We start from the raw sequence: 113,854 nt of genomic DNA on the forward strand, positions 1-113,854 counted from the left end.
ATCGAGATCGAAAACATCGTCTCGCCCGGCCACAAGTACCGCGTCGACCGGATGAAATACGAGGCGATGCGTGAAGCCCTGCTCGCGGTGCTGCCGCCCTCAGCACCGGGCCTGACCGTGGCGGACGCGAAGGAGCAGCTTCTGCCCTTGCTGCCGCAGGACCTTTTCCCCGGCGGAGCGAAGGCGGGCTGGTGGCTAAAGGCTGTACAGCTCGATCTCGAAGCCAAGGGCACGATCGAGCGCGAAGCGAGCAAGCCGCTTCGCCTGCACAGGAAGCCATGAGGCAGGCCGATGGCCGCCGGGCATTTCCCCGGCCGCCGCCAACTATTCATGAGGCCTGCTAGTCCTCCGGCTCGGTGGTGAAAAGCAGCGGGAAACCCGCTTCCTTGGCGAGATCGGTTGCTTCCTTGGCCTTGGTTTCGGCGATGTCGCGGGCGCAGACGACCACCACGCAGCTCCCCATCTTGTGGGCCGTCATCATCACCCGGTAGCCCGCCTCCTCGCTCATATGGAACACGGCCTTGAGCACGCCGACGACGAACTCGCGCGGCGTGTAATCGTCATTGAGCAGCATGACCCTGTAAAGCTTCGGCCGATCGAGCTTCGGCTTCACCCTCACTTTGACTTTTCTGGCAACCTCGTTGTCACTCATCGGAACCACCCCGTTGATGACAGATTGGCCGGCACCACCGCGGGGCAGAACCGCCTCGGCGCACCGTCAGACGCACTGGCGCCGAAGGCGCACTATCCTACGGGCGCAGGTGCCGATCAAGCAAAAGCAAGCGCACGGACGCAGGCGGAGATCAGCGCCTCCCCCAATGGCCGACGAACATCGCTGCTGCTTCGTCATAGGAGCGGGCTTTTTCCAGCGCCGCCCTTGCCTCTTGCTTGCGCGCCAGCAGCGCATGGAAGAAGCAATGCACGAAAAGCGGCGCGTCCGCTCCTTCCGGCGAGCCGTCAGGCGCAACGTAGAGGGCCGCCCCTCCCTTTTTGACAAAGGCATCGCCGTAGCGCTTGCCACCGGTCTCGCAGCAGGTGCTGAGCACGATCTTGCCGTCAAGCCTGGCATGTTCGGCGATAACGGCGGGCGGCAGGCTGCCCTCGATGAGCATCGAGGTGTCGATTTCCTCGATGTATTCGCCAAAGACGAAGCCGTTCTCGTCGCCGTGGCCGGAAATGATCAGGTGCTGGTGAACGAGCTCGCCGCCAGCGAGCAAGGTCAGGAAATCGCCTGGTGTCCCCGGCAGATGCAGCGTGACGACGGCGCCCATGCTTTCGAGCGTCGCGCGGATCAACAGCGCCTCGAGTGTGTCGCCAATATCGACGACGGCAACCGGCACGCGCGGAAACAAGAACTTCTGGTCGATCAATGCGGGGCTCCTCAATTTCTTGGCCGCCGAACAGGGCCGGCGAAAATCCGAGCGCATATGCGGCCCGAAGAGCACGCGTTCAACGGCCTCGACCCCTTATTTACCGTGAACAGGGCCTGCGCCCTTGACCGGGGAGCGCCCTTCCCGCATAGCCACGCCAACGGAATTTTAAGATACGGACGAGACCCCATGGGCTTCAAATGCGGTATTGTCGGACTGCCGAACGTCGGCAAGTCCACGCTCTTCAACGCACTCACCAAGACGGCAGCGGCGCAAGCGGCCAACTATCCCTTCTGCACCATCGAGCCGAACACCGGCGAAGTGGCGGTGCCGGATCCGCGCATGCGCAAGCTGGCCGACATCGCGAAGTCGAAGGAAATCATCCCGACGCGCATCTCCTTCGTCGACATCGCCGGCCTGGTGCGCGGCGCATCGAAGGGCGAAGGCCTCGGCAACCAGTTCCTCGCCAACATCCGCGAAGTGGACGCCGTGGTTCACGTGCTGCGCTGCTTCGAGGATGACGACATCACCCACGTCGAAGGCCGCATCAATCCGGTCGCCGATGCCGAGACGATCGAGACCGAGCTGATGCTCGCCGACCTCGACAGCCTCGAGCGCCGCACCGAGCAGACCCGCAAGCGCGCCGGCGGCAAGGACAAGGATTCGATGGCACAGCTTCCGATCATGGAAGCCTCGCTGAAGCTTCTGCAGGACGGCAAGCCGGTCCGCACGCTGCTTTCGACGCTCGATGCCGAAGAACTGCGCATCCTGCAGGGTCTCAACCTCCTGACCGCCCATCCGGTCCTCTATGTCTGCAACGTCGCGGAAAGCGATGCCGTCGACGGCAACGAACACACACGCGCGGTGGCCGAAATGGCCAAGGCGCAAGGGGCGGAAAGCGTCGTGATCTCCGCTGCCATCGAGTCGGAAGTGGCGCAGCTGCCGGAAGAAGAAGCCAAGGAGTTCCTGAGCGCGCTCGGTCTCGAAGAAGCCGGTCTCGACCGACTGATCCGTGCCGGCTACAAGCTGCTCGACCTCATCACCTATTTCACCGTCGGCCCCAAGGAAACGCGCGCCTGGACAATCCAGCGCGGCACCAAGGCTCCGCAGGCCGCCGGCGTCATCCACACGGACTTCGAGCGCGGCTTCATCCGCGCCAACACCATTGCCTTTGAAGACTACATCGCACTTGGCGGCGAAGTGGGCGCCAAGGAAGCCGGCAAGGCCCGCGACGAAGGCAAGGAATACGTCGTCCAGGACGGCGACGTCATCCACTTCCGCTTCAACACGTAAGACCTGTCGGTCTGATCCCGCACTCAAGGCGCGGGATCGGAGCACATCAGAACTTGATACTACGGCGCGGCATGCAACCGCGCCGTTATCGTTTCCGGCAAGAGGTCGATGACCATGCGGCGCAGCCGCTGCCAGAAAATGCCGATGAACAAGACCGTTACCCCGACGACCGCCAAGGCTATGAAGACGTAACTGTCGAGCGATGCATTGGTCTTGCTCAGCACGGTCCAGATCGCGCCGCCCAGCGACAACAGCCCCGATGTGACGAAGGCGCGGCGGTCGATGACGAGCCCGACCAGCATGAACACGGCGACGATCACAATGGCGGAAGCGGCCTGATTGAAGCTCGCCTGTCCGTCCCACCACGTTGCACCGCCATTGACCAGGAACACCAGTCCCATCAGCGAGTAAAGCAGAGCCGGCGCGGCTGCGAGATGCAGCCAGAAGGCGATGTCCGAACGGGTGGTGAGCCGCTGCGGGTCCGAAACGTCGTAGCGCATGGCGATCGCGAAGACAGCCAGTGCCCCGACGAGCAGGGTCAATGGAAGCAGCAGGACGTAATCGGGGTTGGCCACGTCGATACCGAGGGCCCTCTCGAATGCGAGCAGGACCGCCACCACGCAGGTGAGCGCGATCGACAGCACCAGACCGGCCAGCGCAAGCGGAACGCGATAGCGCCAGTAGAACAGCGCCAGCGGGATCGGGAAGGTCGCAACGTAGACCAGGGTGAAGGTAAGCGGGTGCCAGGTGTCCTCATGATCGTCCACCAGCCACATCGACGTCATTGCGACCCAATGGACGAGCGCGAGCGTCAGCACCACCGAAGGCAGCGCCAGACGCTGGCGCCGCACGAGAATTTCCGCAAGCACGAGAATGACCGGCAGCGTTGCAAGCGGACCGGTCAGGCCCCACAGGCCGATGAGCACGACCACGATGCCGATGGTGATCAGGATGTCGTGAAAGCCTCTGATAAAGCGCGGCTGTTCGCTGTCTTCCGCCGCCCGCGCATCGAGCGCGGCGTCGGCCCTGTCGACCGCGGCATCCGATGCCGCCGGTCCGAAACGGAAGCCGCGATCAGCCAGATAGACTTCGAGATCGCGCACCTGATGCGCGGATATGATGCCTTTTTCGGCTGCGCCCGCGAGCGCTCTGTTCAGTTCGGTCACGCGCTTTCCTCAGTCAAGACACGAGCGGATGGGACGGATTATCAGCTGGTTGCATGGACAAGAGCCAAGCGCAACCGCGAAACGTCGCGAGCGACCTGCGATGTTGCGCATCTCCGCTCAAATCGATTCCGCTTCCGGAGATTATGCAGTAGGTAATGCGGCAACAAATCAGACGGGACAAGGCAAGCATGCTCTACTTCGAGGATTTTTCCGAAGGCCGGCGGTTCGACTACAAGCCGGTCGAGATGAAGCCACCGGAGATGATCGCGTTTGCCAACGAATTCGATCAGCAGCCGATGCACCTTGACGAGGAAGCGGGAAAACGCAGCATTCTTGGTGGTCTCGCCGCCTCCGGCTGGCACACCAGCGCCATCGGCATGCGCATGATGCTCGACGCCTTCATGGGAAACTCCACGTCCCAGGGCTCGCCCGGCATCGATTTCATGGATTGGAGGAGGCCGGTCATTGCCGGCGACGTGCTCTCGGGCTTCAGCATTGTGCTGGAGGCGCGCCGTTCGAGGTCGAAACCCGATCTCGGCATCGTCAAATTCCGAAACGAAATCAATAACCAGGCCGGTGAACCCGTGGCGGTTTCCGAATGCTCGGTTCTCTTTCGCTGCCGCGACAAGGGCAAAGCCTGATGATGACGATGGAAGAATTCTACGCGGCCAAGAGCCGGACCGTGATCGGCAGCCTGACCTTTACGGCCGAGGACATCATCCGGTTTGCCACCGACTTCGACCCCCAACCCTTCCATCTCGATGCGGAAGCGGCGCGGCATTCGCTGTTTGGCGGCCTTTGTGCCTCGGGCTGGCATACCTGCGCCGGGTGGATGCAGTGCTTCGTCAAGTTCTGGCGAAACGAGCAACGCCGGCTTGCCGCCGAAGGCCTGAAGGCGCCGAACCTCGGCCCCTCGCCCGGATTTCGTGACCTGAAATGGCTGAAGCCCGTCTATGCCGACGACACGGTCACCTACTTCGTCACGTTTCTTGAAAGCCGGTCGCTTGCTTCAAAGCCCGGCTGGCGGGTCAACACGATCCTGTGCGAAGGCGAAAACCAGCACGGCGAAGCGGTGATCCGTTTCGAGAGCAAGGTCATCGAGTTCGTCTGACCGGACGAAACCGGCCAAACACCATCATTTCTTAAAATCGCCTTTCGCCGGGTGTACACTCTCGGGATAAAGGTTGCGCGCCCTTGGCCGCGCTCAAGCGGCTTGCGGGCAGCGACCATTGCTAGCGGAGGAGCGGCTATGGAAAAAACCCACGCCCGCGAACTGGCGGACGAATATCTGCGTCTTGGCGGTCACCGTCGCGTCGTCATCGATGATAACGAAACATCGGTGAGAAGCTGGGAAGACGAGCCGCCGGAAGCCGAAAAATTCTGGCTCACCGAAGTGGAGACATTGTCGCCGGCAGCCCAGCGCGAAGTGCAATTGATGCTGCGGACGATCAACCGCATGTAGGCCAAAGGAAGGGCGCGGTTCTCCGCACCCATCCCGCAACGACCGATCAGTGGCCCTCGAACTCGATCAGCGTGCGGACATTGACGCCGAGCGCTTCGAGTTTCTTGCGCCCGCCGAGTTCAGGCAGGTCGATGACGAAACAGGCGGCGACGATCTCGGCGCCCATCTGCTTCAAGAGCTTGGTGGCCGCTTCCGCCGTGCCGCCGGTCGCGATCAGGTCGTCGACCAGGATCACCTTTTCGCCCGGCTGGATCGCATCCTTGTGCATCTCCATCTCGTCGACGCCATACTCCAGGCTGTAGGCGATACGTACGGTGTCGTGCGGCAGCTTGCCCTTCTTGCGGATCGGCACAAATCCCGACGAGAGCTGATGCGCGATCGCACCACCGAGGATGAAGCCACGCGCCTCGATGCCGGCGATCTTGTCGATCTTGGTGCCGGCATAGGGATGCACCAGTTCGTCGATCGCGCGGCGGAAGGCGCGCGGATTGCCGAGCAACGTGGTGATATCGCGAAACATCACGCCCGGCTTCGGATAGTCAGGAATGTTCCGGATGGCGGCAATCAGTTCCGATTGAACGGTGGAGGTCATGGGCAAAAGGGCCTTTGCGTCTCTTGTTACCGCAAACCCATAACACCATCGGCCCGCTTGTCTATAACGGTTTCTTGTCGCGCGTTCGGCGGGAACAATTGGCCGTGCCGGGGGTTGATGCTACTCTGACCGTGCGGTCGCCCGACCGGCGCGCCGCGCTCTCGCATCAAACTTACACAGGGAAGGAAGCAACCATGCGCCTGTTTGAATGCGGTTCCCTCGTCCCGGGTTGCGAATGGCACACCCGCGCCGACAACGATGCCGAAATCGTGCGCCGCGTCGTCGACCACATGCGTGAAACGCATGGCGAGACCGTCATCCGCGAAAACATGATCGACAACATCAAGGCCCGGATCACCGACGAGTCCAAGGCGGCCTAGCCGTCCGGCCAAGGCGGCTTAAGCCGTCCGGCCAAGGCGGCCTGATCAGGACGGCTGCACCATGGCTTCGAGCCGGGCGACGAGGTTTGCCCGGTCGAGATTGAAGTTGCGCTCGATCCAGAGATTTTCGAGTTCGCCGAGGATTTCCCCCACACGCGGGCCGGCCGGCACGCCGGCTTTCAGGACGTCACCGCCATTCAGCGGGAAGCTTGGCCGCTTGAAGGCCTCGACCCGTGCCAGGAGCCGCCGCAGCGAAGCGGTCTCGGACAAAAACGCCGGGTCGCCTTCCGACTTGCGCCGCGCTGTTGAGAGCGCCAGTCGCAGTCTTACAACGATCCCTTCCACGCCATTACGATAGAGCAACCGATCGAATGCCGTGTCGACGATCGTCGCCGGGACCGCAGGCGCCTTCGCCCAGCGGCTGAAATAGGCAGCCTCCGCCTTCGAGACACGCAGACGCTCTGCCATCGCCTCCAGACGCTCCTCATCCGGCGGCACGATCGCGGAAAGGCGCAGAAGCGGGTCCGGCTTCCAGCCGAAGGCCCGCTCGGCGGCAACGAGTTCCGGGATTGCGTCGATGCCCCATTTCTCGGTTTCCGGCAGGATTTCGGTGAGCACGCCGGCCTGGCGCATCCAAAGCAGCGCGCGGCCGGGATCATCGGCCGAAAGCAGCTTCTTCGTTTCCGCCCAGACCCGCTCGGCCGAAAGCGTTGCAAGCTTCGAGCGCGCACGGGCACAGGCACGCAAGCCGTCGGCATCCGGCCGGCCGCGGCCGTAATGGGCGAAGAAGCGGAAGAAGCGCAGGATGCGCAGATAGTCCTCGGCGACACGCTCGCTGGCATCGCCGATGAAGCGCAGCGTCCGCGTTTCGATGTCGGCGAGCCCCCCGACATCGTCGAAGACCTCGCCGCGGTCGTTGGCGTAGAGTGCGTTGATGGTGAAGTCCCGCCGCTCGGCATCGGCCTTCCAGTCGGTGCCGAAGGCCACTTCCGCACGGCGGCCATCGGTCGCAACGTCACGGCGAAGCGTCGTGACCTCATAGGGCGTGCCGTCGATGACGAGCGTCACCGTGCCATGGTCGATGCCGGTCGGCACCACCTTGATGCCGGCCGCCTTCGCCCGCTCGGCGACCTCGTCGGGGCGCCAGGTGGTCGCCATGTCGATATCGCCGGCCGGCAAGCCCATCAAGCTGTTGCGCACTGCGCCGCCGACGACCCGGACTTCGCCGCCGTCGACATTGAGCACATCGAAAACGCGACGCAGAGAAGGCGTCGAGAACCAGCCTTCGCCAGCAACCGAGGTCATGCATAAAGCCTTTCATAGAGCATGCGCAGAATTCCGGCGGTGATACCCCAGATGTTGCGGTCGCCATAGGGCATCCGGTAGAAATGCCGTTCCTCGCCCTGCCAGTGCCCGCTGCCGCGATCGTGATTGCCGGGGTTCATCAGGAACGACAGCGGCACCTCGAAGACGCTTTCGACCTCTTCCGGGTTGGGAACCAGTTCGAAACCCGGCTTGACCACCGCCAGCACCGGGGTGATGCGGAAACCGGACATGGCCATGTAATGCGGAAGCCGGCCGATGGTTTCGACGAAGCGCGGATCGAGCCCGATCTCTTCCTGCGCCTCGCGCAACGCCGCCACTTCGACCGACCGGTCTTCGGGGTCCACGGCACCGCCCGGAAAGGCGACCTGGCCGGAATGCTTGCGCAGGCTGGTGGTGCGCTGCGTCAGGATAACCGTCGCATCGTCGCCATCATCAACAACGGGCACCAGGACCGCGGCATCCTTGAGCTTCAGCGTCTCCAGATAGGGCACGATGCCCGGATTGAGCAGGAAGTCGCCGTGCTCGCGCCAGGAGGTCTCGATCGGCCCACCCATCTGGGTCAGCGCCCGACGACGAAACTCGTCGGCTGAGAAGGGATGCGCATTCATCGGGAAAGCGCTTCCAGCTCGGCTGCCGGCATGATCGGGAAGACCGCACCGCCCGAGCGCACGCAGAACATCTCGGTGCCGTCGATCGCAACCGTCTCGCCGAGCTCGACGATGTCATACATGACCGGCCGCGACACCAGGGCTTCCAGCCGCCCTCGCACGTGCAGGTAAGGCTTCAGCTCGCGGTTCTCGCCATGGATGACGAAGCGCAGCGGATGCTCCGGCCCGGCTTCGACCACGTCGCCGACATTGGTGCGGAAGGTCAGGACCTGCCCCTCCTTCCCCTCGGTCACGCTCATCTCGACGGCGACAAAAGGCGCATCGACGATGCGGATGCCGACCTTTTCCACAGGCGTGACGAGATAGGTGCGCCCATCCTCGTCCTTGCGCAAAACGGTGGAAAACAGCCGCACCAAGGGCTGCCGGCCAATCGGCGTGCCCAGATAGAACCAGGTTCCGTCGGCGCGGATCTCCATGTCGATGTCACCGCAAAACGGCGGATTCCAGCGGTCCACCGGTGGCAGGCCGCGCGCTTTTTCGCCGGTCTGCCCGGCGGCACGCGCAATCAGGGCCGCCAGTCCGGCCGCATCGCCGGTTTGCTGAATTTCGGCTTCTGCCATTGTTCCGTCCCGTTTGACCTCGATTTTGCATCGAGACCTTTGATATCTCACGAGATAGTGCGTCGGCGCCGACTTGTCAGCCGTCCGGCAGGGTCTAAATTGGATTTTGGCGACTGAAATCCAGGCTACCGCATGATTCCTTGAATCGGGATCGATCTAAGGACAGGCGTCATGCGGCGGCTCAATATTACAGCGAGCCTGGCGCGCTCTATAAGGACGCGCGGCGCTGTAGGGGCGATTCGGTTTAACAACGGGCGACCGGGGAGTATGACCATGAGTGTGATGAAGGGCGCGGCTGACGCGATCGACGAGAAGGCGATTGTCGCTGCGGCCGAAAGTGCGCTGGGTGAAATCGCCCGGGTGCGTGCGGAAGTCGGCAAAGTCATCTTCGGCCAGGAAAGCGTCGTCGAGCAGACCCTGCTCGCGGTGCTCTCCGGCGGTCACGCGCTGCTCGTCGGCGTTCCCGGCCTTGCCAAGACGAAGCTCGTCGCCACGCTCGGCACCGTGCTGGGGCTCGATTCCAGCCGCGTACAGTTCACGCCCGACCTGATGCCGTCGGATATTCTCGGTTCCGAAGTGATGGACCAGGACGGGGCCGGCCATCGCTCGTTCCGCTTCATTCCCGGCCCCATCTTCACGCAGTTGCTGATGGCCGACGAAATCAACCGCGCCTCGCCGCGCACCCAATCGGCACTGTTGCAGGCCATGCAGGAGTACCACATCACGGTTGCCGGCGCCCGCAAGGACCTGCCGGCGCCCTTCCATGTGCTCGCGACCCAGAACCCTCTGGAGCAGGAAGGCACCTATCCCCTGCCCGAGGCGCAGCTCGACCGCTTCCTGATGCAGGTCGACGTCGGCTATCCGGACCTCACGGCCGAGCGGCAGATCCTGCTCGAAACCACAGGTGTCGGCGAAGCGACCGCCCACCCGGTCATCGATGCCGCCCGGCTGCTGCAGATCCAGAGCCTCATCCGCCAGATGCCGGTCGGCGAAAAGGTGGTCGACGCGATCCTTTCGCTGGTGCGCTCCGCCCGTCCGGGCAACGGTAATGCCGCGACCGACAAGAACGTCGCCTGGGGTCCAGGCCCGCGCGCCGGCCAGGCGCTGATGCTCTGCGCCCGTGCCCGCGCGCTCTACGACGGCCGTCTGGCGCCTTCGATCGACGATATCCTGGCGCTGGCCGAACCGGTGCTTCAGCACCGCATGGCGCTGACCTTCGCCGCCCGCGCCGAAGGCATGACCGTGCGCGACGTCGTCGCCGATCTGGTGAAGCAGGCCAGAGGCTGACGCATGGCCACCGTCGGGCACATAGTCTCGCGTACTCCCGCCAGTGAAGTGCTTTCACGAGCGCAGCAGCGCGCCATGCTCGTACCCGATTGCCTGGTCGAGGCGCGACGGATCGCCAACACCGTAATTTCCGGCTGGCATGGCCGGCGCAAGCGCGGCATCGGCGAGAATTTCTGGCAGTTCCGGCCCTATTCGGACGGCGAGAGCATGTCGCGCATCGACTGGCGGCGTTCTGCCCGTGACGACCATACCTACGTGCGCGACCGCGAATGGGAAGCCGCCCACACCATCTGGCTGTGGGCCGATCTTTCGCCGTCGATGATGTACAAGTCGAAGCTCGGCACCGTGTCCAAGGAGAGCCGTGCGCTGGTACTGATGCTGGCGCTCGCCGAAATCCTCGCGCGCTCGGGCGAGCGCATCGGCTGCCCGGGCATCATGGAGCCGGTCTCGGCGCGCAACGCCGCCGAACGGCTGGCGACCGCCATCATGCTGAGCCCACTTGCCGAGGGCCTGCCGGAAACCGGAATGATCCGCAGCGCCAGCGACCTCGTGCTGATCGGCGATTTTCTCGATCCTGCCGAAAAGATCATGGACCGCCTCGGCCCGCTGGCCAGACGCGGCCTGCGCGGCCATGTGGTCGAGATCGCCGACCCGGCCGAAGAAGTGTTTCCCTATTCCGGCCGGACCGAATTCACCGACCCGGAGACCGGCGAGAAGCTGACCGCCGGCCGCGCCGAAGTGCTGCGTGAAGACTATCAGCGCGCCTATATTGGCCGCCGCGACACGCTGGGCGTGACGCTGCGCCATCTCGGCTGGACCTTCACCCCGCACAAGACCGACCGGCCCGCCTCCGAGGCGCTCGTCGCCGTGCACACCTATCTCTCCGGCATGCCGGGACGCGCGACCCACGGAGGCCAGCTATGAGCGGCCTCGCCTTCCTCTTCACCAATCCGGCCATCCTTGCCGCCCTGGTTGCCCTGCCGGTCATCTGGTGGCTGCTGCGCATGACGCCGCCAAGGCCGTCGGCCGAAGTCTTCCCGCCGCTGCGCATCCTCGCGTCGGTGATGAAGCGTGAGGAGACCCCGGCGCAAAGCCCGTGGTGGCTGACGCTGTTGCGCATGCTGATGGCCGCCGCCCTTATCCTTGCGATCGCCGATCCGGTGATCAACCCGCGGCAGAACACGCTTTCGTCAGCCGGTCCGCTTGCCCTCGTCATCGACAATAGCTGGGCGACGGTCTCCGACTGGAACCAGCGGGTCGAAGCCGCCGGTGCGCTGATCGACGACGCGGAAGCCAAGGAGCTTCCCGTTTCGATCGTCTTTACCACCGACCGCCAGCACGACGCGACGCCCGCTTCCGCCGCCGCGGCGCGCGACCGCCTGGCCGCCGCCCAGCCGCAACCGCTGCCGGCCGACCGAGAGCGGGCACTCGCTGCCATGAAGGCCGCGCTTGCCGGCTCTCCGCCCGGCACCCTCGCCTTCCTCAGCGACGGCATCGAAGCGTCGAATGGCGGGACGATGCAGCAGATCGCAGAGCTCGGCGCTACGAATGTCCGCCGGGTCGAGGGCAATGCGGAAAGCGCCATCGCACTGACGGCAGCGACCAACGAAAACGACGGAATGCGGGTTACCGCCTCGCGCCTGCCGCTCGGCGAGCCACGCGCCTATTACGTGCTTGCCCGTGACATTCGCGGCACGGCGATCGCCGAGGGCGAGCTTCGCTTCGCGACGGGCGCCACGACGGCGGATGCCTTGCTGAAGGCGCCCTTCGAGCTGCGCAACGACTTCGCACGTCTGACGATCGAGGGCCAGGCGACGGCCGGCGGCCTGCACTTGCTCGACGACGGCAACCGCCGCCGCCGGGTCGCGCTGCTCAGCGGCGAGGTTCATCAGTCGCAGCCGCTGCTTTCGCCGCTCTACTACATCAAGCGCGCGCTCGAGCCGCATGCCGACCTGATCGAACCCCGCGAAGAGGCGGTCGGGAAGGCAATCGCCGAGCTTCTGGCGCAAAATCCGTCGATCCTCGTCATGGCCGACGTCGGCCGTTTGCCGGACGAAAGCTACCCGCTGGTCACGCGCTGGCTGGAAAATGGCGGCATGCTGGTGCGCTTCGCCGGCCCGAGGCTCGCCGGCGCGCCCGCCGACGACCCGCTCGTACCGGTCGTGCTCCGGCAGGGCGAGCGTACGCTCGACGGCGCGCTTTCCTGGTCGGAACCGCAGCCGCTTGCCGATTATCCGTCCTCGAGCCCCTTTGCCGGACTGGAACGCCCGCGTGACGTCCTGGTAAAGCGCCAGGTGCTGGCGCAACCGACACCCGATCTCACGGAGCGGACCTGGGCCAACCTCGCCGACGGCACACCGCTGGTGACGACCGCCGAGCGCGGCCGCGGCCGCATCGTGCTCTTCCACGTGAGCGCCGATCCGAACTGGTCGAACCTGCCGATCTCCGGCTCGTTCGTCGACATGCTGCGCCGCTCCATCCAGCTGTCGCGCGCCGGCGGCGTTGCCGGCGATCAGCCAAGCAAGGCGCAGACGTTGCCCCCCTATCGCCTGGTGAGCGCCCGCGGCGAACTGACCGGCGACACCGGCAGCGCTCGACCGCTCGAAATCGCACCCGGCATCGCGCCCACCGTTTCCGCCGACACGCCCCCCGGCCTCTACGGCTCGGAGGAAGGTTTCGTCGCCAACAATCTGCTGCCTGACGGCGGCAAGCTCACCCCGATTGCAGGCAATCTCGTCGGAGCGCGGGCCGAAGGACTGGAGGGCGCCCGGCCCTTCTCGATCCGACCCTACCTCTTCGGGCTGGCGCTGGCGCTCTTCGTCCTCGATACGCTGATCGTTCTCTACATGGCCGGCGGTCTTGCCGGGCTGCGCCGGCGCGCAGGCCGCGGCGCCGCGGCCGCGGCACTGGTCGCAACCCTTGGCCTTGCGACGCTCGGCCTTGTAGCCGCTCTCGCCCCGGCGATCGCACATGCGCAGGACAGCCAGCCGAGCGACGAGCAGACGCTGCAGCGGCTGGACACGACCCATCTCGCCTACGTCATCACCGGCGAGCAGGAGGTCGACCGCCTCTCCGAACAGGGCCTCATCGGCCTCAGCAACTATCTGACCTACCGGACGGCGCTCGAACCAGGAGCGCCCGTCGGCGTCGACCTCGAACAGGACGAACTGGCCTTCTATCCGATCATCTACTGGCCGGTTTCGGCCACCGCTCCGATGCCAAGCAGCCGGGTCATGAGCCGGATCGACGCCTATATGCGCAACGGCGGCACCGTGCTCTTCGACACGCGCGACCAGTTTTCCTCGCTGACACCGTCGGACGCCGGCGACAGTCCCAACGTGCAGCGCCTGCAGGCGATGCTGAGCGGGCTCGACATTCCGCCGCTGGAGCCGGTGCCCTCCGACCACGTGCTGACGAAGGCCTTCTATCTGCTTTCGAACTTCCCCGGGCGCTATGCGGAAAGCCAGCTCTGGGTCGAGGCCGCCCCCAATGGCGACGAAGACCGCAGCAATCGCCCCGTGCGCGGCGGCGACGGCGTCACGCCGATCATGATCACAGGCAACGATTTTGCCGGTGCCTGGGCCGTTGACGTCAACGGCGCGCCGCTCTTGCCGACAGTGCCGCCGGACGAGATGCAGCGCGAATATGCCTACCGCGCCGGCGTCAACATCATGATGTATATGCTGACGGGCAACTACAAGGCCGATCAGGTTCACGTGCCGGACCTTCTGCAAAGGCTTGGACAGTGAGGGCCGATCGATGACCTATGGCTTTGCCCCGCTGATCCCGTGGATCTACTTCGTCCCGCTGCTCGCAATCGCGGCGCTGTTCATCGCCTTTGGCCTCTGGCAGAAGGTGCGCGGCGCCTGGCTGCGCCTGGCCGCACTCGCGGCGCTCGGACTGGCGATCGCCAACCCCTCCATTTTCGTGGAGTTGCGCGATCCACTCTCGACCATCGTCGCCGTCGTCGTCGACCGCAGCCAGAGCCAGCAGAACGGCGACCGCACCGCGCAGACCGATCGCGCCGTCGAGGGCCTGAAGGAACGGCTGGCGGCCATACCGCTGATCGAGCCGCGTATCATCGAGGCAAACACCGATCCGGCAGATGTCTCGCCGTCGACCAATCTCTTTGGCGCGCTTGCCTCCTCGCTGTCTGACGTTCCCCCGGCGCGCATCGGCGGCGCCATTTTCGTCACCGATGGCCAGATCCACGATGTGCCCGATGTCGCTCGCGCGCTCGGTTTCGACGCGCCCGTGCACGGGCTGATCACCGGCAAGCCCGATGAATTCGACCGGCGTGTCGAACTGATCAACCCGCCGCGCTTCGGCATCGTCGGCGAGGAACAGAAGCTCTCGTTCCGGGTGGTCGACGACGGGGCGGCACCCGGCGGCAGCGCCGAAGTCACGATCCGCCTCAACGGCAACGAGATCGCCCGCGAGCGGGCCGAGCCCGGCACGGACGTGCCGTTCGCCTTCAACGTTCCGCGCGGCGGCAACAACGTGCTCGAATTCGCCGTCGATGCCGTTCCGGGCGAAGTGACGACGGCCAACAACCGCGCGGTCCACGTGCTCGACGGCATTCGCGAGAACCTGCGCGTGCTCTTGGTCTCCGGCGAGCCGCATGCCGGCGAACGCGCCTGGCGCAACCTCTTGAAATCCGATGCGGCCGTCGATCTCGTACATTTCACCATTCTGCGTCCGCAGGAAAAGCAGGACGGCACACCGATCAACGAGCTATCGCTGATCGCCTTTCCGACGCGCGAACTCTTCGTCGACAAGATCAACGAGTTCGATCTGATCATCCTCGACCGCTACCAGCACCGCGGTCTGTTGCCGATCCTCTACTACGACAACATCGCGCAATATGTGGAGAACGGCGGCGCGCTGCTGATCGCGGCAGGTCCCGAACATGCCGGCGACGATTCGATTGCAGCGACACCGCTTGAGGCAGTGCTGCCGGCCGCGCCGACGGGCGTCATGAACGAAAAGGCCTTCTTCCCGCGCCTGTCGGAGGAAGGAAAGAAGCATCCGGTGACCCGGGGTCTGGAAGGCTCCGACAGCGAGCCGCCGCATTGGGGCCGCTGGTTCCGCACCGTGGACGTCAACCGACCGCAGGGCCATACGGTCATGGAAGCGGCCGACGGCAAACCGCTGCTGGTGCTCAACCGTGTCGGCAAGGGCCGCGTCGCCATGCTGCTCTCCGATCAGGGCTGGCTCTGGGCTCGCGGCTTCGAAGGCGGCGGACCCCACGTGTCACTCTATCGCCGCACCGCCCATTGGCTGATGCAGGAGCCCTCGCTCGAAGAAGAGGCGCTAACGGCACGCGCACGCGGCCGGACACTCGAAATCACCCGCCAGACGATCGATGGCGATCCGGGTCCGGTGACGCTGGTCGCTCCCTCCGGCGGGAAGCAGGACGTCAAGCTGACCGAACGCCAGCCGGGCCTCTACTCGGCCGAAGTCGCCACCACGGAAACCGGGCTGTTCGAGATGTCGAACGGGGAGCTCACGGCTCTTGCCCATGTCGGCGACCCCAACGCTCCGGAATTCAAGGCCGCGATCTCGACCGAGGACAAGCTGCGTCCCTGGGCGGAAAAGACCAAGGGCATCGTGCGGCGCCTCGCAAGTGCCGATGGACCGCTCGACCTGCCTACGGTTCTGCCGGTCAGGGGCTCGATCCGAGCGGCAGACGACCAGCGGCTCTCGATCCGCATGACCGACGAAACCGTGCTGAAGGGCGTCAATTCAGTGCCGCTGTTTACCGGCTTCCTTGGTCTTGCGGCGCTGCTGCTGCTGATTTCCGCCACCTGGTATCGCGAGGGACGATGAGCGACAGCACCATGGTCGTCAGCGACCTTCGCGACGCACCGCATTTCTTCGATGCCGTGGCCGACCGCGTCTGGCGCGCCTGGTGGGAGCCGCACGGCTTCCCGCTGGAACACATTGCCGGCCTGCTTCAGGCGAGCCTTGCCGAAGATGCCGAGCCGCTGTGTCTGGTGGCGCATGCCGGCGACCGTTTCGTCGGCACCGCCTCGGTCATCGCCTCCGATCTTGAGGAGCGACCGGATCTCACGCCGTGGGTCGCTGCCGTCTGGGTCGATCCGCCGTTCCGCGGGGCAGGTATCGGCGGCGACATCGTGCTGAAGGCAGCGCAGGCGGCGCTCGATACCGGCGCCGAAGCCGTGCATCTTTGCGCCCTCTCGGGCAAGCGCGCCTTCTACGAGCGTCTCGGCTGGCAGCTCGACGAGACGGATGTCGGCGAAGACCGCCTGGATGTCTTCAGCATGCGCCGTGTCGAAAGGTAAAGGCCGATGTTCGTCGTCACCGACGCCCCGCCGCCCGAGGCGATCGAAGCAATCGGCAACGGTCTTGCAGCCTTCAACGCCGCCGACGTCGGCCCGTCGGAGCGACGCCCCCTCGCCGTCCTTGTCGGCGGCCCCGAGGCACAGGGAGCCCGCGGCGGCCTGAACGGCTACACCGGCTGGGGCTGGCTATTCGTGCAATGGCTGTGGTTACCGGAAGGTCTTCGCGGACAGGGGCTTGCCGGCAAGTTGCTCCAGGCGGCCGAGGACGAAGCGCGCAATCGCGGCTGCCACAGCGCCTGGATCGACACCTTCAACCCGCAGGCCCTGCGCGCCTACGAGCGTCAGGGCTATGCGGCCTTCGGTGAACTGCCGGATTTCCCTGTTGGCCGAACCCGGGTGTTTCTGAAGAAATCGCTCGTCGCGCGATAAGGTCCGGGATCAGACGGCCAGCGGCAACGCAATCGGCTCCGCCTGCATCAGCCTATCATCCCGCCAGGAGATAACGCCGGCAAGTCCGGCATGCACACCCTCTGCCATCGGCACGACGAGCACCCGCGCCGGGTCGACCGGCCCAGGGAACTCGAGTGCCGCGTAACGCACCTTCTCGAAGCCGAGCGGCTGGTAATAGGGCGGATCGCCGACAAGGATCACCGCGTGTGAGCCCTTGCGCCGCGCCGCCTCGACCGCGATACGCACCAGTTCCCGGCCGATGCCCTGGTTCTTGTGCGACGGCCTGACGGCGAGCGGTCCGAGCAGGTGGCCCTTGATCGAGCCCGCCATGACCGGCGTCATCCGGACCGATGCGATCGTCTCGCCATTGTCGGCGCAGATGAAGGACAGCGACCGGTCATGCGGCCCCTGCTCGCGGATGCGCGCGGCCGCCCGGGCAAACCGGCCGGGGCCGAAAGCTTCTTCGTTGATGATTTCGATGGCTGCGTCATGGGACGCGTCTTCGGTCAGATAGACGAGATCGTGCTTTTTCATGAGATCGAGAAACCAGGCATGCGAACAGACATAGGGATGGCTTCGCCCGATGAGGGCGTTGGCAGCATCAGCGTCGTCGCAGGTTTCCCGAGAACATCATCTGTGCGGATTCTTCCAGACACGAAAAAAGTTGTGAAATCGCCGATAGCAGAAATTTGCCCTCTGTCAAAGCCTAAAACGCACTGTTCCGATTTCGCCACCTATCGAATGTCGCTGGAAGCGCTATCTATTGACGCAACGATCACGAAGGAGTTTGTCCGATGGGCAGGTTGGTAGATGGCGTCTGGCAGGACGTCTGGTACGACACGGTGGCAACGAACGGCCACTTCAAGCGCAGCGCTTCGCAGTTCCGCAACTGGGTGACGGCGGACGGGTCGGCCGGCCCGAGCGGCGACGCCGGCTTCAAGGCCGAGGCCGATCGCTATCACCTCTATGTTTCGCTCGCCTGCCCATGGGCCCATCGTACACTGATCTTCCGCAAGCTGAAAAAGCTCGAGGACCTGATCTCCGTTTCCGTAGTCGATCCGCTGATGCTCACCCAGGGCTGGGAATTCAAGGACGGCGGCATCGGCACCGGCGATCATCTCTTCGGCTCGAAGGCGCTGTGGCAGGTCTATACCCGCGCCGATGCCAACTATTCCGGCCGCGTGACCGTGCCCGTCCTCTGGGACAAGAAGCAGAACACCATCGTTTCGAATGAATCCTCCGAGATCATCCGGATGTTCAACTCCGCCTTCGATGGCCTGACCGGCTCGACGCTCGATTTCTATCCGGAAGAGCTCCGCGGCGAGATCGATGCGATGAACACCGACGTCTACAACGACGTCAACAACGGCGTCTACAAGGCAGGCTTTGCCACCACGCAATCCGCCTACGAGGAAAGTGTGACGGCACTCTTTGCCCGGCTGGACAAGCTGGAAGAGCGCCTCGGCTCGCGCCGTTACCTCACCGGCAGCCGCCTCACCGAGGCCGACTGGCGGCTATTCACGACGCTGGTGCGCTTCGATCCTGTCTATGTCGGCCATTTCAAATGCAACATCCGCCGGATCGCCGGCTATCCGAACCTCCAAGGGTATCTGCGGGAACTCTATCAGGTGCCGGGCGTGGCCGAGACGGTCGACATGCGCCACATCAAGGAGCACTACTACCGCAGCCACACGACCATCAACCCGACCGGCGTCGTGCCGGTGGGCCCGGTGCTCGACCTCACCGCCCCGCACGGACGCGAGGCGCTGTAAGCCCGCAATGAAACGGGCAATCGATCGCTACCAGTAGCGATCGATTGCGACGTCGCCGGCAAGTTCCGCAAGCCGGCGGCGTGTCGCCGGCGTGGTGTCGTCAGGCAGCGCGTCCAGTGCGAAGAAGCCACTTTCGGAAATCTCGAGATCGGGCGTTTTCGGCGCGCTCTGGCTGACACCGTCACAGCGGTAGAAGACGACGTGGTCGCGGCGGCTCGTGCGCCTGTTGTAGTAGACCTGGACGAGCACCGGTGGCGCCGAAACTTCGAGGTTCCCCTCCTCGCGCAACTCCCGCAGCAAGCCGTCGATCGAGGCCTCGTCGCGGTCGAGCCCCCCGCCCGGCAGGTGCCAGCCCGGCAGGTAGGAGTGGCGGACGAGGAAAACGCGGCCCTCGCCATCGAAACAGGCCGCCCGCACACCCATCGTCATGCCGCGTGCAACAGCGTAGTAGCCATGCGCAAGCCACATCAGCAGCCGGAGATACCAGCGCCGCATCTCCGGTGGCCGATCCTGTTCCAGGCGTTTTTTCCTTCCTCGTCCCGGCCACACGCGATTCATCGGGCGACCTGATTCCCCTCGGCCGGAATATGCGCTAGACGGGGTCGATGTTCAAACTCGCCCATATTTCCGACGTCCACCTCGGGCCCTTGCCCGAGCTATCCCTCAGGGAACTCGCTTCCAAGCGCATCACCGGTTTCGTCAACTGGCACCGCAACCGCAGCCGCCATCTCTTCACCGGTACGCTCGACACCCTGCTGGCCGACATCGAGAAGAAGGATCCGGACCATCTGGCGATGACGGGCGATCTCGTCAATCTCGCCTCCTCGCTCGAGATCAAGGCGGTCACCGAATGGCTGGAGGATGCGGGCAAGCCGGAAAACATCTCCGTCGTTCCGGGCAACCACGACGCCTATGTTCCGGGCGCCTACGAGAAGACCACCCGTGCCTGGTATCCCTATATGCGCGGCGACGATGCGCCGGCGCATTGGCATGACCGGCACCGCTGCTTTCCCTACATGCGCGTGCGCGGCCCGGTGGCGCTGATCGGCTGCTCGACCGCCGTTGCGACCCCGCCCTTTGCCGCCAGCGGCTATTTCGGCCAGCGCCAGGCCCGCGCCACCGTCAATCTGCTGAGACAAGCCGGCGAAGCCGGGCTCTTCCGAATCGTCATGATCCACCATCCGCCGATCCGCGGCGCAACCTCGATGCACAAGCGCATGATCGGCATTCGCCGCTTTGCTGCGACGATCTCGTCCGGCGGCGCGGAACTCGTGATCCACGGCCACACGCACCTCAACACTGTCTATTGGCTGAAGGGCCAGCATGCCCCTGTCCCGGTTGTCGGCATCGCCTCGGCCTCGCAAGGTCCTGGCGGCCACAAGCCGCCGGCAGCTTACAACCTGTTCACCGTCGCCGGTGAAGCCGGGAACTGGCACCTGACGCGCGAGCGCTACGCCCTGAACGACGATGCCACCACGGTGTCGCTCGCCGAAACCACGCGCTTCTAGCCGAACGCAGCCTCCCTCCGCAGAAAATTCATCGCCCGGCGAATAAACCCCGGCCCTGCTGCGTCATACTCCGGTGCGCCGCCGCATGGCAGCGCGCCCGCCTCTGCGCGAATGCAGGACACGCAGTCGTTTGAAACAGCGCGAGGCTTTCGCGGTCATGCGCCAGCAATGGGAGATGGCATGATGAACCACAAGAACCTCGTTTTCGCCCTGTTCGCCGCCGGGGCAACCAGCTTCATGGCGCATGCGGTGATGGCCGCCGGCGAGGATACGAGCGAACCGCCGAAGAAAACCAAGACGACCAGCGAATGCACCGACGGCAAGGTGTGGGACGCCAAGAAAAAGGCCTGCGTTGACGCCAAGAAGAGCGACCTTGGCGACGATATCCTGTTCCAGGCGGCCCGCGAACTCGCCTATGCCGGCCAATATGAAAATTCGATCAGAGTGCTCGGCGCCGTCAAGGACCAGCGGAGCGCCCGGGTGCTCAACTACCTCGGCTATGCCAACCGCAAGGCCGGGCGCATGGAACTCGGCATGCAGTACTACAAACGCGCGCTCCAGGCCGACGAGAACTACATCCTCGCCCGCTCCTACATGGGCCAGGCGCTCATCGAACAGGGCCGCGTCGAGGAAGCGCGTGTGCAACTCGTCGAGATCCGCGACCGCGGCGGCGAAAACACCTGGGCTTACCGCGCCCTGCTGCAGTCGCTCGGCGGCGTCCGCCAGTACTGACCGGGCGGTAACATGGACGGGCGGCGCCAGGCGCCGCCCTCGATCCGACGTGCCACAGACACGGACTGGGACGCTAGGTTTTCTTCGACCCGCTTGCCGCCGGCCCGTTCTTTTTGGGCTCGCTTCCCTTGGCTGCATTTCCCTTCGCCCCGCCTGCCGTGGGACCGCTTCCGGTCGTGCCATCAGCAATCGACTTTGCCTCGTTCTTCTTCTCCGACCATTCCGGCGGCAGGCCGAGCGCGCCGCCGGCGATGCCGCCGAGACCGGACCCCTTGCCGAACACGGCGCAATCCGGATCGGTGGGTTTGCCGGTGACGGCATAGGCGACGCTGTTCTTGACGTTCTTCATCGACGGCAGCTCAAAATCGGACTTCATCGGGTCACCCGATTTTTCGAGCAGCGCACTGAAGTCGCTTGAGAAGTCGCCTGCAAGCTCGAAGGCGTCGGCGGCCGTCGAGGCGCGGGACCCGTTGGTGAGGATGTTGGCGCCACGCGCCCATGCCAGCCCGGCGATCTGCTTGCCCATCGGGTCGAATGCCTCCGCCTCGACCGCGAGACTTCCAAGGCCGATGGGAATGCGCGGAACCGGGATCGGAGCGACGGCCGAGGTGACGGTCGACACGCCGGCGACGACTGCATTGGTCGATTTGACCTTGCTGATCACGGAGCGCACCGCCATGTCGGCGGGCTTGGAGATCGGCACGACGTCGAATTGCTCGCTCAGGGCTTCGCAGAGCGACCGGTCGATCGCCGTGGCCACCAGCTTCTTTTGCGGATCCCCGAGCTTGTCGAGATCCGCGGTGGCGGCAAAGGTCGTCGGGATCACATGCACCGTCTTGACGTTCTTGGTGGCAGCAGAATCCACCCGGTACTTCGTCTTGGTCACCATCCCGTCGCTGGCAACGAAATCCTTGTAGGAGGATAGAGACCCCGTTTCCATGACCTGGGCGCTCTGGCAGGCGGCGAGCCCCGCAAACAAAGGCACCAGCGCAGCCGTGCGAATGACGGCCGCACCTCCCCGAATGCGGCGTCCGCCACAATGTCTCCCGACAAACCTGACAATACTCATGCCATTGCGATGCTGTGCGTTCATTGGCGTATCCCCGACGTCGACCTGCAGTTGTGCATGAGGTCCGGCCAGATTCGGGCCGAACTTTGACGCGATCTCCGGCCACCATTGCAGTTAACGGTAACGAAGCGCGTGATTAACGGCCGCGGGCAAGCGAAAGCTTTTTGGGAAAAGGCGCCATGAAGCAGCAGAATTTGCTTTCCGTTCCGGGACTTCCCTTGCAGACTAAGGAGCAAATGTTTCATATCATCCGCTCGTGCGCAGCACGGCGAATAAATGCATGATCCGGCACGTTTCATTGGAAGAGAAATGCGTCCAGCGGCAGAAACGAAGGACTTCAGACGCGACTTGGTCAGCCTGCTGCCCAAATTGCGCCGTTTCGCGATGACGCTGACGCGCAATGCCAATGACGCCGACGACCTCGTCCAGGAAGCCTGCGAGCGCGCGATCACCCGCAGCCACCTCTGGAACGGAGAGGGCCGGCTGGAAAGCTGGGTCTACGCGATGACGCGCAATCTCTGGGTCGACGAAATCCGCAAGCGCAAGGTCCGCACCGGCAGCGGCACCGTCGATGCGCTCGGACATGACGAACTCAGCATCGAGCCGTCGGCCGAAAAAGCCGTCTACGCCAATCAGTTGCAGAAGATGATCCTGTCGATGCCCGAGGGACTGGCGAGCGTATTCCTGCTGGTCAATGTCGAAGGCCACAGCTATCGCGAGACCGCCGATATCCTGGGCATTCCGATCGGCACCGTCATGAGCAGACTGTCGACCGCGCGCCTCAGGCTCGCGGCGATGATCTCAGAGAATACCGAAAGGAGGGCCTGACCGTTGCAACAGACAAGGGGTCAAGCGCTCGAAGTGCGCCTTTCTGCCTATATCGACGGCGAGATCGGCGAAGCTGAACGAACCGAACTCGACGCGATTCTCGCCCGCGACGAGGACGCCAAGGCGTTGTTCGAGAGGCTGAAGGCCGGCAGCAGCTTCGGCGATACCGCCTTCGAAGATTTCCTGCACGATCCCGTGCCGCTCGCTCTTGTCCGGCAAATCAAGCAGGGTCCAGGGGTCAATCCGAAGACCGAGCGGATTGCGGCAACGACGACCACTGTCCGGCACGCGCGGGTCTGGCCGCGCATGCTTGCCGCATCGGTGGCCCTGCTGCTGCTCGGCGGCGGCGCCGGCTTCATCGTCGGGACGGCGAACACCGGGAGCGAGCCGACCAAGCTCGCCGCAGCGCGTGGCTGGCTCGACGACATCGCCGACTATCACCGCATCTATTCGCGGCAGAAGGAGCATCTGGTCGAGGTCCCGGCGACAGAGGGACCGAAGATCGAGACCTGGCTTGCCGCAAGCGTCGGTGTTCCCTTCAAGGTCCCGCAGCTTTCCGGCAAGGGCCTGACCTTCGAGGGCGCGCGGCTGCTCGTCGCCAACGGCAAGCCCGTGGCGCAGCTCGTCTACCGAAGCACCGAAGGCGAAATCTTCGCGATCTGTTTCCTCAAGAACACCACCGGCCCGCAGGCGGAGCAGTTCGACGAGAGCATCCGCGACGATCTCGGCATGGTCTCCTGGCAGCGAGGCGGCGCCTCGTTCGTGCTCGTCGGCCCGTCTTCGCATGTCGGCATGCAGGACATCGCCGAAGCCGTCGCCGCGACGATCTGAGATCGACGGCAGCCCCTACCCCTGAAACGAAAAGGCCGCGCCGGGTTTCCCCGACGCGGCTTCATTCGTCACGCTGAAGTGTATCAGCCGCGCTTCATCTCGAGTACGCGGTTTGCCGCCGAAACGATCGCTTCGAGCGAGGCGGCAACGATGTTGGTGTTGATACCGGCGCCGAACAGCTTGCCACCCGGGTGCTCCATCTCGACATAGGCGATCGCGGCTGCGTTCGAGCCGTGCTGCAGCGAGTGCTCGGAGTAATCCGCAACCGAGAGGTCGATGCCGAGATAGATCGACAGCGCATTGATAAAGCCGTCGATCGGGCCGGTGCCCTTGCCTTCGATGCGCTTGACCTCGCCATTGTCGGTGATCTCGGCCGCCACCACGCGCACGCCCTTGTGCTCGCCCACCGGATAAGTGTGATGGTCGACGAACTTGATGCGCGCGCCCGGCTGCTCGACGTAGCGCTCGATGAAGCGCTCGTAGATGCGCTTGGACGGCAGCTCCTTGCCTTCCTCGTCGGTGATGCGCTGGATGTCCTCGCGGAACTCGACCTGGAGGTTGCGCGGCAGGTTGATGCCGTAGTCTTCCTGCAGGATGTAGGCGATGCCGCCCTTGCCCGACTGCGAGTTGATGCGGATGATCGCCTCGTAGGAGCGGCCGACGTCACGCGGATCGATCGGCAGGTACGGCACTTCCCAGAGCGGCTTGTTGGCGGTCTTGATCGCCTTCATGCCCTTGTTGATCGCATCCTGGTGCGAGCCGGAGAAGGCCGTGTAGACCAGTTCGCCGACATAAGGATGGCGCTCGGGAATGACCATCTGGTTGGAGTATTCGTAGACTTCCTTGATCCGCTCGATATCGGAGCAGTCGAGCTGCGGATCGACGCCCTGCGTGAACATGTTCAGCGCCAGCGTCACGACATCGACGTTGCCGGTGCGCTCGCCATTACCGAACAGCGTGCCTTCGACGCGGTCGGCGCCAGCCATCAGGCCCAATTCGGTGGCGGCGATGCCGGTGCCGCGGTCGTTGTGCGGGTGCAGCGAGATGATCAGGCTTTCGCGGTTGTCGAGGTTGCGGCACATCCATTCGATCTGGTCGGCATAGATGTTCGGCGTCGCCATCTCGACGGTCGAGGGCAGGTTCAGGATCAGCTTGTTGTCTGGCGTCGGCTTGACGATCTCGGTGACCGCGTTGCAGATCTCCAAGGCCACTTCGAGCTCGGTGCCGGTAAAGCTTTCCGGCGAATACTCGAAGCGGTAGCCGCCGCCGGCCTTGGCCGCCATGTCGGTGATCATCTTGGCGGCGTCGGTCGCAATCTGCTTGATGCCGCGCACGTCCTTGGCAAACACCACGCGGCGCTGCAGTTCACTCGTCGAATTGTAGAAATGCACGATCGGTTGGTGCGCGCCTTCCAGCGCTTCGAAGGTGCGGGTGATCAACTCGGGCCGGCACTGCACCAGCACCTGCAGCGACACATCCTTGGCGACATTGCCTTCCTCGATGCACCAGCGGGCAAAATCGAAATCGGTCTGCGAGGCCGAGGGGAAGCCGATTTCGATTTCCTTGAAGCCCATGTCGAGCAGCAGCTGGAACATGCGGGCCTTGCGATCGTGCCCCATCGGGTCGACCAGCGACTGGTTGCCGTCACGCAAGTCGACCGAGCACCAGATCGGCGCCTTGGTGATCGTCTTCGACGGCCAGGTGCGGTCGGTGAGCGCGATCTGCGGATAGGCCTGGTACTTCACCGCCGCTTCCGGCATGCCAATCTTAACGGGATGGGATTTCTGGATCATTGCAGCTTCTCTTCATCACTGGACGTCCTGGCCGCCTTGCCATACCCGATCGGGGATCGGATTGCGATGGCTAATGCCGCGCCGAACGCGCCTTTATCCTAAAACACTTGATGGGGTCGAGGAGCATCCGCCGGCGTGGCTTTTCGGCCGCCGGGCGCTCCTCAGCGAACCCGGCAACCGCGAGTAAGGCCGAGAAGAAGAAGCGAGGCGAAGGCGCGCGACGGCGCACGATTGGTATCGTGTCCGGCGGGGATCGAGGCGATCCGATATGCGTCAGCCTTGGTCATGCTCAAAGCCTATACACGGCTTGCCAGAGTGGAGCAAGCCACGCGATGGCGAGGATCACCGCAAAAAGAAAAGGGCACCGGCGAAATGCCGATGCCCTCCAAATCCTTGACTTGCTTGCGAACTCAGATGTCCGCAGCAGACGAGATGATCCGCGAAACGAGGCCGTAGGACTTCGCTTCCTCAGCGGAAAGCCAGTAATCGCGGTCCGTGTCCTTGGCGATCTTCTCGACCGGCTGGCCGGTTGCGTCGGCGAAGATCTTGTTCAGGCGATCGTTCATCTTGATGATTTCGCGTGCCTGGATCTCGATGTCCGACGCCATGCCGCGGGTGCCGCCCGACGGTTGGTGAAGCAGGAAGCGGGTGTTCGGCAGGCAAATGCGACGCTCCTTGGGAGCGCCGACAAAGATCAGCGCGCCGGCGGAAGCGACCCAGCCGGTGCCGATGGTCCAGACCTTCGGCTTCACGAACTTGATCATGTCGTGGATGCTGTCGCCCGATTCGACATGGCCGCCCGGCGAATTGACGAAGATGCGGATGTCTTCGTCGCTGGCGGCGGCAAGCGCCACGAGCTGCGAGCAGACCTTCTGCGCCAGTTCCTGATTGATCGACCCGTAGATGAAAATCGAACGCGACTTGAAAAGGTTCGCCTCCGTTTCCTTGCCGAGCGGCAATTCGGTCTTCTTGTCGTCCTCGTCGTCGTTCATCATCCGTTTTTCTCCGGCGTCTCATGAAGTCTTCAGTCAAAGTCAGATAATGCGACTCGACCCCGAAGACAATGCAACAAACCGAAGCGGCGACAAAGCAGCAAGGTCGACTATGCTTATGGTAAAAACACCTACCGCCAAATGCCGTATAGACAGGGGGACGGAGGCCAATAAGATCGGTCGCGTCAAACACTCAAGAGTGGGGCCAGCCTCCCAGGTCCCGCCGATCCATGGGGACACGCATGAACAGACGCATCCTGATCGCCACTGCGGCGCTGATCGCCTCCGCCGCACCCGCCTTCGCCCATCTCAATCCGGCAGAGCACGGCTCGTTTGCCGCCGGCTTCTCGCATCCGCTGTTCGGACTTGACCATATCCTGGTCATGGTCGCCGTCGGCCTCTGGGCGGCGCAGATCGGCGGCCGGGCGCTCGTCGTCGTGCCGGCGGCCTTCGTCGCGATGATGGCAGCGGGCTTCGCGCTGGCGGTTGCCGGTGTCGACCTGCCCTTCGTCGAGCCGGCGATCCTCGCCTCGGTGGTGGCACTCGGCCTGCTTGTTGCCATGGCGGTGCGGCTCGACACGGCAGCATCCGCTGCGATCGTCGGCGTCTTCGCCCTCTTCCACGGCCATGCCCATGGCGGCGAACTCGGCAGCGCCGGGGCGCTTGCCTTCTCGGTCGGCTTCATCCTCGCCACCGCCGCGCTGCACGTGGCCGGCATCGGCCTCGGCATCGCCCTTCAGCGCCTCTCCGGCGGCGGCCTGCTTGCCCGCCTCCTCGGTGGTCTCACGGCTCTGGCCGGCGCTGCCTTGATCTTCGGCTGAAATCAAACGGGCATGCAGCACGGACGAATTATCTTTCTGAACGGCACGTCGAGTGCCGGAAAGTCAACGCTGGCAAAGGCGCTCCGGGAAATCCTCCCGGAGCCCTTTTGTTACTATGCCTCCGACCAGCTTGCCGACGCCGGATTTCGGGTCCTTAGGCGCGGCATGCATCCTGGAATGCGCGGCGAGCGTGCGAGGTTCTTCGACGGATTTCATCGCTCGATCGCAGCCTTCGCCGAGGCCGGCAACGACCTGATCGTCGAGCACATCGTCGAGGAGTCGGAGTGCACGCGCCGATCGAAGACCTGGAGCGTCGCGAGCGCGAGCGCGGCGACCGCACGATCGGCGAAGCCCGCTTTCACCTGAAGACGCACGATTACTGCGCCTACGACCTAGAAGTGGACACGCGCGACCCGACCGATCAGATCGCCGCGCGCATCGTTGACGCCTGGCTCAAACGCCAGTCACTCAGACCGTAGCGGGGGATCTCCCGCTTTAGCCGCGACCGCGATAGGTCGGCACGCCCTGGTCGGGCAGCCACAGGCCCTCGGGCGGCTTGCCGGTCTGCCAGAAGACGTCGATCGGGATGCCGCCGCGCGGATACCAATAGGCGCCGATGCGAAGCCAGCGTGGCTGAAGCAACGACACCAGCCGTTGGGCGATCTCGATGGTGCAGTCTTCGTGGAATGCGCCGTGGTTGCGGAAGGAATGCAGGAACAGCTTCAGCGACTTCGATTCGACCAGCCATTCGTCCGGCACATAGTCGATGACGATATGGGCGAAATCCGGCTGGCCGGTCATCGGGCAGAGCGAGGTGAATTCCGGCGCGGTGAAACGCACCAGATAGTCCTTGCCCTTGTTGCCGCTCGGGACCCGCTCCAGCACCGCGTCTTCCGGGCTCTGCGGCAGGTCGACCTTTGCGCCCAGTTGCGAAAGGCCGGATACGTCAGTCTTGCTCATATGCCTGTTGCTCCATGAGAACATCCGCGCGTGGGTGCGGTCGACTGGCCTCTGCCCTCGTCGGCCCGCTCCGTTTGCGGCCCTTAAATCAGAACTGCCTCAAGAAGGAAACCTCGTCACGGTTGAAGTGCCGTCGACCTTGAATCAGTGGCGCCCGACCGTCGTCTTGACGCGCACACCATGCGCCTTCTCACCTTCGGGCTCCACATGGATCGCGATCTTGGCACCGGGATGCACGTCCCGGATCGCATCCTCGATCCGATCGCAGATGTCATGCGCCTCGCCGACCGGCATCAACTCCGGCACGACCATGTGGAAATCGACGAAGATCGCCGGACCGGCCTGACGGGTCTTCAGATCGTGCACGCCGAGCGAACCCGCGGCGTTGGCGGCGATCGCCTGTTTGATCGCTTCTTCTTCTTCACCCGAGACGGCCCGGTCCATCAGCCCGTCGATCGAGCGCGAGATCACCATCCAGCCCTGGTAAAGAATGTTGCAGGCGACAATGACGGCCAGCAGCGGATCAAGGATCGCGTAGCCGGTGGCGATCGCAAGCACGAGGCCGACGAGAACGCCGATCGAGGTGACGACGTCCGACAGGATGTGGTGGCCGTCGGCGCTGAGTGCCGGCGAGCGGTGCTTGCGGCCGGCGGTGATCAGCACATAGGCCCAGATGGCGTTGATGACGCCGGCGACGAAATTGATCGCCAGGCCGAGAGCCGGTGCTTCCATCAACACTGGCGCCATCATTGCCGGCACCGCCTCCCAGACGATGAGCAGTGCCGCAACGACGATCAGAACGCCTTCGATAACGGCAGAGAAATACTCCGCCTTGTGGTGACCGAAGGGGTGGCCGGCGTCGGCCGGCTTGGAAGCATAGCCGATCATCAGATAGGCGATGACCGCCGCGATCACGTTGACGGTCGACTCTAGCCCGTCGGAGAGAAGCGCGATCGAGCCTGTCAGCCACCAGGCAAGCAGCTTCAGGCCGAGCACAGCGAGCGAGAGCGGTATGCCCCAGAAAGCAAGGCGGAGCACGGTGCGGTTTTCGGTTCCAGTCGTCATTGTCATTCCTCGTGCAGATGCAAACGAGTTGCAAACGCAAGCCCATTCAAACGCAAAACCGCCCGCGCGAATTTTCGCGCAGGCGGTCGATGGACAAGCATATGCTGGATTAAGCGGCGCTTGTCAAAGATTGGATCGGCCGGTTCCGGTTTCTCCGCAGGCAATCGCCTCGAAAGGCAGAGCACCGGCTTCGATCTCCGCATCACCGGCGGCCTTATCGCCCCTGCCGATGAAGAAGAATACCACGGCCGCAGTTGCGACAGTGATGCCGGTCAAAACCAGAAGCAGGACGCTGAACGCGTCGCCATAGGCCTGCAGCAGCGCGGCGTGCGATGTCTCAGGGGCAAGCTGCATCGCCGCGGGCAGATTGCCGGTGACGATACGCTGCGCCATGGGAGCCGCAGTGGCGCCGGCTTCCGATCCGAGGTTCCAGGCCGTAAGCGCGGAGAGGATGGCGGTCACGATCGCCAGCGCAATGCCCTCCCCGGCCACGCGCGTGGTGCTGAAGATGCCCGTCGCCATCCCGGCGCGCTCCTTCGGCACGACACTGACCGCAAGCCCGTCCATCAGCCCCCAAGGCAAGCTGATGCCGAGACCGATCATCATCAGTGGTGCAAGCAGCGTGGCCGGCCCGGACCCCGCCGGAAACAGACTGAGCCAGAGGAGCCCGGCCGCCGATATCAGCAAGCCCACACCGCAGATAACCGCCGGCGTGAACCAGCGCGTCAGAAGGCCCGCCGCGATCGGCAGGATCAGAAGCGGCGCGGACATGGCGATCATCATCTGCCGGCCCGCGACGGCGCTCATGCCTTCGATACCGATGAAGCGGACCGGAAGCAGGATGAGCAGCACCACGAAGCCGTAGGCGGGGGCTGCCGCCAGCAATTGCACGCCGACAAAACGCGGATATCGAAACAGCGTCAGATCCAGCATCGGCCGCGCGACCGAACGCTCGATCCGCCAGAAGGCCAGGAAGAAGAACAACGATGCCGCGAGCATCGCGAGCACGAGCGGATGGCTCCAGCCGTTTTCCGGACCCTGCAGAATGCCGAAGGTGAGTGCGGTGAGCGCCGCCGTGAAACTTGCCGCTCCCTTCCAGTCGAGGCCAGCAGCGTCCGGATCGCGTGTTTCCCGCAGGAAGACCGCACCGAGTGCCAGAGACAGGCCGGCGAGCGCCACGACCAGGACGAAGATCGCCGGCCAGCCGAAGGCCTCGACCATCAGGCCGGAGGCGATCGGCCCAAAGGCAAGGCCGACACCGAAGCTGGCGCCGACCAGGCTGAAGGCCCGGAGCCGCTCGTTCTCGTCGAACTCCTGTGCGAGCGAAGCCATGCCGCCGGAAAAGGCGGCGGCCGCCCCAATACCCTGAAGCGCTCTCAGGGCATCGAACCATAGGATATCCCGAGCGAAGGCGAGCCCGGCCGAAAACAGCAGGAAGGCCGCAAGACCACCCAGGAACACGCGTTTGCGACCGAAACTGTCGGCAAGCGCACCGGCCGCCATCAGCGAACTGCCGAAGGTCAGCATGAAGGCGTTGGTGACCCAGTTGAGGGCAACTGGATCGGCGCCGAGGCTGCGACTGATCGACGGCAGCGCCACCGCCGGTCCGGTGAAGGTGAGCGGCATTGCCGCCGCGGCGCAACAGACCGCAAGAAGGACGAGCCGGCGCCCGCGCGGTTCTCGAATTTCGGTTCTCATTCCCCGTTCCATCCGTTCGAGCAAAGGGGATACCCGCGCAGGCCCGGTAGGACCTTGCGTCTTGAGGTCGACACTTGCCGGGTATCGATTGACGAATGCAGGATAGTTTCGACATAATTCGATGAGAACGGCATCAACGCTCCGATCATACCGGAACAAAACGCTCGAATGGAGGTAGCATGGATCGCTTGAGCGGCTTGACCGCCTTCGTCCGCACCGCCGACCTCGGCAGTTTCGTCGCGGCCGGTCGCGTGCTCGGCCTGTCCGCTTCCGCGGTCGGAAAGGCTGTTACCACTCTCGAAAGAGAACTCGGCGTCCGCCTGCTTCAGCGCTCGACCCGTAGTATCCGCTTGACCGAGGAGGGACGCCTCTTTCACGAGCGCTGCCGCCGCATCCTCGATGATCTCGACGACGCCGAGGCGTCATTGGCGGACGCCGTGGCGACGCCGCGCGGTCGGCTGCGCGTCAGCGTGCCGATCGTCAGCTACCACCTGCTGTTGCCGGTGCTGCCGGAGTTCGTACGGCGTTATCCGGAACTCGAACTCGACCTCGACTTCAACGACCGCATCGTCGACCTGATCGACGAGGAAGTGGATGTCGCGATCCGCAGCGGTGTGCTGCCGGATTCACGACTGATGACGCGCGCGCTCAGGCCGTTCCAGCTTCTGCTCTGCGCTGCTCCGTCATACCTTCGAGAGCATGGCAGGCCCGAATGCCCCCGCGACCTCGAAGGACACCATGCGGTTCGCTTCCGCTTTCCCAACAGCCGCAAGCTGCAGGAATGGCCGATCACGCTGCCGCCTGAGGGAAAGGAGCCGCGCCTCAAGACCGTGCTGAACTGCAACAACATGGAAGCGCTCGGCGGCGCCGTGCTTAGCGGCCTCGGCATCGGCTGCCTGCCGGACTTTCTCGCCCGCCACCATCTTCGCGACGGCAGACTGCACACAGTGCTCGACGCCCATCTCGACGCGCCCGGACAGTTCCACCTGTTGTGGCCGTCGAACCGTCACCTCTCCCCCAAGGTCCGCGTCTTCGTCGATTTTCTGAGCGAGCGACTGTTTGCCGATCGCTGCGAGAATGTGCCGGCCATTCAGGCGGCACAGTAGGAACAGAAAGGGCCGCCTCCACGGTGGAAGCGGCACCTTGTCTTCGTCAACATCTGCTCCATCCCGGAATGGGGATTGCCGGGCTAATCAGGCGGCCTTGATCTTGGCGCGCTTGGCGAGGTGCGCCACGACGTTCTCGATCATCCGCATGCCGGCGTCGCCGCCGAGCGTCATGATCGATTCCGGATGGAACTGCACCGCCGCCACCGGCTCCTTCGTGTGCTCGATGCCCATAATCGTGCCATCTTCGCTTTCGGCGGTGATCATGAACTCCGCGGGCAGGCTCGCCGGATCGGCAAAGATTGAATGGTAACGACCGACGGTCACTTCCTTGCCGAGGCCGGAAAAGACGATTCCCGGCTCCAGCACGCGGATGCGCGACGGCTTGCCGTGCATCGGGATCGCGAGTTGGCGGAGATCCCCGCCGTAGGCTTCGGCAAGCGCCTGCAGCCCGAGGCAGACGCCGAAGATCGGCAGGTCGCGCGCCCGCGCCTTCTTGATCGTCGCCTTGCAGTCGAAATCCTTGGGATTGCCAGGTCCGGGCGAAAGCACGACGAGATCCGGCTTCACCCGATCGAAGATCTCCTCGGCGACCGGCGAGCGCACCGTCGTGACGGTTGCCCCCGTCTGGCGGAAATAGTTCGCAAGCGTATGGACGAAGCTGTCCTCGTGATCGACCAAGAGGATGTTGACGCCGGCGCCAACGGCGGCAACGTCGCGACCGGCCTTGCCGGCATTGGCGGATCTCGCATCGCGAATGGCAGCGATCATGGCGGAGGCCTTCAGTTCGGTTTCGGCTTCTTCTTCTTCCGGATTTGAATCGTAGAGCAGCGTCGCCCCTGCCCTCACCTCGGCGATACCGTCCTTGATGCGGATCGTGCGCAGCGTCAGGCCCGTGTTCATGTCGCCATTGAAGCCGACCATGCCGATCGCGCCACCATACCATGCGCGCGGGCTCTTCTCATGGCTTTCGATGAAGCGCATGGCCCAGAGCTTCGGCGCACCGGTGACGGTCACCGCCCAGGCGTGGCTGAGGAAGCCGTCGAAGGCGTCCATGTCGTCGCGCAGGCGTCCCTCAATATGGTCGACCGTATGGATCAGGCGCGAATACATCTCGATCTGGCGGCGGCCGATGACCTTGACCGAGCCCGGCACGCAGACCCGGCTCTTGTCGTTGCGGTCGACGTCCGAGCACATGGTGAGTTCGGATTCGTCCTTCTTGGAGTTCAACAGCTTCAGGATCTGCTCGCTGTCGGCGATCGGATCGTCGCCGCGCTTGATCGTGCCCGAGATCGGGCAGGTCTCGATGCGGCGGCCGGAAACACGCACGAACATTTCCGGCGAGGCGCCGACGAGATATTCCTGATTTCCAAGGTTGATGAAGAAGGAATAGGGCGACGGATTGATCGCCTTCAGCCGGTTGGAAATCTCCGACGGCTTGCTCTCGCAGCGCTCGAAGAATTTCTGGCCGGGCACCACTTCGAAAAGGTCGCCGCGGCGGAAGCTCTCCTTCGCCTTGACGACGAGTTCGGCATATTCGCCCGGGTGATGGTCGCCATGCGGCGGAATGCTGTCGACGGTCTTAAAGGGTTCGCTGGCGATCTCTTCCGCCTTGCCTTCGGTGGTCTTGCCGTCCTTGGCGAAATCGTAGCGGTCGATCCAGGCCTTGGCTGCATAGTGGTCGACGACGAGGATTTCATCCGGCAGGAACAGCACCATGTCGCGCTGGTCGTCGGGACGCTTCAGCTTCAGGTCGATCGCATCGAACTGGAAGGCGAGATCGTAGCCGAAGGCACCGTAGAGCCCGAGGCTCGCATCCTCGGCCGAATGGAAAAGATTGGTGACGGCGCGCAGCACGCTGAACACCGTCGGCATCTTGGAGCGCTCTTCTTCCGTGAAGACGCGATCCGGCGCGTTGATCGTCAGGTCGAGGCGACGGCTGATCGAAGCGCCGAGCGTGATGTCGGCGACGGTCTTCAGATGTTCGGCGATGATCGCAAGCAGCACTTCGCCGCGGCCGTTATAGGCTTCAATCCAGAGCGAGCGGCCGAAGGAGGAGATGCCGAGCGGCGGGTCGACGACAGCCGTGTCCCAACGAGTGTAGCGGCCGGGATATTCGTAGTTGGAGGAGAACACTGCACCACGGCGTTCGTCGAGCTTGTCCACATAGCTCGCGATCGCCTGGCCATAGGACGCTTCCCGCCGCCGGCGCGTCACCGTAATGCCGCCCTTGGTGGTGTAGCTCTCCGAGCCGTCCTCGAGAATTACCGTTGCCATTCGCCTCGCTCCGTAAAAGCCCGGTCCTTGAGCGGCCTGGATACAAAAAAGCCGCCTCGAAATCTCCGGGCGGCTTCATCTCTCAATCACGCATGACTGGTCAAGGCCGCTTCAGCGAGCCCACCACCAGATCGAAATGTTGCGTGCGTTTTCCATGGGCGAAAGTGTTAGCTTGGGTTGCGGACTTGCGCAAGCGGGAAAGCGGCGCGCATCGTCACGGTTGCGCCAAAAAAAGAGGCGGCCCCGAAGAGCCGCCCCGACTGGAATTGATCTGATCCTATCAGAACTTCGCCTTCGCCGTCACCAGGAAGGTGCGGCCGCGGCCGGTATCGATCGTGCTTCCGGCAATGGTGCTCGAAGACGGCGTATAGGTCTTGTCGAACAGGTTCGTGACCTGAGCCGTGACTTCAAAGCCGTTCTCGAACTTGTAGTTGGCGAAGAGATCGACGAGACCGTAGCCCGGAACGTTCGGCGGCGTACGATTGATTTCGCCGACAAACGCGTTCGAAACGGCGTAGAGGCGCGTACCGACCGTCAGGCGCTGGTCTTCGAGGAAGCGGGCGCCAAGCGTTGCGCTGACAATGTTTTCAGGCAGGTAGCTCTGCACGCCGAAACCATTGATCTGCGACGGCAGATCGCTCTCGGTGTAGGTGTAGGCAAGGTCGCCGAAGACGTATCCGGCGTCATACGCCGCCTGCAGCTCGAAACCCTGGACCGTCGAGATCCCGGGATTGTTGACGAAGAAGATCTGACGACCGCCGTTGAGCATCGCTGCGGTGATGTAGTTGTCGACGCGGCTATGGAAGTAGTTGGCCTTGACCCGCAGGCTGTCGCTGGGATCGAGCAGCCCGTCGAAGGCGAAGTTCGCACCGATTTCCCAGCCCTTGGAGGTTTCCGGCTCAAGAAACGGATTGGGGAAGAACGACTGGCCCGACGGTCCCGGATGTGTGCCGCCGGCGAAGGTCTCGTTGACCGTCGGCGAACGCGAGGTTTCCGCGTATGTAACGTATGGCTGGAACCACTCCGTCGGGTTGAGCGCGACCGTGATGCTCGGGTTGAGGCGACCTTCGGACTTATCGACGGTGTAGGGGCCGGCCGGCAGACCGATCGGGTTGCCGGCAACGACAGCGCCGGAGCCATCGAGGCTGAAGTGATCCCACCTCAGGCCTGCCGTCAGATCCAGCATGCCATAGGTGAAGGTCGTATTGCTGAAGACGCCGGTGGTGGCATTGGTGCCGCTGCCGTTGACGCCGGCGCCCGGCCGGGCCGTGCTGTTGATGACACCGTAGTCGTCGCGGAAATACTCGACGCCGTAGTTCGCCTTGACGGCAACGTCGCCAAGGTCGAACAGAGAGGTGTTCGAGATGTCAAAGCCCTTACCCGTGTCGGTGATGCGCCGACCGGCCGCCGTGCCGCCACCGCGAATGTCGGTGTCGTACTTCATCTTTAGCCGGTTCCAGTAGGCGTTCGCACGGAAATCGATGAGTTCGTTGTCCGGCGTGTAGGAATAGCTTGCAGAAACCGTCTGGTTCTTCACGTTCTGGAAGTAGGAGTTCGCGAAGAAGTCGTTGTCATAGGTGAGGCCGGTGAGCTTGAAGGTGTGATCCTTGTCCGGCGTCACTTCGAACTTCAACAGGCCCGACAGAAGGTCCTCCTCGGTGAAGGGTACCTCGACCCCGTTGCCGTTGTCATAGTTGCCGGGATCAGCCTTGCTGATGCCACCGAGCACGGAGAAGACGTCATTGAAACGGTAGGCGCCGATCAGTGATTCCGACCAGCCGGCACCGTTTGTGCCGTACGTAGCCGAAGCAATGCCACCGTAGTTCTTGCCGTCCTGGATCAGGTCTTCGACATCATAGGTCCGGAAGTTGACCGAACCGGCCAGTGCACCGCCGCCAACCCCGGTCACGGCGCCGCGGGTCACATCGATTTCGGAAAGGAATGCCGGATCGAAATAGGCAAAACCCTGGGCTTCGTGGCCGGTGAAGCGGAAATTCTGGCGCACGCCGTCGATCATCATGTTGACGCGGCCGGAACCCTCGAAACCGCGGATGTTGACCGCGACGCCCGGGTTTTGCGGGTTGTTCGCGGTCGAGGTGCCGGGAACGCTGCGCAACAGGTCGTCAGTCTCCTGCCCCGATTGCAGATCGATCTGGTCCGTCGTGACGACGCTGACAGGGCCGGGCTTGGCATAGGGGTCAGCGGTGCGCCCGCCCTTGGCAACGATCGGCGAGAGGTAAGTTTCGCCCTTCTTTGTCTCCTCGGCCTTCTCTTCCGACTTAGCCTGGGTTGTTGCGCTTTGCGCGAATGCGACGGTAGCGACTGAAATTGCAAGAGTTGTCGTGCAAGCCAAAAAAGCCAGGCGACGATGCCGGGTGAGCATGGACCAATCCTTTGATTTTCGGAGGCCGGGCTTGCTGTTGAGCGGCAAACTCAAGGGGCTGGCTGGGCGGTAGATTCTAGAGCGGCGCGACATGTCGTCGCCTCATTTAAGCCGCATAAAAAACATGAGTGTTCTTGTCAACATACAAAGGCAGTCCCCACAATTTATGGGGTCGTGCCAATTCGAGGCGTTGCTAAACTGCAACGCTTTTGCCGAAGGCCGGATGAAACCAGATCCGGTTCCGTGCGTTCCCTCCCTTCCAGGCCCCGCTGCGGGGGCAATGCGAAAGGACCCGGATGCGTCGCTCTTTTCCCTTGATCCTGCTGTCACTCCTGATCCTCACCGGCGCCAGCCTGCCGAAATCCGGACCGATCCCGCTAAAAAAGCCGCCGAGCGAAGCGGGAGAGAAAGAGGCTGCTCCCACACCCGAAGAGAAACCGGCGACGCCTACGGACGGTGGCAAGGCCGATCAGCCAGAGGTGCCGACTGGCGACGAACAGCCCGTGCCGCAGCCAAAGCCCAAGGACGGGAGTGAAGGAGCGGCGAAGGATCAAAAGCCGGCCACAGGCGAAAAGGACCAGCCCGCCGACGACAAGAAAGAGGAAAAGCCGGCACCGATCGTCTATCCGCCGGTCGAAGCAGAGGACGCCGCCGACTACGCAAAGTGTGTCGCCGACCTGAAGGCGATCGGAGCGACGTTTGTCGAAGCCAAACGCATCGACGACGGCAAGGGCTGCGGCATCGACAAGCCACTGGAGGTCACGAGCATCCTGCCCGCCGTCACACTCGCGCCCAAGGGGCTTATGCGGTGCGAAACGGCGCTGGCGCTTGCACGCTGGACCAAGGAGACCGCACAGCCGGCCGCCGAAGTCGCCTTCGACAAGACCATCAAGATCAAGGCGCTGAACCAGGCATCGACCTATATCTGCCGCCTGCGCAACAATGCGACGACGGGCAAAATCTCCGAGCATGCGCACGGCAACGCCGTCGACATCGCGTCCTTCACGTTAAGCAACGGCACGACGATCGCCATCCAGCCGCGCGACGAGGATGGCACCATGGACGGCGCCTTCCAGCGCGCGGTCACTGCGTCCGCCTGCCTCTACTTCAAGACTGTGCTCGACCCCGGCAGCGACGCCGCCCACGAAACCCACCTGCATCTCGACGTCATCGAGCGCCGCAACGACTACCGCTACTGCCGCTAGGAATGAGCCTCCTTGCGCTGGCGCTCGTCAGGCGTTGTCGTAGCCAGGGCGACAAACTCGCCCTCGAAGCGACCGGCCAAGGTGTCGCCGTCGAGGAGGTCGGCAACGACCACGGCGCGCGCCCTGCCCCGACGTTCGAGCAATCGCAGAAAGCCCGGCCATTGCCCGGCGTCCGCCAGCGACGAGCGTGCGGCGAAAGCGCCGGCGACCGGCTTCAGATAATCCATCCGGTTGCTCTGGATCACCAGGCGCGCGACAACGCCGCTTTTGCGCATGCGCACATGCAGCAGCGTCGTGGCATCCCTGATGCGTTCCTGCGCGGATCAGTGCACGAGACCACGTGTCCTGACCAGAGCAAGGCGCCTGCGTCCTGTCGTCTCCCGCAGGCCCCTCGTAGCCCAAAAGATACCGGGCTGCGCGCCTTGCAGGAGCCCGCCCCGGCTCCCAAATACGGCGCGAGGAAAATCCACCCGCTTTGCGCCTAATCTCAAGGAAATCTGTCATGGCATTGACGATGTACCAGCTCTCCATTCCCGCACTCGTTCGCGGCCTTGGTGTCCTCACCAAGCTGCTCGACAAGGCGGAGGCTTTCGCTGAGGAAAAGGGCATCCCCACGGATGATCTCGTCCACGCCCGGCTGGCGCCCGATATGCTGACGCTTGCCGGCCAGGTGCAGCGTGTCAGCGACACCAGCAAGGGCCTGGTCGGCCGGCTGACGTCGATCGAAGTGCCCCGGTTCCCGGACGAGGAAAAGACGTTTGACGAACTGCGCCAGCGCATCGCCAAGTCCGTCGCCTTCCTTGAAACGGTGCGCCCTGTCGATCTCGAAGACAGCGACAGTCGCGAAGTCGTGCTGAATTTCCCGAACCTGAAGGTGACGCTCACGGGTGAGGAATACCTGCAAAAATTCGTGCTGCCGAACTTCTACTTCCACCTGACGACCGCCTACGACATCCTGCGCCACGAGGGCGTGCCGCTCGGCAAGGCAGACTTCCTCAGCCTCACCGCCTGATTTCCGCCTCGGGAGACCCCGGACACAAGAATGCCGCGCATCCATCCGGATGTGCGGCATTGTTTTTCAGGCAGGCAGGAAGCGCCTAGAACAGCCCTTCGATGTAGCCCTGATCATTGAGGAAGATCTTTTCCGACGAAGGCACCTTCGGCAGGCCGGGCATCGTCATGATCTCGCCGGTGATCACCACGATGAAGCCGGCGCCGGCGGCCAGCCGCACTTCGCGGATCGGCACAGCATGGCCTGTCGGCGCACCGCGCAGGTTCGGATCGGTCGAGAAGGAATACTGCGTCTTTGCCATGCAGATCGGCAGATGGCCGTAACCCTGATCTTCCCAGCTGCGCAGCTGGTCGCGCACCGACTTGTCGGCAATCACCTCGCTCGCATGGTAGATGTCCTTGGCGATCGTCTCGATCTTGTGGAAGAGCGACATGTCGTCGGGGTAAAGCGGCGAGAACTGCGAGTGTCCGCCCTCGGCAAGTGCCGCCACCTTCATCGCCAGCTCCTCGATGCCGGCGGAGCCCTCGGCCCAATGGCGGCAGAGCACCGCTTCGGCGCCAAGCGTCGCCACATAATCCTTGATAGCCTGCACTTCGGCCTCGGTATCGGAGGTGAAGTGGTTAATCGCGACGATGACGGGTACGCCGAACTTCTTGACGTTCTGCACATGCCGGCCAAGGTTGGCGCAGCCCTTGCGCAGCGCTTCCAGATTTTCCTTCCCGAGGTCGTCCTTCTTGACGCCGCCGTTCATCTTGATCGCGCGGACGGTCGCGACCAGCACCGCGGCATCCGGCTTCAGCCCGGCCTTGCGGCACTTGATGTCGAAGAATTTTTCCGCGCCGAGATCGGCGCCGAAGCCGGCTTCGGTCACCACATAGTCGGCAAGCTTCAGTGCCGTCGTCGTCGCAATCACCGAGTTGCAGCCATGGGCGATATTGGCAAAGGGGCCGCCATGGACGAAGGCGGGGTTGTTTTCGAGGGTCTGCACCAGGTTCGGCTGAATAGCATCCTTGAGCAGCACCGCCATCGCCCCATCGGCCTTGATGTCGCGCGCAAAGACCGGGCTCTTGTCACGGCGATAGCCGATGATGATGTTGCCAAGCCGCTGCTCGAGATCCCTAAGATCCGCCGAAAGGCAGAGGATCGCCATGACTTCGGAGGCAACGGTGATGTCGAAGCCGGTCTCGCGTGGATAACCGTTGGCGATCCCGCCGAGCGAGCCGACGATGTTGCGCAGTGCGCGGTCGTTCATGTCCATCACCCGCCGCCACGAAATACGACGGACGTCGATGTTCTGCTCGTTGCCCCAGTAGATGTGATTGTCGAGCAGCGCCGCCAGCAGATTGTGGGCCGAGGTGATCGCGTGGAAATCGCCGGTGAAGTGGAGGTTCATGTCCTCCATCGGCACAACCTGCGCATAACCGCCGCCGGCAGCACCGCCCTTGACGCCGAAGCAGGGCCCGAGGGACGCCTCGCGGATGCAGATGATCGCCTTCTTGCCGATGCGGTTCAGCCCATCGCCGAGGCCCACGGTCGTTGTCGTCTTGCCTTCGCCTGCCGGCGTCGGGTTGATCGCCGTCACCAGGATCAGATGGCCGTTCTTCTTCCCGCGCTGGCGGGCGATGAAATCGGCGCTGATCTTCGCCTTGTCATGGCCGTACGGCAACAGGTCCTCCGGCGGTATGCCGAGTGCGGCCCCGATCTCCAGGATCGGCTTTTTCTTCGCCGCGCGCGCAATCTCGATATCGGACTTGACCTCCGCCATGACAGTTCCCTCCCCAGGGTCTCGTTTTTACCCGCGCCTTTCAAGGCGCAGTTCATGATACCGGAGCGGGATGAGGAAACGCGTCTGCGGTTTTCGACCCGCGTCCCGCTTGAACTCAAGTAATCGGCAGCGCCCGGATACTCGGGCGCCACCTTACCGTTCGGTCTTAGCGCGCGAGGATGTCGCGCATCTCGACGATGTTGGAGCGGACGCGCAGCGTATAGAAGCCCATCGTCGCCAGATGCGTCGGCATGATCCAGCCGGCTTCCTCGCCATTGGAGATGATCCATGGCTGGATGCGGAGTGCTGCCCGCAGTTGCTTGATCGTTTCCGTCCAGATCGGCAACAGGCCGCGCTGGGCGACGACGTTGTCGAAGTCGGCACCGGCGGCCGAAAGGATACCGTAGTAGCCGTAGAGCTGGCCATAGGCGAACCAGAAGCGGTCATCCGCACGCGTGTCGAACCAGCCGCCATTGTGGTTTTCCGAGCGCTCGCGCAGGATCGCCGAGGTATTGCCGAGGTCGTTGGCGACACGGTCGAGGAACTCGACGAGGTTATCGGAGCGGCCGTCGAAAATCGCCTCACACTTGCTGAGCGAGGTGTTGAAGGACCTCAGATCCTTCATCGCCGCGCGATAGAAGCTCGGCGTCGGAGTTTTCGGACCGAACGGGTTGATCCCGAAATACCAGGTCTCTTCATCGAACTGCATGTTGCCGCGCGCGCTCTGCAGGGCGTTGTTGATGCCCGAGGTGCCGCGCATGCGACCGAGCGAATCGACGAGCTCCACGGAGGTACGGCGGATCGCCTGGTTGACCCCGCGCTGGAACGACGCCTTGTTGTCGAGCCAGGGCGTGTCGTCCCAGTCGAGCCCGAAGAGGCCGACCTTGTAGAGCAGCATCGACGAGATCCAGGCATTCTCGTTGACATTGAAATCGATGAGGTCGGCGGTGACATCGACGATCGCCGACGTCTGGCACACGGTGCCGGCCGGCAGTTGAACGGCCGCGAGCGCCTCCGGCGTCGATTCCATCGGCTGCGTCGCGACACCCGCAAGGTTGTTGGCAGTGCCGCCGGTCGTCGATTGTCCCGTCGACGTCGCACCGGGGCCGCTCATCGGCGAGCCGGCGGGCACCTTGCGTTCTGCCAGCTTGTACTGGTCGATGTAGTCTTCGTTGAAGTTCGTCCAGGCTTGGGTCTGCCAGATGAAGTAGCCGTAGAACAGGACCAGACCGATGAGGATGAGGCCGATCGGCCCCTTGAGCAGCCAGCTGCGCTGCCGGTACCAGTTGCCCGCCGCCACGAAGGGCCAAAGCAGCCAGGCAACGACGAGCCCGATGCCGCGCCCGATCGCGGTGAAGACACGCTGGAAAAACGCAACGATCGGATCGAACATGTCCTATTCCTCTCTGAGCCCATAGAGCTTGTGGCGGAAGGCCGCCTTGTCTTTCAGATATGTGCCGGTCAGCGTCGCCACAACATACTCCTTGAAGGTTTCGCTATAACGCTCGTAGGCGTCGTAGAAACCTTGCTTGTCGAAGACGAAGCGCGAGACGAAATCGCGGGGCACGAGCTGGGATATCAACCGGTTGACCAGCCACTGGTCCGGATGGGTGGGGGCTGCGCGCACCAACATGAAGCGATTTGCCGGCGCCACGTCCTGCATCCTGATCGTGCCGGTGGCAGCGACCGTGCGGATCATCTCCTGCAGGAACGGATAGGCGCCGTCTTTTGCGACCGCGGCGGCATATCGGTGCATCCAGGTCTGCAGCCAGATCCGGTCGGCATTGGCAAGATCGGCCGTCGGGTCGCTCTCGTTGATCAGCCCGCGCACCACCATGTCTGCGCGGTGCTGATAGAGCCCGGAATCCTCGACCCAGGAGGCCTGCGGCAGTTGCAGCCGCTTGGTCGAGGCGAGGAAATCGTAGATCCGGGCGTGATCGTTTATGGCGATATAGCTCACCTGCCAGGGCCGCGAGCGGCGGAAGCCTGGCACCGAGGGGTCGCAGATGACTGTCGTCGTCTTGTCGTCGAGAAAGACATAGACGCCGCCGAAATGATTGGCCCAGAAGGCTTCGTGATGGAAGACGAGCTGATCCGGCACCAGTGCGTTCTGGCGGATATCGCCGGTCTGCTTGGCAAGCTCGACCATACGCGTCAGCATCTCGTCGTCGGCCCAGGCCGTCGGCACCTTCTTCAAGCGGTCGACGAGACCACGCAGTTCGGCCGCCTTGCCGAGCATGTCCTCGGCCGAAAGCACCCGGAACCGCACCTCGTTGATCGACAAGAGATCGTCGATGTCGTTTACGACCGAGACCGAATCCTCGATCTCGCCATAGAGCGCATCCTTGATGGTAATCGCGTTGATCGCACGGCTGTTGGCGTTGAAGAACTCGTGCATCAGCGCGGCCGTGTTGGAAAAGCTCGTATGCACGACCGGCAGCTCCGCCTGCTCCGGCGTCATGATGATGAAGCGGCGGTTGACCCGGTTCGGATCGAGGTAGTCACGATCCCCCAGTTCCTCGGCGATCTCGGGCGAAAAGCCGGTCATGTCGATGCTGAACTGGGTCAGAGCCGTCGGTCGCAGGCCAAACCCTTCGAGCGCCTTGTTGTAGCGCGCGATCAGATGCGGCTCGGAGATATCGAGCAGCCGTCCATAGATGAGTTCCGCTTCAAGCAGGCGTTTCATCGGTCAGTTTTTCCTAGCATCACCCCTGCCACCGGCCGTCGCGTTTCATCGCCTCGATCTCGCGGATCGCCTTTTCGCGCTGGCGCTCGCGGCGGATGATGTCGGTGACGGCGGCATCGTCCGACTTGTCGGTGTAGCGGAATTCGCTGTCGGCGTAGCGGTTGATCTCCTGCAGCACCATGTCGATGGTGATCGGACCCCGCAGCGCCTCGATCATCGCTTTCTTCTCGTCATAGCCCTTGTGCATGAAGGAGCCGGCGTCCTTGAACCAGTCATCCGGCAGTTCCACGTCCATTGCTCTCAGCTTGATCGCGTCGGTGATGTTCTTGATCGCCCGACCGGTAAAGCGCGGCTCGGCCTCCTTGATCATGTGCAGATAGGCGCCGACATCGGCAAGCGAGGCGATCGCGCCCTTCTCCTTCTCGTAACGCTCCCAGACAGCGACGAGGCCATCTTCCTTCGGTCGCGCGTGCTCAGCATAGGACTGAGCAACCGCGCGTTTGATCTCCTGCCCCTCGAAAAGCTGGTGCTCGCCAAGCGGGATCTTGTGGTTCTTGCCGACGAGCAGCGCGAAGATGTCGATGTAGTCGTCTTCGGTCTGCGGCCCGTCGACCAGCCAGCGGGCGCCAGCGCGCTGGCGCAGCGCGTCGTCGACATTCTCCGGGTAGTTGGAGAACATGCCGAAGGTGCAGTTGCCGCGCACCACGGTAGAGGCGCCGGCAAAGCTCTCCATCAACACCGCCGTCACCTCGTGCTGGCCGGCAGAGGCTCGATCGTCGGAGCGCTTGGCTGCCACCTGGTCGACATCGTCGATCGTGCCGAAACCGATCGCCCGCGGATTGATGACGTTGTTGACGAACTCCTTGCAGTTTTGCCCGGACTTGCCCTGATAGGAGGAGATCTGGTCGACGCCGAAGTTCTCGTAGTGGAAGGCGTAGCCGGCGATCTCGCAATAATCGTTGAGCATGCCGGCCAGCATCTGGATCAGGATCGTCTTGCCGGTGCCCGGCATGCCGTCGCCGATGAAGGTGAAGAGGAAGCCGCCGAGCTCGACGAACGGGTTCATCTGCCGGTCGAAGTCGTAGGCCATCAGCATCTTGGCAAGCTTCAGCGCCTGATACTTGGCGATGTGGTTGCCGATGATCTCCTCGGGCTTCTTGAAGGTCATGACCAGTGGCTTGCGCTTCTGGCCGGGTGCGACGTCCAAACCGTTCAGCGTAAAATCGTCCTGGTCGAGCCGGATATGCACGGTCTCGAAGCTCTGCAGCCCGGTAAAGCGCGCCTTGCGGGCAATCAGCCCTTCGATCGCCACCCGCGAGAAGGCCCGCGCCCGGGCGGTCAGCGCCAGATCATCGGGGGCCCCGGCAAGACCGCGATCGAGCGCCGAAATCAGGCTCTTCAGCGCGTCCTGCGGCGAGTCGAACAGAAAGTCGGGCTCGACAGCATCGTCGACCGGCTCGCCCTCGCCCGCCAGGGTCGCGCCGAGATAGGCAGCGAGTGTGAAGGCCGCGACGTAAGCCGAAGCCGACAGCAGCGCCTTGAACTGGTTCGCCTCCTCTCCGCCAAGCGGCGAGGTGGCGTTCTTCGCCTGCAGCTGTTCGAGGCTCGTCTGGCGGGCAAAGACATCGGCAACGGCCAGCGCCACCTGGATGCCGCGGCGCGTCCGGTAGAGCACGGCGTGCTGGGCCGGAGAGAACATCGGGTCGCCCTGGCGCACCGACTGGATCGTCTTCGTCAGCTCCACCTCGCGCGTGCGCCGCTGGCCGCCAGTCGAAACTGTCGACACGAAGCGCCGGCCGGTGCCGGCAAGCGACGTTCCGGCGGCGGCATCTTCCCGCTCCAGGATGATGAGCTTCGTCACCAACCCTTGCGCCACCGCCTGGTGCTTGGCGATGTCGTCCTCGTGCAGCGTCGTCAGCCCCGTATTGAGTGTCATCGTCAAACCTCGCTCACGACCTGATTGCCCGAAATGACGTGCACCTTGTAGTCGCCGAACACCTGTTCCGCCTCGCCGGCGGCATAGAGCGCCTGATAGGCGTCGTGCGGCACCAGCGCGTGCTTCTCGTAGGAAGAAACCCCCATGCGCGTCGCTTCCAGATTGGCGGTGTCGATGTGGAATTCTTCCTGCGCCGGGGTCGACGACCAGAAGCCGCGCTTGGCCGGCCGCTCCGACTTGGAGAAGACCTCCTGCACCGTCCAAGTCAGAAGCCAGGCGTTCTCGGTCTTGCGTACCTTCGAGAGGATATCGTTGATGCGCGCATTATTCTCGGTGATCCCGGCCGAGTAGAACGGCCCGAGCACGATGCGGCGCAACTGCTTCGGATGCAGCTCGTCAAAATCCTTGTCGAGATTGGTGGCGATCGTCACCGGTGTCAGCGAATAGCTGCTGTTCTTGGACGCAAAGTCGTCGAAGCGGCTGGCAAGCTCCGGATTGAGCAGGCCGCCAACCGGCAGAGGAATTTCCACCTGCGGGTTGAGCTTGCCATCAGCGGTCACCAGCATGTCGACGATCTTTTCCGAGGAATCCTCGATCGTCGCCATGTAGACCATCGGCAGAGTATTGGCTCCGTCGAAGGCGCCCCAGCTCACGATGTAATAGGGCCGCATCGTCTTGGAATTGACGGCGACACGGATGGTCTCCGGCAGGATGAACGGCGAAAAGATCTCGCCCTTGCCGATCTGCTCCAGATAGAGCCGCTCGGCCATGCGCGTCTGCAGCGCTTCCGGAAACGCCTTCTGGCGCAGGATGAAGTCGACCATCTCGTCGCGCAGCGCATCGGCCGATGGAATATCGGCCAGGCGCTTCGTCGCCGTCTGGCGATCGTTCTCCAGTTCCAGCACGTTCTGAAAGACCGGAAAGCCGCTTTCGGCGCGCGAAATCCGGAACTGGTCGACGAAGCCGATCCGGTTCTCCCAGCAGTCGATCGAGGCCTTCAACCGACCAAGATAGGGAACGATCACTTCACCGACGACGGTGTTGCGATAGAGCGGCGAGTTGCGGTCGCCGAGAAAGAGCTCAAGCCCGGCGAGTGCCGCGTGGATCGACGCGAAATACTGTGCGACAGCGGATGAAGCCGCGACCTTCATGCAAATCCCCGTGGCGCGTGCCGAAAGGCAAACTCGGTTCGGATCATGCGCCGCCCGTTCACTGCTTCACGTAATTGGCAGTGTTGTGCTTGTCCATGACAGCCTGGAAGCGGCGGGCAAAGGCATCGTCTGCCAGCTTCTTGCGGCGCTGGATATCCTGCGTTGAAAGCATGTTCTTTTCATGCATTTCCAGGAGATCGCCGATGTGGCGTTGCGCTGCGGCACCGATGCCGGCCATCGTCTCCTCGGCGGCCGTGTCGACCTGGCTTCCGAGCGTGTTGATCTTGTGCGCGACGTCCTGCTGGGCGGCGGTCTTCAGCGAATCTTCCAGCGCCTTGTAGAGCACGATGCGCTGCTCCGTATCGATCGTCAGCTTGTTGATCAGCGTGTTCTGCGCGGCGATCTGGTTGTTGAGCGAATCGACGAAGGTCTGGAACATCGAGGTATAGCGCTCGAGCGTCTGGCTCTCGGCCAGCAGTTCCTGCTCCTTGGCCTGCTTCTCGTTATATTCGGTCGCAAGCGCGGAGCGCTCGCCTTCGAGCTCGGTGCGCACCTTCTGCTCGGTCGAGGCGGCGATGCGGTTTTCGATGTCGAGCAGCAGCGGGTTCAGTTCCTCGATGCGCTTCTGCACCGCTTCGAGGTTCGCCATCGTGCCCTTGCGGCGCTCGATCACCTGGATCAGGCTCTGCTCCGAAGTCTTGTAGCGCTGGTCGAGGATCGACTTCTGTTCCTTGAGGATGCCGACGATCATGTCGGACTTGGAAAGCAGTTCCTGCAGGTTGCCGGCAAGCGACATGTTGCGCACGCGGTCGGTGCGCATGCGCTGCATCTTCTGCTTGGAGAAGATGCCGATGAACTTCTCGTAGCCCGTATAGTTCTTCATGCTCTCGAATTCGGAGCCGAAGACATTGGTCGCGTCTTCCAGGCCGATGATCAGGTCGGCGATGTTGGCTTCCATCACCTTTTGCTGGTTGATCACGTCCTGGATGCGGGCATTCTCGATGTCGAAATTGACGTCGCCGAGCTTGGTTTCGGCCTTGGCGAACTGTTCGAGCACGACACCTGATTGTTCGAGCTTGCCGCGCATCTGCTCGACCACGCCCTTCGTCTTTTCGATCTCCGCGTCAAAATTCTGAAGAGTCGCCATGCCCTGCCCCTCGGTCCACCGTGGCGATATCCGCCAGCCCGGCTGAATTATTCAGCCTTCGATTGCAGTTATATAAAGGGTGTTTACCGAAAGAGAACAAGCCTTTCCCGGCAGCTTTTTGATCAGCCACCACAGCGAAGTGCTTGAGATATCGACGGCATTGCCGCGCGCAGGTCCAGGAAAGATGGGAAACGGCTTTCCGTCCGGGGTTTGCGTCGTCCCTATTTGGCAGCCGGCGGCGCCTTCAGGTAGGCAATCACGTCGGCGATGTCCTGCGGCTTCTTCAGACCGGCAAAGGCCATCTTGGTGGCACCGACCATTGCCTTGGGGCTCAGCAGGTATTCGCTCAGCGTCGCCTCGTCCCAGACGCGACCCTCAGCGCCAAAGGCCTTCATTGCATCGGAGTAGTTGTAGTCGGCGACGGATGCGGCCGGGCGTCCGACGACACCCATGAGGCTTGGGCCGACGCGGTTTGTCGGCTCGCTTGCCGTGTGACAGGCCGCGCATTTGCGAAAGACGGCAGCGCCAGCCGTAGCGTCGCCGCCGGCATGCGCGACCGTTGCGCCAAGACAGAGCGTGCCAAGACAGAGCGTGATGGAAAGGCTGGTGACGAGACGCAACATCGAAGACCCCTGGCGTGCGATAGAGGCGAAGAATGGCATCGCGCGCGTGGCGGTTTCAAGCCGCCACGACGCCGCACTCACTCGCAGCGCATCAGGTCGTCCCAATGGCGCCGGCAATAGGAGACATATTTCTCGTTGCCGCCAACCTCGACCTGGGCGCCCTCGCGCGCGACCCTGCCCTCACCGTCCAGGCGCACGACCATCGTCGCCTTGCGGCCGCAATGGCAGATGGTGCGCACCTCGCGCAGCTCGTCGGCAATCGCCAGCAGCGCCATCGAGCCCGGAAACAGCTTGCCCTGGAAATCCGTACGCAGACCATAGGCCATGACCGGAATGCCGATGCGGTCGGCGACACGGGCGAGCTGCCAGACCTGCCCCTCATTGAGGAACTGCGCCTCGTCGACGAAGATGCAGGCGATCTCGCCTTCGCCATCCGAGTGCAACCGATCGATCAGCCCGTAGAGATCGTCGTCGCCGTGAAAGGGAATGGCGTCCGCACCAAGACCAATGCGCGAGGAAATGCGGCCGACGCCGCCCCGGTCGTCATGGGCGGCGATCAGCATCACCACGCGCATGCCGCGCTCCTGGTAGTTGTAGGAGGCTTGCAGGAGCATCGTGCTCTTGCCCGCATTCATCGTCGCATAGCTGAAATAGAGTTTGGCCATAGTCACCGCGTCCGGTTTTTCCGTTTTTTGGGTAATGACGAGGCTTGGCCGGGAAGGCCAGAGCCCGTTTGCAGCACCCACAGTTTTTCGGCGGACTAGACTATTTCGTGGACATTGCGACATCGAGCGTCGCATCGTGCACCCCGCCAGCATATTGACGCAATACACTTCCTCCGACATCAAAGCGCTTGAATTCGCTATCCAATGGTGTTTGGCTAAAACAATAATCGAGGCAGGGGAACGACAACGATGAAAAAACGACTCTCTCTCAAACTGATACTGGCAGGCGCCGTTTCGGTCGTCGCCATCACCGCTCAGCAGGCTGCAGCTGCCGAGCCGGAAAGCTGTGGCACCGTCCGTTTCTCCGACGTCGGATGGACGGATATCACCGCAACCACTGCCACCGTTTCCACCGTTCTAAAGGGCCTCGGCTACCAGACCGACATCAAGGTTCTCTCGGTTCCGGTCACCTACACCTCGCTCAAGAACAAGGACATCGACGTCTTCCTCGGCAACTGGATGCCGACCCAGGAAAACGATGTTCGTCCCTTCCTCGACGACAAGTCGGTCGAATCCTTCGGGCCGAACCTGGTCGGTGCCAAGTACACGCTGGCGACCAACGCCAAGGGCGCCGAGCTCGGCATCAAGGACTTCAAGGATATCGCCACCAAGAAGACCGAACTCGACGGCAAGATCTACGGCATCGAGCCGGGTAATGACGGCAACCGCCTGATCATCGACATGGTCGACAAGGATACCTTCGGCCTCAAGGGCTTCGAAGTGGTCGAATCCTCCGAGCAGGGCATGCTGGCGCAGGTCGCCCGTGCCGAAAAGGACGGCGCGCCGGTCGTCTTCCTCGGCTGGGAACCGCATCCGATGAACGCCAACTTCAAGCTGACCTATCTTTCGGGTGGCGACGACATCTTCGGCGCCAATTTCGGCGGCGCGGAAGTCTTCACCAATGTGCGTGCCGGCTACACCACCGAGTGCCCCAACGTCGGCAAGCTTTTGACCAACCTCAAGTTCTCGCTCCAGATGGAAAACGAGATCATGGGCAAGATCCTGAACGACGGCCAGGAGCCGGACAAGGCGGCCGAGGAATGGCTGAAGGCCAACCCGACTGCCGTCGATCCGTGGCTCGCCGGCGTGACCGCCAAGGATGGCGGCGACGGCTTGGCCGCAGTCAAGGCCGCGCTCGGCCTCTGATCGGCATCAAGGCGGGGAATGACCCCGCCTTTTTTCACCGCGTCATGCGCTCCTTTTTGACCTGACGAGACGGATTACCTTCGTGGAATATCTGACCGATAACCGCATCCCCATCGGCGGCTGGGCCAAGGCATTCGTCGACTGGCTGACGACGAATTTCGATTTCTTCTTCGACCAGCTCGCCCGCTTCCTTCAGGCCGTCGCCGACTCGCTGCTCTGGGTGCTTTATGCCCCGCACCCGCTGATCGTCGTCGCCGTCATCACCGGGCTCGCCTGGTGGTTCCGCCGTTCGATCGGCATAACGCTGTTCACCGGCCTGGGCCTGCTCCTGATTATCAACCAGGGCTACTGGAAGGAAACGACGGAAACCCTGGCGCTTGTGCTCGCTGCCACCGCCGTGAGCATGGCCGTCGGCGTGCCGCTCGGCATCGCAGCCGCCCGTCGCCCATGGGTCTACGCCGTCATGCGGCCGATCCTCGACCTGATGCAGACGATCCCGACCTTCGTCTATCTGATCCCGGCGCTGATCCTCTTCGGCCTCGGCATGGTTCCGGGTCTGATCGCGACCGTGATCTTCGCCATTCCCGCACCGATCCGGCTGACGCGCCTCGGCATCATCTCGACGCCGCCGTCGCTGGTGGAAGCCGCACAGGCCTTCGGCGCGACGCCCGGCCAGGTATTGCGCAAGGTGGAGCTGCCCTTTGCCATGCCGCAGATCATGGCTGGCCTCACCCAGACCATCATGCTGTCGCTGTCGATGGTGGTTATCGCCGCGCTCGTCGGCGCCAGCGGTCTCGGCGTTCCGGTCGTGAGAGCCTTGAACACGGTCAACATCGCCAAGGGCTTCGAAGCCGGCCTTTGCATCGTCATCCTGGCGATCATTCTCGACCGCCTTTTCCGCTCGTCCGACGAAGGAGAAGGCGCATGACCAACGCCGTCGTTTTCAAGAATGTCGACATCATCTTCGGCAACAACCCTCAAGTCGCGCTGCAGATGGTCGACCAGGGCAAGACCCGCGACGAGATCGGCGCCGAAACCGGCCTCGTGCTCGGCGTTGCCGGCGCCTCGCTCGAAATCACCGAGGGCGAGATCCTCGTGCTGATGGGGCTTTCGGGCTCCGGCAAGTCGACGCTGCTGCGCGCGGTCAACGGCCTTGCCCCGGTCGTGCGGGGCGACGTCGAGGTGAAGACCGCAAATGGTGCGCTCAATCCCTATCGAACCAATCCGAAGTCGCTGCGCGACTTCCGCATGCACACGGTCTCGATGGTGTTTCAGCAGTTCGCGCTTCTGCCCTGGCGCACCGTCGCCGACAATGTCGGCTTCGGGCTTGAGCTTGCCGGCATGCCGGACGTCGAACGCAAGGCGCGCGTCGGCGAACAGCTCGAACTCGTCAATCTCTCGAAATGGGCGGGTCGCAAGGTCAACGAGCTTTCGGGCGGCATGCAGCAGCGCGTCGGGCTTGCCCGCGCCTTTGCGACCGGTGCACCGATCCTGTTGATGGACGAGCCGTTCTCGGCCCTCGACCCCTTGATCCGCACCCGCCTGCAGGACGAGTTGCTGGAGTTCCAGCGGCGGCTGAAGAAGACCATCATCTTCGTCAGCCACGATCTCGACGAGGCCTTCCGTATCGGCAACCGCATCGCCATCATGGAGGGCGGGCGCATCATCCAGTGCGGCACGCCGCAAGATATCGTCAAGAACCCGGCGAACCAGTATGTCGCCGATTTCGTCCAGCACATGAACCCGATCACCATGCTGACGGCGAAAGACGTCATGCAGACCGGTGTCCAGCGCGGAGTGACTGTTGCCGGCGTGACCGCGACGGCCAAGCCCACGACACCGCTCGTCGACATCCTCGACGCCATGTCCCGCCAGCCGGGCAGCATCGGGGTCGTCGACAACGGTTCCGTGGTCGGCACCATCGACGCCCAGGATATCGTCCAGGGACTGACGCGCCACCGCAACAAAAGTTGACGAAGCCGCTCAACAAGCCAATAAAAGCCCGGAGCGTCGTTCCGGGCTTTTTTCGTCCCGGCGACGACCGCATGGCAGGAAAAGGGAAAGACCATGAGCGACAAGCCGAACGTTCTGCGCGACACCGATGACGAAGCCCGCACGCTGGCCCGCACGCTTCTGCGGGGCGCGCGCAGCGCATCGCTTGCGGCGATCGAGCCGGAGAGCGGCGGCTTCCCCTTCGTCAGCCGCGTGCTCGTCGGCATGGATGTCGACGGGGTGCCTGTCATCCTGATCTCGAAACTGTCGACACACACGCAGGCGCTGCTGGCCGACGCCAGGGCCTCGCTCCTGACCGGCGAGCCTGGCAAGGGCGACCCCCTCGCCCATCCTCGCCTGACCGTGCAATGTACCGCCGAACAGGTTGCGCGCGACAGCGAAGAACATAGCCGAATCCGCGAGCGATTCGTCCGCCGCCACCCCAAGGCGAAACTTTACGTCGATTTTCCCGATTTCGGCTTCTTCCGGCTGTCGCCGCTGCGTGCCAGCCTCAACGGCGGCTTCGGCCGCGCCTATGTCTTGACCGCCGAAGACCTTCTGATTGACACGCCTGCCATCGCCTCGCTCGCCGCGATGGAGGCGAACGCGATCGATCACATGAATACGGATCATTCTGACGCAGTTCAGCGCTATGCGGTGAAGCTCTGCAAGGCACCGGAAGGCAACTGGAAAGTCGTGGGTATCGACGCCGCGGGGCTCGATCTTGCAGATGGCGATCAGCTAAAACGCCTTGAGTTCCCGACACCTATCGAAGATAGTTCCAATTTACGGGCAATTTTGCGTGAACTTAACGGTTAATCGCTGGAGAGCTACCCCCATTTCTTGCAGTAGGTGGTTGCCCTTTTATGCATCACGACTAATTATCTTGCTTCGTCAACCATAACTACGTGTGATGTAATTTTCGCATGGAGCACGCAATGCAGCCACTTTCGCCTGAAAAACACGATGAAGCCGAGGTAGCAGCCGGTTTCCTCTCGGCCATGGCAAATCCTAAGCGCCTCCTCATCCTCGATTCCCTCGTGAAGGAAGAGATGGCAGTCGGCGCATTGGCCAACAAGGTTGGGCTGAGCCAGTCGGCTCTCTCCCAGCATCTTTCTAAGCTCCGTGCTCAGAATCTCGTCAGCACCCGTCGCGATGCGCAGACGATTTACTATTCGAGCTCATCCGACGCGGTCATGCGGATTCTAGGCACGCTCAATCAAATCTACGGTGACGACCAGAGCGCCACTGCAGAAAAGACTCCGGTCCGTAAATCGGCCTGATATTCGGTCCGCATCTGCGGACCCGTTCGGACAGCCCCACACGAGAAATCGCGCGGGGCTTATTCTTTGGCGGATAGTCTTCCCAGTTTGCACGCGAAAGGTGCCGGCGCTTGCTGGCATTTACCGAGCCTTGAGACTTCCGGGGCACGATGCGCCGCGACAGAATCAGCCGGAAAGCGGACATCGGGATATGCGTGACAAGGTCCGCTGGGGCATCGCCGGAACCGGCACGATCGCAAACAGTCTTGCCTCGGACTTCCGCTTCGCAACCCATGCGAGCCTCGTCGCCGTCTCGTCCCGCAGCGCGCAGAAGGCCGAGAGCTTCGCTGGGCGTTTCGGCGGCATCCGCGGCTATCAGGGCATCGAGGCACTGGCGGCCTCTCCCGATATCGACGCGATCTACGTCGCCTCACCCAATGCTGAGCACCTTCAACAGACCACCCTCGCCTTGGCCGCCGGCAAAGCCGTTCTCGTCGAAAAGCCGCTGACGACGTCGTCGTCCGACGCGCGCACGCTTGCAAACGCCGCTGCCGCCGGCAGCACCTTCGCCATGGAAGCGTTGTGGACCTGTTTCCTTCCGGCGATTTCCAGGGGTCGCGAACTGCTCACGGCCGGAACGCTCGGCGCGATCCGCCATGTCCGGGCGGACCTCGCCTACGAGAAAGCGTTCGATGCCGGCAGCCGGTTCTTCGATCCGGTGCTCGGCGGCGGGTCGATGCTCGACCTCGGCATTTATCCGATCGCCCTTTGCCTCAATCTGTTCGGGCACCCCGGGTCCGTCGATGGCACATGGAAGCGCGCGCCGACCGGCGTCGACAGTTCAGCCAAGATCAAGCTGGCCTATGACGGCTTTGACGCTGAACTCGGCTGCGGCTTCGATCGAAACGGGCACAATCGCTTCGTTATCGAGGGCGAGCGCGGCACGCTGGTTATCGACACGCCGTTTCTGAAGGCAAGCCGCCTCTTCGTTTCCACCGGCGGCGCGGCGCGCAAGCTACTGGCTTTAAACGGAAAAACGGCCTACCGGCTGGCCCGGCATATCCCCCTGCCCGGCCTTACCCGCCACGATCATCACTTCCCCGGGAGCGGCCTGCAATTCGAGATCGAGGCGGCAAGCGCGGCGATTATCGATGGCCGCAGCGAACATCCGTTGATGCCGCTATCGGCCAGCATAAAGGCCCTGGAAATCATCGAGACGGTCCGCTCAAGGACACCTGAGGCAGGCTAGTTCTACCTCGAAACGGAACGCAAAACGTGGCCGACGCTGCGCCTCTAGAGGTCGAGCGGACGGTAGTCCCGCCAGCCGCCGTTGAGCGCCAACACCACCTCCGTCAGATGTCGCGCCGTCGCGCCGGAGAAAAACGGTGTTTCGCCGCCTTTGAGCGCCTGCGCCTGCACTGCAATGCCGCGCACGAAATCGATCTGCGACGGAAAGGCCGGAAGCGCACTTGCCGATGGCGCCGTCGGATAGCGCATCTTGGTTCCGGGATAGAGCCGAAGCGGAAGCTTGCGACCGAGTTTCCACTCCAGCCAGTCGAGCCCGCGATGCAGGAGCGGCCGCTTCGCCCCGAAGATCTCCAGATGGATCGGCGAGCGATCGTCCCAGAGATCGCGAACGGCGATCATGCCCTTTTCGCCGATGATCGTCAGCGAGCGGTCGCGCGGCGCCGCCAGGCCGCAGGTGACCCGCGCCGTCAGGCCGGAGCGGAACGTCAGGCAACCCACGGAAAAATCGGGCCCGAGCGCCAGCGTCTCGGTTCCCGGCCCCTTGTCCGGAAAGGTCAGCGCCGAGACGGCACTGACTTCGGCGACCGGGCCGAAGAGCGAGACAAGCCAGCTTGCTGCATAACCCGCATGTTCGAGCGTGCAGCCGACCTCGAACTCATGCACGCCCGGCCAGCGGGCGCCCGAGCGGCTGCGCCAGGCGCGCCAGTTGGCCTTGAACACCGGGCCATCTTCCATCTCGGCATAGACAAGCCGCGGCGTGCCAATGGCACCGTCCGCAAGCAGACGGGCGCAGAGCGCCTGCGCGTCGCTGAGCCCATTGGCCGGTGCACCGGCCAGAACAAGCCCCTTGGCCCTTGCCAGGTCGACGAGTTCGCTCGCCTGCTCCACCGTCATCGCCAGGGGCTTTTCGCAATAGACGTGCTTTCCGGCCGAAAGCGCCCGGCAATTTACGGTATAGTGGCTCTCCGGCGTCGTCAGATTGACGACGATCGACACCGCGGGATCGGCAAGCACGGCGTCGAGCGAGGCATAGGGCGAAACCTTCCAGTAGCGTGCGAACGCGTCGAGGCGCTCGGCATCGCGGTCCCAGACGCCGGTGAGCCGCAGCTCCGGATGGTTGGCAAGCGTCGTCATGTAATAGTCGGCGACGAAGCCGGTTCCGACAAAGGCAATCCCGGTCACGCTTTCAGTCTCCTATCGCGCGTCAGCCAGGAACGACGCGACGTAAACGAGCGGCGCATTCCAGTTGATGGCGATTTCGTTGGACCCATAGGCTTCGATATCGTCGACATAGCAGGTTTGCGGCGCGCAACCGCGCAGCCGCTCCCTGGCGATGTCGTCGACAAAGGTCGAGTTCGGACCGCCGGCAAGCGAACCGACGGGCGGATTTGGCAGCTGCGGATCGCGCTGACGGGCATACCAGCGGCTGTGCTGGTTCTGCGGCGAGCGGCTGCCATAGCCGGTTATGTAGGAAAGCCCCATCGCATTGCGCCCGAGGATGTAGTCCATGCCCTCGCGCGCGCCGTCGAGAAAGACCCTGTCGCCGGAGAGATCATAGGCGGCCGACAGCACGACGATGTTCTGCAGCATCAACTGGTTCGATCCCCAGTCGTAGCGGCGCTCGTTCGGCCGGTAGACGATACCGAATGGCTCCGCCTGTTGCAGCGACAGCAGGTGCTGAGCGCTCGTGAGCACCGAATTGCGGATCGTTTCCTGATCGACCGCCGGCAGCGCCCTGCCATAAAGGGCGAGTTGCAGCCGCGCGAAGCCGGCAACGTCGCGCCAGTTGAAAGCGCCGCCGGGCGAAAACACATCCGCCTCCCAGAGCGGCGAGGCCCGCAGGGTCTTGAGATATTCGCCGTTGCCGGTCGTCAGATAAAGCTCGGTCGCCGCCCAGAAAAGCTCGTCGGAAATGCTGTCGTCGTCGTAGTCGCCGCCGCCGCCGAACCCATCGGACTTGGGGGCAAGGAGCGCCGGATTGGCATTCGCCGCCACCCACGCCTTGCGCGCCGCCGAAAGCAGCCGCGCAGAAAATGTCGGGTTATGCTCGGCAAAGAGCCGCGCGCCCTGGGCAGCCACCGCCGCAACATCGAGCGTCGCCGCGGTCGAGGGGCGGTAAAGCGCGCGCGGCTGCGGGTCGTCGCCCGGCAGCATCGGTGCGGCGGTCCAGGCCGTATCGTGGATCTTGTGGTGCACCATGCCGGCGAGCGGTTCTCCATCCGGGACCATCATCCGCAGCAAGAACTCCAGCTCCCAGCGCGCCTCGTCGAGAATATCCGGAAGGCCATTGCCGTTTTCCGGAATGCGCGACAGCCCGTCGCGCATCACCGCCGATTTGGGCGCAAACGTCAGGCCGCGTTCGTAGGCGGCAAGCAGTTGCGCAGCAGCCAGCGCTCCGGTCACCGCATATTTGCCGTGGTCGCCCGCGTCATACCAGCCGCCGGTCACGTCCAGTTGGTAGGAACAGGACCAGCCGCCGTAGAGCGCCTCGGCCTGCGCGCCGCCAAGGCACGGAACCGCCTTGTCGCCCTGGTTCGGCGCGACGCCGACATGGCCGGCCGATCGGGCATAGGCCTTGCCGGCGATCGCCCCCCTGATCTCGATCCCGCTTCTTTGCGGGTAGAACCAGGATAGCGCATCGACCCGCAACCGCGTGTAGAGATCCTCGCCGATCGAAAAGCGGTCGCTTGCCCAGTCGCCGGACACCAGTCGATAGCCGTCGCCCGGCGTCTTGAACGCCGAGAAGTCCGCAACCTGCGTCTCGACCCCGGCCGTCGGATCGAAACCGTGGGGCTGCGTCTTGCCCTTGCCGACGATCCTGTCCGCAGAATCCAACAGTCGAAAATCGATGGGTTGTTTCGCATCGGCGACGAAGGTCGCCCGCTTCGGGCCATCCGTCAGGTAGCCGAGCTGGTTGACGCGAATGGCCGGCCCTTCGGCCGCCCGCCGCGCCGCCGGCGAGGAAGCCCCGGTCGCCACCAGCGAGACGTCGTCGAGGCAGACACGGCCGCCCTCGCCGCCGCCAAGCGGAAAAACGAGCTGCGCTTCGTCCGGCTCCTGCCCCGCGAACTCCGCCGAAAAAAGGCTGCCCTCCGGCGTGCCTTCCATCGTGAATTCGTCCACCATGGTCCAGGGATCGGCGGCGCGCTGCACCCTTGCCTGGACGCTGCGCGCCGGCTCGGCGATCACCCTCATCGACAAACGGTAGATGCGACCGGGCTCGAGCTTCAAGCCATTGGTGCCGATGAGTTGGCTCCAGGCTTCACCGCCCCGCGCAACCTCGACGCAAAGCCGGCCGTTCTCGCGCGCGAACGCCAGCCCGTCGCTCGCCCAGAACGTGTCCTGTCTTTTGTCAAAGTGGCCGTCAGCAATCAGTTCGGCGCCCTTTGCCAGGCCCGGCAGGAAGAGCACGGCAATCGCCGCGTGTGCTATCCCGAACCTCGACACGTTTCCAACTCCGAACTCGCCGGCCACCCAAAAGGCGCCACGGAGCCGACAAGCCATGGCAGCAGAGCGTTGCCGCAAACAAGTTAAGCTTGAGAAAAGATCCGGCGGCGCGGCGAAATTTCGCTGTCGCCAAGACCCGTCGCGACCTGTCTGGCGGACCGGTGCGAGGCTTGACGCGCCTCGGCGCCCTGATAGTTTGACCAAAGGGTAAAAATTTGGGCGGCAGCACCGCCCGGACGACAAGAGAGACCGAGGAGAACTGGAATGTCGAACCGCCTTAACACGCCGAACGACCTGCGTGCTTTCTGGATGCCGTTCACTGCGAACCGGCAGTTCAAGAAGGAACCGCGCCTCTTCGTCGGCGCCAAGGACATGCACTACACGACCCATGACGGCCGCACGGTACTGGACGGCACGGCGGGTCTGTGGTGCGTCAACGCCGGCCATTGTCGCCCGAAGATCACCGAGGCGATCCGTGAGCAGGCGGGCGAGCTCGACTATGCGCCGGCCTTCCAGCTCGGCCACCCCAAGGCCTTCGAACTGGCAAACCGCCTGGTCGACATCGCGCCCGAGGGCATGAACCACGTTCTCTACACCAACTCTGGCTCGGAATCGGTAGACACCGCGCTGAAGGTGGCACTCGCCTATCACCGCGCCAAGGGCGACGGCTCGCGTTTCCGCCTGATTGGTCGCGAGCGCGGCTATCACGGCGTCAACTTCGGCGGCATTTCGGTCGGCGGCATCGTCTCCAACCGCAAGATGTTCGGCACGCTTCTGACCGGCGTCGACCATATGCCGCACACCCACTTGCCGGCCCAGAATGGCTTCACCCGCGGCGAGCCCGAGCATGGCGGCGATATCGCGACCGAACTCGAGCGTATCGTTACGCTGCATGACGCCTCCACCATCGCAGCCGTCATCGTCGAACCGGTGGCCGGCTCCACCGGCGTGCTGATCCCGCCGAAGGGCTACCTGCAGAAACTGCGCGAGATCTGCACCAAGCACGGCATCCTGCTGATTTTCGATGAAGTCATCACCGGTTTCGGCCGCCTCGGCACGCCGTTTGCCGCGCAGTATTTCGACGTGAAGCCGGATATCATTACGACCGCAAAGGGTCTCACCAACGGCGTCATCCCGATGGGTGCGGTCTTCGTCACCTCCGAGATCCATGATGCCTTCATGAATGGCCCGGAGCACATGATCGAGTTCTTCCACGGCTACACCTATTCGGGCAACCCGATCGCCTCGGCCGCCGCCCTCGGCACGCTCGACACCTACAAGGAAGAGGGCCTCTTGACCCGCGCCGCCGAGTTGGCACCCTATTGGGAAGAGGGCCTGCACTCGCTGAAGGACTGCCCGCATGTCATCGACATCCGCAATCTCGGCCTGATCGGCGCGATCGAGCTGCAGCCGATCGCCGGCGAGCCGACGAAGCGCGCTTTCTCCGCCTTCCTCAAGGCCTATGAGAGCGGCCTCTTGATCCGCACCACCGGCGACATCATTGCGCTGTCACCGCCGCTGATCATCAGCAAGGCAGAAATCGACGAGCTGTTCGGCAAGCTGCGCGCCGTTCTCAACAGCAATATCTAAGCAGGCCTCGTCGAGACTGTCAGAACCCTTTCCCCGGCAACGGGGGAAGGGTTACTCTTATCCGCAACAATGAAGCCAAGCGTCGTCCCGCCGAGACATCCGGGGCGCGTATAAGAAATGGAGTTGCCTCATGTCCGAAGCGCTGGAACGCTATATCGATCAGGGCGTCGGACGCGAGCCGGCTGACATCGTCTTGAAGGGCGGGCAGTTCTTCGATCTCGTCACTGGCGAACTGGTCGCCTCCGACATCGCGATCTCCGGCGACCGCATCGTCGGCACCTTCGGCAGCTACGAGGGGCGCGAGGAAATCGACATCACCGGCCGCATCGTCGTGCCCGGGTTCATCGACACCCATCTGCACATCGAATCCTCGCTGGTCACCCCGCACGAGTTCGACCGCTGCGTTCTGCCGCTCGGCATCACCACGGTCGTCTGCGATCCGCACGAGATCGCCAACGTGCTCGGTACCGAGGGCATCGAGTATTTCCTGGATTCGGCACTCGAGACGATCATGGACATCCGCGTCCAGCTCTCCTCCTGCGTGCCGGCGACGCATCTGGAAACGTCGGGCGCCGACCTGCCGATCGAACGTCTCCTGCCCTTCCGCCACCATCCGAAAGTCATTGGCCTTGCCGAGTTCATGAACTTTCCGGGTGTTGTGCACAAGGACCCGGTCTGCCTCGCCAAGCTCGATGCCTTCCAGGGCGCCCATATCGACGGCCACGCACCGCTGCTTTCAGGCAAGGACCTGAACGGCTATCTCGCAGCCGGTATCCGCACCGATCATGAATGCACCAGCGCTGAAGAAGCCATGGAGAAGATCCGCAAGGGCATGCACATCCTCGTGCGAGAGGGCTCGGTCTCCAAGGACCTGCATGCGCTGATGCCCATCATCACCGAGCGGCTGTCGCCGCACCTGGCGCTCTGCACCGACGACCGCAACCCGCTCGACATCGCCGAGCAGGGTCACCTCGACCATATGATCCGCACGGCGATATCCGCCGGCGTCGAGCCGCTGGCGATCTACCGCGCCGCCTCGATCTCGGCCGCCCGCGCCTTCGGTCTGCGCGACCGCGGCTTGGTCGCGCCCGGCTGGCGCGCCGATCTCGTGGTCATCGACAGCCTGGAAAACTGCAAGGCCGAAACGGTGTTCTCCGGTGGTCGCCGCGTCACCGACGCGCTCTTTGCCACCCGCAAGACGGTCGCCCCCGTCGGGCTCGACAGCGTCAAGGCCGGCCAAGTCCATGCCAGCGCCTTCGGCATTCCGGTCGCAGACGGCGACACCTCGGTCATCGGCGTTCTGCCCGGCAAGATCATCACCGAGCACCGCCGCTACCGCCTGCCGGCGGTCGGCAACCAGACCGGCGTCGATCTCGGCCGCGACATCATCAAGGTCGCCGTCATCGAACGCCACGGCGTCAACGGCAACCATGCCAATGGCTTCGTGCAGGGGTTCGGGCTGAAGAAAGGCGCGATCGCCTCGACCGTCGGCCATGACAGCCACAACATCTGCGTCGTTGGCGTCAACGACGAGGACATGGCGATCGCCGCCAACCGGCTCGGCGAGATCAAGGGCGGTTTCGTCGTCGTCGAGGACGGCAAGGTGACCGGCGAGATCGCGCTTCCGGTCGCAGGCCTGATGAGCCTCGAGCCCTATGAGAGCGTCCGTGACACGCTGCACGACCTGCGCCACGCCGCCTTCGCGCTCGGCGCAACGCTGGAGGAGCCGTTCCTGCAGCTCGCCTTCCTGCCGCTGCCGGTCATCCCGCATCTGAAGATCTCGGATCGCGGGCTGGTCGATGTCGACAAGTTCATGCTGATCGGGTGATTGGCGGCGGCACTCAGTTGTCGGCCACGGCGGGCGCCAGTTCCTTGCGGAAATAGACGACGCGCTCCGTCTCCTCGAAGCCAAGCGCCATGTGCAGGCTTTGGCTCCTCAGATTGTCGGTCGCCGTGTCGGAGGCGAGTTCCTGGCAGCCCCGGCTTGTCGCCCAGCGTTCGACCGCGGTGATCAGGGCGCGCGCCACGCCGCGACGGCGGTAGGCGGGCAAGACGTAAATGCCTTCGAGGAAGCCGACGGGCGAGGTCTCGCAGCCGTTAACGTAATCGTGGCGGATCGACGCTTCAGCGAAACCGGCAGCGACACCGGCTTCGTCCTCGCAAAGGAACGAAGCGTAGCGGTCGCGCTCCGCGAGACTGGATTCGACTTCGGCGCGATGATCCGCCGCCGGTGTATCCGGCCAGAGCGCCAGACGCATCTCGACCCAGCGGCCGATGGTTTCGCCATCCATCAACAATACGCGCATCAGAACTTCCCTGAGAAGGCCGACAGTCCGGCAACCCTGATGCTACCGGCTTCAAGCCGTGCCGGATATCCGGGCAATTCCAGGGGCTCAACCGCCGACGGCGCCAGAAACTCCAGCGGTTCCCGGGTGAGATTGAAGACGAAGAGCAGCCGCTCGCCGTCTTTCTCGCGAACAAAGGCCAGGAGATCGCTGTTCGTGTCGAGGAACCGCATCGTGCCATCGCTGAGTGCCGGCTGCGATCGGCGGAAGGCGAGCGTCGCGCGATAGTGATCGAGCACCGTGTCCCCGGTCTGCTGGGCGTCGACCGAAAGCCGCCGATGGTCCTCGGGCACCGGCAGCCACGGCTTGCCGGCGGTAAAGCCGGCATTGGCCGCTGCCTGCTCCCAGACCATCGGTGTGCGGCATCCGTCGCGGCCCTTATAGGAGGGCCAGAAACGGATGCCATATGGATCGCGCAGATCCTCGAAAGCAAGCTCCGCCTCCGGCAGCCCCAGCTCCTCGCCCTGATAGAGGCAGATCGAGCCACGCAGGCTGGAAAGCAGTGTGATCGCCAGCCGCGCCACCCTCTCCCGCTCCGCTTCACTGCGGGCAAAGCGGCTGACATGGCGCGTCACGTCGTGGTTGGAAAAGGCCCAGCAGACCCAGCCGTCGGTCACCGCCTTCTGGAAGTTCTCGACGCAGCGGCGGATATGGGTCGCGGTAAAGTCCGGCCCCAGGAGGTCAAAGGTATAGCACATGTTGAGCTTGTCGCCGCCGCTGGTATAGGCGGCCACGGTCTTCAGCGAGCGGGCGCCGTCGCCCACCTCGCCGACGGTCATGCGGCCTTCGTAGCGATCAAGCAACGCCCGGAACCGCGCGAGGAAGGCGATGTTTTCCGGCTGGCTCTTGTCGTGGAGATGGTCCTGCATGCCGTAGGGGTTCACGTCGGGCGCATCGTTGCTGGTGGCATCCGGATCCGGCACGAGCGGCGGGTTGTCCCGCAAGTGCTTGTCGTGGAAGTAGAAGTTCACCGTATCGAGACGGAAGCCGTCGACCCCGCGGTCGAGCCAGAAGCGGGCAGCATCGAGCACCGCGTCCTGAACTTCGGGATTGTGAAAGTTGAGGTCCGGCTGCGAGCCTAAGAAGTTGTGCATGTAATACTGCTTGCGCACCCCGTCCCATTCCCAGGCCGGTCCGCCGAAGATCGACAGCCAGTTGTTGGGCGCCGTGCCGTCCGGCTTAGGATCGGCCCAGACATACCAGTCCGCCTTCCCGTTCGTTCGGCTGGAGCGGCTTTCGACAAACCAGGGATGGCGATCGGCGGTGTGGGAGATCACCTGGTCGATGATCACTTTCAGGCCAAGACGATGGGCCTCGCCAAGCATCTCGTCGAAATCGGCGAGTGTTCCGAACATCGGATCGACGTCGCAGTAATCCGAGACGTCGTAGCCCATGTCGGCCTGCGGCGAGGTGAAGAACGGCGACAGCCAGATCGCATCGACGCCGAGCGAGGCGATGTGCGGCAACCTGCGGGTGACACCCTTGAGATCGCCGATGCCGTCGTCGTCGGTATCCTGGAACGAGCGCGGATAGACCTGATAGATCACCGCACCGCGCCACCAATCGTCACCCGATACCTGCCGAGACGCCATGTAAGCCCCCTGAAGACGGTCTGTCGCGCAAAGGTGTAGCGTTGCCCGGCGCCGGAGTAAACGCCATTCACCGCCACGCACGGATCGCCACCAAACAGCCGGAAACTATCTCTTGCCGAGAACGATCGAGACCCTTATCCCGTCTCAGACGAAATCTTGTGAGGAGGAAAGTCGTTGGCCGGAAAGATGCTTGCGATCGGAGAGTGCATGGTCGAGCTCATGCAGGCGGAAGGCGGGCTCTTGCGCAAAGGCTATGCCGGCGACACGTTCAACGCCGCCTATTATGCGCGGCTCTTCATGCCTGCTGATTGGACCGTCGCCTATTGCTCCGCCGTCGGCACCGACACGGTTTCCGACGAGATGCTGGCCTTCATGGCGGAAAAAGCGATCGACACCTCGGCCGTCCGCCGCATCGAGAACCGCTCGGCAGGCCTCTATATGATCCATCTGAAGGACGGCGAGCGCAGCTTCTCCTACTGGCGCTCGCACTCGGCTGCCAAGCTGCTTGCCGACGACGCCGAGCACCTCCGACGCGCGATCGAAAGCTCCGACCTCATCCTCTTCTCCGGCATCACGCTGGCGATCCTTGCGCCCGATGCCGTAGAAACGCTGCTGTCGGAGCTGCGCCGCGCCAAGGCTGCCGGCAAGACGGTGGTCTTCGACCCGAACATTCGCCCGCGTCTCTGGGACGATGCCGAGCGCATGCGCCGCACGCTGACCGACGGTGCCCGCGCCGCGACCCTGGTGATGCCGAGCTTCGACGACGAGATGACCCATTTCGGCGATGCTTCGATCGACGCGACGATTGCCCGTTACAAGAGCCTGGGCGCCACCAACCTCGTCGTCAAGGATGGCGAGAAGGGTGTGACGCTCGCCTTCGGCGATGCCCCGGTTGAGCATGTGCCGGCGACCCCGGTCGAGCGCGTCGTCGATACGACCAGTGCCGGCGACAGCTTCAACGGCGCCTTCGTCTCCCGCTTGGTGGCGGGCGACAAGCCAGCCCAGGCCGCCACCTTTGCGGCAAGCGTCGCTGCCGGCGTCATCGGCCATCACGGCGCGCTCGTGGCGCGGGAGAAGCTGCCTGCCGCGTGAGCGGCGGGGTCACTTTTCAGGAACTTTAGGAAGGATGCAGACGGAAAGCCTGTTTGGTTTTCCGCTCCCTCTTTATCTTTAGCGACGCTTCTTCGCCTTGGACTCGTACGGGTTGTCGCCCGAACGGAAGTGCATGCGGATCGGCACGCCCGGCAGGTCGAAATCGTTGCGCAGACCGTTGATCAGGTAGCGCACATAGGATTCCGGCAGCGCGTCCGGCCGCGTGCAGGAGATCATGAAGCCCGGCGGGCGCGCCTTCACCTGGGTCATGTACTTGAGCTTGAGCCGGCGACCGGAAACGGCCGGTGGCGGATGCTGAACCGTCTGCGATTCCAGCCAGCGGTTGAGCCGCGCGGTGGAGATGCGGCGGTTCCAGGTCTTGTCGGTCTCGATGATCGCCTGCATCAGCCGGTCGAGGCCGTAGCCGGTGTGACCGGAAATCGGCACGGCACGGATGCCGCGGGCCTGCGGCAACAGCCGCTCGGTCTTTTCGCGAAGATCGGCAAGCACCGCCTGCCAATCCTCGACCAGGTCCCACTTGTTGAAGGCGAGAACGGCCGCCCGGCCTTCGCGCAGCACGAGGTCGACGATCTGCAGATCCTGCTTCTCGAAGGGAATGGTTGCATCAAAGACGATGACCACCGTTTCGGCAAAGCGGATGGCGCGCAGCGCGTCTGCGACCGAGAGCTTCTCGAGCTTCTCCTGAACCTTGGCCTTGCGGCGCATGCCGGCAGTGTCGAACATCTTGATGGTGCGACCGCGCCAGTCCCATTCGACCGAGATGGAATCGCGGGTGATGCCGGCTTCCGGACCCGTCAGCAGCCGGTCTTCGCCGAGGAAGCGGTTGATCAGGGTCGACTTGCCGGCGTTCGGCCGGCCGACGATCGCCACCCGCAGCGGCTTGGTCTCGTCATAGGCGGTCTCCACCTCTTCGTCTTCACCGTCGTCCTTGAACGTGGGGCGCAGATCGATATCGGTTTCGGCCACGTCGTCTTCCGGCGGGTAGGCCCGGTCTTCGCCGATCGCAGCGACGATCGCGTCGCGCAGATCGAGCATGCCCTGGCCGTGTTCGGCCGAGATCGGGCACGGCTCGCCAAGGCCGAGCGTGAAGGCATCGTAGAAGCCGCCGTCGGAGCCGCGCGCCTCGGACTTGTTGGCGACCAGCACCACCGGCTTGCCGCGGCGGCGCAGCATTTCGGCAAGCGTCTCGTCTGCCGGCGTCAGTCCGCCCTTGGCGTCAACCAGGAACAGCGAAAGATCGGCTTCGTCGATCGCGGCCTCGGTCTGCGCCCACATGCGCCCCTGCAGCGTGTCGGGTCCCGATTGCTCGAGACCGGCCGTGTCGATGATGCGGAAGCGCAGATCGATCAACTTGGCGTCCCCCGGGCGACGGTCGCGGGTGACACCCGGCGTATCGTCGACGAGCGCCAGCTTCTTGCCGACCAGGCGGTTGAACAAGGTGGACTTGCCGACATTGGGACGCCCGACGATGGCGACGGTGAAGCTCATGGATCTATCCGTTTCCGCTTGGAGCCCTGCTGCCAACAAGGCGGCTGCGCTCATAAATTCGTTTTCTGCCGCATCGGCAGCGACAGTCCCAGCAGGAACTGTTCCGATTGTACTCGGCAATCCCGAACGCAAAACCGCTTAAGCACTTTTGCTGAAACTGCTTTAAACGCTTTAGCGCACAATCCCAAGGTCGAGACCGACATTGGGATCATGCGCTGATTCGAAAGGGTCTTGCACCCCGTGCCTTCCCGTGGGGATGGGCTGTCGTCTTAGGCCTTGCCGCTCGCGGCGATCACGTCGAGCAGCATCTGGGCGCGACCGGTGACGTTGCGCGGGCTCTGCGCATCGTCGACGATCTGCTGGAACCAGGTCTTCGCCTTGGCGTAGTCGCCGGACTTGTAGGCAGCGAGACCAAGGGCTTCACGCGCCGAGTGGCGCATGTTGTTCTGCGGCGTAGCAAGCTGCTCGACCTCGGCCGAAACCTGGTCGTAACCGCCGGTATCGACGAGCAGGTAGGCTGCACGCAGACGCGCTGCCTCCTGGATAGCTGCCGGGACGCTGCTGTCCTTGCCGATAGCGGAGAAGGCCTTGGCAGCCGCCTCTGTCTCGCCCTTCTGCGCCTGCAGCGTGGCAGCGCGCAGACGCGCCAGCACCGGATAGGCGCCGTAGCCGTCCTTCTCCAGCGTGTTCAAGGCGGCGAGCGCCTCGTCTGTCTTGTTTTCCTTGGCGAGGTTCAACGCCTGCAGGAACGCATCGCCCGACTTCGAGGAGGCGCCATCCTGCCAGTAATCGAAGCCGACCTTGCCGATGGTGCCGAGTACGATAAGCACGGCGATGGCCACGATGACGCCGCCGAAGCGGGCCCAGATGCTCTTCATCTGGTCGGAACGCAGTTCCTCATTGACCTCGCGGATAAAGCTGTCGTCTTGGTTCGCCATCTATTGCCCCGGCCTTGCCTGCACACTGGCCCGTCGCGCCAACGGTCATATGACGATCGGCGAAACGGACACTCTCAAACTGTTCGAGCATGCACGAGGGGTCCTTGCCGCACCCGCCGCACTCTCATGGATTTTGCGCCTTCTACCCGATTTTGCGGCGCTTGTAAGGGGGCCGACGCGATTTAGAGCGCCTATGGCCGACACGAGGCCGACTCCGTCGCTCTAAATTTTCTGTTACTGCAATTCCGGACGCAAAACCGCGGTGCACTTTTGCTGGAAATTGCATCAGCCCATGACGACCGGTGCAACGCCGATCAACCATTCGTGCAGCTTCCAGACGAAGAGCACGTAGGCGACGAGGCCGATGATGATGGCGAGCACGTCGTTGGAGGCCGATTTGAACACCGGCAGTACGCGTTCGCCTGCCCGCTCGCGGCGTTTCAGCGAGATACGCAGGATCACCGCCCAGGCGAGAAACGAGCCGAACAGCAGGACGGAGGACGTCTCGCCGTTGGCGAGCAGATGCGCCAGCGCCCAGACCTTGATCGAAAGCACCTGAGGATGCTTGACCGCAACCGCGATGCGCCCGGCCGGAAGGAAGCCGGCAGCAAGGAAGATGAAGGCAAAAAGCATCAGAAGCAGCGCGATGTGGCGCATGAATACGGGCGGATCGTAGAGCATGCCCGTTTCGCTGCGGGCCTGGCCGAAGCCATAGATGATCAGACAGAGGCCGATGAGGCTGAGGATTGCATAGATCCCCATCCAGGTGCCCTTGCCGCGGCGCTCGATGACGCCGGCGCGGAAACCGGGCGCGACGACGCGGATGAGATGCAGGCCGAGAAAAAGAATGATGCCGAGAACGAGTATCGCCATGGGGCCACCGCTTTGTTCGAGTATCGGGCAAACTCAGCGCCGCTCGTCGGAAAAGACGGGAGCTGGCCGCTGAAGCGTGTTGATTTCCAGTGTATTCGGTTCCCGGACCGATTCCGCCCAGGTTGCTATGGAGTAGCCTTGATAGCGCGTTTTTTCCAGACCGATCAAAGGATTGCCGCATTTTCGAACCATTTGCGACAAAACCAAAACAGTGCAGTTGATCATGATCCGTATTCCGCTTGCCCTCTCGCTCGCCCTTCTTCCCGCTCTTGCCAGGGCCGAGCCGGCGTCGCCGGCCACCGCGCCCGCCGGTGACAGGCAGTTGGTGATCGTCTCGTTCGACGGCGCGCATGACAACGCGCTATGGGAAAAAAGCCTGGCGATGGCCAAGCGCACCGGTGCGCATTTCACCTATTTCCTCTCCTGCACCTTTCTGATGACCCGGGCGGACGGCAAGACGCTCTACAAGCCGCCGGGCCAGAAGGCAGGCCGCTCGAATGTCGGCTTCGCGCAGAGCCGTGAAGAGATCGCGGCCCGCGTCGGCCACATCTGGCAGGCCCATCTCGACGGCCACGACATCGCCAGCCACGCCTGCGGCCACTTCGACGGCAAGGGCTGGAGCAAAGCCGACTGGCAAAGCGAGTTTTCGACCTTCAACGCGGCGCTCAAGGACGCCTGGAAGAAGGCGGACAAGCCCGAGGCCGAGCCGGCCGGCTGGGCCGAATTCGCCGCAACCGGGATCAAGGGATTCCGCGCGCCCTATCTGTCGCTGAGCGACGGCCTGCTGCCGGCACTCAAGGCGGACAACTTCACCTATGACGCAAGCCTGGTGACCAAGGGTCCGGGCTGGCCGACGACAAAGGATGGCCTGCCGCGTTTCGGACTGCCGCTGATCCCCGAAGGGCCGTCGCAGCGCCCTGTCATCGGCATGGACTACAATCTCTTCGTCCGCCACTCCATGGGTGTGGAGAACAAGAAGGACAGCGCCCGCTTCGAGGAGCGCACCTACGAGGCCTACAGGAAAGCCTTCGACCGGGAATATGCGGGCGACCGCATCCCACTGCAGCTCGGCTTCCATTTCGTCGAAATGAACGGCGGCGCCTACTGGCGCGCGCTCGATCGGCTGCTGGGCGAAGTCTGCGGCAAGCCCGACGTCGCATGCGTCAGCTATGCCCAGGCGCTGCCGCTGATCGAGCAGGCAAAAAAGAAGGCGGGTCGAACCGCCTTCTGATTGCTATGCGTTCGGCCAAGCTCAGGCCAGTTCCTCTTCACCACCGACCTCGATGAACTTCTGATCGATATGCGGTAGCGGCTCTTCGTCGATCGTCGCCTCGAACGCGCGCAGGCGCTTGTAGATCGACAGGAGCTCGACGATCGTCGGCCAGGAAGAAACCAGATACTGGAACGACGAGGTGACCTGGCCGAAGGCGCCGGAGATTTGGTTCAGCGCGCCAAGCGTGATCTTACCGGCGATAATCGACGGCGCCAGGATCAGCAGCGAAAAGATGTTGTTGATCTGCAGGTAGAAGATGCGGGCGATGTTGAAATAGAGATAGTGGAAGTACAGCCGGAAATAGTTGCGGCGCACGTTCTCGAAAAGGTCGGCAACGGTTGGCGGCTGGGCGCGATCGGCGTGATCTTCGCCATAGACCAGTTCCTTGCGGTAGGCCGCCTCGACGCGCTGGTTGCGGAACTCAAGCCCCGGCAATTTGATGCCGACGACAGCCAGGAACACGGTGCCGAACAGCGACCAGAGCACCGCGGCGGTGACCAGCGGATAGGGAATGGCGCCGACGATCGGCAGTTCGGTGACGTTTGCGGACAGCCGGATCAACACCGGCGTAAACGCGATCAGCGTCATCACGCTGTCGATCAGGCTGACGCCGAGACCTTCCACGGTCGTGGAAAAGCGCATCGTGTCTTCCTGCACACGCTGCGAGGCACCTTCGATATGGCGCAGCTTGCCCCAATGGGCCATGTAGTACTCGTTCATCGCGGTGCGCCACCGGAAGATATAGTGGCTAACGAAGAAGCGCGTCATGACGGCCACGGCGACGGCGACGAGCGCGATCGCGAGGAAGGTGGCGATTTCGCCGTAGAACTCTTCCGCGGTGACGACCTTTGACTTGGAAACCGCCGCCTGGATCAGGTCCCAGAACGGCCCATACCAGTTGTTGATGGCGACGCTGACCTGCACCTGAAAATAGGTGACGAACAGAATGAGGGCGGATCCGAGGATCGACCAATTCTGCCAGCGATGCGGTGAGTAGACGTACCAGAACGCCGCAAATAACCCCGTGACCAGCGCGAAATAGATGTAGAACCAGAGGAAGGCCGGAGACCAGAAGGCGGAAATGCCGACGATCGGCGGCGCGTCGGACGGCAAAGGCGGCATGCCGAAGACTGCGCCCAGTTGCTCGCCTTCCCCATACCAGAAGGCGATGGCAACCAGCGACCAGACGACAAAGGAAATGAAGAAGAGCTTCGGCTTCGGAAAGAAGGATAGGAACAAGTGCGGCACTCTCGTTTCGGTGGAGACGAACAACTCGCCTCCCGAAGCGCCGAAACTAGGGCAAAGCGCCGTCGTCAACAATCGGGTAATGTAAACGTTACTGTTATTTCATCCAGGCGAGCGCCGGTGCCGGAGGGTCTTTTTTCGCCGCTGCTCAGGCCCTCAATGCCTGTGAAATCCGCTTCAACTCGACGACAATGACCCCACCGCACAGGAAAAGAACGGCAGCCGCGATCAAGGTTGGTGCGGTGAAGCTGCCGGTGCGCTCCGCAAGCCAGCCGGCGACCAGCGGACCGACGATTTGCCCAATACCGAAAGCAGCCGTCATCAAAGCAAGCGCCTTGCGCGGGCTCTCGGGCGCCAGCTTCCGCCCGATCTGCAGGCCATAGGCAGTGATCATCATGAAGGTTGCGCCGAGCATCAGGCCGCCGGCAAGCGGCGCATAGGGCAAAGGCAGGCTGACCGTCAGCACCAGCCCGACCGCCTCGACGAGCAGCCCGATTGCATAGACGCCGGCAAGGCCGAAGCGCGGCACGGCAAAGCGCCAGAGATAGACGGAGAGCGCTGCGGCAAGCCCCGTCAGCAGCCAGGCGAGAAACTCGATGCTGTGGCCGCCGCTCGGATCACGCGCCATGGTGACGAGGAACGTGGCGGTGATCACATAGCCGAAGCCGAAGAGCGCATAGGTGAACGTCACTACGGTCAGCGGCCGCGTCCAGCGCAGCGGCCTTTCGCGCACCGGACCAGAACCGGACGACGGAACGCCGGGAAGAAGTGCGGTAACGACGATCGTCCCGACCAATCCGACCAGCGCGCCGGTAAACCAGTCGCCCATGGAGGTCGTCAGGCCGGCGTGACCCGCGATCGGGTTCGCCCAGACGCAAAGCGATGAAAACGCGATACCGAGGCCGACGCCGCCAAAGTGAACGGCCGGCACGTGTTCCGAGCGCGCGAGCACGCCATGGCCGAGCACGATGCCGGAGATGAAGATCATCGCAAAGGCGCTGGCAAGGCCGGCGAGGAAACGGATCAGCGCCAGCACGACGACGGAGGACGAGAGGCCCATGGCCGCCAGCAGAGCCGTCGTGGCGACGAGCGACAGCAGACCGATCCGCCGCTCGTGCCCATGGGCCCAGCCATAGGCCGCAAGAATGGCGCCGGCGAGATAGCCGACGAAATTGGCCGAGGCGATGAGCCCGGCATCACCCGGCGACAGGCCGAGATCCACCATCATCGCCGGCAGGATCGGCGTATAGGAGAAGCGTCCGAAGCCCATGGCGACGGCCATGGCGATGGCGCCGGCAGTCGCGGTGGCGGAGATGTTGGTCTGCAGCGGTCGGTCGAGCGTGGTCATATCATTTTATTGCGCCGCAACACGACGGACGACAAACGACAATAATTGAAGGATCTATTGAAGAAATCGAACGATCACCGATTTCAATGGCTTAGACCAATCACCGGAAAGGTGAGATGCACCACATCACGGCGGCAGATCATGCACCGCGGCGATGGAGCAAAAAATCGTCTGGAGGACGACGGAGGCTGCAGGCCGCCGCCGTATCCCTGGTTCATTCAGCCCGGTAGTGTCACCACCAGCGGCCCGCCGCGGGTGACGACAACTGTGTGCTCATACTGCACCGTCGGCGCGCGCGGGTCGCTGTAGAGCGTCCAGTCGTCGTTGCCGCCCTCGGCCCATTGCGCGCCCATCGACAGGAAGGGCTCGACGGTGAAGACCATGCCGTCGGTCATCCGGCGACGCTCGCGCGGGTCCGGCCAGGTGGCGATCTCGGTCGGCTCCTCATGCAGCGAGCGGCCGATGCCGTGGCTGGCGAGATTGGTGACAAGCGAATAGCGGTTCTTGCGGGCGAAGTCGCCAATCGCGTTGCCGATGGCAGCCAGCGGCTGGTCGGGGCGCACCTGCTTCAGACCGACCCACATGGCCCGCTTGCCATCGCGGCAAAGCCGGTCGATCGCGGCGGTGACCGGCGGTACCGGGAACGAGGCGCCGGTATCGGCAAAGATGCCGTCCTTTTCGGCCGAGACGTCGATGTTGACGAGATCGCCGGCCTTGATCACGCGGTTGCCGGGAATGCCGTGGGCGATTTCCTCGTTGACGCTGATGCATGTGGCACCAGGAAACTGGTAGCAGAGTTCGGGCGCCGAGCGTGCGCCGGCCTCTTCCAGTACCTTGCGGCCGATCGCATCGAGTTCCGCAGTGGTAATGCCGGGCTCGAGCGCCTCGCCCATCGTCTGCAGGGCATTGGCGCAGATGCGGCCGATTTCCTTCAGCCGCAGCAGGTCTTCTTCGTTGTTGAGGGTCATCCGTATCTCGCTTTCGCGCTCACATGTAGCGTGTCATGACGCGTTATGCCAGCACGCAGCGGAACGGCCGGGGGTGACCGCCCCCGACCCTCGACACTCAGGCGATAGCGGGTGCCGCTGCCTTTTCTTCCGCCACGGCCTTGCGCACCAGCGGCGCCACCTTGGTGCCGTAGAGCTCGATGCCGCGCATGATCTGGTCGTGCGGCATCGGACCGATCGCCATCTGCAGCAGGAAGCGATCGTTACGGAACAGCTTCCAGTTCTCGACGATCTTCTCGGCCACCGTTTCCGGATCACCGAGGAAGAGGTTGCCGGAGGGGCTGCGCGCCTGGTCGAAATGCGCCCGGTTCGTCGGTCCCCAGCCGCGCTCGCGGCCGATGCGGTTCATCACTTCCGCCTGCGGCCCGTAGAACTGGTCGGCGGCAAGATCGGTCGTATCGGCGATGAAGCCGTGCACGTTGATGCTGGTTTTCAGGTTTGCCGGATCCTGACCGGCGCGGCGCGCGGCCTCGCGGTAGAGGTCGAAGAGCGGCGCAAACCGGCGTGGCTCGCCGCCGATGATCGCAAGCGCCACCGGCAGGCCGAGCGCGCCCGCGCGCGCTACCGATTGCGGCGTGCCGCCAACGGCGATCCAGAGCGGCAGCACCTCCTGCAGCGGCCGCGGATAGACGCCGCGATCATGGATCGCCGGCCGCATCTCGCCGGCCCACGAGACCTTTTCGCTTTCGCGCAGCGCCATCAGGAGGTCGAGCTTTTCGGCAAAGAGCTGGTCGTAGTCATCGAGCGACTGGCCGAAGAGCGGGAAGGATTCGATGAACGACCCGCGACCGGCCATGATCTCGGCGCGGCCGCCCGAGATCAGATCAAGGGTCGAGAATTGCTGGAAGACGCGTACGGGATCGTCCGAGCTCAACACCGTGACGGCACTGGTCAGCCGGATATTCTTCGTTTTTGCCGCTGCGGCCGCGAGGATGACCGCCGGCGCGGAGGCCGCGTAGTCAGGCCGATGGTGTTCGCCGAGCCCGAAAACATCGAGGCCAACCTGATCTGCAAGCTCGATTTCCTCGAGAAGGTTCTTGAGGCGACGCTGGCCCTCCCTGCCTTTGTGATCCGCGTTCGGATCGACATCCGCAAATGTGTAAAGCCCGAGTTCCATGAGATCTGTCCTTTTTCTGTTTGCACAACAGATAGTTGGCGCACACATGAGCAGCAAATGCGCATCCGGGAAACGCTGTGTTTCCCGGATGCATACGAACGAGACCTTACCCTCTCGGTAGACCGTCAAGCAGGACATCGAGGCCCTTCCGGAACGTGCCATCCCAATCGCTGTCCAGGAGCAGGCGCGTGCGCTCGATCGTCGGATAGCGTTCGCTGAGCGCCGAGAGGCGCTTCTGTCCGGCTGCCTGGTCGGCGTGCGAAAGCGCGAAGCTCGCCCGGGTGACGGTGGCGCCGAGCACGTAGTTCCAGAGCGACCAGATCGCGACATTCATGTCCGCGTCGGCAACGCCGGCTCTCGACAGCACCTCGCTCATGGTTTCCAGGCGGCCGAGTACATTCGCGCCGAGCGCCCGGCGCGGCAGCAGCGACGCCGACCAGGGATGGCGCAGCATGATTCCGCGCCAGTCTTCGAGCATGTGAACCACATCCCTGCGCCAGTCCTCGGGCTCGATCCTTTGCGGGGGCGCGCGATAGGCAAACACCGCATCGAGCGCCAGGTCAAAGACCTCCTCCTTGTTGGCGACATGCCAATAGAGGCTCATGACGCCCGCACCGAGACGGTCGGCGAGACGGCGCATCTTCAAGCCGTCGATACCCTCGGCGTCCAGCAATTCGACCGCAGTCGCCACGATGCGCTCCAGAGACAGGGACGGCTCGCCGCCCGGCTTCTTCCCGGCCTGGGCTGCCGACTCTATCCGCTGGGAGCGTTTGCCCTGCCCGCCGTTCCCTTTCGCCGCCATGCGTCTTCCTTGCTGATTGGAGTGTCGATTTACGCCGACAACGCGCCGGATGTCGATCCTGAACGATTGACTCGTACGGCGTACGATGTAAATGAATCGTACGCCGTACGAGTCAATAGCAAGAGCGACGGCGAAAGGTCAAACCTGCAGGCCTGCAAGCGGCATCGCGCGCGGGCCTCGGAGACGAGAGAACACCATGTCACGCACAATCAGACATCTCATGATCGGAGGACTCATCATCATGACCACGGGCGTTTCCACAGCGGCGACCGCGAGCGAGCAGGCGGCCAAGCTGACGATCGTCAACCCCAAGAACCTCTACGACCCGACGCCGCATGGCTATAGCACCGCGGTGATCGTGCCTGCCGGGGCACGGGTGGCCTACATTTCAGGACAGGGCGGCCAGGATAGCACCGGCGGCCTGTCTCCCGACTTCGCGGTTCAGGTCAAGCAGGCTTATGCCAATCTGGGCGCAGCGCTCGAGGGGCTCGGCGCAAGGCCGGACCAGGTCGCCAAGCTCACCATCTTCGTGGTCGACCACGACATGTCCAAGCTCGAGGTCCTGACCGGCAGCGTCAAGGAAATGTTCGGCGCGACGCTGCCGGCGCAGACACTGGTACCCGTGCCCAAGCTGGCGGTCGACGGCATGCTGTTCGAGGTGGAAGCGGTCGCTGTCATCGACTGACGGCGGCCCGGAAGGCAGAGAATGGTCGGGAGAAACGGACGCGCGGCGAAAATCGCCGCTCGCCCGGCTCTTAGCTCAGCGTCCTTTTGACCGCGTTGCGCCAACCCTTGAACTTGGCCTTACGCATCTTTTCGTCCATGGCGGGCTCGAAGCGGCGGTCGCGTGCCCAGGACTTGGCAAAGTCTTCCTGCTTCGGCCAGACGCCGGCGCGGCTGCCGGCAAGCCAGGCGACGCCGAGCGCGGTCGTTTCCAGGATGACGGGCCGATCGACCGGCGCGTCGAGCAGGTCGGAAAGCCGCTGCATCGTCCAGTCGGAGGCAACCATGCCGCCGTCGACGCGCAGAACCGTCTCCTTGCCGTTGTTGCGCCAGTCCTTGTGCATCGCCTCAAGCAAGTCGCGCGTCTGGTAACAGACGGCTTCGAGTGCCGCGCGGGCAAACTCCGCCGGACCGGTGTTGCGGGTCATGCCGAAGATCGCGCCGCGCGCGTCCGGATCCCAATGCGGCGCGCCGAGCCCGGTGAAGGCCGGCACGAGATAGACGTCCTGCGTCGGATCGGCGCTTGCGGCAAGCGTCCCGGTATCGGGCGCAGCCTTGATCACCTTCAGCCCGTCGCGCAGCCATTGCACCGCAGCACCCGCGACGAAGATCGAGCCTTCGAGCGCATAAGTGGTTTCGCCATCAAGCTTGTAGGCAATGGTGGTGAGCAACCGGTTCTTCGAACGCACCATGTCCTTGCCGGTGTTGAGCAGTGCGAAGCAGCCGGTGCCATAGGTGGATTTCAACATGCCCGGCTTGAAGCAGGCCTGGCCGATGGTCGCCGCCTGCTGGTCGCCGGCAACGCCGAGGATCGGGATCGCCGCGCCGAAAAGTGCGGTATCGGTAACGCCGAAATCGGCGGCGCAATCCTTGACCTCGGGCAGCATGGCGCGCGGCACCTTGAGGATCTTCAGAAGCTCATCGTCCCAGGCATTTTCGGCGATGTTATAGAGCAGCGTGCGCGAGGCGTTGGTCGCGTCGGTCACGAAGGATTTGCCGCCGGTCAGCCGCCAGATGAGGAAGGTATCGATGGTGCCGAAGCAGAGTTCGCCCTTGGCGGCGCGGGCCTGCGCCCTGTCGATGTTGGTCAGCAGCCAGTTGAGCTTGGTGCCGGAGAAATAGGGATCGAGCAGCAGGCCCGTCTTCCGGGTGAAGGTCTTTTCCAGCCCCTGCTTCTTCAGCCGATCACAATAGGAGGCGGTGCGACGGTCCTGCCAGACAATCGCGTTGTGAATGGGATTGCCGGTCTTGCTATCCCAGACGACGACGGTTTCGCGCTGGTTGGTGATGCCGATCGCCGAAAGGTCGCCGGCCTTGATGCCGGCCTTGGCGATAGCGTCCTCAACCGTCGAAAGCACCGTCTGCCAGATTTCCTCGGGATCGTGTTCGACCCACCCGGATTTCGGAAAATACTGCTTGAATTCCTTGTGGCTGGCCCCGGCGATCTGCTGCTGACCGTCGAAGATGATCGCCCGGCTCGAGGTCGTACCCTGATCGATCGCGAGAATGTATCCGCCCATATGCCCCTCCCCGGCCACACGCATGTTTGTTCACCCGGCCTTGAAGGCGGGATCTCATTTCGAAAACTTCAATACGATGGCAAAACGAATGTCAAACGAAAACAAAACGCAACCGTCGACTTCGCCATTCCCCTCCTCAACTCTGCGGTCCGCAACCCAAAAACACAATTGTCAGCGCCGGCGTTTTCCGCGTAGGCTGGCGCTGTTGCGCCGCAACAAAGCAGTGCGCGGCGCCACAAAGGGAGAGAGCAGCAATGACGAAAACAGCGGTCATCACCGGTTCGACGAGCGGCATCGGGCTTGCGATCGCCAAGGCCTTCGCCAAGGGTGGCGCCAATATCGTGCTGAACGGCTTCGGTAGCCCGGACGAAATCAAGAAGGCGACGGACGACGTCAGCGCGCTGACGACAGGAACGGTCGTCTATCATGCTGCCGACATGACGAAGCCAGCCGAGATCGCCGATCTGATCGCCACGGCGACGACCCGCTTCGGCGGCGTCGATATCCTCGTCAACAATGCCGGTATCCAATATGTCGAGAAGGTCGAGGATTTCCCGATCGAGCAATGGGACCGCATCATCGCGATCAACCTCTCCTCGTCCTTCCACACGATCCGCGCCGCTATTCCCGGCATGAAGGCGAAAGGCTGGGGCCGCATCATCAACATCGCCTCGGCCCATGGCCTCGTCGCCTCGCCCTTCAAGGCGGCCTATGTGGCGGCGAAGCACGGCGTGCTCGGCCTGACGAAGACCGTGGCGCTCGAAGTGGCCGAAAGCGGCATCACCGCGAACTCGATCTGCCCGGGCTACGTGCTGACGCCGCTCGTCGAAAAGCAGATCCCCGATCAAGCCCGCACCCGCGGCATCACCGAGCAGCAAGTGATCAACGACGTGATGCTGAAGGGGCAGCCGACGAAGAAGTTCATCACCGTCGAACAGGTCGCAGCCCTTGCCGTCTATCTCGCCGGCGACGACGCGGCACAGATCACCGGCACCCATGTGTCGATGGACGGCGGTTGGACGGCGCAGTAACGGCCGACATCCGTCAAGTGGACGGCAGCGCGGACCGGGTGCCCCCCGCGCTGCCCGCATGGCGTGCAAAAGTCCGCTCAGCCCTTTGCTTTTCTGCATAACCACCTAAGATCAAAGTGATTTCAGGACGTATGCAGCAGCAGGGAATGAATGGCATGCCCCAGCCGACCGGTTCAATCAGCTTCATCCTCAACGACCGCGAGGTCGCTCTTTCCGACATTGCACCGACAACGACGCTGCTCGACTATCTGCGGCTGGAACGCCGGCTGACCGGCACCAAGGAAGGTTGTGCGGAGGGCGACTGCGGCGCCTGCACCGTGCTCGTCGGGCGGCTGGTCAGCGACCGGCTCGTCTATGAAAGCGTCAACGCCTGCATCCGTTTCCTCGGCTCGCTGCAGGCAACCCATGTCGTCACCGTCGAGCATCTCGCCGGTCAGGATGGCACGCTGCATCCGGTGCAGCAGGCAATGGTCGATTTTCACGGCTCGCAATGCGGCTTCTGCACGCCCGGCTTCGTCATGTCGCTCTATGGCCTCTGGCTTGGCAACGACAGCCCCAGCCGCGCCAATATCGAAAAGGCGCTGCAGGGCAATCTCTGTCGTTGTACCGGTTATGAGCCGATCGTGCGCGCGGCCGAAGCGGCGGCAGAGGCGCGCCCCTCCAACATCTTCGATCCGATCACCAGGGAGCGGGAAACGATCACCATCAGGCTGAAGGCGCTGGCACCGACGGAAACGATCACACTCCGCCAGGGCGAAAATTGTCTGATCGTGCCGGCCGACGGCAGTGGCCTGGCGGAAGCGCTCGCCGACCATCCCGGGGGGACGGTCGTTGCCGGCTCCACCGATGTCGGCCTCTGGGTGACGAAGCAGATGCGGGCGATCAACCCGGTGATCTTCATCAACGGCATCACCGAATTGCAGCAGATCGAGGAAACCGCGGACGGTCTGATTATCGGCGCCGGCGTCAGCTACACCATGGCCTATGCCGCCCTCGCCAAGACGTTTCTCGGGCTCGGTCCGCTGATCAACCGCATCGGCGGCGAACAGGTGCGCAACATGGGCACGATCGGCGGCAATATCGCTAACGGCTCACCGATCGGCGACAGTCCGCCGCCCCTGATCGTGCTTGGCGCGACGGTGACGCTGCGCTCGAGCGCGGGCCAGCGGACACTACCGCTCGAAGACTTCTTCATCGCTTATGGCAAGCAGGATCGCCAACCCGGCGAATTCGTCGAAAGCATCTTCGTGCCGCGCCTGCCGGCGGGCGATCTCTTTGCCGCCTACAAGATCTCCAAGCGCCGCGACGAAGATATCTCCGCGCTGCTTGGCGCGTTCCGTCTATCGGTGGATGGCGGCATCGTCCGCTCCGCCCGCATCGCCTTCGGCGGCATGGCCGCGACGCCCAAGCGCGCCAGCAACGTCGAGGCGGCGCTGATCGGCAAGCCATGGACCGAGGAAACGGTCCGCGCCGCGCAAGCCGCCTTCGAGAGCGATTACCAGCCGCTCACCGACTGGCGGGCAACGAGCGACTACCGCATGCTTGCGGCGAAGAACCTTCTGATGCGTTTCCTCCTGGAAAGCGGCGGCGAGCCGGCGCAACTGGTTCGCTTTGCTGCGGGAGGCCGATAGTCATGGACAAATCCACCTTCGAGGAACGCAAGACGATCCGCGGCGAGATGCATGTTTCCCAGCGTCACGACAGCGCCCACAAGCATGTCTCCGGCACCGCCGACTACATCGACGACATGCCCGAGCCGGCGGGCACGCTGCATGGCGCGCTTGGCATGACCGACCGGGCGCATGCGGAAATCACCGCCATGGACCTTTCGGCCGTCGCCGCCGTGCCCGGTGTCATGCTGGTGTTGACCGCCAAGGACATGCCGCATTCCAACGACATCAGCCCGAGCCACCTGCATGACGAGCCGGTGCTTGCCGATGGCCTCGTGCAGTTTCATGGCCAGCCGGCCTTCGCCGTGATTGCAGAAACCCGTGACATCGCCCGTCGGGCGGCAAGGCTCGCCAAGATCACCTATCGCGACCTGCCGCATTTCACCGACATTCTCGATGCCGTCGCCCATGGCGGGCAGTTGGTCACGCAGCCGCTCACCCTCCAGCGCGGCGATGCCGAGGCGGAGCTGGAAAAGGCGCCACGGCGGCTCAAAGGCAGCATGCGCATCGGCGGACAGGAGCATTTCTACCTCGAAGGCCATATCGCCCTTGCCATTCCCGGCGAGGACGACGAGGTCACCGTCTGGTCCTCGACCCAGCATCCGAGCGAGATCCAGCACATGGTCTCGCACGTGCTCGGCGTGCCCTCCAATGCGGTGACCGTGAACGTGCGCCGCATGGGTGGTGGCTTCGGCGGCAAGGAAACGCAAGGAAACCAGTTCGCAGCCCTTGCCGCGGTCGCGGCGAAGAAGCTCAACCGCGCCGTCAAGTTCCGCCCGGATCGCGACGAGGACATGACGGCAACCGGCAAGCGCCACGACTTCCTGGTCGATTACGACGTCGGCTTCGACGACGAGGGTCGCATCCATGCGGTCCATGCCAACTACGCGGCGCGCTGCGGCTACTCTTCGGACCTCTCCGGCCCGGTCACAGACCGTGCGCTGTTCCATGCGGACAGCTCCTATTTCTATCCGCATGTGAAGCTCACCTCGCAGCCGCTGAAGACCAACACCGTCTCAAACACCGCTTATCGTGGCTTCGGCGGCCCGCAAGGCATGGTCGGCGGCGAGCGCATCATCGAGGAAATCGCCTACCAGCTCGGCAAGGATCCGCTCGAAATCCGCAAGCTGAATTTCTATGGCGACAAGGGCTCCGGCCGCGATGTCACGCCCTACCATCAGCAGGTCGAAGACAACATCATCGCGCAGATCGTCGCGGAGCTGGAAGAAAGCGCCGGCTATCAGGCGCGCCGTCAGGCGATCCTCGCGTTCAATCGGGAAAGCCGCGTCATCCGCAAGGGCATCGCGCTGACGCCGGTGAAGTTCGGCATCTCCTTCACCATGACCGCCTTCAACCAGGCGGGCGCGCTTGTGCATATCTACCAGGACGGCTCGATCCACCTCAACCACGGCGGCACCGAGATGGGCCAAGGCCTCTACATCAAGGTCGCGCAGGTGATCGCCGACAGCTTCCAGGTCGACCTCGACCGCGTTCGCATCACTGCGACGACGACCGGCAAGGTGCCAAACACGTCGGCGACCGCCGCCTCTTCGGGCTCTGACTTGAACGGCATGGCCGCCTTCGACGCCGCGCGCCAGATCAAGGACCGTCTCGTCGGTTTCGCCTGCGAGCGCTGGCAGACGACGCCCGAGAATGTCAGCTTCGTCGCCAACCACGTGAAGATCGGCGAGGAGCTGATCCCCTTCCCTGAATTCATCAAGCAGGCCTATATGGGCCGTATCCAGCTTTCGGCCGCCGGCTACTACAAGACGCCGAAGATCCACTGGGATCGCGCCAGCGGCCGCGGCACACCCTTCTATTACTTCGCCTATGGCGCTGCGGTTTCGGAGGTTTCGATCGACACGCTGACCGGCGAATACATGGTCGACCGGGTCGACGTGCTGCACGACGTCGGCCGTTCGCTCAATCCGGCGATCGACCTCGGTCAGATCGAGGGCGGCTTCGTGCAAGGGATGGGCTGGCTGACGACGGAAGAGCTCTGGTGGGACGACAAGGGACGGCTTCGCACCCACGCCCCCTCCACCTACAAGATCCCGCTTGCCTCCGACCGGCCGAAGATCTTCAACGTCAAGCTTGCCGAATGGTCGAGCAACGCCGAGAAGACCATTGGCCGCTCCAAGGCGGTGGGAGAGCCGCCCTTCATGCTGCCGATCTCGGTGCTGGAGGCTTTGTCCATGGCAGTCGCCAGTGTGGCCGATTACCGCGAGTGCCCGCGGCTCGATGCCCCGGCAACACCGGAGCGTGTGCTGATGGCCGTCGAGCGTCTGCGCAATCGCTGACGGCCATCACGATTTGCCTCAGATCCGCGGCAGTTCATTGATGCTGAACAGGCGGCGAGCGTTGGCCATCGCCTCCTCGTCGTCGCGGTGCGGGCTATGGACATCCATGAAACCCATGTCTCTCTTGATATGATCGGAGAGCGCGTTGACATCGAGCATCGGCTTGGGGGCAACAAGGCCGCCGAACAGGGCGGCTGTGAGCCGGGCGACCGGCTCGAATGAAAGAAACGCTTTTCTTTCAGTACGTTCGTAAGTGTCGCAAGTCATTTCAGCACCTGTTTCGTCTTGGGAAGTTGACTTGAAGGATGCCGTGGAGGAGGATCGAAATCCAATCGAACATCCGTCTGGATGCATCAAGAGAACTTATCCATGAAGATGTCGAAGCAGTTTCCGCTGAATGCGCTGCGGGTCTTCGAGGCGGTCGCAAGGCTCGGCAGCTTCACCAAGGCCGGTGAAGAGCTGGGCATGACCCAGACGGCCGTAAGCTACCAGGTCAAGTTGATCGAGGAGAATGTCGGCGAGCCGCTGTTCCTGCGGCGCCCGCGCCAGATCTCGCTGACGGAAGTCGGCCAGCGCATGGCGCCGCGCGTCACCGAAGCCTTCGAGATGCTGCAGGAAGCGGTTTCGAATGCCCGTGGCGATATCGACAGCGCGCTCCTGATCAGCTCGACGCCGACCTTCGCCTCGCAATGGCTTGCCCGCAACATCGGCAGCTTCCAGCTCGCCCATCCGAACATCGCCGTTCGGCTGACGACCAGCGACTCGCTCACCGATTTTACCCGCGAGCCGGCCGACCTTGCCATCCGCTCGGGTGCCGGCGTCTGGCCCGGCCTCGACACGCATCCGCTGATGCGGGTGGAATTCAGCCCGATGCTGAGCCCGGCGCTTGCCGAGACCATTGGCGGCGTGCACGAGCCGCGCGACCTGCTGAAGCTGCGCATCATCGATCCCGGTGACCCCTGGTGGCCGATGTGGTTCAAGGCCGCCGGCGTCAAGGATCCCGATCTCGAAGGACGGCCGCACAGCCGTCTCGGCGCGCAATCCTTCGAGGCGCGCGCCGCCATCGCCGGCCAGGGCGTGGCGATCCTGACGCCGGAATTCTACCCCGATGACGTGGCGCTCGGTCGGCTCTACCAGCCCTTCGAGCTGCGCTGCAGCGATGGCTGCGATTATTGGCTCGCCTATCCGCACGCCCGCCGCAACACACCCAAGATCAGGATTTTCCGCGACTGGATCCTCGGCGAACTTTGCGCGCCGAACTTCCTGCAAGCAAATAGCGCTTGAGGAGCGCCGAAGCCCCTTTTCCCCTCCGCGGTTTATGCGCAAAGTGAGGCAACGGAGACAAAGGGGATCTGAATGTACGAGTTCGCCATCGCCTGGGAATGGCTGGCCTTTGCCGTGCGCTGGTTGCACGTCATCACCGCCATCGCCTGGATCGGCTCATCCTTCTATTTCATCGCGCTCGACCTGGGTCTCGTGAAGCGCGATCACCTGCCCGTCGGCGCCTATGGCGAGGAATGGCAGGTGCATGGCGGCGGTTTCTATCACATCCAGAAATACCTGGTCGCACCGGCCTCGATGCCCGAGCATCTCACCTGGTTCAAATGGGAATCCTACGTGACGTGGCTTTCTGGCTTCGCCATGCTCTGTGTCGTCTACTATGGCGGCGCCGATCTGTTCCTGATCGACCGCCACGTGCTCGACATCTCGGCGACCACGGCGATCCTGATTTCGCTCGCCTCGCTCGGCATCGGCTGGCTGTTTTACGATCTGCTCTGCAAGTCGCCGATCGGCAGGAACACCTGGGGGTTGATGGCACTGCTCTATGTGGCGCTGGTCGTCATGGCCTGGGGCTATACGCAGGTCTTCACCGGCCGCGCCGCCTTCCTGCATCTCGGCGCTTTCACCGCGACGATCATGTCGGCCAACGTCTTCTTCATCATCATCCCCAACCAGAAGATCGTCGTCGCCGACCTGATCGCCGGCCGCACGCCGGATCCGAAACTCGGCGCGCAGGCCAAGCAGCGCTCGCTGCACAACAACTACCTGACGCTGCCCGTCATCTTCTTCATGCTGTCGAACCACTATCCGCTTGCGTTTGCCACCGCGTTCAACTGGATCATCGCCGCACTCGTCTTCCTGATGGGCGTCACCATCCGCCACTGGTTCAACACCACCCACGCCCGCAAGGGCCGGCCGACCTGGACCTGGCTCGTCACCGCCCTCCTCTTCATCCTGATCATGTGGCTTTCGACCGTGCCGAAGGTGCTGACCGGCGGCGAAAAGGCCGAGGTTGCGCCCGCCTTCAGCCGCTTCGCCGCCAATGCCCACTTCCCTGCAGTCAAGGACACGGTCTCGACACGCTGTTCCATGTGCCATGCGGCAGAACCGGTTTATGAGGGTATCACCCAGGCGCCGAAGGGCGTGATGCTCGAAAGCGACGCGGAGATTGCCGCCCATGCCCGCGAAATCTATATCCAGGCCGGGCGCAGCCATGCGATGCCGCCCGGCAACGTGACAGACATGACGACGGACGAGCGCCAGCTTCTGACAGCCTGGTTCGAAAGCGCCGTCGAGGAAGGCAAGACACAATGACGACCACCCTCATCCGCGGCCGATTGCTGAGCTTCAACCGCGCGCCATCGTCGATCGACGACAGCGCCGCCTACAGCTACGAGAGCGACGGTGCGCTTCTGATTGAGGGGGGACAGATCGCCGCGAGCGGCTCCTATGCTGCGGTCAAGGCAAGCGCGCCTGACGGCGTCGCGGAAGTGGACCATCGCCCACACCTGATCGTGCCCGGCTTCATCGACACGCATCTGCATTTCCCGCAGATGCAGGTCATGGCCTCCTATGCCGCCAACTTGCTTGAATGGCTGAACACCTACACCTTCCCCGAGGAGTGCCGCTTCGTCGAGACCGCCCATGCGGAGCGCATCGCGACGCGCTTCTTCGATGAGATGGTGCGCTATGGCACGACAACAGCAACCGCCTATTGCTCGGTTCACAAGGCGTCGGCCGATGCCTTCTTCGCCGAGGCGCTGCGCCGCGACATGCGCATGGTCGCCGGCAAGGTGATGATGGACCGCAACGCCCCGCAAGGCCTGCTCGACACGCCGCAGATGAGCTACGACGAAACCCGCGCGGTCATCCGCGAATGGCACGGCAAGGGCCGCAATCATGTGGCGATCACCCCGCGCTTCGCCATCACCTCAACGCCGGAGCAGATGGACGTCGCGAAGTCGCTGGTGCACGAATTCCCCGACCTGCACGTCCAGACGCACCTTTCGGAAAACCGCGACGAGATCGCCTTTACCTGCGAACTCTATCCGGAAGCCAAGGACTACACAGACGTCTACGCCCGTTACGGCCTGCTCGGACCCAAGAGCCTGTTCGGCCACTGCATCCATTTGTCTGAGCGCGAGGCGGATGTCATGAGCGAGACCGGCTCGGTCGCCGTTTTCTGCCCGACCTCCAATCTCTTTCTCGGTTCTGGCCTCTTCCCGCTGCGCGCGCTCAGCCGCCGCGAAAAGCCGGTGCGCACGTCGGTCGCCTCCGACATCGGCGGCGGTACCAGCTATTCCATGCTGAAGACGCTCGACGAGGCCTACAAGATCCTGCAACTGCAGGGCGAGCGGCTGAACCCGTTCGACAGCTTCTTCATGATGACCCGCGGCAATGCCGAGGCGCTATCGCTGGTCGACAAGATCGGAACCTTGGAAGCCGGCACCGATGCCGATTTCATCGTGCTCGACATGGCCGCGACGTCGGCGATGGCGCTTCGGGCCGAAGTGGTCAACTCTCTGGCAGACGAACTCTTCCTGCTGCAGACCATGGGCGACGACCGGTCGATCGTCGAAACCTATGTCGCCGGCAAGCCGGCAAAATCGGCCCTTGCCGCCGCATGACCGACCAAAACCAAAGAGGTCAAGAAAATTGACCTCTCTGCGTTCTGGCTATTAACAAGCCTCTGCCAAACATGGTAATGGCTCGTTCAATCTCCGTTGGACGAAGGCCTTATCCATGACGCAAATCCTCGAAATCAGCGATCTCAAGGCGCTCGCCAAGCGCCGGGTGCCGAAACTCTTCTTCGACTACGCCGACAGCGGCGCCTGGACCGAAGGCACCTATCGCGCCAACGAGGAGGATTTCGGCAAGGTGAAGCTGCGCCAGCGCGTGCTGGTGGATATGACCGACCGGTCGCTGGAAACGACGATGATCGGCCAGAAGGTGTCGATGCCGGTGGCACTCGCCCCGACCGGCCTCACCGGCATGCAGCACGCCGACGGCGAGATGCTGGCAGCCCAGGCGGCGGAAGCCTTCGGCGTGCCCTTCACGCTCTCGACGATGAGCATCTGCTCGATCGAGGACGTCGCCTCGGTCACCACCAAGCCCTTCTGGTTCCAGCTCTACGTCATGCGCGAACGCGAATTCGTGCTGAACCTGATCGACCGGGCCAAGGCGGCGAAGTGCTCGGCGCTGGTGCTGACGCTCGACCTGCAGATCCTCGGCCAGCGTCACAAGGATCTTCGCAACGGCCTCTCGGCACCGCCGAAGATGACGCCGAAGCACCTCTGGCAGATGGCGACGCGCCCTGGCTGGTGCATGAAGATGCTCGGCACCAAACGCCGCACCTTCCGCAACATCGTCGGCCATGCGAAAAGCGTCACCGACCTCTCGTCGCTCGGCGCCTGGACGGCGGAACAGTTCGACCCGCAGCTCTCGTGGAAGGATGTCGCCTGGATCAAGGAGCGCTGGGGCGGACCGCTGATCCTCAAGGGAATTCTCGACCCCGAGGACGCCAAGATGGCAGCGGCGACCGGTGCCGACGCGATCATCGTCTCCAACCACGGCGGCCGCCAGCTCGACGGCGCCCATTCCTCGATCAGCATGCTGCCGCGCATCGTCGATGCGGTCGGCCACCAGATCGAGGTGCATATCGATGGCGGTATCCGCTCCGGCCAGGACGTGCTGAAGGCCGTCGCCATGGGCGCCAAGGGCACCTATATCGGCCGCCCCTTCCTCTACGGCCTCGGCGCCATGGGCAAGGAGGGCGTCACCAAGACGCTGGAAATCATCCGCAAGGAGATGGACATCACCATGGCCCTCTGCGGCAAGCGCGATATCAACGACGTGGATCGTAGCATTCTGGCGGAATAGGCCGCGGCACCAGCCACTCCCGCCCTCATTCCTGTGCTTGTCACAGGAATCTCTAGCAGTTCCGTTGGAACTGCGGGACCAGCACAAGTCCTTGGGCTGAAAGGTCTTTTGACCCGACGGACGTCGGGCCGCTGGATCCCCGCCACAAGGGCGAGGATGAGGGAGCTTGGAGTGACCCTTCCGGCAAAACGCGAAGCGAGCGCAAGCCTCCTAAGCCTCAACTACCCCGGTAGGTCGAATAGCCGTAGGGCGAGAGAAGCAGCGGCACGTGATAATGGCTCGCCGGATCGGCGATGCCGAAGCGCAAGGGGATGCGGTCGAGGAAGGCCGGCTCCGGCAGTGTAACGCCGGACCGGCGCAGATAGTCGCCGGCATGGAACACCAGCTCGTAATTGCCGGCCATGAAGCCGATGCCTTCGACCATCGGGCCGTCGACGCGGCCGTCGCTGTTGGTATGTACGGTGCGGATCAGCTGCCGCTCTTCCCCCTCCAGCCAGTAGAGGTCGATGCGCAGACCCTCGGCCGGTTTGCCGAGAGCGGTATCGAGAACATGGGTGGTCAGGCGGCCGGTACTGCTCATGGCTTCTCTCTTCTCACACATTGGCGCGGGATGCTGTCAGAAGCCGCGCGCACGTCCTGCTAGATCGCGCTGTCTATGACGAAAGGCTCGTCATAGAAGAACTCCTCGAGATTGTTGCCCGGCCCTTCGCGGTCGACGATGAGGAAATCGCTGACGGCGCCGACGGACATCAGCGGGTGGTGCCAGATATTGCGGCCGTAGTTGACGCCCTGCCGGCCGTTCGCCTGGAAAACGCGCGGCGTGCCCGGGCGCCCGTCCTCGTCGTCCGCCACCACGACGAGCCATGGGCGGTCATCGAGCGGCGAAAAGCTCTGGCTGCCGAACGGGTGGCGCTCCATCATCGTCACCGAATAGGGGAAAGACCGCGGCTGGCCGCGGAAGATGTTGATGATGACATTGGCGCCGTCGCCGACGACATCGGCACGCGCAAGACCGTGGAAACGTTCCGTGTTGCCGCCGTTGATGTGGCGCATCGTTGCGGGATCGGCTTCGATGATGGTGCCGAAGGGAGCGAAGGCCTCGCGTGTCAGCGGTTCGATTTTGAGCAGGCGCGACATTATGCGGAGACCTCGCAAGACGATTTTGCGCTTGCGGATGTCCGATCCAGTTCGAGGGCCCTCCTCATGAGCGGGGACAGGCATCGAACGGTTTTGTCAGGCATTTTCGTCTCCAGGAATCATCGACTGCAGGCGCAGGCGGGCGATTTTCTCGACCTGTGCGCAAGCGGTTTCAAATTCCTCTTCGGGCGAATTGTCAATGCGGCTTTGGAAGGAGGCAAGAATTTGCCCCTTGGTCAGCCCCTTCACCGCGATGATGAAGGGGAAGCCGAATTTTTTCGTGTAGGCGTCGTTGAGCGCGGTGAAGCGCTCATGCTCCTCTGGTGTCAGTCGGTCGAGGCCGGCAGACGCCTGCTCTGCCGTCGAGTCCGCCGTCAGCTTACCGGCGATCGCCAGCTTGCCGGCAAGATCGGGGTGCGCGCGCAGCACCTGCATCTTCTCGCGCGGCAGCGCCGTGCGAAAGGCCTGGCAGAGCGCCGAATGCACCGTGCCCGCCGTCAGCCCGGTCGCCGCGGCTCGGTCGTAGGCGCGTTCGGCAACCCAGGGCGAGTGCTCGAACACGCCACCGAAACGGGCAACGAAGGCATCACGGTCGGTCATCAGAGCGCCCCTTCCGGCTTGTGGTGCTGGTACCAATGGTTGGCGATGTCAATGCGACGCGGCACCCAGACCTTGTCGTGCGACATGACGTAGTCGATGAAGCGAGCGAGCGCAGCAGCGCGGCCCGGGCGGCCGACGAGACGGCAGTGAAGGCCGATATTCATCATCTTGGCGTCGCCCTGGCGACCTTCCTCGTAGAGCACGTCGAATGTGTCCTTGAGGTAGCTGAAGAACTGGTCGCCGCTGTTGAAGCCCTGCGGCGTCGCAAAGCGCATGTCGTTGGCATCAAGCGTATAGGGAATGATCAGGTGCGGCTTGTCGGCCGAAAGACCCGGCACCCAGTAGGGCAGTTCGTCGGCGTAGCTGTCGCAGGAGTAAAGGAACCCGCCTTCCTCCAGCACCAGCTTCAGCGTATTGGCCGAAGGCTTGCCCTGGTAGATGCCGAGCGGCCGCTCGCCGGTGAGCTCCGTGTGCAGGCGGACGACCTCGCGGATATGCTCGCGTTCGACCTCTTCCGGCACGTCCTTGTATTCCAGCCAGCGCAGACCGTGGCTGGCGATTTCCCAGCCGGCTTCCTTCATGGCAGCGACCGCTTCCGGATTGCGCGCCATGGCCTGCGTCACGCCATAGACGGTCAGCGGGACGTTGCGGCTGGTGAACATGCGCCACAGCCGCCAGAAGCCGGAACGGGCACCGTATTCGTAGATCGATTCCATGTTGAGGTTACGCTGGCCAGCCCAGGGCTGCGCGCCGACAATTTCCGACAGCAGGCACTCGGACGCTGGGTCGCCATCGAGAATGCAGCTTTCGCCGCCCTCTTCGTAGTTCAGCACGAACTGCACGGCGATGCGCGCATCGCCCGGCCAGTTTGCCTTCGGCGGATTGCGGCCGTAGCCAACGAGGTCGCGCGGATACTTAGTCTCAGACATCAAATCACCCTTCGAATTTTTAGGAACGGTATCACCGCCGACCGGATTGTCGATACCGAAATGACGTGAGGCAGGGCAGCGGCAGCGCCACGGCCCGGACGGAAATTACCAGAAAAATTCGGCTGAGCCCGAGGTTGAGAGATTTTTCGAAACAGCGTTGAATGGATCGGCAAGGACAACGGCCCTCATCGAGATGAAATCCTACATTCAAGCGCTCCGCGAAAAAGTCGGTTCCGGCCTGCTTCTCTGCCCGTCAGTGGCGGCCGTCATTGTCGATTCCGATGGCCGGGTCCTCTTGCAGGAGAAAGCAAGTGGCGAAGGCTGGAGCCTGCCGGCCGGCGCGATCGAGCCGGGCGAGACGCCTGTCGATGCGGTCATCCGCGAGGTCATGGAGGAAACCGGCTATCCGGTCTCGGTCGAGCGGATACTGGGCGTCTTCGGCGGAGAAGCGTTTCGCTACACCTACCCGAACGGCGACCACGTCGAATATGTGGTTACCCTCTATCGATGCCGGATCGTCGGTTCCCAGCAGCCGATCAACGATGGCGAAACGAAGTCGCTGCGCTACTTCGCGCCAGCGGACATGCCGGACCTCGGCCTGCCCTATCCGAAAGCGCTGCTCTTTGCAGCTTCGCCCGCGTCCGTTTCCGATTAGCGCTGCGCCATCAGCGCAGCGACGATCAGCGGCAGCGGCCGGACCGCGCCTTGCGGCGCCAGCGACGGATCGGCGGCGGCCCGCTTCGCCCGCTCTGCGCGCGTGTTCGTCGAGATCTTGCCGAGCGGGTGCTGTGAATGCACCCGCATGGGTGCGCCCGTCTCCTGCTCGACAAACAGCGCAAGGCTGCCGATCGAAAGCGGTTTTGATAGGCAGGACTCGAACAGGTCACGGAGCGGCGCCTCGACCCGCCGCATCGCGTCTGGCGCAAGCGGACCGGTCAGCATCATGTGGAAACGGTATTCGTCCATCACATGCGGATCGCCCCAACGGTGCAGGTTGGAGAACTGTGGGGCGGTCAGCCTGTCCGGATCGGAGCGCTCGATCTCATATTCGCTGAGCGGCGCGCGGAAGGCGTCGAACTCCTGGACGACGTTGGCCGCAAGCAGATGCATGGCCGTGCTCGGCACCTGCGGCATCAGCCCGAAGCATCGGCCGATGCGGGCGACCTCCAGGCGATCGATTTCGAACGGAGTCTGGGCGCCGGCAAAATGCATCAGCGCCTTCAGAAGCTTCGGTTCCGTCATGTCCGGATGCAGACGGAACGGCGACATCATCACCGCATGAAAGCCGAAGCGTCGCGGAACCGCCGTGTGATAGGCGACATCCGCGGCGCTCAAGCCAGCGACCGACGGCAATTCGGCAGGTTCCCCGGAATAGACATTGCGCCCCAGCCAGCTTGCAGCGGTCGCGGAAAGCGGGTCGGCCATCGGCGGCGTAAAACAAATGGCATAGCGCATCGGCTGGCTCCGGGTATCCGTCAGCGCAGGATGAGCAATAGCTGCGGTTTTCCGCCCTCACCCCGACTTGTCCAATGGCCGCGTCTTAGGTGATTTGCGTGACAGATTGACGAAGTCGGCCGGGGATGAGCGCGGCAGCGGTGCGAACGTCACCCCTCGTTTTTCGGAACCATCCGGCCCATCGCCCGTTCCTAAAAGGTAGGAAAACAAGGATGGAGAAGAAGCGTGACCTATCACAATGCGAACCTTCAGGACGCCCGGATCAAGGAGACCCACGACCTGATCGCAAGCGACAAGGTTGAAGGCACGAGGGTCTATGGCCCCGACGACAAACACATCGGCTCGATCGAGCGCGTGATCATCGAGAAGCGCAGCGGGCGCGTCGCCTATGCGGTGCTCGGCTTCGGCGGTTTTCTCGGCCTCGGCGAAGACCACTATCCATTGCCTTGGGCAAAGCTGACCTATGACGAGAAGCTCGGCGGCTATCGCACTGATGTGACTCGCGATCAGGTCGAAAACGCGCCGAAATATCACGGCACCGAAGAATACGACTGGAACGCGGAAAACGGACGCCGTGTCTACGACTACTACGGCGTGCCGCCCTACTGGATGTAATGCCTGACTTTCGATCTTTCGGGTCCCGCCGCGGGCGGGGCCCTTCGCATGTCCGGCCCTAAAGATGTTTCTCGCGAAGTGCGGCTATGTGATTCCGGCAGAAGAAAGAATCGGGAATATCGATCGCCGGAGAACCGGCGATCTCTTCGACGACGAAACGCGCCAGGCGGTGTGCGATGCCGAAGCTCACCTTGAACCCGCCGGTCAGGACCGAGACGTTCGGATGGTCCGGATGCCGGCCTGCCATCGGCTCGCGCCCCGTCGCTTTCGGGCGCAACCCTGCCCATCGCTCCACCACCTCGGCACCCGCCAGGCGCGGCGCGAGCGCTACGGCGCGCCGAAGCAGCTCATCCAGCTGCTCGTCCGTCGACAGGGGATCGGCAAAACTGTTTTCGCTGGTGCTGCCGACCGCCACATGGCCGTCGTCATGGGCAATAATGTAGACGCCGTCGGCAAAGATCACCGGAAGCGCCGGATCGATCTCCGCCCGCAGCAGTGCCGCCTGCCCCTTGACAGCCGTGCCGCTCGTTTCCGCCAGCGGCACCGACGTGTCGTCGATCAGTTGAAAACTGCCGACGCCGGCCGCGATGATGCAATGCTCGAAATCGATCCGGGTGCCATCGTCGAGTTCGGCCCGGCCGCGTTCCGGCTCGATCCGGCGCACGCCCCTGCCCTCGTCTAAATAGGCGTTCGGTGCCTGCAGGAGCGCTGTGCGGAGCGCAGCAAGCATGCGACGCGGCGAAACCCGTGCGGCGAGCGTGTCGAAGACCATGCCATGCGCCGCCGCGGCAGCACCCGGCCAGCCCTCAGGCCCGTCGTCCTTCACGTGCCAGTGGAACTGCCTGTCGGCCGCGCGCCAATGGCTCCGTGCATCCTGCTCGTGCCGGAGGGCGATATCGCGCAGGTGAGGCTTGGCAAGCGGGATCAAACGACCCGTCCGCCGATAGCCGGTCGAAAGCCCTGTCTCCGCCTCGAGCGCCGCTATCTCTTCCTCGAGCGTCACAAGCGCGTCGAATTGGAACTGTTTCTTATCGTTCCAGCGATCCGGCATATGCGGCATGAGCGCGCCCAAAAGGCCACCGCTGGCGCCTGCGCCGATCGCTTGTTGCTCGGCGACCCGCACGGCCATGCCCCTGCGCGTGGCGCAAATGGCGGCCCACAGCCCCATGATGCCGCCGCCGACGACCAAAAGCTCGCTCATCGATTGACCTTCTCCGGCCGGCGGATTATCGCCTTGGCCATGACAGGATCCGCAGACCCGATCGAGCCCCCGGCGCACCAGAACCTTGATTGGCACGAGGGCGATATGCCCTATTCCCGGGAGTTTGGCGATCACTTTTATTGCCGCACCGACGGGCGGCTGGAGTGCGGCCACGTCTTCCTGTCGGGCAACGGCCTGCCCGATCGTTGGGTCGGTGCGGGCACCTTCCGCATCGGCGAACTCGGCTTCGGTACCGGGCTCAATTTCTGCGAGACGTGGCGCCAGTGGAAGATGACCGCGGCCGCTGGCGATCAGCTGCAGTTCGTGTCCTTCGAACGCTTTCCGATGGCGGCCGAAGAGATTTCGCGCGCCCTCAGCCATTGGCCAGAGATCGACACGGAGCACCAGGCGCTGGCCTCGCGCTGGCCGGTCGAGCCTGATGGTGATGTCCAGATCGACTTTGGTGACGGCGTCAGCCTCACGGTCGTCTGCGGCGCGGCACTCGGCGGCGTCGCCCGCGCGGAAGACCCGTTCGAAGCCTGGTATCTCGACGGCTTCGCGCCGTCGCGCAATCCCGACATGTGGTCGGAGGAACTGATGCGGCTGGTCTTCGAAAAGACCACGCCCGGCGGCAGCTTCGCCACCTATGCCGCCGCCGGTTTCGTCCGACGCAATTTGCAGGCCGCAGGCTTTGCCGTCGAGAAGCGCAAGGGTTTTGCCGGCAAACGCGAGATGCTGCGGGGCGACCGAGCCTAGCGCTCGTCGCGATTGCGGCCTGTCTTGAACGGTTGCGCCATCCGACTGCAGAAATGCGTCAGCGCAAGCGTTTTACTCCACAAGAGAACTGAACTGTCGCAAATGGCGGGCCATCGCCGTCTCGAATCTGCGACACACTCCCCATCGGCAACACGGTGGGTCTTTCATGAACGACGATCAGTTTCCCGATGCAGCAACCGGCGACGCAGCCTCGACCCCGCTGGAGCGCCGACGCCGCCCGGGCGGGCGCAGCGCCGAGCGTGTGCGCAAGTCTCCCGGCGGGAAATACCTCAATCTTGTCAATACGCTGGCGAAATCCACCGTACTTTCGGATGATGCACTTGAATCTGTGCATGAGGCATCGCTGACGATCCTCGAAGAGATCGGCATGGACGTTATCCTGCCGGAGGCGCGCGAGCGGATGAAGGCGGCTGGCGCCGCCGTGACACCCGGCACCGACCGGGTGCGCTTCGACCGCGGCCTGATCATGGACATGATCGCCTCTGTTCCTCCGGCCTTCACCATGCACGCCCGCAACCCGGCCCGCAATGTCGCGATCGGCGGCAACAATCTCGTCTTCGCCCAGATCGCCAGCGCGCCGTTCGTCGCAGACCGGGACGGCGGCCGCCGCACCGGCAACCAGGAAGACTACCGAAAGCTGGTGAAGCTCGCGCAGTCCTATGACATCGTCCACACGACCGGCGGCTATCCGGTCGAGCCGGTCGACATCCATGCCTCGGTGCGCCACCTCGATTGCCTCTCCGACATGGTGAAGCTCACCGACAAGGTGTTCCACGTCTATTCGCTGGGCAAGCAGCGCAACACCGACGGCATCGAGATCGCCCGCATCGGCCGTGGCATCACGATGGAGCAGATGGAGCGCGAGCCGTCGCTCTTCACCATCATCAACACCTCCTCGCCGCTCCGGCTCGACGGGCCGATGCTGCAGGGCATCATCGAGATGTCCTCGCGCAACCAGGTGGTGGTGGTCACGCCCTTCACGCTCGCCGGCGCCATGGCGCCGGTGACGATCGCCGGTGCGCTCGTCCAGCAGAACGCCGAAGCGCTCTGCGGCATCGCCTTCACCCAGATGGTCAGGCGCGGCGCACCTGTAATGTATGGCGGCTTCACCTCCAACGTCGACATGAAGACCGGAGCGCCCGCCTTCGGCACGCCGGAATACATGAAGGCGGTGGTCGCCGGGGGCCAGCTCGCCCGCCGCTACAACATCCCCTACCGCACCTCGAACACCAACGCCGCCAATACGCTGGACGCTCAAGCGGCCTACGAATCCGCCATGTCGCTCTGGGCGCTGACGCAAGGGGGCGGCAATTTCGTCATGCATGCCGCCGGCTGGACCGAAGGTGGGCTTACGGCCTCCTTCGAGAAGTTCATTCTCGACGTCGACATGTTGCAGATGGTGGCGGAATACCTGACCCCGCTTGATGTCAGCGAAGATGCGCTGGGCCTCGATGCCGTGCGCGACGTCGGCCCGGGCGGCCATTACTTCGGCACGCTGCACACGCTGCAGCGCTACGAGACCGCCTTCTATTCACCGATCCTGTCGGACTGGCGCAACTTCGAGACCTGGACCGAAGCCGGGCGGCCGACGACATACGATCACGCCAACCGGATCTTCAAACAGAAGCTGAACGAATACGAGCGCCCGCCCCTCGATCCGGCGATCGAGGAGGAACTCGATGCCTTTGTCGCCAAGCGCAAGGCCGAGGGCGGCGTCCCCACCGACTTCTGACGGGACGCCTTGGGTAAACCGGAAAGCGTTACGAAGTCCGGCTGCGGCCGAGCCTTAAGGAAACACCGCGGCCCGTGCCGTTGCGATCAGTTGCTCGGTGGTTGCAGCCACGCAGTTGCGGTCGATCTCGGCGACTGTCCGCTCGCGGACATGGGCGGAAAGCTGCTTGCGGAGATCGCCAAGCGTCCGGGGTGCTGCGCAAATCACCAGGCTGTCGAAGGCATGGTTGGCGGCGTAGCTCTCCAGCCTTCCGGCCACGTCCGCAACAAAGCGCTGCTGCTCCTCGCGAACGGGATCGCTCTTGTATTCCATGGCCGAGCGTCCGTGTCCGACGGACGAATGCGACCGGCCCGGCTTGTCGGCCATGATGTCCTGAACGCGCTTCGGTTCGGTGTGAAAGGTCTCCTCCTCCGGCCGCTGGCGCTCTTCCTTCAACAGGTTCACGCCCTTGACGATGCGCGCGGTGTTGCCATCCGCGGCCAGTATCCAAGTCCGGTTCTGCACGATTGTCTCCCAGTGAAAGGTGTGGATCGCGAAGGGTCATGAAGACCCTGTAAAGGAAACGAACGAGCGGCGATCCGGTTCCATCGGAAGGTGGCGATGATGCTGATTATTTGGCCGGATGCGCCGGTCACATCCGCGCGATATAGGCTTCGAAGCTGCGTTCCGGCGTCACCTCGTAACGCTCGCGCTGGACATGAAGCGTGCTGATCCTGTCGACCCGGAAATCGCGGAAATCCGACCTCAGTTCGCACCAGCCCGTCAGCAGCCAGAAGTGGCCGAAGACGCTGAGGCCGAGCGGCCAGATGGTGCGCTCGGAATGTTCGTCCTTGAGGCTGTCATAGGCCAGGCGAAGCTTGCGGCGACCGGCGATCGCCAGGCGGATCTCGCCGAGCAGCGCCGGCGGTTCCGGCTGGAGCGAAGAGCGGAAGGCGCGAAGGGGCGCGGCTGTCAGCCGCTGCCGATGTTCGGGCGGCAGACCATGGGCGATCTTCTCCATCGCCTCGCGCGCCGCCTGGGCGAGCCTGCCGTCGCCGAGCATCTGCACGGCGCGGGCGCCGAAAGCGAGCGCTTCCAGCTGCTCGAAGGTAAAGGCAAGCGGCGGCGCATCGAACGCACCGCGCAGGAGATAGCCGACACCGCGTTCGCCGTCGATCGGCGCGCCGGAGGCGATCAGGTGCTCCATGTCGCGATAGATGGTGCGCTGGGCGACCTCCATCTTCTCGGCGATCTCGCGCGCCGTCATCACCCGGCCGCTCGCGCGCAGGAGCTGGATGATGCGAAACAGCCGGTCGGCGGGTCTCATGCCTGGCCTCCCCGCGGCAAGACTTCGTTCAAAAGGGCTACCGCGCGCCTCGCGTGTCCACAAGCACGGCACCGTCGATAATGGCCATAAGGCTGTCAGTTGCCCTGTGTTAAATCAAGCGACAACTCACAGGGAGCCTCATCATGACCAGCGATCACATCCTTGAACTCGCCGTCTGCATCGTCACCGACAGGCCGGCGGCCACAGCCACGCGCCAGCGAGCGATGCAGGCCGTTTCCCGCTATCCGGGCTTCGTCTCCTGGCGTGCGGTCGATTCCTGCGAGACCTCGGGCATGTTCGCAGACCTGGTCGAATGGGAGACACTGGAGGCTGCGCAATCGGCCGGAGAGCGCGTCCGGGTCGATCCGGAGTTCGCACCTTACGCAGCGACGATCAGCGCGGTAATGCTCGTGCAGCATTTTAGCGGCGGCCAGAGGATCTGACCGGCCCGGAATTGGACGAGCAAAGGACTGCCTGAGCGATGGCCGAACCACTGAAGAATCTGCTGCACCCCGGTGTCGTCATCGCCATCGCCGATGCGCTCGAACGCAACGCCGCCGGTTTCGACCGCAAGAGGTTCGTGGCGCTTGCGGGTGACGGGCTGGAGGCGCTGGAGCTGATGCAGCGCTCGCTGCAGATCCGCGACGCGCTGGTCGAGACGCTGCCGAAGGCGTTTCCGGAGGCGGCCGCCAACCTCCACGCCTGCCTTCCTCGCGACGGCGCCGACGGCATCAGCGGCTGGTCGCTCCTGCCCTTCAGCCAGTACGTCGCCTTGCGCGGCCTCGACGACTTCGACCTTTCGCTGTCGCTGCTGCGGGCGCTGACGCCGCATTTCACAGCCGAGTTCGGCATCCGCATCTTCATCGATCGCGACCAGGAGCGCGCCCTCGCGACGATCCGGGACTGGACGAAGGATCCCAACCATCACGTCCGGCGACTGGCGAGCGAAGGCACCCGCCCGCGCCTGCCCTGGGCGATGCGACTGCCGCAGCTCATCCGCGATCCGCAGCCGATCCTGCCGATCCTGATCGCGCTTCTCGACGACCCCGAGGAGTATGTGCGCCGCTCGGTTGCCAACAGCCTCAACGACATCGCCAAGGACCATCCGGATCTGGTGGCTGCTTTCGTCGCCGAACAGATCGGCGACGCATCGCCGGAGCGCCGCCAGCTTCTGCGCCACGCCTCGCGCACGCTGTTGAAGCAGGGGCACGCGGACGCGCTCGGCAATTTCGGTTTCGCTCCCCCGGCCGGCATCAATGCGCGCTTTTCGCTCGATCGTTCGGACATCGTGCTTGGCGAAAGCCTCGGCCTGCGCCTCGCCGTCAGCCATGACGCCGAAACGAGCCAGAAGGTGATGATCGACTACGCCGTGCACCATCGCAAGGCAAACGGTGCGACCTCGCCGAAAGTCTTCAAGTGGACATCCGCGACGCTTGTCCCCGGCGGCTCGATCGAGATCGAGAAACGCCATGCGATCCGGCCCATTACGACCCGTCGCTATTACCCGGGCGCGCATCGCATCGTCATCCTCGTCAACGGCCAGGAAGCGGCAGAAGCGGGCTTCGATCTCGCGCTTGAGTAGATCTCATTTCGCACCTGCGAAAAGATGGACCTTGACTTTTTCGTCCAAACCAACGACATGGTGCCCAGCGTCACCTTCCGGCCGCCGCGTGAGCGCGCCCTCGGCAGACATCGAAAGCCGTGAAGAAGGATAGCGCACATATCACCGCGATAGGCGGTACAGCACAGGCGCTTGACGACTTAATTCAACCCACAAGTTCCCAATTCACGCGGGGTTCTTGACGCCGAACGACACCGGAACAGCAACAATGCGGTTCCGGCGAATGCGTTTGGCGCCCCCAAAAGGTATATGCATTTGTCCACCTTTAAAGATCTCGGCCTCTCCGAGCACATTCTGGAAACCCTGACTGCCAACGGCTTCGAAAAGCCGACCCCGATCCAGGCTCAGGCGATCCCGCTGGTGCTGAAGGGCAACGATCTCATCGGTCTCGCCCAGACCGGCACCGGCAAGACGGCCGCCTTCGGCCTGCCGATGATCGAGAAGCTCGTTGCCGAAGGCAAGCGCCCCGATCCGCGCAACATTCGCGCCCTGGTTCTGGCGCCGACCCGCGAACTGGTCAACCAGATCGCCGCCAACCTCAAGCTGTTCGTCAAGAAGTCACCGCTGAAGATCGGCGTTGTCGTTGGCGGCGTCTCGATCAACAAGCAGACCGAACAGCTCGCCCGCGGTGTCGACATCCTGGTCGCAACCCCCGGCCGCCTGCTCGACCTCGTTGCCCGCAAGGCCGTGACGCTGACGCAGGGCCGCTACCTGGTTCTCGACGAAGCCGACCAGATGCTCGACCTCGGCTTCATCCACGACCTGCGCAAGATCTCCAAGCTGGTGCCGAAGAACCGCCAGACGCTGCTCTTCTCGGCCACCATGCCGAAGCAGATCGCCGAGCTTGCTGGCGAGTACCTGACCAACCCGGTCAAGGTCGAAGTCACGCCTCCGGGCAAGGCTGCCGACAAGGTCGAACAGTATGTTCACTTCGTTCCCGGCAAGGACCTGAAGACGACCATCCTCAAGAAGACGCTGACAGAGAACCCGGACGGCCTGTCGCTGATCTTCAGCCGCACCAAGCATGGCGCCGAGAAGCTGATGAAGCATCTCGACCACGTCGGCTTCAAGGCCGCCTCGATCCACGGCAACAAGAGCCAGGGCCAGCGCGAGCGCGCGCTCAAGGCCTTCCGTGACGGCGAGATCCGCGTGCTGGTCGCGACCGACGTCGCCGCCCGCGGCATCGACATCCCCGGCGTTACTCACGTCTACAACTACGACCTGCCGGAAGTGCCGGATGCCTATGTTCACCGCATCGGCCGCACCGCGCGCGCCGGCCGCGACGGCATCGCCATCGCCTTCTGCGCGCCGGACGAAATCCGCCTGCTGCGCGACATCGAGAAGCTGATGGGCATCAACATTGCCGTTGCCAGCGGCGAGGCTCCCGCCGACCAGGCGCGTCCGGCCAAGGGCCGCGGCGGCCGTGGCAACAACGGCGCCGGCCACCGCAAGGGCAATGGCGGCGGTCACCACCAGAACGGCGGCCGTCCGCCGCGCCGTGAGCGTCCGGCCGGCGAGCCGGTTGCTGCGACCAGCGGCTTCACCGGCGACGACCTTTTGCGCGACGAGCGTCGCCCGCAGCGCCAGGAGCGCCGTGATCACGGCCATCCGCAGACCGACGGCCGTGGCGAAGGCAACCGCAACCACGAAGGCAAGAAGCACCACGGACGTCCCGGCCAGAAGCAGGGCGACCGTCGTGAGCGCAACCATGGCGGCCGCAACGAAAACCGTGGCGGTGGCGAGCGTCGCGAAGGCGGCCAGGGCCAGCGTCGGGGCAATGGCGGCAATCGCGGCCACCAGGGCTGACCGAGGCGCTGCGCGTCAACCGGGCGCGCAAAAGCCAGCGTAGAACTTTGAAATGTGAACGGCGGGCCGCTTCGGCCCGCCGTTTTAGTTTTGGGCCATGCGCATGTCGCAATTGCAAAACCGCTTCACACTCTCGCGCGTCGTGCTTCACGCCTGCTTGCGGTTGGTGAGATAGACGCCAGCAACGGCAATGATGGTGCCGATGACCATCGGCAGCGTCAGCGCTTCGCCGAAGAAGAGCCACGCCTGCACGGCGGCAAGCGGCGGCACGAGATAGATCAGCGACGCTGCGCGCGACACCTGCCCTCGACGGATCAGATAAAGCAGCAGCGCGATCGCGCCCATCGAGAGCCCGAGAACCGACCAGGCAAGTGCCAGAACCACCTGGAGGTTCCAGGTGACGTGCAGGTCTTCGAGCATCAGCGCCAGCGGGATCGTCACGATCAGCGCGCCGAGATATTGCAGCGCTGCGATGGTGCGGATGTCACCGCTCTGCAGATGGCGCTTCTGGTAGAGCGTGCCATAGGTGACGGCGCCCATGCCGAGCACGTTGATGATCACAGGCAGAAAGTGGATCGGCGTCGCCCCCGTGTCGATCGCCAGCACCTTCGGCAGGACGGCAAGCGCAATGCCGAAGAAGCCGAGCACCAGCCCGAGCTTCTGCTGCGTGCTCAGCCTCTCGTCGATGACGAAGGCCGCGGCGACCGCGGTCATCAGCGGCTGCAGGCCGGCGATGATGCCGGAAATGCCGGCCGGCACGCCCTCGCCGATCGCCCACCAGACCGACCCGAGATAGAGCCCGTGCAGGAACATGCCGGACACGATCGCATGACCGGCCATTTTCCAGGACTTCGGCCATCGTGCGCCGGTGACGACGCAGAACAGGATGAAGAGCGCGATCGCCAGCGTGTAGCGCAACACGAGAAAGGTCAGCGGATCTGCGTAGACCGCAGCATATTTCGCCACCACCCAGCCGGTGGACCAGAGCAGAACGAAGATGGCGGGAGCCAGACGGGCGAGCATGGTGAGCCTATCGGAATGACGGCGGCAGGTGGAAGCAATGAACCGCCCTCGCTGAAGCGCGTCGGGCTGTTGTAACGCTTTGATCTGCCGCTGATTTCGCGCTCAAATCCCTCCGATTTAAGCACTCATGCAAGTATCCGCGCCGGTATCGATGGTCAAAGCAATTTTTCTGATGGGAAGCATCAGCCAATCGGAACCATCAGCCTGAGCGAGGATAGCGACAGCGAGACGAAACCGGGATCGTACTCCTGGCGATAGTGCAGCAAGGCGGTATCGACCGCGTGGCCTTCGGCCGCGATCCAGTCGAACATTCTCTGGTAATGGGCAAAGACGTCGCCGCTATCAGGGTGATGCAGGGCCGTGACGAAGCGCATGGCCGGCAGGTCGACAAAGCCTGGGTGCACGGTCGTCTCTGCCAGGTCGGAAACATAGCCGACGAGATAGCGGAATCCATCCGGGCGATCGTTCCAGGAGATGCCGACCAATGCTGCATGATCGCCTGGATGAAGATGCTGGTGATGCCCCTGCATTTCGGCGATCAGCCGGCGAACGGCACCATCGGCCGCCTCGCCGAAGGTGCCCTCCCAGAACGATCCGGAAATGCGCTGTGCGGGTCTCTCGACGATTTCGAACACCATGGTCACCTCTTAAAAAAGAGATCCTGCAGCGATTGCCAGGGGTCTCCCGCATGGCAAGCCCTGGAGCAAAACGGAATTTGCCTCAAAGCAGTTCCACGAAGGCCCGCGCCGCGTGGCTGAACTGCCTCTCGCGGTGGGTCAAAAGCTCGAAGCTGCGCTCAGCCAGTTCGAACGGCAGTTCCACGAGCCGGCCGCTATCGACGAAAGGTTGTGCTGCGAGCCGGGAAACGGCCGTGACGAAAGGACCGCTTTCGACCGCCGTCAGCACCGCCTCGTTCGAGGGCAGCTCAAGCTCGATCCTGAGCCGATCGACGTCTGCTCCATGATCATTCATCGATTGCAGGAACATTGCCCGCGTGCCGGAGCCTTCCTCGCGCAGCACCCAGCGCGCAGAAAGCAGCATTTCCAGATTGACGGCAGCCCCAACGAACGCGTGCGAGGGCGCGGCATAGACGGCGATGCGATCGACGGCGACGCGGCGATGGTCGAGCTTGGCGCCATCCACGCGCCCCTCGACGAAGCCGAGCTGCGCCGTGCCCTCTTCCACCGCCTCGGCGACGACGGCCGTGTTGCGCACGGTGAGCTTCACGTCGACCTGGGGATAGTCGTGGGTGAAGCGGGCAAGGCGCGACGGCAGCCAATAACTCGCGACCGTCTGGCTGGCGGCGATCGACAGTTCGCCGCGGCGAAGCTCCGAGAGATCGCGCAGGCAGGCGGTGGCGGCGAGCGCCCGGGCGAGCACCGCCTTTGCCTCCGGCAGGAAGATCTTGCCGGCATCGGTCAGCGTCAGGCCGCGGCCGACGCGATCGAACAATCTGATGTCGTGCTGGGTTTCGAGCGCCGCGATGGCCGCGCTTGCGGCCGACTGCGTGACGTTCATCGCCTCGGCGGCTTTGGTCATGTGCAGCCGCTCGGCGACCGCGACGAAGATTTTAAGCTGATCGAGTGTCATGGAAGATCAATCGCAAAAATCGATCAGAATGACAAGAATAATCCGTTAGACTGATTCATGGATGAGCGTAGGTTGCGCCCATGTCCAGATCGCATTCCCCATTTCGCTCCCAATTTTCCTCAGTCGCCTCCCGCCTGACGTGCATTCTTCCGGGCCTTTTCCTCTGCTGTCTCGTCGCACTTGCGGCCATCGGTCTGGAATGGATCGAGCGGCGCTGGACCGGCCGCGCTTGGCTGGAAGCGCTCGTTCTCGCGATCCTTCTCGGCGCTATCGTCCGCACCCTCTGGACGCCCGGCCCCCGCTTCCTCTCCGGCATCCACTTCTCGGCGAAAGTCCTGCTGGAGACAGCGATCGTGCTAATCGGCGCGATGCTGAGCTTCGACGCGATCGCAGCGAGCGGGCCGACCCTGCTCGTCACTATCGTCGCCATGGTTCTTCTGTCGATTTCCACCGGCTACCTGATTGCGCGCATGCTCGGGCTGCCGAAACGCCTGGCGACCTTGATTGCCTGCGGCAACGCCATCTGCGGCAACTCGGCGATCGCCGCCGTCGCACCGGCCATCGGTGCCCGCGGCGAGGAGGTCGCAGCTGCAATTTCTTTTACCGCCATCCTCGGCATCGCCGTCGTCCTGTCGCTGCCCTTCGTCGGCGGTTGGCTCGGCATGACGCCCCAGGGCTACGGCGTCTTTGCCGGCATGACCGTCTATGCCGTACCCCAGGTCCTGGCCGCGGCCAGCCCCTTCAGCCCGCTCTCGGTCCAGGTGGGCACGCTGGTCAAGCTCGTGCGCGTGCTGATGCTCGGCCCCGTCGTCTTCTGCTTCTCGCTAATTGGCAGCCGCGATACCGAGCCGGAATGCAAAGCGCCCAGACAACGGAAGTCGCGCCTCGCCACGATCCTCCATTTCGTTCCCTGGTTCATTCTGGGTTTCCTCGCCGTTGCGATCGCCCGCAACAGCGGCGCAATCTCCGACACACTCGCGACCGACGCCGTGACGGTCTCCACCTGGCTGACGGTCATCGCGATGGCCGCCCTCGGCCTTGAGGTCGACATCCGCGCGCTCGCCCATTGCGGGCCGCGTGCAAGTGCTGCCGCCACATTGTCGCTGCTGGTGCTCTGTCTCCTCGCGGTCCTCGCGATCGTCTGCCTGGGTCTCGGCTAGCTTCGGCGCCCGCGTCCAAATTTAGAGCAAGTGCATATTTCTTGCCCACCCGGTCGCAACCACTTTCTGCGACCGGATGCGGCTGCCCTGTCGTTGGGCAGATTTCCCCGCGAACGGGCGCTTCTGGCGTGGCCAACTTTCTTTTCAGGCGACTGAGCACGCTTCTTGCATTGCAACCAGCCTTGTACTCAAATGGTCAAAAATAAGGGGACCACGCCTTTGGCATTTGACGAAATGATGAATGCGGACAGCAGTCCGCGCCAGCCATATTCGACCTATCATGATTGGTATGCCAGCCAGGACAGAAATCGGCTCATAGCGAAATCCAAGGACGCCGAGAACATCTTCCGGAAAACCGGCATCACCTTCGCGGTCTACGGACACGCAGACAGTTCCGAAAAGCTCATCCCCTTCGATCTCATCCCCCGCATCATCTCCGGCCGCGAATGGCGCAAGCTCGCCCAGGGCATCGAACAGCGGGTCATCGCGCTCAACGCCTTTCTCGACGACATCTACCACAAGCAGGAAATCATCCGCGCCGGCCGCATCCCGCGCGAACTGATCGAAAAGAACGAAGCCTTCCTGCCGCAGATGATCGGTTTCCGCCCGCCGGGCGGCGTCTATACCCATATCGTCGGCACCGACATCGTCAGAACCGGCGAAGACCAGTTCTACGTTCTCGAAGATAACGCGCGTACCCCATCCGGCGTCAGCTACATGCTGGAGAACCGCGAAACGATGATGCAGATGTTCCCGGAACTCTTCCATCAAAACCGCGTGCGCCCGGTCGAGAACTACCCCTACCTGCTGCGCCAGAGCCTTTCTTCGCTCGCACCTCCCGGCTGCAGCGGCAAGCCGCGCGTCGCGGTGCTGACGCCCGGCATCTACAATTCGGCCTACTACGAGCACGCGTTCCTCGCCGACCAGATGGGCGTCGAGCTCGTCGAAGGATCGGACCTGCGGGTGATCGACGGCAAGGTGAAGATGCGCACCACCCGCGGCTACGAGGCGATCGACGTGCTCTACCGCCGCGTCGATGACGACTTCCTCGACCCACTCACCTTCCGACCGGATTCCGCCCTCGGCATTCCAGGCATCATGGACGTCTACCGCGCCGGCAACATCACCATTGCCAACGCGCCCGGCACCGGAATTTCCGACGACAAGGCGATCTATTCCTACATGCCCGAGATCGTCGAGTTCTATACCGGCCGCAAGCCGCTCTTGGAAAACGTCCCGACCTGGCGCTGTTCCGAGCCGCAGAGCCTCAAATACGTGCTCGAGCATCTGGAAGAGCTGGTGGTCAAGGAGGTCCACGGCTCAGGCGGCTACGGCATGCTGGTAGGCCCGACGGCGACCAGGAAGGAACGCGCCGTCTTCGCCGAGAAGCTGAAAGCCCGCCCGACCAATTACATCGCCCAGCCGACGCTTTCCCTTTCCACCGTGCCGATCCTCGTCAACAAGGGCATCGCGCCCCGGCACGTCGACCTTCGCCCCTATGTCCTCGTCTCCGACAAGGTCCAGATCATCCCCGGCGGCCTGACGCGCGTGGCGCTGAAAGCCGGTTCGCTCGTCGTGAACTCCAGCCAGGGTGGCGGGACCAAGGACACCTGGGTGCTGGAGGACTGAGAGATGCTCGGAAGAACTGCAAACGGCCTCTACTGGATGTTCCGCTATATCGAACGCGCCGAAAACAGCGCCCGGCTGATCGATGCCGGCCTGCGCATGGCGCTGACCCGCAGCGAGGCAACGGAGGGCGACTGGGACGGTGTGCTGCAAAGTGCGGGCGTGCGCGAACTTTATGACGAGGTGCACGAGACGCTGACGAGCATCGACGCGATCGACTTCCTGCTGCGCGACCGGGCCAATCCCTCAAGCGTGATGTCCTGCATCGAGGCGGGGCGTCACAATGCCCGCATGGTGCGCACGGCGCTGACGCGCGAAACCTGGGAAGCCACCAACGAGTGCTATCTCGAGATGAGGGCAATGCTGTCGAAGAAGGCGCGCCCGACGGACATGCCGGAGATCATCGACATGATCAAGCGCCGCGCCGGCCTCATCCGTGGCGCCTTCCACGGCACCATGCTTCGAAACGAGATCTTCAATTTCTCGCGCATCGGCACCTTCATCGAACGGGCCGACAACACCGCCCGCATCCTCGATGTTAAGTATTATGTGCTCCTGCCGGCGGTCGCCGCCGTCGGCTCGTCGATGGACAATGTGCAGTGGGAATCGATTCTGCGCTCGGTCTCGGCGCATCGCGCCTATGGCTGGGTCTATGACGCCGAGCTCCGCCCCGCCAACATCGCCGACTTCCTGATTTCCAACGGCCGCATGCCGCGCTCGCTTGCGTATTGCTACGAGAAGATCGCCAGCAACCTCGGCTACCTCGAACGGGAGTATGGCGAACGCCATGCCGCCCACGAGACGGCCGACCGGACGCTAGCGTCGCTGCGCAGCCAGTCGATCAAGGACATCATGGATCAGGGGCTGCATGAGTATCTCGAAGAATTCATCAGCCACAACAACCGTCTGGGACAGGAAATCTCCGACGGCTACCGATTCTACTAGAGCAGTTTCAGCGAAAGTGTAACGCCGTTTCGCGTTTGGAATTGCGTAAAAACAAGGAGATAGAGCGCTTTCACAACTCCGTTTTGACCGGAAGCGTTCTAGATCGGAGGATGGCATGCACCTGAAGATCAGCCACACGACCGAATATCACTATGACGAGCCCGTGCAGTATGCCCTGCAGCGCTTGCGGCTGACGCCGCTCACCCAGGTGGGCCAGACCGTGCTCGGCTGGGAGACCCTCGTCGATGGCGCTGCGATCGAAGTGAACTACGACGACCACTTCGGCAACCGTGTTCACCTCGTCAGCATCGACGGCGACCGCGAAACGATCCATATCACGGCCTCCGGCGAGGTCAACACGGAGGACCGCGCCGGCGTCTTCGGCCCGCACCAGTCTTATGTGCCGCTGTGGCTCTTTGCACGCGAAACACCGCTTACCAAGGCCGGAAAGCTCATCCGCGAGCTCGCAAAATCCGCCGAAGGTGACACCGCCCTTGCCCGCATGCATGCGCTGATGGAGACGATCCACGAGGCGGTGACGTACAAACCCGGCGAGACCCATGCGGAAACGACGGCCGAGGATGCGCTGGAAAGCGGCCAAGGCGTCTGCCAGGACCATGCCCATATCCTGATCGCAGCGGCCCGCTCGCTCGATCTACCGGCGCGCTACATCTCGGGCTACCTGATGATGGAGGGGCACCCCGAACAGACGGCCAGCCATGCCTGGGCCGAGGTGCATCTCAACGGGCTCGGCTGGGTCGGCTTCGATGCAGCCAACAAGATCTGCCCAGATGATCGCTATGTCCGCATCGCCTCCGGCCTCTGCTACCGCGACGCCGCCCCCATCTCCGGGCTGATCCACGGCGAGGCGAAGGAGACGCTGAAGGTGTCGGTCACGGTCGAACAGCAGCAGCAAAGCCAAAGCCAAAGCCAAAGCCAGAATCAAAGCCAGGCCCGGGGCCAGAGCCAAAATCAGAGTCAGTAGGTCGGAGACGGGGCGGCGGCGACGCCCCGTCGAAGCTACCGGATGTTCCGACTACCGCGAGGCGCTCGCCTGCAGGATGCGGCAGAGCGAAACCAGCCCGCTGTCATAACCGCCGCCAACGACATCGCGACAGCGTTTGATCAGCTTGACCCGCTCGCCGGCGGGCAGTGCATTGAACGCGGCCATCGAAGCGCCTGGTGAAACCGAGCCTCCCGAACCGCCTCCGGTTCCACCGCCAACGCTGCCGTCACCCCCGGAGCTCCCGCCGCCGGATCCCGTTCCAACTCCCACGCCGAGCCCAAGCCCGACGCCGTTGCCGCCGCCTGCATTGGCCTTGAGACCAGCAGTCAGGCCATTCCGTCCACCGACCGTGGCATTGACCGAAGTGTTGAGCCCTTTTCCGCCGCCAAGGCCGACATCGGCATCCGCGTTGATGCCATTGGCGCCGCCGGCGCTCGCCTGCACATCGGCGTTGACGCCTTGCGCACCGCCGATCGAGGCGTTTGCGTTGGCATTGACGCCGTTTGCGCCGCCGAGCGATGCGTCGATATCGGCCTTAAGGCCGTTCGAGCCACCAAGTCCGACATTGGCGTTCAGCCCGCTCGGGCCACCGACGGACACGCCGACGCCAAGACCGTTCGCACTCTGTGAAAATGCCGGCTGGGACAGCGCCACCGTCGCAAGAAGACCGAGCGACAACGCAAGAACATTCCTCCGCATGATCGTCCTCCTAACAAGGTCAGGGTCGGAATGGCCCCGACAAAGGGGATACGTCGCAGGGTTGCTGCCGGTTGCAGCGGATCAGCCGAAAAGCGAGGGTTTTGCCCAGTGTGGATAACACACGGCAAAGATGCGGCCGAAGGCGTGTCTTTTCGAAACGATGGCCTTGGCACCCAAACAGGATCGCCGCACTGAAAGTGGTGCGGTGATCGTTCTGAGGCTCTTAGCCGATCAAAGGACGTCTGATGACGCTGGAAGGCTGGCCAATGGCCCGAAAAAACCGATGATGCGCGTAATGCGCGTCGCGTTGGGATCGAGGAATGCGATGTCCAGACCCTCGGGGAAAGATGATCCGTCGGGCATCACAAATCGCCAGGCGAAGCGTGCGATCCCATGATGAACATCCACGTCGCTTGTCCGAGTAATACGCGCGCCCGGGTGCCCAGCCTGAATACCTGCAATGTGCGCGAGCAGTTCTTCTGCACCGGCGGCATGAACCGTCGGGTCCGTGTACGTTGCGCCATCGGCCCAGATCGGCACCAGCAACGCCCGCCTCTGCTCGGCGTCCTCCGACGACCAGGCAGCGCAATACGAATCGATAAGATCTGTTAACGGCACGCTTCTTCACTCCCTTAGATCATAGGTTCCGACACGCTCCGACGGCCAAGCCGAGGCGCATGCTCCTTCTCGCCGCAAGATAGCTGACGGCTGTTCGGCTGCTGCATTTATCCTTCGATCGTCTCCGATCAATGGAGCACTGCCGCGGCCGCCCACCTGCAGGCACGCAACGTCGCGGGGGAAAACTATGACGTCGACGCTGCGACGCCAATACGCACCGCGCGGTCAGTGGTTACCCAGAGGTAAGGGAAGATGAACAGGCCCGCCGACTAGGGCTGATTGCAGCGATGAAGACGGTCGCGGGTCAGTGCCAGCATAAAAGTTACAGGTCCCGTCCCGCGACGATGCTTGCGGGTGCGCCAAGCCTGCTCAGCTCGCAGCGGCCTCCTCGACGCTGGCACCTGGGACCGTCGCACCGCAATTACGGTGCGACGGCGGCCTTTGCGCGTCTGATATGACGCGAGCTGTGTTGAGCGCCAAAGACAAGAGCGAACTGTCCGCTCTCGCGCCGACAGCGTCAGTGGCTGTCGCGGTTCATCGGAATTTCCGCGCCGCGCGGACCGACGAGGAAGTCGAGATCCGCGCCCGTGTCGGCCTGCATCACGCTCTTGACGTAGAGGCCGGCATAACCACCCTTGAGCGGCATCACCGGCGACACCCAGGCAGCGCGACGACGGGCCAGTTCTTCGTCGGAGACATCGAGATGGATGGTGCGGGCCGGCACGTCGACGGCGATCATGTCGCCGTTTTGAACCAGTGCCAGCGGGCCGCCATCGGCCGCTTCCGGCGCCGTGTGCAGGATGACCGTACCGTAGGCCGTGCCGGACATGCGCGCATCGGAGATGCGGATCATGTCGGTAATGCCCTTTTTCAGCACCTTCGGGGGCAGGCCCATGTTGCCGACCTCGGCCATGCCCGGGTAACCCTTCGGGCCGCAATATTTCAGCACCATCACGCAGGTCTCGTCGATGTCGAGATCATCGCGATTGATGCGGGCGTGGTAGTCCTCGATGCTCTCGAACACCACCGCCCGGCCCTTGTGCTGCATCAGGTGCGGCGATGCGGCGGACGGCTTCAGCACGCAGCCCTTGGGCGCAAGATTGCCGCGCAGCACCGCGATGCCGCCGGACTTGGTCAGCGCTTTGTCGCGCGGCACGATGACGTCGTCATTGTAGTTGACGACATCCTTGACGTCGTTCCAGATCGTGTCACCGGTGACGGTCACAGCATCCTTGTGAAGGAGGCCCATTTCGCCCACGGCCTTGATCACGACCGGCAGGCCGCCGGCATAATAGAACTCCTCCATCAGGTACTTGCCCGACGGCTGCAGGTTGACGATCGTCGGCACGTCGCGGCCGAGGCGATCCCAATCGTCGAGACTGAGGTCGACACCGACACGGCCGGCAAGCGCCAAGAGGTGCAGCACGGCGTTGGTCGAGCCGCCGACAGCGCCGTTGACGCGAATGGCGTTCTCGAAGGCCTGCTTCGTCAGGATATCCGAAGGCTTCAGATCCTCCTTGACCATGTCGACAATGCGGCGGCCGGAGAGCTGGGAGATCACCCGGCGGCGGGCATCGACGGCAGGGATCGCCGCATTGCCGGGCAGGGTCATGCCGAGCGCTTCGGCCATCGAGGCCATGGTCGAGGCCGTGCCCATGGTCATGCAGCTGCCGGCCGAGCGGGCCATGCCCTGCTCCGCATCCATGAATTCGGCGAGCGACATCTCGCCGGACTTCACCATTTCCGAGAACTGCCAGATCGCCGTGCCTGAGCCGACATCCTTGCCGCGCCACTTACCGTTCAGCATCGGGCCGCCGGAGACGAGGATGACCGGAATGTCGACGCTCGCAGCCCCCATCAGGAGGCTCGGCGTGGTCTTGTCACAGCCCCCAAGCAGCACGACGCCATCGACCGGATTGCCGCGGATCGCCTCTTCGACGTCCATGGCCGCAAGATTGCGGAACATCATCGCCGTGGGCCGCAGCGTGCTTTCGCCAACGGAAAACACCGGGAATTCGACCGGGAAGCCACCGGCCTCGTAGACGCCGCGCTTCACCCGCTCTGCGAGATCACGCAGATGCGCGTTGCACGGCGTCAGCTCCGACCAGGTGTTACAGATGCCGATGATCGGCCGGCCATCGAAGGTGTCGGCGGGCAGGCCCTGGTTCTTCATCCAGGAGCGGTGCATGATGGCATTCTTGCCGGTACCGCCGAACCAATCCTGCGAACGCAGCTTGCGCGGCCATTCAGCTTTCTTCTTCATCTCTTCCTTCCTTATGCGGCCCGCACCGTTCACGCGGGCCCGATGACGGCGTGCTTCAGGCGAGCGTGTAGGCCGTCTTGACGGTGGTGTAGAACTCGGCGGCGTAGCGCCCCTGCTCGCGCGAGCCATGGGACGAGCCCTTGCGCCCGCCGAAGGGCACGTGGAAATCGACGCCCGCCGTCGGCAGGTTGACCATCACCATGCCGGCTTCGGCATTGCGCTTGAAATGGGTCGCGTGCTTGAGGCTGGTGGTGGCAATCCCCGAGGACAGACCGAAGGGCGTGTCGTTGGCGACAGTGAGCGCCTCATCGTAGTCCTTGACGCGGATGACGGATGCGACCGGCCCGAAGATCTCTTCCCGAGAAATGCGCATCGCGTTCGTCGCTTCGGTAAACAGCGCCGGCTGCAGGTAGAAGCCGGGCGTGTCGCGCTTCAGAAGCTCGCCGCCGAAGGCAAGCTTGGCGCCTTCCTGGCGGCCGATGGCGATATAGTCGGTGTCCTGGTTGAGCTGGCTCTCATCGACCACCGGACCGATCTGGGTGCCGGCCTTCAAGGCGTCGTCGATCACAAGCCCCTTCATCCGTTCGCCCATGGCCGCCACGAACCGATCGTGAATACCCTCGGTGACGATGAGGCGCGAAGATGCCGTGCAACGCTGGCCGGTCGAGAAGAAGGCGGAGTTGACCGCGGCTTCCACTGCAACATTGAGGTCGGCGTCATCGAGCACGACGAAGGGGTTCTTGCCACCCATTTCCAGCTGGTATTTGCGATTGTGTTCGACCGAGGCCAGCGCCACGCGTTTGCCCGTGCCGGTCGAGCCGGTGAAGGTGATGGCGTGAATGTCCGGGCTGTCGAGCATGGCCTGGCCGACGACCGAGCCCTTGCCCATGACGAGGTTCAAGACGCCCTTCGGCAGGCCGGCGCGGTTAAGAATGTCGACGATCGCCCAGGAACTGCCGGGCACCAGTTCGGCCGGCTTGAAGACGACGGTGTTGCCGTAGCAAAGCGCCGGCGCGATCTTCCAGGCGGGAATGGCGATCGGGAAGTTCCAGGGCGTGATGATGCCGACGACACCGATCGGCTCGCGGGTGATCTCGACGCCGATATTGGGTCTTGCCGACGGCAGCACCTCGCCCGCCAACCGCAGGCACTCGCCGGCGAAGAAGTCGAAGATCTGGCCGGCGCGCACCGTCTCGCCGATGCCTTCGGCCAAGGTCTTGCCTTCCTCACGCGACAAGAGCTTCCCGAGTTCGTCCTTGCGCGCAAGGATCTCGTCGGCGGTCTTCCTCAGGATCGCGTGGCGCTCGAGAATACCCGAGCGCGACCAGGCCGGAAACGCCGCCTTGGCGGCAGCGATCGCTGCGCGCGCATCGTCCGCCGACGCACGGGCATATTCGCCGACCACGTCGTTGGTGTTGGACGGGTTGATGTTGGCAACGCCGTCACCGCCGACCCATTCGCCGGCTATCAGGTTCTGGTGCAAAGTCATGGCCTCAGGCCTCCTTCATAGATGCGCATGACCGTCCCTCGCGAACGGTCGCGCTTAGGAGATGTGTCAGAGCTGGCGGATCGCGACCTCTTCGTCAGCTGCGATCGCGAGAGCGTTGCGGAGCGGAAGGCCGAAACCATCGGCCTCGATCTCAAACACGTCACCTTCCTCGGTGCGGATGCCATCACCGAAGGACAGCGTCGCCGTGCCGAACATGTGCACGTGGATGTCGCCCGGCTGGCGGAACAAGCCATACTTGAAATGGTGATGCTCGAGATTGGCGAAGCTGTGCGACATGTTGGCTTCGCCCGACAGGAACGGCTTTTCCCACAGCACCTTGCCGCCACGCAGGATACGCGACAAGCCGCGAATGTCCTCCGGTGCGACACCAATGCGGATCTCCGGACCGAAGCTCGCCTGGCGCAGCTTCGAATGCGCGAGCCAGAGATAGTTGACCCTCTCGGTCTTGTGGTCGGAGAATTCGTTGGCAACGGCAAAACCGATGCGGAACGGAACGCCCTTCTCGGAGATCACATAGATGCCGGCCATTTCCGGCTCTTCGCCACCATCCTCGGCAAAGGCGGGCGAGACGAGCGCATTCCCCGGCGCCACGGCGGAGGTGCCGTTGCCCTTGTAGAACCATTCCGGCTGCACGCCTGTTTCGCCGGCCCTCGGCTTGCCGCCTTCGAGCCCCATGCGGAACATCTTCATCGAGTCGGTCAGGGTTTCCTCGGCCGCCTCGCTCGTCTTCTTGTGCATGGCGTCGCGGGTCGCAGCCGAGCCGAGATGGGTGAGACCCGTGCCGGTCAGGTGCAGGTGTGCCGGATCCGGATGAGTGATCGGCGGCAGGAAGCGCCCCTCCGCATAGGCCTTTTCGAGGTCGACGGCGGCGCCGAGCCCCTTGGCCTCGATCGTCTGCTTCAGGCTCCGTCCGGCATTGGCCGCTTCCATCGCCAGCGCATAGACGCTTGTCGCGCCGTTCACCGCATGCGCCGCCTCACCCGGCAGCCGTACCGCCACCGTGATCGACCCGTCTTCGTTCCTGATCTGCGAAATCAGCACGATGCTATCCTTCCTATCGT

At 63.5% G+C, this 113,854-nt stretch carries 108 protein-coding genes and 1 pseudogene (1 of these 109 running past the window's edge); 51 read left to right on the top strand and 58 right to left on the bottom strand.

The window, feature by feature from the left end:
• On the top strand, positions 1-282 hold the 3' portion of the coding sequence (locus IB277_RS12060; protein ID WP_034788781.1) for a hypothetical protein. It extends 21 nt beyond the left edge of the window; only the last 282 of its 303 coding nucleotides appear in the window; its start codon lies beyond the left edge, outside the window; its stop codon occupies positions 280-282.
• Between the two features lie 58 nt (positions 283-340).
• Here the strand turns inward: IB277_RS12060 and clpS are convergent, their stop codons facing one another.
• Together clpS and IB277_RS12070 are read right to left on the bottom strand one after the other, a co-directional pair.
• Entirely contained in the window at positions 341-652 is a 312-nt protein-coding gene (clpS, locus tag IB277_RS12065; protein ID WP_034788786.1) for an ATP-dependent Clp protease adapter ClpS, read from the bottom strand.
• A 151-nt stretch (positions 653-803) separates the two neighbouring features.
• Positions 804-1,370 (bottom strand): hypothetical protein, encoded by a 567-nt coding sequence (locus IB277_RS12070; RefSeq protein WP_034788801.1) that lies wholly within the window; start codon positions 1,368-1,370, stop codon positions 804-806.
• 189 nt (positions 1,371-1,559) lie between these two features.
• Here IB277_RS12070 and ychF point away from each other — a divergent pair, with 189 nt between their 5' ends.
• Positions 1,560-2,663: a redox-regulated ATPase YchF gene (ychF, locus tag IB277_RS12075; protein ID WP_034788804.1), complete on the top strand. Its 1,104-nt coding sequence runs from the start codon at positions 1,560-1,562 to the stop codon at positions 2,661-2,663.
• Between the two features lie 59 nt (positions 2,664-2,722).
• On the opposite strand, the gene IB277_RS12080 is transcribed toward ychF, so the two are convergent.
• Positions 2,723-3,829 (bottom strand): hypothetical protein, encoded by a 1,107-nt coding sequence (locus tag IB277_RS12080; protein ID WP_063894946.1) that lies wholly within the window; start codon positions 3,827-3,829, stop codon positions 2,723-2,725.
• A gap of 188 nt (positions 3,830-4,017) precedes the next feature.
• On the opposite strand from IB277_RS12080, the gene IB277_RS12085 reads away from it, so the two are divergent.
• The 3 genes from IB277_RS12085 (at position 4,018) to IB277_RS12095 (ending at position 5,291) form a co-directional block, all read left to right on the top strand.
• On the top strand, positions 4,018-4,470 hold the full coding sequence (locus IB277_RS12085; protein WP_090298545.1) for a MaoC family dehydratase: 453 nt from the start codon (positions 4,018-4,020) through the stop codon (positions 4,468-4,470).
• The gene (locus IB277_RS12090; RefSeq protein WP_089045006.1) at positions 4,470-4,940 is read left to right on the top strand and encodes a MaoC family dehydratase; all 471 of its coding nucleotides are present in this window, start codon (positions 4,470-4,472) and stop codon (positions 4,938-4,940) included. Before IB277_RS12085 ends, IB277_RS12090 begins: the two co-directional genes overlap by 1 nt.
• A 138-nt stretch (positions 4,941-5,078) precedes the next feature.
• The gene (locus IB277_RS12095; RefSeq protein WP_060518722.1) at positions 5,079-5,291 is read left to right on the top strand and encodes a hypothetical protein; all 213 of its coding nucleotides are present in this window, start codon (positions 5,079-5,081) and stop codon (positions 5,289-5,291) included.
• Positions 5,292-5,337: 46 nt separating this feature from the next.
• On the opposite strand, the gene IB277_RS12100 is transcribed toward IB277_RS12095, so the two are convergent.
• Positions 5,338-5,883: an adenine phosphoribosyltransferase gene (locus IB277_RS12100; protein WP_034788812.1), complete on the bottom strand. Its 546-nt coding sequence runs from the start codon at positions 5,881-5,883 to the stop codon at positions 5,338-5,340.
• A 194-nt stretch (positions 5,884-6,077) separates the two neighbouring features.
• On the opposite strand from IB277_RS12100, the gene IB277_RS12105 reads away from it, so the two are divergent.
• Positions 6,078-6,263 carry a DUF1059 domain-containing protein gene (locus IB277_RS12105; protein ID WP_034788815.1) on the top strand — a complete coding sequence of 62 codons (186 nt, stop codon included), beginning with the start codon at positions 6,078-6,080 and terminating at the stop codon, positions 6,261-6,263.
• Positions 6,264-6,308: 45 nt separating this feature from the next.
• Here IB277_RS12105 and IB277_RS12110 read toward each other — a convergent pair whose 3' ends face one another.
• Genes IB277_RS12110 through IB277_RS12120 form a run of 3 tightly spaced genes read right to left on the bottom strand, consistent with a single transcriptional unit; the run spans position 6,309 to position 8,817 of the window.
• Positions 6,309-7,568 (bottom strand): CCA tRNA nucleotidyltransferase, encoded by a 1,260-nt coding sequence (locus IB277_RS12110; protein ID WP_090298460.1) that lies wholly within the window; start codon positions 7,566-7,568, stop codon positions 6,309-6,311.
• Positions 7,565-8,197: a CoA pyrophosphatase gene (locus IB277_RS12115; RefSeq protein WP_060518728.1), complete on the bottom strand. Its 633-nt coding sequence runs from the start codon at positions 8,195-8,197 to the stop codon at positions 7,565-7,567. The genes IB277_RS12110 and IB277_RS12115 overlap by 4 nt, the downstream gene beginning before the upstream one ends.
• Positions 8,194-8,817 (bottom strand): DUF1285 domain-containing protein, encoded by a 624-nt coding sequence (locus IB277_RS12120; protein WP_090298457.1) that lies wholly within the window; start codon positions 8,815-8,817, stop codon positions 8,194-8,196. Before IB277_RS12120 ends, IB277_RS12115 begins: the two co-directional genes overlap by 4 nt.
• 273 nt (positions 8,818-9,090) lie before the next feature.
• Here IB277_RS12120 and IB277_RS12125 point away from each other — a divergent pair, with 273 nt between their 5' ends.
• Genes IB277_RS12125 through IB277_RS12150 form a run of 6 tightly spaced genes read left to right on the top strand, consistent with a single transcriptional unit; the run spans position 9,091 to position 16,838 of the window.
• Positions 9,091-10,104, top strand: coding sequence for a MoxR family ATPase (locus IB277_RS12125; protein WP_034789050.1), 1,014 nt, complete (start codon positions 9,091-9,093; stop codon positions 10,102-10,104).
• A 3-nt stretch (positions 10,105-10,107) separates the two neighbouring features.
• A complete protein-coding gene (locus tag IB277_RS12130) occupies positions 10,108-11,028 on the top strand; it encodes a DUF58 domain-containing protein (protein WP_034788827.1) in 921 nt (306 codons plus the stop codon).
• Positions 11,025-13,853 carry a DUF4159 domain-containing protein gene (locus tag IB277_RS12135; protein ID WP_110819305.1) on the top strand — a complete coding sequence of 943 codons (2,829 nt, stop codon included), beginning with the start codon at positions 11,025-11,027 and terminating at the stop codon, positions 13,851-13,853. The genes IB277_RS12130 and IB277_RS12135 overlap by 4 nt, the downstream gene beginning before the upstream one ends.
• 10 nt (positions 13,854-13,863) lie before the next feature.
• Positions 13,864-15,933: a hypothetical protein gene (locus IB277_RS12140; RefSeq protein WP_110819306.1), complete on the top strand. Its 2,070-nt coding sequence runs from the start codon at positions 13,864-13,866 to the stop codon at positions 15,931-15,933.
• Positions 15,930-16,409 carry a GNAT family N-acetyltransferase gene (locus tag IB277_RS12145; RefSeq protein WP_181432613.1) on the top strand — a complete coding sequence of 160 codons (480 nt, stop codon included), beginning with the start codon at positions 15,930-15,932 and terminating at the stop codon, positions 16,407-16,409. The genes IB277_RS12140 and IB277_RS12145 overlap by 4 nt, the downstream gene beginning before the upstream one ends.
• Before the next feature lie 6 nt (positions 16,410-16,415).
• On the top strand, positions 16,416-16,838 hold the full coding sequence (locus tag IB277_RS12150; RefSeq protein WP_060606701.1) for an N-acetyltransferase: 423 nt from the start codon (positions 16,416-16,418) through the stop codon (positions 16,836-16,838).
• Positions 16,839-16,847: 9 nt separating this feature from the next.
• Here IB277_RS12150 and IB277_RS12155 read toward each other — a convergent pair whose 3' ends face one another.
• Entirely contained in the window at positions 16,848-17,393 is a 546-nt protein-coding gene (locus IB277_RS12155; RefSeq protein ID WP_034788838.1) for a GNAT family N-acetyltransferase, read from the bottom strand.
• Positions 17,394-17,653: 260 nt separating this feature from the next.
• Between IB277_RS12155 and IB277_RS12160 the strand changes: the two genes are divergently transcribed.
• Positions 17,654-18,631: a glutathione S-transferase family protein gene (locus tag IB277_RS12160; protein WP_192371000.1), complete on the top strand. Its 978-nt coding sequence runs from the start codon at positions 17,654-17,656 to the stop codon at positions 18,629-18,631.
• Between the two features lie 27 nt (positions 18,632-18,658).
• Here IB277_RS12160 and IB277_RS12165 read toward each other — a convergent pair whose 3' ends face one another.
• Complete coding sequence (locus tag IB277_RS12165; protein ID WP_110819308.1) at positions 18,659-19,126, bottom strand: NUDIX domain-containing protein; 468 nt, start codon at positions 19,124-19,126, stop codon at positions 18,659-18,661.
• Positions 19,127-19,236: 110 nt separating this feature from the next.
• Here IB277_RS12165 and IB277_RS12170 point away from each other — a divergent pair, with 110 nt between their 5' ends.
• Both IB277_RS12170 and IB277_RS12175 read left to right on the top strand, forming a co-directional pair.
• The gene (locus tag IB277_RS12170) at positions 19,237-20,139 is read left to right on the top strand and encodes a metallophosphoesterase (RefSeq protein WP_034788848.1); all 903 of its coding nucleotides are present in this window, start codon (positions 19,237-19,239) and stop codon (positions 20,137-20,139) included.
• Between the two features lie 183 nt (positions 20,140-20,322).
• Positions 20,323-20,871, top strand: a complete 549-nt coding sequence (locus IB277_RS12175) for a tetratricopeptide repeat protein (protein ID WP_090298542.1) — start codon at positions 20,323-20,325, stop codon at positions 20,869-20,871.
• A 73-nt stretch (positions 20,872-20,944) separates the two neighbouring features.
• Here the strand turns inward: IB277_RS12175 and IB277_RS12180 are convergent, their stop codons facing one another.
• Complete coding sequence (locus IB277_RS12180) at positions 20,945-21,964, bottom strand: DUF3313 domain-containing protein (protein WP_110819309.1); 1,020 nt, start codon at positions 21,962-21,964, stop codon at positions 20,945-20,947.
• Positions 21,965-22,249: 285 nt separating this feature from the next.
• On the opposite strand from IB277_RS12180, the gene IB277_RS12185 reads away from it, so the two are divergent.
• Both IB277_RS12185 and IB277_RS12190 read left to right on the top strand, forming a co-directional pair.
• On the top strand, positions 22,250-22,768 hold the full coding sequence (locus IB277_RS12185; protein ID WP_034788854.1) for an RNA polymerase sigma factor: 519 nt from the start codon (positions 22,250-22,252) through the stop codon (positions 22,766-22,768).
• 3 nt (positions 22,769-22,771) lie between these two features.
• On the top strand, positions 22,772-23,599 hold the full coding sequence (locus IB277_RS12190) for an anti-sigma factor (RefSeq protein ID WP_034788856.1): 828 nt from the start codon (positions 22,772-22,774) through the stop codon (positions 23,597-23,599).
• A gap of 83 nt (positions 23,600-23,682) precedes the next feature.
• Here IB277_RS12190 and leuA read toward each other — a convergent pair whose 3' ends face one another.
• On the bottom strand, positions 23,683-25,392 hold the full coding sequence (leuA, locus tag IB277_RS12195) for a 2-isopropylmalate synthase (protein WP_060518745.1): 1,710 nt from the start codon (positions 25,390-25,392) through the stop codon (positions 23,683-23,685).
• Positions 25,393-25,802: 410 nt separating this feature from the next.
• Positions 25,803-26,387, bottom strand: coding sequence for an ATP-dependent Clp protease proteolytic subunit (locus tag IB277_RS12200; protein ID WP_034788862.1), 585 nt, complete (start codon positions 26,385-26,387; stop codon positions 25,803-25,805).
• A 239-nt stretch (positions 26,388-26,626) separates the two neighbouring features.
• Between IB277_RS12200 and IB277_RS12205 the strand changes: the two genes are divergently transcribed.
• Together IB277_RS12205 and IB277_RS12210 are read left to right on the top strand one after the other, a co-directional pair.
• Positions 26,627-27,205, top strand: a complete 579-nt coding sequence (locus IB277_RS12205) for a HupE/UreJ family protein (protein ID WP_090298437.1) — start codon at positions 26,627-26,629, stop codon at positions 27,203-27,205.
• 12 nt (positions 27,206-27,217) lie between these two features.
• Positions 27,218-27,684, top strand: a pseudogene (locus IB277_RS12210) (chloramphenicol phosphotransferase CPT family protein).
• Between the two features lie 16 nt (positions 27,685-27,700).
• Here IB277_RS12210 and queF read toward each other — a convergent pair.
• From queF to IB277_RS12230, 3 genes are all read right to left on the bottom strand, one after another.
• On the bottom strand, positions 27,701-28,165 hold the full coding sequence (gene queF, locus IB277_RS12220; RefSeq protein WP_034788869.1) for a preQ(1) synthase: 465 nt from the start codon (positions 28,163-28,165) through the stop codon (positions 27,701-27,703).
• 144 nt (positions 28,166-28,309) lie between these two features.
• Positions 28,310-29,230, bottom strand: coding sequence for a cation diffusion facilitator family transporter (locus IB277_RS12225; protein WP_370689595.1), 921 nt, complete (start codon positions 29,228-29,230; stop codon positions 28,310-28,312).
• Between the two features lie 123 nt (positions 29,231-29,353).
• The gene (locus IB277_RS12230) at positions 29,354-30,928 is read right to left on the bottom strand and encodes an MFS transporter (protein WP_192371001.1); all 1,575 of its coding nucleotides are present in this window, start codon (positions 30,926-30,928) and stop codon (positions 29,354-29,356) included.
• Positions 30,929-31,107: 179 nt separating this feature from the next.
• Between IB277_RS12230 and IB277_RS12235 the strand changes: the two genes are divergently transcribed.
• Positions 31,108-32,034: a LysR substrate-binding domain-containing protein gene (locus IB277_RS12235; RefSeq protein ID WP_090298427.1), complete on the top strand. Its 927-nt coding sequence runs from the start codon at positions 31,108-31,110 to the stop codon at positions 32,032-32,034.
• An 87-nt stretch (positions 32,035-32,121) separates the two neighbouring features.
• Here the strand turns inward: IB277_RS12235 and IB277_RS12240 are convergent, their stop codons facing one another.
• From IB277_RS12240 to IB277_RS12250, 3 genes are all read right to left on the bottom strand, one after another.
• On the bottom strand, positions 32,122-34,311 hold the full coding sequence (locus IB277_RS12240) for an anthranilate synthase (protein ID WP_192371002.1): 2,190 nt from the start codon (positions 34,309-34,311) through the stop codon (positions 32,122-32,124).
• Positions 34,312-34,422: 111 nt separating this feature from the next.
• Positions 34,423-34,467 carry a trpE operon leader peptide TrpLE gene (gene trpLE, locus IB277_RS12245; RefSeq protein ID WP_178385070.1) on the bottom strand — a complete coding sequence of 15 codons (45 nt, stop codon included), beginning with the start codon at positions 34,465-34,467 and terminating at the stop codon, positions 34,423-34,425.
• Positions 34,468-34,591: 124 nt separating this feature from the next.
• The gene (locus tag IB277_RS12250) at positions 34,592-36,694 is read right to left on the bottom strand and encodes a TonB-dependent hemoglobin/transferrin/lactoferrin family receptor (RefSeq protein WP_090298424.1); all 2,103 of its coding nucleotides are present in this window, start codon (positions 36,692-36,694) and stop codon (positions 34,592-34,594) included.
• A gap of 296 nt (positions 36,695-36,990) precedes the next feature.
• On the opposite strand from IB277_RS12250, the gene IB277_RS12255 reads away from it, so the two are divergent.
• A complete protein-coding gene (locus IB277_RS12255; RefSeq protein ID WP_090298421.1) occupies positions 36,991-37,899 on the top strand; it encodes an extensin family protein in 909 nt (302 codons plus the stop codon).
• Here IB277_RS12255 and IB277_RS12260 read toward each other — a convergent pair.
• Positions 37,896-38,180 carry a YiiD C-terminal domain-containing protein gene (locus IB277_RS12260; protein WP_371813589.1) on the bottom strand — a complete coding sequence of 95 codons (285 nt, stop codon included), beginning with the start codon at positions 38,178-38,180 and terminating at the stop codon, positions 37,896-37,898. The genes IB277_RS12255 and IB277_RS12260 overlap by 4 nt on opposite strands.
• 221 nt (positions 38,181-38,401) lie before the next feature.
• Between IB277_RS12260 and IB277_RS12265 the strand changes: the two genes are divergently transcribed.
• Entirely contained in the window at positions 38,402-38,911 is a 510-nt protein-coding gene (locus IB277_RS12265) for a DUF1993 family protein (protein ID WP_090298415.1), read from the top strand.
• An 85-nt stretch (positions 38,912-38,996) separates the two neighbouring features.
• Here IB277_RS12265 and IB277_RS12270 read toward each other — a convergent pair whose 3' ends face one another.
• The 8 genes from IB277_RS12270 to IB277_RS12305 form a co-directional block, all read right to left on the bottom strand.
• The gene (locus IB277_RS12270) at positions 38,997-40,676 is read right to left on the bottom strand and encodes a formate--tetrahydrofolate ligase (RefSeq protein WP_034788903.1); all 1,680 of its coding nucleotides are present in this window, start codon (positions 40,674-40,676) and stop codon (positions 38,997-38,999) included.
• A gap of 166 nt (positions 40,677-40,842) precedes the next feature.
• The gene (locus tag IB277_RS12275) at positions 40,843-42,069 is read right to left on the bottom strand and encodes a DUF2333 family protein (protein ID WP_034788906.1); all 1,227 of its coding nucleotides are present in this window, start codon (positions 42,067-42,069) and stop codon (positions 40,843-40,845) included.
• Between the two features lie 3 nt (positions 42,070-42,072).
• Positions 42,073-43,362 (bottom strand): DUF6638 family protein, encoded by a 1,290-nt coding sequence (locus tag IB277_RS12280; RefSeq protein ID WP_060581717.1) that lies wholly within the window; start codon positions 43,360-43,362, stop codon positions 42,073-42,075.
• Positions 43,363-43,381: 19 nt separating this feature from the next.
• Entirely contained in the window at positions 43,382-45,298 is a 1,917-nt protein-coding gene (locus tag IB277_RS12285) for an AAA family ATPase (protein ID WP_090298408.1), read from the bottom strand.
• Positions 45,299-45,300: 2 nt separating this feature from the next.
• Positions 45,301-46,449 carry a hypothetical protein gene (locus tag IB277_RS12290; protein ID WP_034788914.1) on the bottom strand — a complete coding sequence of 383 codons (1,149 nt, stop codon included), beginning with the start codon at positions 46,447-46,449 and terminating at the stop codon, positions 45,301-45,303.
• 58 nt (positions 46,450-46,507) lie between these two features.
• Complete coding sequence (locus tag IB277_RS12295; protein WP_060606673.1) at positions 46,508-47,596, bottom strand: hypothetical protein; 1,089 nt, start codon at positions 47,594-47,596, stop codon at positions 46,508-46,510.
• 221 nt (positions 47,597-47,817) lie between these two features.
• Positions 47,818-48,219 (bottom strand): cytochrome c family protein, encoded by a 402-nt coding sequence (locus IB277_RS12300; protein ID WP_090298540.1) that lies wholly within the window; start codon positions 48,217-48,219, stop codon positions 47,818-47,820.
• 77 nt (positions 48,220-48,296) lie between these two features.
• Complete coding sequence (locus IB277_RS12305; RefSeq protein ID WP_060606671.1) at positions 48,297-48,884, bottom strand: thymidine kinase; 588 nt, start codon at positions 48,882-48,884, stop codon at positions 48,297-48,299.
• A gap of 249 nt (positions 48,885-49,133) precedes the next feature.
• On the opposite strand from IB277_RS12305, the gene IB277_RS12310 reads away from it, so the two are divergent.
• The 6 genes from IB277_RS12310 (at position 49,134) to IB277_RS12335 (ending at position 54,593) form a co-directional block, all read left to right on the top strand.
• Positions 49,134-50,090 carry a choline ABC transporter substrate-binding protein gene (locus IB277_RS12310; RefSeq protein WP_034788927.1) on the top strand — a complete coding sequence of 319 codons (957 nt, stop codon included), beginning with the start codon at positions 49,134-49,136 and terminating at the stop codon, positions 50,088-50,090.
• A gap of 82 nt (positions 50,091-50,172) precedes the next feature.
• Positions 50,173-51,018 (top strand): choline ABC transporter permease subunit, encoded by an 846-nt coding sequence (choW, locus tag IB277_RS12315; protein WP_034788930.1) that lies wholly within the window; start codon positions 50,173-50,175, stop codon positions 51,016-51,018.
• Entirely contained in the window at positions 51,015-52,064 is a 1,050-nt protein-coding gene (choV, locus tag IB277_RS12320) for a choline ABC transporter ATP-binding protein (RefSeq protein ID WP_090298406.1), read from the top strand. Before choW ends, choV begins: the two co-directional genes overlap by 4 nt.
• A gap of 93 nt (positions 52,065-52,157) precedes the next feature.
• The gene (locus IB277_RS12325) at positions 52,158-52,901 is read left to right on the top strand and encodes a HugZ family protein (RefSeq protein ID WP_090298404.1); all 744 of its coding nucleotides are present in this window, start codon (positions 52,158-52,160) and stop codon (positions 52,899-52,901) included.
• 119 nt (positions 52,902-53,020) lie between these two features.
• Positions 53,021-53,365, top strand: a complete 345-nt coding sequence (locus IB277_RS12330; RefSeq protein ID WP_034788940.1) for a helix-turn-helix transcriptional regulator — start codon at positions 53,021-53,023, stop codon at positions 53,363-53,365.
• 190 nt (positions 53,366-53,555) lie between these two features.
• A complete protein-coding gene (locus IB277_RS12335; protein ID WP_090298403.1) occupies positions 53,556-54,593 on the top strand; it encodes a Gfo/Idh/MocA family protein in 1,038 nt (345 codons plus the stop codon).
• A gap of 44 nt (positions 54,594-54,637) precedes the next feature.
• On the opposite strand, the gene IB277_RS12340 is transcribed toward IB277_RS12335, so the two are convergent.
• Both IB277_RS12340 and IB277_RS12345 read right to left on the bottom strand, forming a co-directional pair.
• Positions 54,638-55,726 carry a Gfo/Idh/MocA family protein gene (locus IB277_RS12340; protein ID WP_210336608.1) on the bottom strand — a complete coding sequence of 363 codons (1,089 nt, stop codon included), beginning with the start codon at positions 55,724-55,726 and terminating at the stop codon, positions 54,638-54,640.
• A gap of 60 nt (positions 55,727-55,786) precedes the next feature.
• A complete protein-coding gene (locus tag IB277_RS12345; RefSeq protein WP_244546797.1) occupies positions 55,787-58,039 on the bottom strand; it encodes a glycoside hydrolase family 9 protein in 2,253 nt (750 codons plus the stop codon).
• Positions 58,040-58,303: 264 nt separating this feature from the next.
• Between IB277_RS12345 and IB277_RS12350 the strand changes: the two genes are divergently transcribed.
• Together IB277_RS12350 and ade are read left to right on the top strand one after the other, a co-directional pair.
• Entirely contained in the window at positions 58,304-59,629 is a 1,326-nt protein-coding gene (locus IB277_RS12350; protein WP_034788948.1) for an aspartate aminotransferase family protein, read from the top strand.
• Positions 59,630-59,759: 130 nt separating this feature from the next.
• Entirely contained in the window at positions 59,760-61,457 is a 1,698-nt protein-coding gene (gene ade / locus IB277_RS12355) for an adenine deaminase (RefSeq protein WP_060528885.1), read from the top strand.
• 13 nt (positions 61,458-61,470) lie between these two features.
• On the opposite strand, the gene aac(6') is transcribed toward ade, so the two are convergent.
• A complete protein-coding gene (aac(6'), locus tag IB277_RS12360) occupies positions 61,471-61,935 on the bottom strand; it encodes an aminoglycoside 6'-N-acetyltransferase (RefSeq protein WP_090298396.1) in 465 nt (154 codons plus the stop codon).
• Positions 61,935-63,566, bottom strand: a complete 1,632-nt coding sequence (locus IB277_RS12365; RefSeq protein WP_090298391.1) for an alpha-glucosidase family protein — start codon at positions 63,564-63,566, stop codon at positions 61,935-61,937. Before IB277_RS12365 ends, aac(6') begins: the two co-directional genes overlap by 1 nt.
• 174 nt (positions 63,567-63,740) lie before the next feature.
• On the opposite strand from IB277_RS12365, the gene IB277_RS12370 reads away from it, so the two are divergent.
• On the top strand, positions 63,741-64,658 hold the full coding sequence (locus IB277_RS12370) for a sugar kinase (protein ID WP_090298387.1): 918 nt from the start codon (positions 63,741-63,743) through the stop codon (positions 64,656-64,658).
• Between the two features lie 78 nt (positions 64,659-64,736).
• On the opposite strand, the gene der is transcribed toward IB277_RS12370, so the two are convergent.
• From der to IB277_RS12390, 4 genes are all read right to left on the bottom strand, one after another.
• Positions 64,737-66,167, bottom strand: coding sequence for a ribosome biogenesis GTPase Der (gene der / locus IB277_RS12375; protein ID WP_034788953.1), 1,431 nt, complete (start codon positions 66,165-66,167; stop codon positions 64,737-64,739).
• Between the two features lie 269 nt (positions 66,168-66,436).
• The gene (locus tag IB277_RS12380; protein ID WP_034788954.1) at positions 66,437-67,105 is read right to left on the bottom strand and encodes a tetratricopeptide repeat protein; all 669 of its coding nucleotides are present in this window, start codon (positions 67,103-67,105) and stop codon (positions 66,437-66,439) included.
• A 285-nt stretch (positions 67,106-67,390) separates the two neighbouring features.
• Complete coding sequence (locus tag IB277_RS12385; protein WP_060518793.1) at positions 67,391-67,978, bottom strand: NnrU family protein; 588 nt, start codon at positions 67,976-67,978, stop codon at positions 67,391-67,393.
• A 33-nt stretch (positions 67,979-68,011) separates the two neighbouring features.
• A complete protein-coding gene (locus IB277_RS12390) occupies positions 68,012-68,203 on the bottom strand; it encodes a hypothetical protein (protein WP_060609314.1) in 192 nt (63 codons plus the stop codon).
• Here IB277_RS12390 and IB277_RS12395 point away from each other — a divergent pair.
• Positions 68,202-69,209, top strand: coding sequence for a polysaccharide deacetylase (locus IB277_RS12395; protein WP_034789068.1), 1,008 nt, complete (start codon positions 68,202-68,204; stop codon positions 69,207-69,209). The genes IB277_RS12390 and IB277_RS12395 overlap by 2 nt on opposite strands.
• Before the next feature lie 21 nt (positions 69,210-69,230).
• Here IB277_RS12395 and sbmA read toward each other — a convergent pair whose 3' ends face one another.
• From sbmA to IB277_RS12420, 5 genes are all read right to left on the bottom strand, one after another.
• Positions 69,231-70,490, bottom strand: coding sequence for a peptide antibiotic transporter SbmA (gene sbmA / locus IB277_RS12400; protein WP_060581794.1), 1,260 nt, complete (start codon positions 70,488-70,490; stop codon positions 69,231-69,233).
• A gap of 154 nt (positions 70,491-70,644) precedes the next feature.
• Positions 70,645-71,844, bottom strand: coding sequence for an MFS transporter (locus IB277_RS12405; RefSeq protein WP_181432615.1), 1,200 nt, complete (start codon positions 71,842-71,844; stop codon positions 70,645-70,647).
• Between the two features lie 218 nt (positions 71,845-72,062).
• Entirely contained in the window at positions 72,063-72,812 is a 750-nt protein-coding gene (gene map, locus IB277_RS12410; RefSeq protein ID WP_034788960.1) for a type I methionyl aminopeptidase, read from the bottom strand.
• 97 nt (positions 72,813-72,909) lie between these two features.
• A complete protein-coding gene (locus IB277_RS12415) occupies positions 72,910-73,968 on the bottom strand; it encodes an LLM class flavin-dependent oxidoreductase (RefSeq protein ID WP_090298384.1) in 1,059 nt (352 codons plus the stop codon).
• 106 nt (positions 73,969-74,074) lie between these two features.
• Positions 74,075-74,770: a TetR/AcrR family transcriptional regulator C-terminal domain-containing protein gene (locus IB277_RS12420; RefSeq protein WP_090298382.1), complete on the bottom strand. Its 696-nt coding sequence runs from the start codon at positions 74,768-74,770 to the stop codon at positions 74,075-74,077.
• Between the two features lie 196 nt (positions 74,771-74,966).
• Between IB277_RS12420 and IB277_RS12425 the strand changes: the two genes are divergently transcribed.
• Positions 74,967-75,455, top strand: coding sequence for a RidA family protein (locus IB277_RS12425; RefSeq protein ID WP_060581693.1), 489 nt, complete (start codon positions 74,967-74,969; stop codon positions 75,453-75,455).
• 70 nt (positions 75,456-75,525) lie between these two features.
• Here the strand turns inward: IB277_RS12425 and glpK are convergent, their stop codons facing one another.
• On the bottom strand, positions 75,526-77,013 hold the full coding sequence (glpK, locus tag IB277_RS12430; protein WP_110819315.1) for a glycerol kinase GlpK: 1,488 nt from the start codon (positions 77,011-77,013) through the stop codon (positions 75,526-75,528).
• A gap of 254 nt (positions 77,014-77,267) precedes the next feature.
• Here glpK and IB277_RS12435 point away from each other — a divergent pair, with 254 nt between their 5' ends.
• The 3 genes from IB277_RS12435 (at position 77,268) to xdhB (ending at position 82,014) form a co-directional block, all read left to right on the top strand.
• Positions 77,268-78,044 carry a 3-hydroxybutyrate dehydrogenase gene (locus tag IB277_RS12435; protein ID WP_089045040.1) on the top strand — a complete coding sequence of 259 codons (777 nt, stop codon included), beginning with the start codon at positions 77,268-77,270 and terminating at the stop codon, positions 78,042-78,044.
• Between the two features lie 155 nt (positions 78,045-78,199).
• Positions 78,200-79,675: a xanthine dehydrogenase small subunit gene (gene xdhA, locus IB277_RS12440; protein WP_110819335.1), complete on the top strand. Its 1,476-nt coding sequence runs from the start codon at positions 78,200-78,202 to the stop codon at positions 79,673-79,675.
• Between the two features lie 2 nt (positions 79,676-79,677).
• Positions 79,678-82,014 (top strand): xanthine dehydrogenase molybdopterin binding subunit, encoded by a 2,337-nt coding sequence (gene xdhB / locus IB277_RS12445; protein WP_110819316.1) that lies wholly within the window; start codon positions 79,678-79,680, stop codon positions 82,012-82,014.
• 18 nt (positions 82,015-82,032) lie between these two features.
• Here xdhB and IB277_RS12450 read toward each other — a convergent pair whose 3' ends face one another.
• Positions 82,033-82,281, bottom strand: a complete 249-nt coding sequence (locus tag IB277_RS12450; RefSeq protein ID WP_060518807.1) for a hypothetical protein — start codon at positions 82,279-82,281, stop codon at positions 82,033-82,035.
• A gap of 102 nt (positions 82,282-82,383) precedes the next feature.
• Here IB277_RS12450 and IB277_RS12455 point away from each other — a divergent pair, with 102 nt between their 5' ends.
• From IB277_RS12455 to IB277_RS12470, 4 genes are all read left to right on the top strand, one after another.
• Positions 82,384-83,298: a LysR substrate-binding domain-containing protein gene (locus tag IB277_RS12455; RefSeq protein ID WP_034788978.1), complete on the top strand. Its 915-nt coding sequence runs from the start codon at positions 82,384-82,386 to the stop codon at positions 83,296-83,298.
• 72 nt (positions 83,299-83,370) lie between these two features.
• Positions 83,371-84,609, top strand: a complete 1,239-nt coding sequence (puuD, locus tag IB277_RS12460; RefSeq protein WP_034788980.1) for a urate hydroxylase PuuD — start codon at positions 83,371-83,373, stop codon at positions 84,607-84,609.
• Positions 84,606-85,922: a guanine deaminase gene (gene guaD / locus IB277_RS12465; protein WP_110819317.1), complete on the top strand. Its 1,317-nt coding sequence runs from the start codon at positions 84,606-84,608 to the stop codon at positions 85,920-85,922. The genes puuD and guaD overlap by 4 nt, the downstream gene beginning before the upstream one ends.
• A 115-nt stretch (positions 85,923-86,037) precedes the next feature.
• Complete coding sequence (locus IB277_RS12470; RefSeq protein WP_110819318.1) at positions 86,038-87,174, top strand: alpha-hydroxy acid oxidase; 1,137 nt, start codon at positions 86,038-86,040, stop codon at positions 87,172-87,174.
• 217 nt (positions 87,175-87,391) lie between these two features.
• On the opposite strand, the gene uraH is transcribed toward IB277_RS12470, so the two are convergent.
• From uraH to puuE, 4 genes are all read right to left on the bottom strand, one after another.
• A complete protein-coding gene (gene uraH, locus IB277_RS12475; RefSeq protein WP_043623670.1) occupies positions 87,392-87,754 on the bottom strand; it encodes a hydroxyisourate hydrolase in 363 nt (120 codons plus the stop codon).
• A gap of 59 nt (positions 87,755-87,813) precedes the next feature.
• A complete protein-coding gene (locus IB277_RS12480; RefSeq protein WP_090298371.1) occupies positions 87,814-88,311 on the bottom strand; it encodes an ureidoglycolate lyase in 498 nt (165 codons plus the stop codon).
• 96 nt (positions 88,312-88,407) lie between these two features.
• Positions 88,408-88,911: a 2-oxo-4-hydroxy-4-carboxy-5-ureidoimidazoline decarboxylase gene (gene uraD / locus IB277_RS12485; RefSeq protein WP_060518819.1), complete on the bottom strand. Its 504-nt coding sequence runs from the start codon at positions 88,909-88,911 to the stop codon at positions 88,408-88,410.
• Positions 88,911-89,840: an allantoinase PuuE gene (gene puuE, locus IB277_RS12490; RefSeq protein WP_034789000.1), complete on the bottom strand. Its 930-nt coding sequence runs from the start codon at positions 89,838-89,840 to the stop codon at positions 88,911-88,913. Before puuE ends, uraD begins: the two co-directional genes overlap by 1 nt.
• A gap of 193 nt (positions 89,841-90,033) precedes the next feature.
• On the opposite strand from puuE, the gene IB277_RS12495 reads away from it, so the two are divergent.
• Positions 90,034-90,495, top strand: a complete 462-nt coding sequence (locus IB277_RS12495) for an NUDIX domain-containing protein (protein WP_176960328.1) — start codon at positions 90,034-90,036, stop codon at positions 90,493-90,495.
• On the opposite strand, the gene IB277_RS12500 is transcribed toward IB277_RS12495, so the two are convergent.
• A complete protein-coding gene (locus IB277_RS12500; RefSeq protein WP_192371003.1) occupies positions 90,492-91,295 on the bottom strand; it encodes a DUF1045 domain-containing protein in 804 nt (267 codons plus the stop codon). The two genes, IB277_RS12495 and IB277_RS12500, sit on opposite strands and share 4 nt — an antisense overlap.
• 225 nt (positions 91,296-91,520) lie before the next feature.
• Between IB277_RS12500 and IB277_RS12505 the strand changes: the two genes are divergently transcribed.
• Positions 91,521-91,910: a PRC-barrel domain-containing protein gene (locus IB277_RS12505; RefSeq protein WP_034789006.1), complete on the top strand. Its 390-nt coding sequence runs from the start codon at positions 91,521-91,523 to the stop codon at positions 91,908-91,910.
• A 58-nt stretch (positions 91,911-91,968) separates the two neighbouring features.
• Here the strand turns inward: IB277_RS12505 and IB277_RS12510 are convergent, their stop codons facing one another.
• Positions 91,969-93,111: an FAD-binding oxidoreductase gene (locus IB277_RS12510; RefSeq protein WP_090298367.1), complete on the bottom strand. Its 1,143-nt coding sequence runs from the start codon at positions 93,109-93,111 to the stop codon at positions 91,969-91,971.
• Between the two features lie 39 nt (positions 93,112-93,150).
• Between IB277_RS12510 and mnmD the strand changes: the two genes are divergently transcribed.
• Together mnmD and IB277_RS12520 are read left to right on the top strand one after the other, a co-directional pair.
• A complete protein-coding gene (gene mnmD / locus IB277_RS12515; protein WP_090298364.1) occupies positions 93,151-93,867 on the top strand; it encodes a tRNA (5-methylaminomethyl-2-thiouridine)(34)-methyltransferase MnmD in 717 nt (238 codons plus the stop codon).
• A 166-nt stretch (positions 93,868-94,033) separates the two neighbouring features.
• On the top strand, positions 94,034-95,620 hold the full coding sequence (locus IB277_RS12520) for a trimethylamine methyltransferase family protein (protein WP_090298361.1): 1,587 nt from the start codon (positions 94,034-94,036) through the stop codon (positions 95,618-95,620).
• A gap of 54 nt (positions 95,621-95,674) precedes the next feature.
• Here the strand turns inward: IB277_RS12520 and IB277_RS12525 are convergent, their stop codons facing one another.
• Together IB277_RS12525 and IB277_RS12530 are read right to left on the bottom strand one after the other, a co-directional pair.
• Entirely contained in the window at positions 95,675-96,124 is a 450-nt protein-coding gene (locus IB277_RS12525; RefSeq protein ID WP_034789016.1) for a host attachment protein, read from the bottom strand.
• 127 nt (positions 96,125-96,251) lie between these two features.
• On the bottom strand, positions 96,252-96,926 hold the full coding sequence (locus IB277_RS12530) for a YafY family protein (RefSeq protein WP_090298358.1): 675 nt from the start codon (positions 96,924-96,926) through the stop codon (positions 96,252-96,254).
• A 143-nt stretch (positions 96,927-97,069) separates the two neighbouring features.
• On the opposite strand from IB277_RS12530, the gene IB277_RS12535 reads away from it, so the two are divergent.
• The 3 genes from IB277_RS12535 to IB277_RS12545 all read left to right on the top strand — a co-directional run bounded on the left by IB277_RS12535 (position 97,070) and on the right by IB277_RS12545 (position 100,353).
• On the top strand, positions 97,070-97,369 hold the full coding sequence (locus IB277_RS12535; RefSeq protein WP_034789021.1) for a hypothetical protein: 300 nt from the start codon (positions 97,070-97,072) through the stop codon (positions 97,367-97,369).
• A gap of 38 nt (positions 97,370-97,407) precedes the next feature.
• Positions 97,408-98,508, top strand: coding sequence for a DNA alkylation repair protein (locus IB277_RS12540; RefSeq protein ID WP_090298356.1), 1,101 nt, complete (start codon positions 97,408-97,410; stop codon positions 98,506-98,508).
• A gap of 294 nt (positions 98,509-98,802) precedes the next feature.
• Positions 98,803-100,353, top strand: a complete 1,551-nt coding sequence (locus IB277_RS12545; protein ID WP_090298528.1) for a DEAD/DEAH box helicase — start codon at positions 98,803-98,805, stop codon at positions 100,351-100,353.
• A 147-nt stretch (positions 100,354-100,500) separates the two neighbouring features.
• Here IB277_RS12545 and IB277_RS12550 read toward each other — a convergent pair whose 3' ends face one another.
• From IB277_RS12550 to IB277_RS12560, 3 genes are all read right to left on the bottom strand, one after another.
• Positions 100,501-101,376 (bottom strand): DMT family transporter, encoded by an 876-nt coding sequence (locus IB277_RS12550; protein WP_034803471.1) that lies wholly within the window; start codon positions 101,374-101,376, stop codon positions 100,501-100,503.
• A gap of 182 nt (positions 101,377-101,558) precedes the next feature.
• On the bottom strand, positions 101,559-102,014 hold the full coding sequence (locus IB277_RS12555) for a GyrI-like domain-containing protein (protein ID WP_210339596.1): 456 nt from the start codon (positions 102,012-102,014) through the stop codon (positions 101,559-101,561).
• A gap of 82 nt (positions 102,015-102,096) precedes the next feature.
• Positions 102,097-102,966: a LysR family transcriptional regulator gene (locus tag IB277_RS12560; protein WP_090298350.1), complete on the bottom strand. Its 870-nt coding sequence runs from the start codon at positions 102,964-102,966 to the stop codon at positions 102,097-102,099.
• Positions 102,967-103,046: 80 nt separating this feature from the next.
• Here IB277_RS12560 and IB277_RS12565 point away from each other — a divergent pair, with 80 nt between their 5' ends.
• The 4 genes from IB277_RS12565 (at position 103,047) to IB277_RS12580 (ending at position 107,682) form a co-directional block, all read left to right on the top strand.
• Positions 103,047-104,126, top strand: a complete 1,080-nt coding sequence (locus IB277_RS12565) for a YeiH family protein (RefSeq protein WP_090298347.1) — start codon at positions 103,047-103,049, stop codon at positions 104,124-104,126.
• A 234-nt stretch (positions 104,127-104,360) separates the two neighbouring features.
• Positions 104,361-105,755 carry a circularly permuted type 2 ATP-grasp protein gene (locus tag IB277_RS12570; protein WP_034803477.1) on the top strand — a complete coding sequence of 465 codons (1,395 nt, stop codon included), beginning with the start codon at positions 104,361-104,363 and terminating at the stop codon, positions 105,753-105,755.
• Positions 105,756-105,758: 3 nt separating this feature from the next.
• Positions 105,759-106,697 carry an alpha-E domain-containing protein gene (locus IB277_RS12575; RefSeq protein WP_034803460.1) on the top strand — a complete coding sequence of 313 codons (939 nt, stop codon included), beginning with the start codon at positions 105,759-105,761 and terminating at the stop codon, positions 106,695-106,697.
• A gap of 115 nt (positions 106,698-106,812) precedes the next feature.
• A complete protein-coding gene (locus tag IB277_RS12580; protein WP_192371005.1) occupies positions 106,813-107,682 on the top strand; it encodes a transglutaminase family protein in 870 nt (289 codons plus the stop codon).
• Between the two features lie 51 nt (positions 107,683-107,733).
• Here IB277_RS12580 and IB277_RS12585 read toward each other — a convergent pair whose 3' ends face one another.
• The 5 genes from IB277_RS12585 to araD1 all read right to left on the bottom strand — a co-directional run bounded on the left by IB277_RS12585 (position 107,734) and on the right by araD1 (position 113,834).
• Positions 107,734-108,402: a hypothetical protein gene (locus tag IB277_RS12585; protein ID WP_090298344.1), complete on the bottom strand. Its 669-nt coding sequence runs from the start codon at positions 108,400-108,402 to the stop codon at positions 107,734-107,736.
• Between the two features lie 231 nt (positions 108,403-108,633).
• The gene (locus IB277_RS12590; protein WP_089045052.1) at positions 108,634-109,020 is read right to left on the bottom strand and encodes a hypothetical protein; all 387 of its coding nucleotides are present in this window, start codon (positions 109,018-109,020) and stop codon (positions 108,634-108,636) included.
• Between the two features lie 517 nt (positions 109,021-109,537).
• Positions 109,538-111,283 carry an L-arabinonate dehydratase gene (gene araD, locus IB277_RS12595; protein WP_034803454.1) on the bottom strand — a complete coding sequence of 582 codons (1,746 nt, stop codon included), beginning with the start codon at positions 111,281-111,283 and terminating at the stop codon, positions 109,538-109,540.
• Between the two features lie 55 nt (positions 111,284-111,338).
• Positions 111,339-112,772, bottom strand: a complete 1,434-nt coding sequence (locus IB277_RS12600; RefSeq protein WP_192371006.1) for an aldehyde dehydrogenase family protein — start codon at positions 112,770-112,772, stop codon at positions 111,339-111,341.
• Positions 112,773-112,838: 66 nt separating this feature from the next.
• A complete protein-coding gene (araD1, locus tag IB277_RS12605) occupies positions 112,839-113,834 on the bottom strand; it encodes an AraD1 family protein (protein WP_090298117.1) in 996 nt (331 codons plus the stop codon).
• Between the last annotated feature and the right edge of the window lie 20 nt (positions 113,835-113,854).

It is taken from the genome of Ensifer sp. ENS07, assembly GCF_014852185.1.
In the GTDB taxonomy this organism is placed as follows: domain Bacteria; phylum Pseudomonadota; class Alphaproteobacteria; order Rhizobiales; family Rhizobiaceae; genus Ensifer; species Ensifer adhaerens.

Coding starts and splice junctions, on each gene's coding strand:
- ychF (WP_034788804.1), top strand. CDS start 1,560: ATGGGCTTCAAATGCGGTATTGTCGGACTGCCGAACGTCGGCAAGTCC.
- IB277_RS12450 (WP_060518807.1), bottom strand. CDS start 82,281: ATGACTTGCGACACTTACGAACGTACTGAAAGAAAAGCGTTTCTTTCA.
- IB277_RS12510 (WP_090298367.1), bottom strand. CDS start 93,111: ATGAGCGAGCTTTTGGTCGTCGGCGGCGGCATCATGGGGCTGTGGGCC.
- IB277_RS12585 (WP_090298344.1), bottom strand. CDS start 108,402: ATGCGGAGGAATGTTCTTGCGTTGTCGCTCGGTCTTCTTGCGACGGTG.
- IB277_RS12470 (WP_110819318.1), top strand. CDS start 86,038: ATGACGCAAATCCTCGAAATCAGCGATCTCAAGGCGCTCGCCAAGCGC.
- IB277_RS12325 (WP_090298404.1), top strand. CDS start 52,158: ATGAGCGACAAGCCGAACGTTCTGCGCGACACCGATGACGAAGCCCGC.
- IB277_RS12290 (WP_034788914.1), bottom strand. CDS start 46,449: ATGAAGGTCGCGGCTTCATCCGCTGTCGCACAGTATTTCGCGTCGATC.
- IB277_RS12085 (WP_090298545.1), top strand. CDS start 4,018: ATGCTCTACTTCGAGGATTTTTCCGAAGGCCGGCGGTTCGACTACAAG.
- uraD (WP_060518819.1), bottom strand. CDS start 88,911: ATGACCGACCGTGATGCCTTCGTTGCCCGTTTCGGTGGCGTGTTCGAG.
- IB277_RS12575 (WP_034803460.1), top strand. CDS start 105,759: ATGCTCGGAAGAACTGCAAACGGCCTCTACTGGATGTTCCGCTATATC.
- ade (WP_060528885.1), top strand. CDS start 59,760: ATGTCCGAAGCGCTGGAACGCTATATCGATCAGGGCGTCGGACGCGAG.
- IB277_RS12535 (WP_034789021.1), top strand. CDS start 97,070: ATGACCAGCGATCACATCCTTGAACTCGCCGTCTGCATCGTCACCGAC.
- IB277_RS12255 (WP_090298421.1), top strand. CDS start 36,991: ATGCGTCGCTCTTTTCCCTTGATCCTGCTGTCACTCCTGATCCTCACC.
- IB277_RS12395 (WP_034789068.1), top strand. CDS start 68,202: ATGATCCGTATTCCGCTTGCCCTCTCGCTCGCCCTTCTTCCCGCTCTT.
- IB277_RS12105 (WP_034788815.1), top strand. CDS start 6,078: ATGCGCCTGTTTGAATGCGGTTCCCTCGTCCCGGGTTGCGAATGGCAC.
- IB277_RS12130 (WP_034788827.1), top strand. CDS start 10,108: ATGGCCACCGTCGGGCACATAGTCTCGCGTACTCCCGCCAGTGAAGTG.
- IB277_RS12280 (WP_060581717.1), bottom strand. CDS start 43,362: ATGAAACGCCTGCTTGAAGCGGAACTCATCTATGGACGGCTGCTCGAT.
- clpS (WP_034788786.1), bottom strand. CDS start 652: ATGAGTGACAACGAGGTTGCCAGAAAAGTCAAAGTGAGGGTGAAGCCG.
- IB277_RS12560 (WP_090298350.1), bottom strand. CDS start 102,966: ATGACACTCGATCAGCTTAAAATCTTCGTCGCGGTCGCCGAGCGGCTG.
- glpK (WP_110819315.1), bottom strand. CDS start 77,013: ATGGGCGGATACATTCTCGCGATCGATCAGGGTACGACCTCGAGCCGG.
- IB277_RS12240 (WP_192371002.1), bottom strand. CDS start 34,311: ATGGCAACGGTAATTCTCGAGGACGGCTCGGAGAGCTACACCACCAAG.
- IB277_RS12555 (WP_210339596.1), bottom strand. CDS start 102,014: ATGGTGTTCGAAATCGTCGAGAGACCCGCACAGCGCATTTCCGGATCG.
- IB277_RS12310 (WP_034788927.1), top strand. CDS start 49,134: ATGAAAAAACGACTCTCTCTCAAACTGATACTGGCAGGCGCCGTTTCG.
- IB277_RS12425 (WP_060581693.1), top strand. CDS start 74,967: ATGTCACGCACAATCAGACATCTCATGATCGGAGGACTCATCATCATG.
- IB277_RS12435 (WP_089045040.1), top strand. CDS start 77,268: ATGACGAAAACAGCGGTCATCACCGGTTCGACGAGCGGCATCGGGCTT.
- IB277_RS12205 (WP_090298437.1), top strand. CDS start 26,627: ATGAACAGACGCATCCTGATCGCCACTGCGGCGCTGATCGCCTCCGCC.
- IB277_RS12390 (WP_060609314.1), bottom strand. CDS start 68,203: ATGATCAACTGCACTGTTTTGGTTTTGTCGCAAATGGTTCGAAAATGC.
- IB277_RS12305 (WP_060606671.1), bottom strand. CDS start 48,884: ATGGCCAAACTCTATTTCAGCTATGCGACGATGAATGCGGGCAAGAGC.
- IB277_RS12340 (WP_210336608.1), bottom strand. CDS start 55,726: ATGACGACGCTTGCCAACCATCCGGAGCTGCGGCTCACCGGCGTCTGG.
- IB277_RS12335 (WP_090298403.1), top strand. CDS start 53,556: ATGCGTGACAAGGTCCGCTGGGGCATCGCCGGAACCGGCACGATCGCA.
- IB277_RS12580 (WP_192371005.1), top strand. CDS start 106,813: ATGCACCTGAAGATCAGCCACACGACCGAATATCACTATGACGAGCCC.
- araD (WP_034803454.1), bottom strand. CDS start 111,283: ATGAAGAAGAAAGCTGAATGGCCGCGCAAGCTGCGTTCGCAGGATTGG.
- IB277_RS12600 (WP_192371006.1), bottom strand. CDS start 112,772: ATGACTTTGCACCAGAACCTGATAGCCGGCGAATGGGTCGGCGGTGAC.
- IB277_RS12330 (WP_034788940.1), top strand. CDS start 53,021: ATGCAGCCACTTTCGCCTGAAAAACACGATGAAGCCGAGGTAGCAGCC.
- puuD (WP_034788980.1), top strand. CDS start 83,371: ATGTACGAGTTCGCCATCGCCTGGGAATGGCTGGCCTTTGCCGTGCGC.
- der (WP_034788953.1), bottom strand. CDS start 66,167: ATGAGCTTCACCGTCGCCATCGTCGGGCGTCCCAATGTCGGCAAGTCC.
- IB277_RS12385 (WP_060518793.1), bottom strand. CDS start 67,978: ATGGCGATACTCGTTCTCGGCATCATTCTTTTTCTCGGCCTGCATCTC.
- IB277_RS12275 (WP_034788906.1), bottom strand. CDS start 42,069: ATGTTCGATCCGATCGTTGCGTTTTTCCAGCGTGTCTTCACCGCGATC.
- IB277_RS12115 (WP_060518728.1), bottom strand. CDS start 8,197: ATGAATGCGCATCCCTTCTCAGCCGACGAGTTTCGTCGTCGGGCGCTG.
- IB277_RS12170 (WP_034788848.1), top strand. CDS start 19,237: ATGTTCAAACTCGCCCATATTTCCGACGTCCACCTCGGGCCCTTGCCC.
- IB277_RS12165 (WP_110819308.1), bottom strand. CDS start 19,126: ATGCGGCGCTGGTATCTCCGGCTGCTGATGTGGCTTGCGCATGGCTAC.
- uraH (WP_043623670.1), bottom strand. CDS start 87,754: ATGAGCAGTACCGGCCGCCTGACCACCCATGTTCTCGATACCGCTCTC.
- IB277_RS12380 (WP_034788954.1), bottom strand. CDS start 67,105: ATGGCGAACCAAGACGACAGCTTTATCCGCGAGGTCAATGAGGAACTG.
- xdhA (WP_110819335.1), top strand. CDS start 78,200: ATGCCCCAGCCGACCGGTTCAATCAGCTTCATCCTCAACGACCGCGAG.
- IB277_RS12415 (WP_090298384.1), bottom strand. CDS start 73,968: ATGGAACTCGGGCTTTACACATTTGCGGATGTCGATCCGAACGCGGAT.
- choV (WP_090298406.1), top strand. CDS start 51,015: ATGACCAACGCCGTCGTTTTCAAGAATGTCGACATCATCTTCGGCAAC.
- IB277_RS12125 (WP_034789050.1), top strand. CDS start 9,091: ATGAGTGTGATGAAGGGCGCGGCTGACGCGATCGACGAGAAGGCGATT.
- IB277_RS12225 (WP_370689595.1), bottom strand. CDS start 29,230: ATGACGACTGGAACCGAAAACCGCACCGTGCTCCGCCTTGCTTTCTGG.
- xdhB (WP_110819316.1), top strand. CDS start 79,678: ATGGACAAATCCACCTTCGAGGAACGCAAGACGATCCGCGGCGAGATG.
- IB277_RS12285 (WP_090298408.1), bottom strand. CDS start 45,298: ATGACACTCAATACGGGGCTGACGACGCTGCACGAGGACGACATCGCC.
- IB277_RS12160 (WP_192371000.1), top strand. CDS start 17,654: ATGGGCAGGTTGGTAGATGGCGTCTGGCAGGACGTCTGGTACGACACG.
- IB277_RS12110 (WP_090298460.1), bottom strand. CDS start 7,568: ATGACCTCGGTTGCTGGCGAAGGCTGGTTCTCGACGCCTTCTCTGCGT.
- IB277_RS12200 (WP_034788862.1), bottom strand. CDS start 26,387: ATGATGAACGACGACGAGGACGACAAGAAGACCGAATTGCCGCTCGGC.
- IB277_RS12565 (WP_090298347.1), top strand. CDS start 103,047: ATGTCCAGATCGCATTCCCCATTTCGCTCCCAATTTTCCTCAGTCGCC.
- IB277_RS12120 (WP_090298457.1), bottom strand. CDS start 8,817: ATGGCAGAAGCCGAAATTCAGCAAACCGGCGATGCGGCCGGACTGGCG.
- IB277_RS12570 (WP_034803477.1), top strand. CDS start 104,361: ATGATGAATGCGGACAGCAGTCCGCGCCAGCCATATTCGACCTATCAT.
- IB277_RS12150 (WP_060606701.1), top strand. CDS start 16,416: ATGTTCGTCGTCACCGACGCCCCGCCGCCCGAGGCGATCGAAGCAATC.
- leuA (WP_060518745.1), bottom strand. CDS start 25,392: ATGATCCAGAAATCCCATCCCGTTAAGATTGGCATGCCGGAAGCGGCG.
- IB277_RS12420 (WP_090298382.1), bottom strand. CDS start 74,770: ATGGCGGCGAAAGGGAACGGCGGGCAGGGCAAACGCTCCCAGCGGATA.
- IB277_RS12550 (WP_034803471.1), bottom strand. CDS start 101,376: ATGCTCGCCCGTCTGGCTCCCGCCATCTTCGTTCTGCTCTGGTCCACC.
- IB277_RS12100 (WP_034788812.1), bottom strand. CDS start 5,883: ATGACCTCCACCGTTCAATCGGAACTGATTGCCGCCATCCGGAACATT.
- IB277_RS12495 (WP_176960328.1), top strand. CDS start 90,034: ATGAAATCCTACATTCAAGCGCTCCGCGAAAAAGTCGGTTCCGGCCTG.
- IB277_RS12520 (WP_090298361.1), top strand. CDS start 94,034: ATGAACGACGATCAGTTTCCCGATGCAGCAACCGGCGACGCAGCCTCG.
- IB277_RS12365 (WP_090298391.1), bottom strand. CDS start 63,566: ATGGCGTCTCGGCAGGTATCGGGTGACGATTGGTGGCGCGGTGCGGTG.
- IB277_RS12185 (WP_034788854.1), top strand. CDS start 22,250: ATGCGTCCAGCGGCAGAAACGAAGGACTTCAGACGCGACTTGGTCAGC.
- IB277_RS12155 (WP_034788838.1), bottom strand. CDS start 17,393: ATGAAAAAGCACGATCTCGTCTATCTGACCGAAGACGCGTCCCATGAC.
- IB277_RS12455 (WP_034788978.1), top strand. CDS start 82,384: ATGAAGATGTCGAAGCAGTTTCCGCTGAATGCGCTGCGGGTCTTCGAG.
- IB277_RS12300 (WP_090298540.1), bottom strand. CDS start 48,219: ATGTTGCGTCTCGTCACCAGCCTTTCCATCACGCTCTGTCTTGGCACG.
- IB277_RS12270 (WP_034788903.1), bottom strand. CDS start 40,676: ATGGCGGAGGTCAAGTCCGATATCGAGATTGCGCGCGCGGCGAAGAAA.
- IB277_RS12090 (WP_089045006.1), top strand. CDS start 4,470: ATGATGACGATGGAAGAATTCTACGCGGCCAAGAGCCGGACCGTGATC.
- IB277_RS12250 (WP_090298424.1), bottom strand. CDS start 36,694: ATGCTCACCCGGCATCGTCGCCTGGCTTTTTTGGCTTGCACGACAACT.
- IB277_RS12235 (WP_090298427.1), top strand. CDS start 31,108: ATGGATCGCTTGAGCGGCTTGACCGCCTTCGTCCGCACCGCCGACCTC.
- IB277_RS12095 (WP_060518722.1), top strand. CDS start 5,079: ATGGAAAAAACCCACGCCCGCGAACTGGCGGACGAATATCTGCGTCTT.
- IB277_RS12405 (WP_181432615.1), bottom strand. CDS start 71,844: ATGACCACGCTCGACCGACCGCTGCAGACCAACATCTCCGCCACCGCG.
- IB277_RS12175 (WP_090298542.1), top strand. CDS start 20,323: ATGAACCACAAGAACCTCGTTTTCGCCCTGTTCGCCGCCGGGGCAACC.
- mnmD (WP_090298364.1), top strand. CDS start 93,151: ATGACAGGATCCGCAGACCCGATCGAGCCCCCGGCGCACCAGAACCTT.
- IB277_RS12540 (WP_090298356.1), top strand. CDS start 97,408: ATGGCCGAACCACTGAAGAATCTGCTGCACCCCGGTGTCGTCATCGCC.
- puuE (WP_034789000.1), bottom strand. CDS start 89,840: ATGTCTGAGACTAAGTATCCGCGCGACCTCGTTGGCTACGGCCGCAAT.
- IB277_RS12180 (WP_110819309.1), bottom strand. CDS start 21,964: ATGAACGCACAGCATCGCAATGGCATGAGTATTGTCAGGTTTGTCGGG.
- IB277_RS12265 (WP_090298415.1), top strand. CDS start 38,402: ATGGCATTGACGATGTACCAGCTCTCCATTCCCGCACTCGTTCGCGGC.
- IB277_RS12295 (WP_060606673.1), bottom strand. CDS start 47,596: ATGGCGACTCTTCAGAATTTTGACGCGGAGATCGAAAAGACGAAGGGC.
- IB277_RS12135 (WP_110819305.1), top strand. CDS start 11,025: ATGAGCGGCCTCGCCTTCCTCTTCACCAATCCGGCCATCCTTGCCGCC.
- IB277_RS12500 (WP_192371003.1), bottom strand. CDS start 91,295: ATGCGCTATGCCATTTGTTTTACGCCGCCGATGGCCGACCCGCTTTCC.
- IB277_RS12140 (WP_110819306.1), top strand. CDS start 13,864: ATGACCTATGGCTTTGCCCCGCTGATCCCGTGGATCTACTTCGTCCCG.
- IB277_RS12350 (WP_034788948.1), top strand. CDS start 58,304: ATGTCGAACCGCCTTAACACGCCGAACGACCTGCGTGCTTTCTGGATG.
- IB277_RS12480 (WP_090298371.1), bottom strand. CDS start 88,311: ATGTCGCGCCTGCTCAAAATCGAACCGCTGACACGCGAGGCCTTCGCT.
- queF (WP_034788869.1), bottom strand. CDS start 28,165: ATGAGCAAGACTGACGTATCCGGCCTTTCGCAACTGGGCGCAAAGGTC.
- map (WP_034788960.1), bottom strand. CDS start 72,812: ATGACCCTCAACAACGAAGAAGACCTGCTGCGGCTGAAGGAAATCGGC.
- IB277_RS12145 (WP_181432613.1), top strand. CDS start 15,930: ATGAGCGACAGCACCATGGTCGTCAGCGACCTTCGCGACGCACCGCAT.
- IB277_RS12530 (WP_090298358.1), bottom strand. CDS start 96,926: ATGAGACCCGCCGACCGGCTGTTTCGCATCATCCAGCTCCTGCGCGCG.
- IB277_RS12230 (WP_192371001.1), bottom strand. CDS start 30,928: ATGAGAACCGAAATTCGAGAACCGCGCGGGCGCCGGCTCGTCCTTCTT.
- guaD (WP_110819317.1), top strand. CDS start 84,606: ATGACGACCACCCTCATCCGCGGCCGATTGCTGAGCTTCAACCGCGCG.